Below are 112982 nucleotides of genomic sequence, written 5' to 3' on the forward strand. Positions count from 1 at the left end.
TCGCCGGGCCGGCGGTTCTCGGGGTGGTCGGCTGGGCAAGCGCATCCACCCACCCGGGTATTCGCTCGCCGGGCCGGCGGTTTCGGGGTGGCTGATTGGGCTGCTGCGCCGGGGGTGCGGCCGGGCCGAATCGCCCCGGGGTGGCCGTCGGGTGACGGCCACCCCGGGTGGTCAGCCGGTGACGCGGGTGAGCCAGGAGGCGAGGTCGGCCTCGACCTCGTCGCGGTTGGTCTCGTTGAGGAGTTCGTGGCGGGCGCCGGGGTAGGTGCGGTAGGTGATGTCGACCAGGCCGGCGTCGCGGTAGCGCTGGACCAGGGCGTCGGACAGGGCCAGCTTCCGGTTGAGGGGGTCGCGGTCGCCGACCATGACGTACAGCGGGAGGTCGGGGCGGATGCCGGTGGGCGTGATCGCGCGTTCGGCGCCCGCGTACATGCCCGCGAGGCCGCGCTCGTCGAGGGAGAAGCCGCACAGCGGGTCGGCGAGGTAGGTGTCCACTTGGGACTCGTCGCGGCTGAGCCAGTCGAACTCGGTGCGGGCGGGCTCGAACTCGGCGTTGTAGACCGTCAGGCCGCCCTCGGCGATCGTGGTGGCCAGCAGGTCGAGGGCGGTGGTGCCGGACAGGGCGACCGCGTCGAGCAGGTCGGCGTGGTCGAGCAGGTACTGCTGGGCGGCGAAGGAGCCCATGCTGTGGCCCAGCAGCACCAGCGGCAGGCCGGGGTGGCGCTCGCGCAGCAGCCGGGTCAGCGCGACCACGTCCGCGACCAGTCCGTCCCAGCCCGCTTCGCCGAGGTCGCCGGGTGCGGCCACCATGGTTCGGCCGTGGCCGCGGTGGTCGTTGGCGTACACCGCGTAACCGAGACCGGCCAGCAGCTCGGCGAGGTGGGCGTAGCGCGCGGAGTGCTCGCCCATGCCGTGCGCGAGCTGCACGACACCGCGCACCGGGCCGGTGGGCTGCCACTCCTCGACGTGCACGGTCAGGCCGTCGGCGCTGGGGAAGGTGAACATTGTCGGTTCCTCCGGGGGACGGGTGGGCCGCCGGGGACCTGGCCGACGGCGGCGAGTTCCGCCACCGTAGCCGATCCGGCATTGTCGAACAATGAACCTGAGATTCGACATTGTCGAACTTCGTTCTTGTGAACGCCGGGTTTCGCACCTACAGTTCTCAGCACCTCACCACCGCCGGTCTCCACTCAGGACACCCAGGCACGAAGGACTCCCCCATGCGCTCCAGATCAGCAGCGGCGCTGGTGGCCGCGGCCGTGCTCACCGCCACCACCGCCTGCGGCTCGCCCAGCGGCTCCCCCGACAGCGACGTGGTCAAGGTCGGCGCGATCCTGTCGCTGTCCGGCATCTACGCCACCCTCGGCCCGGCGCAGAAGAACGCGTTGCAGATGGGCGTCGAGGAACTCAACCGCACCGGCTTCACCGTCGGCGGGCGCAAGCGCACGCTGGAGATCAGCTACGCCGACGACCGCTCCGACGCCGCCACGACCGGCGTGACCGCGCTGCGCGAGCTGGTGCAGTCGCAGAAGGTCCCCGTCATCGCCTACGGCCTGGGGTCGGACACCTACGTACCGCAGTTGCAGCGCCAACCGGTGCCGATGGTGAACATGCTCGACTCCAGCTACCCCGGCATCCTCGGGCTCAGCGACCACCTGTTCCTCACCCGCGGCGCCTCCCCCACCTACGTGCCGGGCTGCCTGTACTACGCCAAGCGCAAGCTGGGCACCACCAGCATCTCGGTCATCACCGCCAAGGGCGAGCCCTACGGCGAGGGCCTGACCCAGCTCGTGACGAAGTCCGCGCAGGCCGAGGGCGTGCGGATCGCGGCGAACAGCGAGTTCCCGCTCAGCTCCACCGACTACAGCAACGCGATCAGCGCCGCCGTGGCCGCCAAGCCCGACGCGGTCTACCTCTCCAGTGTCACCGCCGTGATCCTGCCCGTGCTCAAGCAGTTGCGGCAGTCCGGCTACACCGGGCCGGTCATCCACAGCGCAGGCGTGAACCCCAACCAGGCCAAGGCGATCCTGGGCGCGCAGTACGACTCCATCATGAAGGACAACTACGACTGCGCGGGCACCCTGCCCACCACCTCGCAGGACCCGGCGGCGCAGGCGTTCGCCAAGGACTACCAGCAGCGCTACGACGAGTACCCGCAGGACCTGACGATGTGGGCGCACGACTTCCCGTTCATCGTGGCCGCCGCGATGACCAAGGCCGACACCGTCTCCGACCCGGCGAAGATCGAGCAGGCGCTCAAGGAGATCGACGTTCCACAGGGGACAGTGAGCGGCTGGCTCCCCGGTGACGGCGGCAGGCTGTTCACCGACCGCAACGCCCGCACCGCCTCCGAGGTCACCGCGTGGTGCCCCGGCCAGGACACGCTGCGCAGCGCCATGGTGTTCGACGTCAAGGACGACGCCGTGGTCGACCCGACCTTCCCGCAGGAGACCTGCGGATGAGCCAGGTCCTGGTCAACGGGGTGTTCCTCGGCTGCCTGTTCGCGGTGGTCGCGGTCGGCCTCACCCTGGTCTACGGGGTGATGGAGGTGCCGAACTTCGCCCACGCCGGGGTCATCGTGCTCTCCGCGTACACCACCTGGTCGGCGAGCGCGGCGGGGCTGCCGTTCGCGCTCGCCGCCCTGGCGGGCATCGCCTGCGGGGCGCTGGTGTCGGTGCTGACCGAGGTGCTGGCCTACCGGTGGATCATCGACCGACCCGCCGCCGCGCCCGCCGTGGCGCTCGGGCTGATGCTGATCCTGCAAAATGTCGCACTGCGCCTCTACGGTGGCGAGGGCCGCTCCCTGGACACCCCGTACGACCGGGTGCTGCTGCGCCTGGGCGGGGTGTCGCTGTCGGGGGTGAAGGCGGCGCTGGTGGTGCTCGCGGTGGTGTCGCTGCTGGCGCTGCACCTGCTGCTGTCGCGCACGTCGCTGGGCCGGGCAATGCGCGCGGTGGCCCAGGACCGGGAGGCCGCGGCCATCCTCGGCATCCCGATGCGCAGGCAGTACGCGCTGGCGTTCCTCATCGCCGGGGTGCTCGGCGGGGTCGCCGCGATCGCCTACGCGCCGACGTTCCAGGTCTCGCCGTACATGGCCGACGAGGTGCTGCTCAGCGCGTTCGTCGTGGTCGTGCTGGGCGGCCTGGGCAGCGTGTGGGGGGCGGTCGCGGGCGGGCTGGTCCTCGGCGTGGTCGAGGGACTGGGCTCCGCCTACCTGAGCCCGGCCTACCAGAGCGCCTTCGGGTTCCTGCTGCTGGTGTCGATCCTCGTGCTGCGCCCCGGCGGGTTGCGCAGCACGAACGCGAGAAGGGTGGCCTGAGATGCGCGCGCACGTGACGGCGCTGGGCGGCGCGGTGGGGTTGAGCGTGCTCGCCTACCTGCTGCTGACCGGGTTGAGCGGTGACCAGGGGCAGGTCGCGCTGCTGGTGGTGGTCTGGACGATCGCGCTGATCGGGTTGAACCTGATCCAGGGGTTGGGCGGGTACCCGAACCTGGCGCACGCGGCGTTCTTCGGCGGCGGGGCGTACCTGTCGGCGGTGCTGCTGGACACCGGGCTGCCGATGACGGTGGCCGCGCTGCTGGCGGTGGCCGGGGTGATGGCCGCCGGGCTGGTCGTGGCGCTGGTGTTCAGCCGCACCCGCGGGCAGTACTTCGCCATCGGCACCATGTTCTTCACCGCCGTGGCCACCCTGGTGTTCACCAACGCCGCCGACCTCACCGGCGGCCCCAACGGCAGGCCGGTGGCGCTCGGCTACAGCCTGGAGGCGACGGTCGTGCTGCTGGCCGCGTCGGTCGGGGTGGGGCTGGCGCTGTTCCACTGGGCCTCGGTCAGCCGGTTCGGCGACCGGCTGCGCGCCATCCGTGCCGACGAGGACCTGGCCCAGCACGTGGGCGTGCCGACCTCCCGGGTCAAGCTGCTGGCGATGGTGTGCTCGGCGGGCGCGGCGGCGTGGGCGGGGGTGCTGTTCGGGCAGTACAACGGTGTGGTCGCCCCGTCGCAGTTCACCTTCGGGCAGAGCTTCCTGATGTTCGTGGCGCTGGGCCTGGGCGGTGCGGGCAGGCTGCTCGGCCCCGCCGTGGGCGCGGCGGTGGTCATCGGGTTGACGCAGTTGCTCACGCTCGGGCCGGGGGTGAGCCAGATCGTGCTGGGCGTGCTGTTCATCCTCGTCACCCTGCTCGCCCCGGAGGGCGTGCTCGGCGGGGTGTCGGCACTGGCGCGGCGGGTGCGCGCGGCCCGGACGGGTCGGGCGGATCGGTCGGTTCGGGGAGAGGGGGCGGTGGCGTGAGCGCGCTGCTGGTCGTCGAGGACGTGGTGAAGCGGTTCGGCGGGGTGGCCGCGGTCGACGGGGTGTCGTTCACCCTGGACGCCGGGCAGGTGCTGGGGCTGATCGGGCCCAACGGGTCGGGCAAGACCACGCTGCTCGGGGTGCTCGCGGGCACCCACGACCCCACCTCGGGCAAAGTCACCCTGGACGGGCGCACCGCGTCCGGCCGGGGCGCGCACAGGGCGGTGTCGGCGGGCATCGCGCGCACCTTCCAGACCACCCGCCTGTTCGGCACGTGGACCCTGCGCGAGGCCCTGCGCCTGGCACACGGCGAACGGCGCGGGCGCCCCGGCTGGCCGGACGAGCAGATCGCGAACCTGCTCGGCCTGGGCGACGCACTGGACCGGCCGGGCGCGAGCCTGACCAGCGCGGCCCAGCGGCTGGCGATGATCGCCCTGGCGCTGGCCACCGGTCCGAGGGTGCTGCTGCTCGACGAACCCGCCGTCGGCATGGACGGCACCGAGGCCGCCGCCCTGGCCGCCGCGGTGCGGCGCGCGGCGGGCGAACTCGGCGTCGCGGTGGTCGTGGTCGACCACAACATGCAGTTCCTGATGCCGCTGGCCGACACCGTCCTGGTGATGGCGGCGGGCGCGGTGCTCGCCTCGGGCACCCCCGCGCAGATCCGGTCCGACGAGGCGGTCATCGCCTCCTACCTCGGGGAGGCATGACCGTGCTGGACGTGCACGACCTCACCATCACCTTCGGGCCCACCACCGCCGTGCGCGGGGTGTCGCTCACCGCCGCCGCGGGCACCGTCACCGGTGTCCTCGGCGCCAACGGCGCGGGCAAGACCAGCACCCTGCTGGGCATCCTGGCCCGCGCCCCCCGGCAGTCGGGCCGCATCACCTTCGACGGCGCGGACGTCACCGGCTTCGACACCGGCGCCCTGGTCCGGGCGGGCATCGCGCTGTGCCCGGAGAACCGCAGGCTGTTCCCCAACATGTCCATCGAGGACAACCTCCTACTGGGCGCCTACGGCACCGGCCGCGCCACCCGCCGCACCCGCCTGCGCGACACCTACGACCGCTTCGGCTGGGTCGCCACCCGCCGCGCCGAACCGGCGGGCAGGCTCAGCGGCGGGCAGCAGCAGACGGTGGCCATCGCCCGCGCACTGATGTCCGCCCCCAGGCTGCTGCTGCTCGACGAACCTTCCAGTGGGTTGTCGCCGGTGGCGGTGGACGAGGTGGGGGCGGTCCTCGCCGACATCGCTCGCGACGGGACAGCGCTGGTTCTGGTGGAGCAGAACGTCCGGCTGGTGCGTGCTCTGTGCGCCACCGCGTACGTGCTGGCCCACGGGCAGGTGACCGCGTCCGGGCCGGTGCCGGAATTGCTCAGCGACACGGCTGTTTCCGATGCCTACCTGGGCACGACGGCGTGAGACCTCGTCCCTGCCCTACTCGATGCCCAGCGCCAGGTCGCCCGCGAACGTGCGCAGTGAGATGAGGTGGTCGCCCGCCGTGATGTCGGCGCCCGCCAATTCGCCGAAGTCGTTGGTGCGGGCGGCGACCGACAGGATTTCCAGTCCTCCCGGGGGGATCTCGATGCCCAGCGGCCGTTGGGCGTGGTCCTCGGGGGGCCAGAAGTAGTCCGGGACCCCGTCGTCCGGGCGGGTGTCGAGTACCAGGGTCCAGTCGGTCCAGATGGTGAAGACGGCTGAGGTCGCGTCTTCGAACACGAATTGGAGGGCGAGGAGGTCGCCGGTGGTGTCCACGACCCCCAGGACCGCGCGGGCCCTGCGGCCGACGATCAGGTTGGGGTTGAGGCGCTGGTGGCGGGGATTCACCGCTGCTCCCCCGTTCCCCGGGGCGTGTCGGGCGGCTCCGGTCGGACCACCCTGCCAGAAGCCACCTGACCGGCCGAAAGGAGACCGGGTTTTGTCACCCTGCGCCAGTTTCGCCGCGTTCCGACTGCACCGATGGACCAACCTCGCCGGTGCGAAATGTGAAGCCCTTCATAAGTTCCGGGCCCGGCGGTAGCCTCACCGCTCGTCACACTGGAGTGAGAGGGGTTGGGCATGGGACGACGTTCCCGGTACCTGACGGGTGCGGTGGCCGCGGTCGCCGTGACCGCCGCCGCGGTGGTGGCGGTGCAGGGGTCGGCCGCCGGGGAGCAGGCTCCCCTGCCGCCCCGGGGGGCCGGGTTCGCGCAGGGTGACTACTGCCTCGGGCAGTGCGGTGACATCGTGCCGCCGGGGCAGAACGGCAGCGCCACGGTCGCCGAGATCCTGGCGAACAAGGCGTTCGGCACCCGGCCCAAGCACTTCGACGACCAGATCGGCAAGTACGACGCGCTCGCGCAGGGGTACGGCGGGCTGACCACCGAGAAGATCAACGCCTTCTTCAACGACTCCTCCTTCGGCGTGGCGCCGGACCAGGTGGAGAGCACGAAGAAGCCGCGGGCCGACGTGACGATCATCCGGGACAAGGCGACCGGGGTGCCGCACATCTACGGCACCACCCGCTCCGGGACCACCTTCGGCGCCGGGTACGCCGCCGCGCAGGACCGGTTGTTCCTGATGGACGTGCTGCGCCGGGTCGGGCGCGGGCAACTGACCCCGTTCGCGGGTGGCGCCGCCTCCAACCAGTCGCTGGAGCAGGGGTTCTTCGCCGACGCGCCGTACACCGAGGAGGAGTTGCAGCGGCAGGTTGACGAGGCCGCGGCGGCGAGCCCGCGCGGTCAGGTCGCGATCGCCGACGCCCGCTCCTACCTCGACGGCGTCAACCAGTACATCACCGAGGCGTACAACGGCCGGTACTTCCCCGGTGAGTACGTGCTGCTCGGGCACATCGACGCCATCACCAACCGGGGCAAGATCGAGCCGTTCAAGCTGACCGACCTCGCCGTGATCGCCTCGGTGATCGGTTCGCAGTTCGGTGGCGGCGGCGGTGGTGAGGTGCAGTCGGCGATCGCCAAGCTGGCGTTGCAGGAGCGCTACGGCGTCGTGGAGGGCGAGCGGGTCTGGCAGACCATGCGCTCCGAGGACGACCCGGAGCACATCCAGACCATCCACAACGGACAGAACTTCCCGTACGCCAAGCGACCGGCGAACCCGCAGGGCGAAGCGCTGCCGGACAAGGGTTCGGTGACCCCGCAGCCGCTGGTGTTCGACCGGGCGGGTGCGGCGACCCCGGCCACCGCGAGCAAGGACGTGGCCAAGCCGACCGGGGCCTCCCCCACCACCCGCGACGGCAAGCCCAACCTGGAGGCCGCGCGCGGCGCCCTCGACGACGGCGTGCTGCCCGGCAACCTGCTGTCCGACAAGCACGGCATGTCCAACGCGCTGCTGGTCTCCGGCGCGCACACCAAGAGCGGCAACCCGGTGGCCGTGTTCGGCCCGCAGACCGGGTACTTCGCGCCGCAGATGCTGATGCTCCAGGAGTTGCAGGGCCCCGGCATCAGCGCCCGCGGTGCCTCGTTCGCCGGCATCAGCTTCTACGTCCTGCTCGGCCGCGGCCAGGACTACTCCTGGAGCGCCACCAGCTCCGGGCAGGACATCACCGACACCTACGCCGTCGACCTGTGCAGCACCGACGGCAGCCCGGTGACCAAGGACAGCAACAGCTACATGCTGCGCGGCGTCTGCACCCCGATGGAGGTCGTGGAGCGCAAGAACGCCTGGACCACGTCCATCGGCAGCACCACCCCCGCCGGGTCCTACACGCTGCGCTCCTACCGGACCAAGTACGGCCCGGTGGCCAGCCGCGCGACCGTCGGCGGCAAGCCCGTCGCCTACACCACGCTGCGCTCGACCTACCAGCACGAACTGGACACGGTGATCGGCTTCCAGGAGTTCAACGACCCGGACGCGATCACCTCGGCGGCGGACTTCCAGCGCGCCGCCTCGCACGTGACCTACAACTTCAACTGGTTCTACGCCGACTCCAAGGACATCGCCTACTACAACTCCGGCCTCCAGCCGGTCCGGCAGGCCAACGTCGACCCCGGGATGCCGGTCCGGGCGAACGCGGGCTTCGACTGGGTGAACTGGGACCCGGCGACCAACCGCGCCGACTACGTGCCCGCCGAGGCGCACCCGAACGTCGTGAACCAGGACTACCTGATCTCCTGGAACAACGGCCAGGCCCCCGGCACGGCGTCCTCCGGCCTGGACCGGCAGTCGGTGCACCGCGGCGACCTGCTCGACGCGCGGGTCAAGAAGCTGATCAGCAACGGCGGCCAGGTCGACCGGGTCAACCTGGTGCAGGCCATGGCCGAGGCGGCGCTGGTCGACCTGCGCGCGGAGAAGGTGCTGCCGGAGGTGTTCCGGGTCATCGGCGACGGCGACGCGGACACCGCGGCGGCGGTGGCCGAGTTGAAGCAGTGGGTCGCCTCGGGCGGCAAGCGCACCGCGACCGCGCAGGGCAGCAAGACCTACGCCAACGCCAACGCGATCAAGGTGCTCGACGCGTGGTGGCCGCTGCTGGTCAAGGGCGAGTTCCAGCCCGGCCTGGGCGAGGCGGCGTACACCGAGCTGACCCGCAGGCAGAAGGTCGACGAGACGCCGTCGTACAACAACAGCCACCGCGGTTCGGCGTTCCAGGGCGGCTGGTGGGGCTTCGTGCACAAGGACCTGCGGGCCGTGCTCGGCGACAATGTGCAGGCCCCGCTGGGCAAGCGGTTCTGCGGCGACGGCGACCTGGCCAGGTGCAGGCAGGTGCTGCTGGACACGCTCAAGCAGGCCGCCGCCACCCCGGCCACGCAGGTCTACCCCGGTGACGGGAACTGCGCGGCGGGCGACCAGTGGTGCGCGGACTCGATCATCCACAGCGCACTCGGCGGCATCACCCAGGACACCATCGGCTGGCAGAACCGGCCGACGTTCCAGCAGGTCGTCGAGTTCCCGGCGCACCGGGGCGACCAGGTCGCCAACCTCAGCGCGGGCGCCACGGCCACCGCGTCGAGCTACGAGCGCGGCCTGTTCAACTCCCCGCCGCGCAACGCCGTCGACGGCAACACCGGCACCCGGTGGGCCAGCGACTGGAACGACAACCAGTGGCTGACCGTCGACCTGGGCTCGACCCGGTCGGTGTCGCGGGCGGTGCTCAAGTGGGAGGCCTCCTACGGCAAGTCCTACCGCATCCAGGTGTCGACCGACGGCACGTCCTGGCGCGACGCGTGGTCGACGACGGCGGGTGACGGCGGGACCGACGTCGCCGCGTTCGCCGCCACCGACGCCCGGTACGTGCGGATGCAGGGCGTGTCCCGGGGCACCCGGTACGGGTACTCGCTGTACGAGTTCGAGGTCTACGCGAAGTAACCACAGCACGCGAGAAGACCGGGGTCTCCACACGGAGGCCCCGGTCTTCGTCGTCGGGGCGTCAGGACTTGGGGTCGAGGACGAACACGGGGATCTGGCGGTCGGTCTTCGTCTGGTACTCGGCGTAGGACGGGAACGCCGCGACCGCGCGCTCCCACCACTGCGCGCGCTCCTCGCCGTCGACCTCGCGGGCGGCGTACTCCTTGGTCACCGTGCCGTCCTGGAGCGTGAACTCCGGGTGCGCCTTGATGTTGTGGTACCAGACGGGGTGCTCTTCGGCGCCGCCCTTGGAGGCGACCACGGCGTAGCGGCCCTCGTGCTCCACCCGCATCACCGGGGTGTAACGCAGCCTGCCGGACTTCGCGCCGCGCAAGGTCAGCAGCACGATCGGCGACCCGAGGACCTGCAGGCCCTCCGTCGTCCCGGTCTCGAGGATCTGCTTCGTCTGGTCCTGGACCCAGGGCGTCGGGCTGAACTCGGCGGTGTTTTCGACCATGCCGGGGTCAACCCGGCACGGGGAGTCACTATTCCGCCGGGGGCCAGTTGCGCAGCAGCGCGTCGAGGGCGTCGAGGATGCGGGGCCAGCTCTGCGCCGCGTCGGGGGCGCTGTGGTCGAACGAACCCGCCGCGTCCAGGCTGGCGAAGCCGTGGAAGACGCTACCCAGGAGCCGGACCGCGTGGGTGCGGTCCGGCTCGGGCAGGTCGTAGCCGCGCAGGATGGCCCGCGTGAGCTGTGAGTGCTTGCCGCCCGCGCTGGCGGCGGCCGTCTCCGGGTCGAGCCGAAGCCGGGTCGCGGCGTAGCGGCCGGGGTGTTCGCGGGCGTAGTCGCGGTAGGTGTTCGCCAGCGCCGTCAGGGCGTCCTTGCCCGCCCGGCCCGCCACCGAGTCCGACGCCCGGTCGGCGAGTTCGGCCAGGGCGAGCAGGGCGATCCTGGTCTTGAGGTCGTGCGAGCCCTTGACGTGCGAGTACAGGCTGGCCACCTTGACGTCGAACCGCCGGGCCAGCGCCGAGACGGTGACCTGCTCGAAGCCGACCTCGTCGGCCAGCTCCGCCCCCGCCAGGGTCACCCGTTCCGTGGTCAGTCCCGCCCGTGCCATAACCCCCAGCCTACTTGCCATCGCCCGTTAATGATTTGCCTAAACCTTATAGGCAACTTAGCGTGCTTCCTGTGAAGCCGCTGACCGAGACCGAGATCCGTGCCGCCTTCGTGAACTGCTCCAAGGGCGAGGCGAAGCGCCTGCCCGTGCCCCACGACCTGCGCGAACAGCCCTGGGACGACCTGGACTACCTGGGCTGGCGCGACCCTCGGTCCCCTGTCCGCGCCTACCTCGTCGCCGAACTGGACGGCCGCACCCAGGCCCTCGCGCTGCGCTGCCCCAGCTCCACCGGCCAAACCCGCCGCACCATGTGCTCGATGTGCCTGACCTCCCCGGTCAGCGGCGTCTCGCTGATGGTCGCGCCGAAGGCTGGTGCGGCCGGGAAGCAGGGCAACTCGGTGGGCACGTACGTGTGCAGCGACCTCGCCTGCTCGCTGTACCTGCGGGGGTTGAAGGACGCGGGTCCGGGGGCGCGGCTGAACGAGTCGATCGCGGTCGAGGCGAAGGTCGAGCGGACCGTGGCGAACCTGGCCGCGTTCCTGGCCAAGGTGACCGGGTGACCCCGCCCCGACCGTGATCGGGCGGATCAGTTGAAGAACCGGCCGAGCAGGCCCTGGGCGGCCGCGCCGGGGTCCGACACCGCCTCCTGCGCCTGGCCGAGGAAGCCCTGCCCGGACTGCACCGCGCCCTCGGCCTGCTCGGTGGCCGCGCCCGCGAACCCGGACGCCTGCTCGGTCGCGCTCCCCGCGAACTCGGTGGCCTGGTCAGTCGCGGTCCCGGCGAACTCGGACGCCTGATCCGTCGCGGTGCCCGCGAAATCGGTCGCCTGGTCCGTCGCGGTGCCCGCGAACCCGGTCGCCTGGTCGGTCGCGGCACCGGCGAACTCCTGGGCCTGGCCGGTGGCGCCCGAGACCGCGTCGGTGGCGCCGCCCGCCAGGTCGGTGGCCTGGCCGGTGGCGTCACCGATGATCTGCGTGGCCTTGTCCTTGATCATGTCGAAGAAGCTCATCGGGTCCTCTCGTCGGGGTCGCTGTCACCCCCCTCAACGCACGAACTGTCCGTTTTGTCCCCATGCGTTCCGGCCTCGCCGATCCGCTGCGCCCGACCGACCACCCGGGGCTCCACAGTGGCCACTCCGGCAGCGCCGCCTATCACGGGTGGCACCGGGAACGCCAATCGGCTCGCTCTGCGGAACGGTTTGGTCGCCGCGCGGCGGCTGCCGCAGGGTGTCCTCCGGCGGTGGACCACCGCCGGAGGACGAGAGGGTGTCATGGCTGAGGAAACGGGTTCCGGGTTGGTGCTGCCACCGCGGCCCCAGCGGAACCGGGGTGTGCTCATCGGTGCCGCGGTGCTGGTCGTGGTCGTCGTCGTGGGTCTGGTGGTGTACCTCACCCGGGGCGGGGACGAACCGGCGGCGGGCCGGACGGTGCGGATCGGCACGACCGAGGCGGGGTCGCCGTACTGGGCGACGTTCAAGCAGTTGGCCGCCGAGCGCGGGATCACCCTGGAGGTGGTCAACTTCAGCGACTACACCCAGGCGAACCCGGCGCTGGCGCAGGGGCAGATCGACCTGAACCTGTTCCAGCACCTGCTGTTCCTGGCGAACTACGACGTCGCCAACGACGCGGACCTGACGCCGATCGCGTCGACCTACGTGGTGCCGCTGTCGCTGTACTCGAAGAAGCACGCCGCGGTGACCGACATCCCGCAGGGCGGCTCGGTGGCCATCCCGAACGACCCGACCAACCAGGCGCGGGCGCTGCTGGTGCTCCAGAAGGCCGGGCTGGTCGTGCTCAAGGGCGGCGGCACGGTGCTGTCGACCCCCGCGGAGATCGACACCGCCGCCTCCAGGGTGACCGTGACCCCGGTCGACGCGGCGCAGACGGTCAACGCCCTGACCAGCGTGGACGGCGCGGTCGTGAACAACAACTTCGCCCTCAACGGCGGCCTCGACCCGTCCAAGGCGCTGTTCGGCGACGACCCGAAGGACCCGACCGCCGAGCCCTACATCAACGCGATCGTGGCCCGCGACGCCGACAAGGACGACCCGACCTACGCCGAGGTCGCCCGGATCTACAAGGACAAGCGCGTCGCCGAGCAGGTGCAGGCGGAGTCCAAGGGCACGTCGGTGCTGGTGGACCGGCCGGTGGCGGACCTGCGGGCGATCCTGGCCCGGCTGTCCGAGACCATCCGCGCGAAGAAGTGAGCCCGCTGATCGAATTCCGCGGCGTCACCAAGTCCTTCGGCGGCCCCCCGGTCCTCGACGGGATCGACCTGACCGTCGAGGCGGGCGAGGTGTTCGCGGTCATCGGGCACTCCGGGGCGGGCAAGAGCACGCTGGTGCGGCTGGTCAACGCCCTGGAGAAGGTGACGTCCGGGTCGGTGCTGGTCGACGGCGTGGACCTCACCACGCTGTCCGAACGCGGGCTGCGGGAGGTGCGGCTGGGCATCGGCATGGTGTTCCAGCAGTTCAACCTGCTGCGCTCGCGCACGGTCTTCGGCAATATCGCCTACCCGCTGCGGGTGGCGGGCTGGGCCAAGGCGGACCGGGAGCGGCGGGTCACCGAGCTGCTGCACTTCGTCGGCCTCGCCGACAAGGCGTGGCAGTACCCCGACCAGCTCTCCGGCGGGCAGAAGCAGCGGGTCGGTATCGCCAGGGCGCTGGCCACCAACCCGCGCGTCCTGCTCGCCGACGAGGCGACCTCCGCGCTCGACCCGGAGACCACCGCGGAGGTGCTGCGCCTGCTCAAGCGGGTGAACACCGAGTTCGGGGTGACCATCGTGGTGATCACCCACGAGATGGAGGTGGTCCGCGAGATCGCCGACCGGGTCGCGGTCCTGGAGTCCGGCCGGGTGGTCGAGCACGGCACCCTGCACGAGGTCTTCACCGCCCCGAGGGAGCGCACCACCAAGCGGTTCGTGGAGACCGTGCTGCGCGCCCGCCCGGACGCCGACGGCCTGGCCCAACTCCGGGAGCGCCACCCCGGCACGCTGGTCACCGCCCAGGTCCGCGACGGCAGCCGGGTCGGCGCCGTGCTGTCGGACGCCGGGCGGCACGGGGTGCGGTTCGAGGTGGTGCACGGCGGCGTCAAGGAGCTGGGCGCGGCGTCGTTCGGCAGCCTGACGCTGGAGCTGGTGGGGGCGGACGCCGGGGTCGTGGCGGTGGTCGCCGGGTTGCGCGCGGTCACCGAGGTCGAGGAGCTGGGCTGATGGCGACGGATTGGAACACCCTCTGGCCGGTCCTGCTGGACTCGGTGGGGCAGACGCTGTGGATGGTCGCGGCCACGCTGGTGGTCGGCGGTTTCCTCGGGTTGCTGCTGGGCATCGCGCTCTACATCACCCGGGCGGGCGGGATCGTGCCGAACCGGGTGGTGCACACGGTGCTCAACGTGGTGGTCAACATCGTGCGGCCGATCCCGTTCATCATCTTCATCACCGCGATCGGCCCGGTCACCATCGCGGTGGTCGGCACCCAGCTCGGCACCGGGGCGGCCACGTTCGCGCTGATCGCCGCGGCCACCTTCGGCATCTCCCGCATCGTCGAGCAGAACCTGGTCACCATCGACCCCGGCGTCATCGAGGCGGCCAGGGCGATGGGCGCCTCCCCGTGGCGGATCGTCACCACGCTGCTGGTGCCGGAGGCGCTGGGCCCGCTCATCCTGGGCTACACGTTCGTCTTCGTCGCCGTGGTCGACATGTCCGCGGTGGCGGGCGCCATCGGCGGCGGTGGCCTGGGCGACTTCGCCATCGTGTACGGCTACCAGCGGTTCGACTGGGCGGTGACCGGCGTGGCGGTGGCGATCATCGTGGTGCTGGTGCAGGTCGCCCAGTTCACCGGCAACCGCCTCGCCCGCCGCGTCCTGCGGCGCGGCTGACCCCGCCCGGGGGCGCCGCCGGACCTCCGGTGGCGCCTCCGGCGCCTACTCGAAGAACTTCAAGCCCCAGCCGGTGTCGGCGGTGGGCCCGGGCACGTTCGCCCGCCGGTAGGTGGTGCCACCCCACCAGCAGAAGCTGCCGCTGTACCACTGGCGGTTGTCCCAGGTGTACGGGGTGCCCTTGGGGACGGCGTGGAACACCAGCGGGAACCGGGGTCCGGCAGGCGGGCTGGTGGCGATGTCACCGTCGAGGAGGACGAAGGTGTGGTGCCCGGGGCCGTTGACCGAGAGCGTGGGGTCCCAGCCGGACATCATGGTGGCCCGGTTGGAACCGAAGAGGCACCCATTGGACTTGTACCAGTCCCAGACGTAGGTGGGGTCACCGCCCGCGCGCAGGCGCAGGTCCGCGAGGCAGTACTGGTCGCTCCAACTCCCGTTGGCGGAGTAGACGATGTGCAGTTGGCCGTTGGGGTCCTTGATGGCCTCGGGGGACTCGTTGATGAACGGGTTGCCCACCACGCGCTCCCACGGCTCACGCGGCTGGGAGATGACGTGGCGGTCACCGACCGGGGTGAACGGGTCGGACATGCGGGCCAGGTAGAGGTTCTGCTCGACGTTGGTGGTGCCCTCCCACCCGGACCAGACGAAGTAGCGCTGCCCCGCGAAGACGAACATCGTGCCGTCGATGGCCCACCGGTCCCCCGGCAGGGCGAGCCGCCGGTGCGTCGAGTAGCCGCTGTCCGGGGAAGCTGAACTGATGGCGTACATGCGGTGCGCGGCGTCGTTGCCCGCGGAGAAGTAGATGTAGTAGCGGCCACCGTCGTGCACGATCTCCGGCGCCCACACCGAACCCAGGTTCCCGGTGTCGGCCCAGACCTGGCGCGCGGGAGCCCCGGCGAGCGCGTCGGGCGAGGGGGCCTGGCGGACCTGGATGGTGCCCGCCGCCGACTGCACCGAGATGTAGGTACCGCCGACGCGGATCACGCTTGGATCGGCGGCGCGCAACCCGATCTGCCCCCGCGTGGACCACGCCGGGTCCGGTTCGGCGGCGGCGACGGGGCTCAGCAGCACAGCGGCGGTCAGGACCAGGGCGGCTGCGATGGTGTGCAGGAAGGGGTGAACGGGGCGCACGGGCACTCCTCCGGATCGCCGGAAAGCCGTTGTCCCTGCGGCTCTGTGCACCGAAAGTAACACCCCATGTCCGCGTGGAGAAAGGTTTCCACCTGGCTGATCCCCTGGTCAACCAAACTTCTCGACCACCACGAGACCGGTGGCAGAACACAGCTCCCGCCCAGGACCCGACGATCCGGATCAGGAGCAGGTCACTCCAGGGCGCGCAGCACCGCCGCCGCGGCCTCGATGCAGTCGGCGAGAGCGGGCGGGTCCTCCGCCGAGACCCAGTGGGCGAACGCGACCTGGAATACCGCCACAGCACTGTGCGCGGCAAGACTGGCCGCGGGCTCGGCGACCCCCCGGGCCCGCAGCGCGTCCGCCGTCGCGGTGACCATCCCGGCCAGCTTGAGCAGTTCGCGCTCCCGCAGGCCCGGGTTGACCTCGATGATCCGGGAGCGGCGGGCGGCGTGCTCGTGCCGGTCCGCCAGCAGGTCACCCCCGGCGACCACGCCGACCAGCGCCGCGCTGAGCGGGGGGAGGTCGGCCGGGGCGGCCTCGATCGCCTCGCGGGTCACCCGGTCCATGGCGCCCGTGCTGTCGAAGAGCACTTCGCGCTTGTCGGTGAAGTGGCGGAAGAAGGTCCGCTCGGTCACCCCGGCCCGCTCGGCGATGTGACCCGCGGTGGTCTGCTCGAAGCCGCGCTCGCCGAACAGCTCCACCGCGGCGCGGATCATCCGCCCGCGCGCGTCCGGCTCCCAGCGACCCATGCCGCCGAGTGTAGTGATGACAGCGACTGACAAGCGGTGCTAGTGTCGATGTCAGTCACTGTCATCCTCGGGAGGACCCCCCATGCGCGTCTTCGTCACCGGCGCTTCCGGCTGGATCGGCTCGGCCGTCACCGACGAGCTGCTCGCCCACGGCCACGAGGTCGTCGGCCTGGCCCGCTCCGCGGAGTCGGCCGCCGCCTTGGCGGCCAAGGGCGCCACCGCCCACCGCGGCACCCTCGACGACCCCGACGGCCTGGCCACAGCGGCCGCCGCGGCCGACGGCGTCATCCACCTCGCCTTCAACCACGACTTCTCCGACTACGCGGGCGCGGGCCGCACCGAGCACACCGCCGTCCAGCGGATGCTCGACGCGCTGGAGGACAGCGGTCGCCCGTTCCTGCTGGCCTCCGGTCTGGCGTCGGGGGTCACCGGCCGCCCCGTGACCGAGGACGACCCCTCCCCCTTCCACGGCGCCGACTCCATGCGCGGCGGCAGCGAGAACCTGGCCCTGGACCACGCCGACCGCGGCGTCCGCTCGGTCGCGCTCCGCTTCTCCCCCACCGTCCACGGCGTGGACGACCACGGCTTCACCGCCGAACTGACCCGCCTGGCCAAGCGGCACGGGGCCTCGGGCCACATCGGCGACGGCTCCACCCGCTGGGCGGCCGTGCACCGCTCGGACGCCGCCCGGATGGTCCGGCTGGCCCTGGAGAAGGCCCCGGCGGGCTCCCGGCTGCACGCGGTCGCCGAGGAGGGCATCCCCTCCCGAGACATCGCCGCCGCCATCGCCGCGCACTTGGGCCTGCCGACGGTCTCGATCGCCCCCGAGGACGCCGAAGCCCACTTCGGCTGGCTCGGCCACTTCTTCGGCATGGACATCACCGCGTCCAACACCCGCACCCGACAACTCCTGGACTGGACCCCGACCGGCCCGACCCTCCTGGAGGACATCGCCGCCGGGGCCTACGCGCGGGCGGCCTCGGCCTAGGCCCGCCTCACAGCCGCTCGACCACCCCGAAGCCGACCGAGCACCACCTCACGAGTGTCCCAGGCGGAGGCACACCTAGGAGCGGTGGGCGCAGTCCGGGCAGCTTGGATCGGGGTGGACCGGAACAGCGAAGGCGTGCCCCAGGGCCACGGCGTTCCAGACGACCGGGACCCCCGCCGGAGGCGGTGCGACGCCGGTGATCTGGGCCAGTGCCACGTGCGCGGTCAGGTTGCCCGCCAGGCCGGTCGTCGCGGCGGTGGCCATGTGCGGGGTGGTTTCGCCCGGCAGCGGGTCGCGGTCGTAGTGCTGAAGGCGCAGGCAGCGCCAGCAGGGGCCGTGCGGTGGGTCGTAGCGGGTGACGCACACGTGCGGGCCGTCGTAAGCGCCGCTGACCCACGGGGTGGTCGTCGTCAGCGCGGCCGTGTTGCACCACTGTTCTATCTCGGCCGGGGTGTCGGCGCAGAGCAGGACGACCTGGGAATCGGCGAACAGGTCCGCGATCTCGGCGGCCGAGGTCAGCGCCGAGTGGCGGACGTCCACGGCGAGGTCAGGGCGCAATTCGGTCAACCGCTCCGCTGCCGCGTCGACCTTGGGGCGGCCGATGTCCTTGGTGGTGAACAGCAGTTGCCTGTTCAGGTTGGACAGTTCGACCACGTCCGGGTCGATCAGGGTCAGACCGCCGACCCCGGAGGCGGCGAGGGCGTGGGCGGCGGTCGAGCCGACGCCGCCGACCCCCAGGACGGCGACGTGGGCGGCGGCGATGAGGTGGGGCACCTCGGTCATCGAGGCGCGGGGGGTGCGGTCCACGTAGCTGTAGTAGGCGGTGGACCGCGAGTACCGCTCTCCCACCGCCGGGTCCTCGGCGGTCGCGGCGTCTTCCAGGAAACCGGTTGCCACCAGTTGGTCGATCGCACCGACCAGGGCGGGTTCGGGCAGGTGCGGGCGGTCGGCGCGCACCGCGGCCGCGACCTGGGCGGGTGTCCTGGTGCCGTCCATCGCGGTGAGCAGCGACCAGACCACGCCGTCCGGGTCGGCGATCTCGGCGGCCACCCCGAAGGCCGCGCCGCCGATCCGGATCGCGCCGTTCGTCCGGTATGGGCGGTGGACGCCCTTGACCCTGGGCAACCGCATCCGCGTGGTCCTCTCCTGGAGCCGCCGGGGGGGTGGAGCGCGCGGGTGGGGGCGGGTGCCCCCACCCGCGAGCGATCATCGCGGGAGCGGGCGCTCCCAGGTGGGGCCACTGGCCTCGGCCACCGGCAGTTCGCGGATCTCGATGATGATCATCAGGTCACCTCCCCCCGTGCTCGACGGCCCCGATGGAAGCAAGCCGCGGGGGCGGGGACGGCCTGTCCTGGACTTTCCCGGACGAAGCTGGACACCCCGGACCCCGCCGCGGCGGAGGACGGCGAGGAGGCCGACACCGAGGACCGCTCCCGCGTGCGCGGGGTCGACGGCAAGCCGGTGGGAGTGCCGGGTGCGGGATGTCAGCCGAGGTGGGAGAGGCTGAACGCGATCAGGAAGCCGCTCACCGTGATCAGCCCGATCCACAGGTGGGCCTGCTCGAACGCCTCCGGGATCATCGTGTCGGTGACCATGGCCAGGATCGCCCCGCCCGCCACCGCCGTGATCGCCGCGAGCACGGCGGGCGGGGCGCCGCCGAGCAGGGCGTTGCCCACCATCGCCGCGATGGCGCTGATGACCGCGATCCCACCCCACAGGCCGAACACGTAGCGCGCCGAGCGGCCCGCCTTGCGCATCCCGGACGCGCTGGACAGGCCCTCGGGGACGTTGCTGATGAACACCGCGGCCACCGTGACGGCGCTGACCGAGCCGCCGCCGAGCAGGCTGGTGCCGATCACGATGGACTCCGGGACGCCGTCGAGCAGGGCACCCAGGGCCAGCGCGGTGCCCGACCCGGACTGCTCGGACTCCGAGGGCTGCTGGTCGCCGGAGCGCTTGCGGTGCCGGGCGCCGCGCCGGGCGAGGGCGACGTTGGCGAGGGTGTAGACGACCGCACCCGCCACCGCGCCGACGGCGGTGGCGAGCAGCCCTCCCTGTTCCTCGGCCTCGGAGATGAGGTCGAAGGACACCGCGGACAGCAGCACGCCGCTGCCGAAGGCCATGACCGCGGCCACGACCTTGCCCGGCACCTTCGCCAGGAACCCGAACAGCGCGCCGACGAGCAGCGCGGAACCGGCCAGCAGACCCCAGCCGCCCGCCGCGAGGAACTGTGGCAAGTCCGTCACCTCCCGTTGAAACGATGTGGACAGTGGACACCGCCAGACCTACACGGGTCCGGCGGTGTCCACCAGTCGAATCAGGGTTGTCCGCGTGCCTGGTCAGTCCCGGGAGCGGTCGGAACCGCGGCCGGTGCCCGCCTTCGCCACCTCGTCGGACTCGCGCGAGTCGGACTTGCGGTGGTCGTTCTGCTCGGGGATGTCGGCGACCGCGGCCTTCTCGGCGTCGTCGAAGGAGTGGGTGTCGCGCGGCGGCAGGAACGGGTCCTTGTCCTCCGGCACCCCGTGGTCGATGGCGCGCGCCCTGGCCAGTTCGGCGTCGAGTTCGGCGCCGAAGAGGATGGCCAGGTTGGAGATCCACAACCACACCAGGAAACCGATCACGCCACCCAGCGAGCCGTAGGTCTTGTTGTAGGAGCTGAAGTTCGCCACGTACAGCGCGAACCCGGCCGAGGCGACGACCCACACCACCACGGCCACCACGCCGCCGGGGGTGACCCAGCGGAACCCGGGCTGGCGCACGTTCGGCGACGCCCAGTACAGCAGCGCGATCGCGATGTAGACCAGGACCGCGATGACCGGCCACTTGGCGATGTCCCAGATCATCACCCCGGTCGACCCGATCCCGAGCGCCGACCCGATCTTCTCCGCGATGCCGCCCGTGGCGACCACACCGGCGGCGCACAGCGCCAACAGCAGGACGACCGCGGCGGTGATGCCCAGCCGCATCGGGATGGTCTTCCAGACCGGGCGGCCCTCGGGCATCTCGTAGATCGAGTTCGACGCCCGCATGAACGCGCCCACGTACCCGCTGGCCGTCCACAGTGCACCGAGCAGACCGATGATCGCGATCGGACCGGCGATGCTCGCGCTGCCCTGCAACTCCTCGATGGCGCCGGTCAGGATCTTCGCCGCCTCGCCGGGCGCCAGGTCGTTGATGCTGTCGGTCAGGTTCTGCGTGGCCGACGGGCCGAGCATCGCCGTGATCGACGTCAGCACGATGATCGCCGGGAACAGCGACAGCACCGCGTAGTACGTCAGGGCGGCGGCCCAGTCGGTCAGGTTGTCCTTGACCACACCTTTACCGGTGCGGACCAATGTGTCTTTCCACGACCGCTTGGGCAGGTCAGTGGGTGTTTTCGCCTCGGCGGGCATCGGACCTCCACAGGGTTTGCCCCCCGAGTACCGCCGTCCGCGCCGAGCAAAACACCTGCTCGCGGTGACCCCGGTGACCAGCGCCTAAACGCCGGGGCGACCGTCGAGGGCGAGGTCGACGCGCAGGCGGACGGTGGTGCCGGTGTCCGGGCTGTCGATGGCCACCTCGTCGACCAGCCCGCGCATCATGGTCAGGCCGTGCCCCCTGGTGCTCTCCGGGGACGGGTTCGGCGGGCGCCAGCGGCCCTTGTCGGTGACGGTGACGGTGAGGGTGTCCGGGGTGGCGGTGGCGCGCAGGACCGCGGTGTCGGTGCAGGCCTGGTCGCTGTGCTCGATGCTGTTGGCGCACGCCTCGCCGACCGCCACCATGATGTCGGTGGCCTGCTCGGCGTCGATGTCGCAGCGGTCGAGCCAGTCGCCGAAGGCGGCGCGGATGCGGGCCAGTTCGCCGGTGGCCGGGGTGAAGGCGAGTTCCAGCGGGCCGGGGTGGCGGTAGAGCAGCAGCGCCACGTCGTCGTCGAAGCCGGGGGCCGGGGCCAGCTCGCCCATCAGGTGGTCGGCGAGGTCGTCGATGGACTTGCCCCGCCCCGAGCGCAGCGCCGAGGCCGCCTGGTCGACCCCGTCGTCCACCGAGTGGCCGCGGCGCTCGACCAGGCCGTCGGTGTAGAGCAGCAGGGTGGCGCGGGCGGGGACGACGAACTCCGCCGCGGTCCGCCGCGGCGCGGGGTCGACGACCAGCGGCACCGAGCGCCCCCCGTCCAGCAGCCGGGTGGTGCCGTCGGGGAGCACGACCGCGCCGGGCGGGTGCCCGGCGCTGGCGTAGGTCAGGTGCCCGGTGCGGGTGTCCAGCGCCGCGCAGAACACGGTGGTGCAGATCGCGCCGGGCAGGCTGGTGGCGAACTGGTCGAGGTCGTCGAGGGTCTGGGCGGGATCGGCCGAGCGCAGCAGCAGGGCGCGGCAGGCGCTGCGCAACTGGCCCATGACGGTGGCCGCGGGCAGGCCGCTGCCCACGCAGTCGCCGACGACGATGCCGATCCGGCCGTCGGACAGCTCCACCGTGTCGTACCAGTCGCCGCCCACGCTCAGCGGTCGGGTCGCGGGCTCGTAGCGGGCGGCGATGCCGATCGGCAGCAGCGGCGGCCCGAGGATCGCCCGTTGCAGCGCCAGCGCCGCCTCGCGCTGCTGGTCGATCTGGTGGGCGCGCTGCACCCCCTGCCCGAGGCGCCCGGCGAGCAGGGACAGCAGGGTGCGGTCCTCGGCCCCGACGCGGCGGCGCCCGCGTAGGTCGATCCGGATGCCCAGGATGCCGTCCGGGTGCTCCATGGCGATGGCGACGAACCCCTCCGGGCTGATCGCGGGGGTCAGCGGCGGCAGCCCGGCCACGTCCAGCATCGCGGTCCGGGTCGCCTGGTCCAGCCGCTCCCACTCCACCGGCCCGGTGAAGTCGCCGCCGTCGCCGAACACCTCCGGGTCGCCCGAGCGCCGGAAGGTCACGGCGAGGGCGTGCTCGGCGAGCCAGAGCGCGCGCAGCAGGGGCAGCACGGTCCGCACCGCCTCCGCGGCGGTGTCCGCCTGCGACAGGGCCGCGTTGAGCCGGGCCAGGGCGGTCTCGCGCTGGATGGCGTGGTGCTCGTCGGTGATGTCGCGGAAGGTGCCGACCACCACCCGCTTGCCGGTCTCCGGGTCCTCCAGCGGGGCGAAGGAGGCGGAGATCCACAGGTCGCGGCCGTCGCGGTGGATCGCGGGCAGTTCGCAGGTGTCCGCCGAGTCGACCATGACCCTGTCGAACACCTCCCGCACCCGGCGGTGGGCGTCGGGGTCGGCGTCGGGGTCGGGCCACCAGGGGTGCGGCGGCCGGTACGGCAGGCCCTCCACCCCGTAGCCGAGGATGTCGCCGAACGAGGCGTTGGCCTCGACGATGGACCCGTCGTCGGCGCAGACGAAGAACCCCTCGTGCAGCGAGTCGACCAGCGCGGTCCGCCAGCGGGTGTGGTGGTTGCGCTGCCGGGCGAGCTGCACGCTGGCGCGCACCCTGGCCAGCAGCTCCGCCGCGGAGAACGGTTTGACCAGGTAGTCGTCGGCCCCGGCGGCCAGCCCCTCGATGGAGGCCTCCTGCCCCGCCCTGGCGGAGAGCAGCAGCACCGGGACCGCGGCGGTGCGGGGTTCCTCGCGCAGCGCGGCGACCAGTTCGAGCCCGTCGAGCCGGGGCATCATCACGTCGCTGACGATGAGGTCCGGCGGGTCGGCGACGGCGGCCTCCCTGGCGTTGACCCCGTCGGTGGCCAGGTCGACGGTGTAGCCGCCCGCGCGCAGCAGCCGGGCCAGGTAGTCGCGCATGTCGGCGTTGTCGTCGGCGACGAGCACCCGCGCCCGCCGCGGCGCCCGCACGGCCGCGGACTCCCCCACCGCGGGCAGCGTCACCGGCGCCCCGTCGCCCGCCCCGGCGCCCGCGTCCGGCAGCCACCGCAGGGCCTCCTGCACGTACGGGTCCGCGTCCGCGGTGGACGGGGTGCGCTCGCCCGCGGGTGCCACGTCCTCGGCGGGCAGGTGGTCGGAGCCCAGCGGCAGCCGGATGGTGAAGGTGGTGCCCACGCCCACCCGGCTCTCGGCGTCGATCGTGCCGCCGTGCAGGCCCACCAGCTCGCGGACCAGCGCCAACCCGATCCCGCTGCCCTCCCCGGAGCGGGCGCGGGCGCTGTGCACGCGGTGGAAGCGCTCGAACAGCCGGGGCAGCTCGTCCTCGGCGACGCCGATGCCGGAGTCGGCGACGGTCACGACCGCGTGCCCGTCCTCGGCGGCGGTCCGCACCCGGATCGCGCCGTCGAAGGTGAACTTGAGCGCGTTGGACAGCAGGTTGAGCACGACCTTCTCCCACAGGGAGATGTCCACGTAGACCGCGTCGGGCAGCGGCGGGCAGTCCACCTCGAAGTCCAGGCCCGCCCGCTCCACCGCCGATCGGAACACGCTCGACAGCTCCGCCGTCAGCACCCCGAGGTCGACCGGGGTGAAGCGGGCCCGCATCCGGCCCGCCTCGATGCGGGAGAAGTCCAGCAGCGTGTTCACCAGCCTGCCCAGCCGCAACCCGTTGCGGTGCACCACCTCCAGCTCCGCGCTCGCCCGCTCGTCGCCCGCCGCCGCGGCGGCGGTCCGCAGCTCCTGCAACGGCCCCATGATCAGCGTCAGCGGGGTGCGGAACTCGTGGCTGATGTTGGAGAAGAACAGCGTCTTGGCCCGGTCCAGCTCGGCCAGCTCCTCGGCCCGCCGCTGCTGGGCCTCGTAGGCGATGGCGGCGTTGACCAGGTCGGAGGTCTGGCGGGCCACCAGGGTCAGGAACGACCGGTACGCCTCGTCGAGCCTGCGGCCCGCGTGCGCGACGAGCACGATCACCCCGATGGTCCGCCCGCCGGTCTCCCCGGTGAGCGGCAGCACCAGCGCCTCGTTCGGCCGCTGCGCCCAGTCCCGGGTCGTCAGCCAGGGCGCGCGCTCGGCCACGTCGTCCAGCGACACCGCCTCGCCGCTGGCGAGCACCTCGGCCACCGGCCACGGCTCGTCCTCGGTCACGTCCTGGCTGGCAGCGGCCAACCGCAGCCCGTCGGGGCCGCGCAGGTGCAGCGCGGCGTAGGAGAGCGTGGACTCCGCCCGGCGCAGCACCTCAGCCACCAGGTGGCACGCCTCCGCGACGGTGCGCGCCCGGCCGGTCTGCGCGCCCAGGTCGTGCAGCACCGCCAGCCGCCGCTCGCCGACGACCTGCTCGGTGGTGTCGCTGACGGCGGTGAACACCCCCAGCACCTCGCCCGAGTCGCCGAAGACCGGGCTGTAGGAGTAGGTCCAGTAGGTCTCCTCCAGGTACCCGTGCCGGGCGGTCGGCAGCATCATGTCCTGCGACCAGGTGGCCTCCCCGGTGCGCATCACCGACTCCAGCATCGGCCCGATGATGTGCCAGATGTCGGTCCACACCCGCGACCCCGGCTTGCCCAGCGCCGGGTGGTTGTCGCCCAGCGACGGCAGGTAGGCGTCGTTGTAGAGGAACACCAGCTCGCTCCCCCACCACACGATCATGGGGAACCGCGAGGTCAGGCAGATCCGCACCGCGGTGCGCAGGCTCTCCGGCCAGTCCGCGGGCTCACCCAGCGGGGTGTCCCCCCACGGGTGGGCGCGCATCCGCCGGGCCATCTCACCGCTGCCGGGGAAGAACAGTTCCAGCTCTCCCTGCGCACGCACCACAGAGGTCCTTCCCTGACAGGTCCCCGGCCCCGTGGTCTCGGGGGGTCGGCTGAGATCGTCCCACCCTGCCCCATCCGGGGGCGCCGCGCACACCGGACGGGCGACGCCGCGCGTTTGCCCGTGTCCCCACCGGGTAAGCGGGGGCAACGGTTGAAACCCTGATCCGCCCCGGAGGGCACCATGAAGGCAGTGACCTGGCACGGCAAGCGGGACGTCCGGGTGGACACCCACCCGGACCCGGTGATCCAGGACCCGACCGACACCATCGTGCGGATCACCTCGTCCGGGCTGTGCGGTTCCGACCTGCACCTGTACGAGGTGCTGGGCCCGTTCCTGACCGAGGGCGACATCCTGGGCCACGAACCCATGGGCGTCGTCGAGGAGGTCGGCCCCGGGGTGACGTCGCTGAAGGTGGGCGACCGCGTCGTGGTCCCGTTCAACGTCTCCTGCGGCGACTGCTTCATGTGCGGGCAGGGCCTGCACTCGCAGTGCGAGACGACCCAGGTGCGCGAGCAGGGCATGGGCGCCTCCCTGTTCGGCTACACCAAGCTCTACGGCGCGGTGCCGGGCGGGCAGGCGGAACTGCTGCGGGTGCCGTTCGCCGACAAGCTGCCGATCAAGGTCCCGGAGGGCCCGCCGGACGAGCGGTTCGTGCTCCTGTCCGACGTGCTGCCCACGGCGTGGCAGGCGGTGCAGTACGCGGCCGTGCCCAAGGGCGGGTCCCTGGCGGTCATCGGCCTGGGGCCGATCGGGGACATGTGCACCCGGATCGCCCGGCTGAACGGGGTCGAGAACGTGATCGGCATCGACCTGGTGGACGAGCGCCTCGCCCGGGTCACCGCCCGCGGCGTGCGCACCCTCGACCTGCGCGAGCACGGCGCGAAGCTCACCGAGGCGGTGCGCGACCTCACCGACGGGCGCGGACCCGACTCGGTGATCGACGCGGTGGGCATGGAGGCGCACGGCGCGCCGGTCGCGAAGCTCGCCCAGCAGGCCACCGGCTTCCTCCCGGACGCGCTGGCGGAGAAGTTCATGCGCACCGCGGGCGTCGACCGCCTGGAGGCCCTGCGCCTGGCCATCGACATCGTGCGCCGCGGCGGCACCATCTCCCTGTCGGGCGTCTACGGCGGCATGGCCGACCCGCTGCCGATGCTGACGATGTTCGACAAGCAGATCCAGCTCCGCATGGGCCAGGCCAACGTCCACCGCTGGGTGGACGACATCCTGCCGCACCTCACCGACGACGACCCGCTCGGCGTGGACACCTTCGCCACCCACAAGGTCCCGCTGTCGCAGGCCCCCGAGGCCTACGACATGTTCCAGCGCAAGCAGGACGGCGCGGTCAAGATCCTGTTCACCCCCTGACCCCACGACCACGGAGACCGTCCCCTCGCATCGCGAGGGGACGGTCTCTTCGTTGGGTGCGGGGGCTCAGCCACGCAGGCGCAGCACGTCGGCGTCCGGGTCGAAGTCGACCAGGCCATCGCGGGCGAGGTCGTGCAGCCAGTCGCGCATCGGCCAGTACCCGTGGCGGCGGCGGAACAGGTGGGAGTTGTGCACCATCTCCGCGGCCCGGGCAGGCGTCTCGCGGGTCGGCGGGTGGTACTGGTGGTGGGCGTCGGCGCCGCCGAGCCAGTACAGGCGGGCACCCGCCGCCGCGGCGGTGAGGGCGAAGTCGGTGTCCTCCGCGCCGTAGCCGCGGTAGCCCTCGTGGAAACCGCCCCAGCTCCGCCAGCTCTCCGCCGACACCCCGAAGGACAGCGACCAGAACAGCTCGAAGCGGTCATCGCGCAGCAGCACCCCGTCATCCGGGGCCGGGCGGCCCGGGTGCGGCGGAGCCAACGCGGCGAGCCCCGTCGCCGGGTACCCCTCAGGCGGCGGGGGTGGCAGGTAGGCCACGGGCCCGCAGAACAGCGCGGGCCCGGTCGCCGCGCTGACCGCCTCCCGGTAGCGCGAGACCGCCCGCGGACCCGGGATGCAGTCCACGTCCAGGAAGACGAGCACTTCCGCACCCGCCCCCAGCGCCTCGTCCGCTCCCCGGTTGCGGGCCGCGGCGAGGGGCAGCGGCCCGCCGTGGTCCGGCAGCACCACCACGACCTGCTCGCACCCGGGGACCACGGGCGGCTCCGGCCGCTCCCCCATCCCCACGACGACGTGCAGGTCCGGCGGGTCAGCCGCCAGACCACGGCACTGCAACGCCAGGTGCCCCGCCCGCCCCCGGGTGATGGTGACGACCGCCGTCCGGCTCACCACGCGGCACCACCGAGGCGCCCGGGTACGGCACCGCCGCCTTGTGGCCACCGGTCCCCACCGCGACGCACAGCCCGGCGAAGCAGACTCCACCACCAGCCGATCACCAAGCCCCCACCCGCCACGCGCCAGTCTCCCTCCCGCGTCGCGACCGCCGCGCACACTCCGCTCACCGCGCGGAACCGCCAAGCTCGTCGAGCAGGGCGGCGGCACGAGCGGCACCGTCGCCCCGCGACCAGTGCGACCACCGGTCCCCACCGCGACGCACCGCCCGGTCGAGCAGCCCCGGCCACCGCTCGGCCGCGGGCCACGCCGGGACCACCACCGCCAGCCGCCCGCGCGACAGCGCCGCCGCGGTCGCCCGCTGCTCCCCGAACGGGCGCGGCTGCGGGATCACCACCGCGGGCCTGCGGGCGGCGGCCACCTCGGCGAGCGCGTTCTGCCCCGCGTGGGTCACCACCACCCCGGCCGCGCCCAGCGCGGGCCACGGGTCGGACAACCAGCCCCGCCACCGCAGGTTCCCCGGCCCCGGCTCGGCCGACGGCGGACCCGCGACCTCCCACTCCCACCCGGGCGTGGCCTCGGCGGCGGCGACCACCTCCGCCGCACCGACCTCGGTCCCCCCGGTGCCCCACAGCGCGAGCACCCGGCCCGGCCCCGGCGGCGGGTCCGGTGCGGTCCGGTCGTCGAACCGCGACACCGCGCCCAGGTGGACCGCTTTGGCCGTCCAGGACGCGGGCCAGCCGGGTTGCGGCCGGGCGGGCCACGGGGCCAGCAGCCGCTCGGCGGCGTCGTAGGCCAGCCGGTGGGCCGGGTCGAGCCGGTCCCCCGGTTGCGCCATGACCACGACCGCCACCCCGTGCAACCGGGCGAGCAGCGCGATCTCCACGGACACGTCGGAGACCAGGGCGCGCACGTCGGGGCGGGCGAGCACCGCGCTCACCGCGGCCATCCGGGCGCGCAGCCCCTGGTGGCCGAGCGGAACCCAGTGCAGGGTGCCGTGCGCGGTGACGTCCGCCGTCGCGGTGTCCACACCGTCCGCGTCGTCCGGCAGGCGCACCCACTCCCCTGGCCAACCTTCGGGCTCGGGCGCGCTGGAGAGCCCGACGACCGGGGTCCGCAGCTTGCGGGCGATGGACACCGCGCGGTGGCGGTGGCCGCTGCCGTGGTGGTGCACGTAGTAGGCGATCACGGCGTCAGTCCCCCCGCACCAGTTCGCGGTAGAGGCGTTCGTAGCCGTCCACCATGGCCTCGACCGAGCAGGTGACCTCGGCGCGGCGGCGGGCGGCGGCGCGGTCGAGTCCGGACGCGGTCCGGATCGCCCCGGCCAGGCCCGGCACGTCGCCGGGAGCGGCGAGGGCGCCGGTGGCGTCGTCGAGCAGTTCGGGCAGGGCTCCCCTGGCGAACCCGGCCACCGGGGTGCCGCAGGCCAGCGCCTCGGCCACGACCAGGCCGTAGGGCTCGTCCCAGCACGGGGAGACCACGGCGACGGTGGCCGACCCGACCAGGTCGGCGAGCGCGGCGTGATCGAGGTGCCCGACGTAGTCGACCCCGTCGCCGAGCAGTGGCCGCACCCGCTCGCGGAAGTAGGTGGGGTCCGGGCACGGTCCGGCCAGCCGCAGGCCGGTGCCCGCCAGCCGGGCGGCGCGGATGGCCTCCTCCGGTCCCTTCTCCGGGACGACGCGGCCGGACCACACCGGCGGCCCGCCCCCGGGCCCGGGGCGCCACCGGTCCAGGTCGACGCCGTTGCGGATGACGGTGCTCACCGGCACGCTGCCCCGCCACTCGTCGGCGGTGTGCTGGCTGACGGCGGCGAAGTGGGCGCACGTGCCGGGTTCGATGCCCAGCGCGGACTCCAACCACGGCGTCGGCGGGGTGTGCAGGGTGGTCAGCAGCGGCGCGGTGAGGCTGGAGGCCATGGCGATCGGCAGGTAGTGCAGGGAATTGTTGTGCACCACGTCGTAGTCGTGCCCGGCGGCCAGGGAGAGCATGAGCGACAGGTAGGCGTGGTGCTCGGCCAGGAAGTACTCCGCGGGCATGCTGACGTCCTGCTGGGCGGCCCGCGACAGGGCGGGCAGCGCGCGCAGCACCCGGACGTCGAGACCCGGGTCGGAATCGGCGCCCGCGTAGACGTGCACCCGGTGGCCGCGGGCGCCGAGGCGGTGCGCGAGCTGCCAGGTGTGCGCCTCCAGGCCGCCCGCGAAGGGTTGGCGGATGGGGTAGCGGGCGGAGGCGATGACGGCGATGCGCAGCGGCGCCGTGCTGGGCCGCTCGTCTGCGCAGCGTGGAGTCGCCATGGCCCTTCCGGATCTGCCGTGCGGGAGCGTCGACCGCGGCACTGGAGCGTGCCGGGCCCGGTGGGGAGCGGCGCCGGTGTCGGCGGTCCGCGCGCTCATCATCGGTTGGGTGGTGCGGGCGCACAACTCGAACGGGTGCTCACCGGCCCAGCAGGGCCAGTCGGTCGGCGTGCCGGGCCATCCCGCTCTCCACCCACCGCGGGTGGTCGGCGTACCAACGCCGTTGGGCCGTACGGACCTCCGCGTCGTCGACCGGTGTCCCGCCGACGATCCAGTGCTCCCTCGGTTCGACGTCCAATCCCAGCCCGGTGACCACGGCTTCGGTCAGCGGCGCGTGCACGCTGTCGAGCAGCACCCGGCCGGGGTCGGCGGCGTCGGCGGGTGCGCCGAAGGCCCGCTGCACGCGCCGGGCAAGGCCGATCAGCACCGGGTTCCCCGGGTGGTTCAGGGTGTTCGCCGCCGACGCGCCCGCGTCCCGCAGCAGGTCGGACACGGTGACGTCGACACCGGCCCGCCGTTCCCGCTCGGCGAGGTCGGCCACGGAGGCCGCCGCCACGGCGCGCACCGAGGCCGGGGACAGGTCCGGTTCCCAGGGCACCCCGGCGGCCTCGGTGAGGGTGCGCAGGTCGTGGTAGGGCACCACCGGCGGCACGAGCGAGCGGTCGTCGGGGTGGCGCACGGTCGCGGCGAACGGGTGCAGCCCGTAGTGGCGGATGACCGGCCACCGGACGACTGCGGCATTCGGCGGCAGTCGAGTGAGGACCTGCCGGGTTCCCAACGGGAGGTCTCGGTAATCATCGCGGACCGGTTGTGTCGCAAACAACACAGTGCGCCCCAGGAGGGCGTCGAGGGCGGGCAGGTCGTCGGCTGTCAGCTCGTGCACGGGTGGGACGCGGACGGTGCGAACGGGGAACGTCGACGAGCCCGCCAACAGCACGCGCAGCGATTCGGCCTGGCAGTTGCCGAGCACCACCGCGACCGGCTCACCGCCGGTGGTCGCCCCGTAGAAGTCCCCGTAGTGCGCTCGTCGCCCGTTGTCCACCGCGCGATCCTGCCCCAGGTCCGCTGCCGCCGCCGAAGTTTCGCCGGGGGCGGTTCGGGGAATACGCGCCAATGCCCGTGCCCTCACCCGCGATCCGGGTGGCCTCCGTCCCTTCCGGACACGTCTACGTGCGCCACCTGTCACCCGTCGAGGACGGCGGGGTGGTGCACCGGCTGCCGGACCCGCCCGTCCCCGGTGCCCCAGCGGGCCAGTGGTGGCCCTCGCCGCTGCTCGAGGCGTCCTGGGTGGACGCACACGCGGCCGAGTTCGACCTCTACCACCTGCACTTCGGCTTCGACGACCGCACCCCGGCGCAGTTGCGCGAGCTGGTCGCCGCACTCCGCCGAGCGCGGCGCCCGCTGGTGCTGACGGTGCACGACCTGCGCAACCCGCACCACCCCGATCCCGCCCCGCACGCCGCCGCCCTCGACGTGCTGGTACCGGCGGCGGACGCGGTGGTCACGCTCACCCCCGGCGCGGCGGCCCGGATCACCGAGCGGTGGGGGCGCACCCCCGAGGTGGTCGCGCACCCGCACGTCGTCCCGCTGGAGCTGCTGGCAGGCACCCGGGAACGCGGCCCCGGTTTCGTGGTGGGCCTGCACGCCAAGAGCAAGCGCGCCAACAGCGATCCCGTCCCGGTCGCCCGCGCGCTCGCGGCGGCGGTGGCCGCGCTGCCCGGCGCCCACCTGCGAGTGGACGCCCACGACGACGCCGGGGGTCGCGCGGTGGCCGCCGCACTGCCCGACCTGGACGTGCGGGTCCACCCGCCGTTCAGCGACGAGGAGCTGTGGGAGTACCTGCGCGGCCTGGACGTGTCGGTGCTGCCCTACCGGTTCGGCACCCACTCCGGCTGGTTGGAGGCGTGCCACGACCTGGGCACGACGGTCCTGGCACCGTCGTGCGGCTTCTACGCGGAGCAGGCGCCGTGCCTGTCCTACGGGATGGACGAGGACGGGTTCGACGCGGAGTCGCTGCACGCGGCGGTGCGGCGGGCTTACCACGAGCGGCCGGTGTGGCAGGCCCGTCGCGTGGATCGGCTGCGCCAGCGCCGGGAGGTGGCGGACGCGCACGAGGCGGTCTACCGGGCGGCGCTGCGCGGGGTCCGACAGGAGGTGGGGGTGTGAGGGTCCTGTTCCACGCCCCGGGCCCGGCGTCGCACGGGGTGGTGCGCCACTCGGCGCTGGTGGCCGACCTGGCGGCGGCCCACGGCGTGCGGGCGGTGGCGTCGAACCCGGACGTGGTCCACGCGCAGTTCACCGACGGCCTGTACGGCCCCGACACCCGCGCGGCGGCCACCGCGTTCGAGACCTGGGCGGCTACCGCCCCGCGCCCGCTGGTCGTCACCCTGCACGACGTGCCCGGCGCCGACCCGGACCCCCGGCGCGGCGCCGCCCGCGCCGAGTCCTACCGGCGGGTCGTGACCGCTTGCGACGCGGCGGTGGTCTCGTCCCGGCACGAGGCGAACAAGGTCGCCCGACTCGGCGGCGACCCGGTGCGGGTGATCGACCTGCCACTCCCCCACCTCCCCACTCCCGGTGACCGCCCGCCATGGGCAGCCGTTCCGACACTGGGCGTCCTCGGCTTCGTCTACCCCGGGAAGGGCCACGCCGAGGCGATCACCGCCGCAGCCCGCCAGCCCACAAGACCCGCGGTGGTGGCCATGGGCGCGGTCAGCACCGGACACGACGACCTGGCCGCTTCCCTGCACACCCTGGCCGCAGACCTCGGGGTCCGTTTCACCATCACCGGCACCCTCAGCGACACCGAGATGGCATCCGCCGTGGCCGCCGTGACGGTCCCGCTGGCGCTGAACCGGGGCGTGAGCGCCAGCGGCTCCCTGCTGACCTGGCTCGCGGGCCGCCGCAAACCCCTGACCGCCCACGGCGACTACGCCGACGAGGTCGCCGCCCACAGCCCGGTGTGGCTCTACGACGACCTGGACGACGCGATCACCGCAGCACTGGCGGACCCGACCCGCACCACCCTGCCGAACCCGCCGCCGTGGCCGGACACCGGCGCGGCCCACCGGGCGCTCTACGACTCGGTCCACGCGGCCGTCCCGTGCTGACCGACGTCCTCGTGCCCGGCAACCGCTGGGACCTCCTCGCCCCCTACCCCATCCCCACCCCCCGGGTCAGCGTCGTCGTCACCCACTACGAACAACCCCACCAACTGCAACGCACCTGCCTGGCCCTGCACCGCCAAACCGCCCCACCCCTGGAAATCATCATCGCCGACGACGGCTCGGCCACCCCGCCCGCACCCCCCACCGGCGGCCCACCCACCCGCGTCGTGCGCCAACCCGACCGGGGCTTCCGAGCAGCCGCCGCCCGCAACCTGGGCGCCCGCCACAGCTCCGGCGAAGTCCTGGTCTTCCTCGACGCCGACACCGTCCCCGAACCGGACTTCCTCCGCGAGATCGTCGCAACGGTTTCCCGCTGCCCCGACGCCCTGGCCGTCGGCCGCCGCAGGCACGCGGACTTCACCGGCACGGCACCGGATGCCCACCCCGCCACCGCCACCCACCTCCCCGAACCCACCTGGCTGACCGAGGGCTACACGACGAGCCGAAACCTCCTCGACGCCGACGGCCGCAGCTTCCGCCACGTCATCAGCGCCCTCCTGGCCTGCCGCAAAACCCTCTTCGAGGAACTGGAAGGCTTCGACGAACGCTTCACCGGCTACGGCGGCGAAGACTGGGACCTCGGCTACCGCGCCTGGAACGCAGGAGCAGTCCTGGTCCACGAACGAACAGCCACCGCCTGGCACGACGGCCCCGACTGGGAAGGCCGGGACTCCGACCGCGAGGCACTGGACCGCCAGAGCGCCCGCCTGGCCGCCCTCATCCCCGAACCCACCACCCGGGGCGCAGCCCTCCCGGTCGACCTCCCCGACGTCCTGGTGGACCTGTCCCCCACAGCCGACCCCTTCCGCACCACCCATTCCCTGCTGCGCCAGGACTTCCGGGACCTGAAGGTCCACCTCCCCCCGAACACCGCCCCGGCGGTGCTGGAACTCTACGGCCGCACCGCACAAACCGAGGCGTGGTCCCCCGACCAACTCCGCCGCTGCCGAGCCCGCCTGCACGCACGCGCCCCCCTACCCCCCGGTGCTGTCACGACCGCGATGAACCTGCTGGTGGACAAGGACCTCGCCCAGGTGACGCTGACCACCGCCGGTGACGAGGTCGCCACCCTCACCAGCACCCGCAGCACCGCCCGAGCCCACCGCTGGCGCAACCGGTTCTCCTCCGAGGAAATCCGCGCCCAGTTCGGCACCACCCACATCGAGACCGGCCCCCCACCACCACCCCGCGCAACCCTGGCGGGCTTCTTCGAGAAGCACTACCGGTGACCGAGAACAGCCTCGGCGATCAAGCGGTTGTCGCGCTGCGCCCGAAAAGCAACCACTCGCCGACCAGACCCGGCGCGCGTCAGGGATCGCGGCGCGGCAGCGGTTCCACCGCAGGCCCCTCCAATACAGCACCGTCAACGTCGAACCGGGAGCCGTGGCACGGGCAGTCCCAACTCCGCTCCGCCCCGTTGAACCGCACCAGGCACCCCAGGTGCGTGCAGCGCAACGAAACCGCGTGCACCACCCCAGCCTGATCCCGGTAAACCCCCTTCTTCCCCGCCCCATCAGACACCACGCGCCCCTCATCCACCGGCACATCAGCGCTGGCAGAGGCATCAGAGGTGGCAAGCCGATCCCCGACGATGTCCTTGGCCACCTTCAGGTTCTGCTGCACCAACGTCGGCGCGCTGCGCAAGCTGACCCGGTGCGGCGAGAACAACTCCGCGTGCGGGCTGTCCACCCCGGTGATCCGGTCGGCCAGCACCTCACCGGCGACGCTCCCCATGGCCAGCCCCCACTTCGCGAACCCAGTCGCCACCCACAGCCGCGCCGACCCCGGCAGGTAGGACCCCACCATCGGCAGGTTGTCGTACGGCTTGGGGTCCTGCGCCGACCACCGGTGGGTGACCTCGGCGACGTCGAAGTGCCGGTGGGCGAAGTCGGCGAGCGCGGTGTACCGCCCGGCATCAACCCCCCGCTCCCCCGCCGGGTGGCCCTGGCCGCCGACGATCAGGTGATCGCCGTGGCGGCTGAACGACCACGATTCGCTGCCCGCGCTGATCGCCAGGTCGTGCGGCGGTGTGCCGGAACGCAGCCGGGCCGCGACGCAGTAGGACCGCTCGGCGTCGAGGCGGGCGAAGAACAGGCCCCGGTCGAGCATCGGGTAGTGGGTGGCGACGACCACCTGTTCCGCGACGACCTCCCCGTCGGCCGTGCTCACCCGGTAGGGCGTGGTGACGGACACGGAGCGCACGCGGCTGCGCTCGTGGATGCGCCCGCCCGAGGCGGTGAACGCGGCGGCGAGGCCGCGCACGTACTTCGCGGGGTGCAGCACGATCTGGTCCGGCAGCCGCACCGCGCCGTGGGTCGGGAACGGGAGGTCGAGCTGTTCGGTCCACTCGACCGCCAGCCCGGCCCGGTCGGCGGACCGCATCTCCGCTTCGACCGTGGCCCGTTCGTCCTGCGCGTAGGCGAAGGTCGCGGCCGGTGCCCGTTGCAGGTCGCAGTCGATGCCCTCGGCCAGGGTGGAGACCACGCGCACGCCCGCGGTGGCGGCGGAGGCGTACCCGGCGGCGGCGAGGGCGCCGTGGCGCTGTTCGATCGTGGAGTACATCGTGGACTGCAACGCGGTGACCTTGGCGGTGTTGTTCCCGCTGACCCCGCCGCCGACCCGTTCGGCCTCGATCACGACGACGTCGACCCCGCGCCGTTGCAGCAGCAGGGCGGTCGTCAGCCCGGCGATGCCGCCGCCGATCACCGCCACCTCCGCCCGCTGCTCACCGGTGAGCGGCAGGTGCTCGACGGTCGTCTCGCCCAACCACAGGGACTGCTCGGCGGTGGTGGTCACGAGCGGACCCCCGACTCGTGGAGGTGGGCCCGGCAGGTCAGCGAGAGCGGCACGACGACGCCTTTCCTCGGAGTTCACGCGGGTGGTGGTGCACCCAGCGGCCAGGATTCCCCGCCCATCCGCGCTCTAACCCCGCACCCGGTTGACGCAACCCATCGGTTGCCATAGTGTCGCAACCAACCAGTTGCCACACTTCGGAGGAACCCATGGGCTTTCCCAACCGCATCGAGCGCACCCTGGACCTCGCGCACCCGCCTGCCAGGGTGTGGGCGGCGCTGACCACCGCCGAGGGCCTGGGCACCTGGTTCGGCAACGAGGCGCACATCGACCTGCGGCCGGGCGGCACGGCGGCGATGAGCTGGACCGGCGGGCACAAGGTCGAGATGCGGGTGGAGCGGGTCGAGGAGCCGACCGCCTTCGGGTTCAGTTGGCCCCTCGAAGAACTCCCCGAGGACGACCCCCGCCGCACCTACGTCGAGTTCACCCTCGAACCCGCGGGCGACGGAACCCGGCTGACCGTGGTGGAGACCGGTTTCGCCCAGTTGCCCGACGACGCGCACCGCACGGCCTACGACTCGCACACCCAGGGGTGGGCGAGCGAACTCGGCGAGCTGGTCGACCACCTCGATGCCGCCTGACCCCGAGGCGGTAGCCGAACAGGTCTTCGTCGCCCTGGCCGACCCGAGCAGGCGCGCCATCCTGGCCGCGCTGGCCGCCCGGGGCCCGGCCACGGCCACGGACCTGGCGGCCCGGCTGCCGATCACCCGCCAGGCGATCGCCAAGCACCTGGCCCTGCTCGCCGACGCGGGCCTGGTCACCGCCGAACCCGGCGAGCGCCGCCGCGTGCGCCACCGGCTGAACTCCGCACCGATGCGGGTCGCCCAGCAGTTCCTCGGCGCGCTGGCCCGCGACTGGGACTCCCCGCTCGCCGCGTTGCGAGACCACCTCGACCGCACCACCGACCAACCCGACCACACCGACACCCCGGAGGCACCGTGACCGACAACCCGACACCCCCCTTCCTGCCCGCCGTGGTCGACCGGGCCACCTGGACCGCCGAACGGGAGGCGTTGCTCGTCCGGGAGAAGGCGCACACCCGCGCGGGCGACGAGATCGCGGCGGCCCGCCGCAGGCTGCCGATGGTGGAGGTGGACGCGGGCGCCCCGCTGGTCGGCCCGTCCGGCCCGGTCACGCTGCTGGACGCCTTCGAGGGCCGCGACCAGCTCATCGCCTACTTCCACATGTGGCACACCGGCCACCCCGCCGCCGAGCAGTGCGCGGGCTGCACGTTCTGCGCCAGCCAGGTCCGCGAACTGTCCTACCTGCACTCCCGTGGCGCCACCTACGCCATCCTCTGCCAGGGCCCGTACGAGCAGAGCGCCCGCTACCGCGACTTCATGGGCTACGACGTGCCCTGGTACTCCGCCCAGGAGTCCGCCGAGACCCTGCTCGCCGGGCGCGGCCCCTTCCTGCTCGCCTTCTACGTGCGCCACGGGGACCGGGTGTTCGAGACCTACGCGACCAACGGCCGTGGTGTCGAGGCGATGACCCCGACCTACTCGCTGCTGGACATGACCGCCTTCGGCAGGCAGGAGGAGTGGGAGGACATGCCGGAGGACCGGTCGCAGGGGTGGACGCCCGACGGCGGGCAGATCGTTGACGGCCGCCCGACCGCCCAGTGGGCCCGGCTGCGCGGGGGCCACTCCGACGACCTGGGCACCTGACCGGAAAACCGGCTGTGAGCGGCACGACCGGGTGTTACGGTCGTGCCGCCACGTGGAGTGGATCAGCGGTGGATCACCCGGCTGTTATCCGGGAGGGCGCGGGTTCGAATCCCGCCTCCACGGCAAACCTGGTGTAGCTCAACGGCAGAGCACCTGGCTCGAGACCAGGTGGGTGCGAGTTCGACCCTCGCCACCAGGTCCCCCTTCTCATCCTGGAGTCCACAGTGTCCGACGACCCGCGCCAGTCCGCCTCACCCGCGTACGCGACCGACCGGTTGCAGCGCGCCCTGCTGGGCGCGGCGCGGTCCGAGGACCCGGCGGTGCGGGCCAGGGCGGCGGGGAAGGTCCGCCGCTGGGAGCGGGTGCTGGCGGGCACGGCGGCGGGCCGGATCACCGTGGGCTCGCGCGTCCCGGTGGCGGGCGCGCCCGCCTGGGTCACCCTGGAGGTCGTCACCGGCGGTTTCGCCACCGGCCGCCACCTTGCCGATGCCCCGCTGTCCGAAGAGGAGTCCCGGCGGGTGGCCGCGCTGCCCGCCGACGTCCCCGGCGACACCGACCGCGCCCGCCTGAACCACTGGTACCTGGGCGACGCCGGTCAGGCCGAGCTGCTGGCGGCGCTGCGCACGGGCCACTACCGGGTCGACATCCCGGAGGAGGCGGCGCTGGTGGTCGTGGCCCTGCTGCTGGACAAGGGCTTCACCGAGGCGGCGCTGGACCTGCTCGACGAGCTGCGCCCGTTCCTCGACCGGCTGCGGTTCACCCCCCACTTCCAGCCCACGGCCGCGCTGTCCGGCACCGCCGTGCGCCTGGCCACGGTCGCCGACGTCACCCGCTCCCTGGACGCCGTCGTCGTGCCGGCGCAGGTGGCCCTGATGAACCGCACGCTGGGCGTGTGGAACCCGCTCTACGACCGCCTCGTGGCGCTGTGGTGCCGAACCGTCGACGGCGACCTGCCGACCCTCGACGACGAGGGCGCGCTCCACGGCGGTCGCCCCGGCACCCGCCTGCCCCCGGACTGGGCGGCGGAGCGGGCCGCGTGGCTCGCCGACTTCGAGCGCGCCCGCGCCGAGCACGGGTTCACCGGCAAGCACGCCCACCGCAAGGGCAACTTCACCCGGCTGCACCACGCCCTCACCGCCTGCCCGGCGGACTTCACCGCCCTCACCGCGCGGGACCTGGGCTGGGTCCGCCGCGCCCTGGCGGGCACGCTCACCCACCACGGCGCCCCCGGTTCCGCCGAGCGCGCCGCCGTCCGCGCGGACCAGGCCGAGACCGCCCGCACCCCGACCACTGCCGCGTTCGCCCGCGTCCTCACCCACCGCCTGCGCCACTACCCGGCCGACGGCGGTATCCCGGCGCTGGAGCCCATCGCGGCCGAGGTGTCCGAGGCGGACACCGAGGGCATCCCGCCGGGTTCAGCCATGCCGCCGCAGTTGGTGCGCAAGACCGCCCGCGCGCTGGAGGCACCACCGGAGGAACTGGTGGCCCAGGGCGTGATCACCTCCGCCGACGTGCTGGCCACCGTGCTCCCCCAGTTGACCTCCCGCCTGACCGCCGCGAACTTCGCCGACCCGGTGGCGGCGGGCCTGCACGAGCGGCTGTACACCGCGTTCCGCCGCAGGCGCGGCCTGCTCCTGCTCAACCTGGAGCAGCAGGTCCACTTCGAGGAACTGCCCTGGGTGTCCGCACTGGCGGTGCTGCGGGGGTCGGGCACCGACACGGTGGCGGCCCGGCGCGCGCTGGAGCAGGCCACCAAGCTGACCCTGACCGCGTTCCCGCACGCCATCACGCCGAACCCGCTGGTCACCGAACTGCGGGCACTGGCGGCGCAGGCGGGCCTCAAGCCACCCCTGGTGCAGGAGGTGGCGGCGGACATCTTCACCGGCACGTTCACCCCGCAGTGGCACGCGGCGGCGCTCGTGGCGAGCGAGTTCACGGCGGGCACCCTCTACGCGTCCTACTACGACCTGCCGCCTGTCACCCGGTGGAGTGAACCGACCCGGAGCCGCTTCACCCTGCGCTGGGGCAAGAAGGTCGCCGAGGATTTCACCCACCTGTGCGAGCAGCGGGCGCGGGAGGCGGGCCGCAGCAGCTACCCGTCCGGCAACGGCACCCTGCTGGAGCAGAGCCAGATCCTCACCACGCACAACCTGGCCGCCCTGGTCCACGCGTTGGACCTGGGCGACTGGCTGCGCGAGCAGGCGCCGGACCTGGCGGCACGCGCGTTCGGCGGCGCCGTGCGGCTGCTCGCCCAGCGCCCGGCCCACCACCACGCGGAGCTGATCCAGGTGAAGAACGCCGCCTACGCGTGGCGCCAGGCGATCTTCTTCCTGGGCTTCTGCGACCCCATCACCCAGCGCTCCCAGGTCACCGCCCTGCACGGCGAGGTCGCCGAAGCGGGCATCGGCGACCGCTTCGCGCCAGTCCTGGAGGGCTTGGTGCATGTCCTGGGCGGTGGTCGGTTCACCGAGGCGGGCACCACGCCGTCCGGCACCGGCCGCCGGTTCCTCGGCTGGGCCGCGTACCGCCACTGGTACATCGCCGGGCGCTGAGCGGGGAGTCAGGCCGGATGGATCTTGTCCGGGTGGTGGACGGCGGTCCGGCCTGACTTCTCGCTGCGCACCAGGTACTGCGGCTCGTCCTTCGACGCCTTCACGTCCCGACCGCCCGCGTGGGTGTCGCTGGTGATGACGTCCTCGACCGTGCCGACGGAACTCTGGTTCCCCGCGTCCCAGCGGACCCGGTCACCCTTGTGGAATGTCTTCGCCATGCCGGGTGGCTACCCGTCATCGCGGGGTTGATGCGTCCAGGTTCGCGTGTGGTCGGACGGGCCTGCGGCGCTCGACCTCCTCGAAGAAGTCCTGCACGCGCCACTGGTAGGCCGAGTCGAGGCGGTACGCCGCCTTGGTCAGTACCAGTTCGGTGCCGTCGGTCCGGGTGATGGCCGGGTTGAACCGGTCGCCCGCGGCGTTGCGGCTCGCGGCGGGGCGGAGGTCGACGGCGGCGATGTCGCCGAGCGGGACGCGCAGCGTCCGCCAGGTCATCCGCACGACCAGGCCGTCGCGTTCGAGGACGACGAACGGGAACACCGCGAGGCGGGCGGCGCGCAAGGCCGCCAGGGTGTAGAGGACCACGAGGACAACCCTGTGGAGGGTGTACCCGCCCACGAACCCGAAGAACAGCATGAGGAGGACGAGGGCCGAGGCGAGGACGGTGCCCACGATGTACCCCGCGTGGGTGGCGGGGCGGGGGTACAGGCGGCTTGACACGGTGGGCTCCTGAGCGATCCGGGTGGGGTGGTGCCGGTGAGGACACCCGGGAGGTCCTCTCGTCGGACGACACGCAAGATAGCCCCGATCCGATCTTTTGAGGCCGTGTTTCCGCAGTTGGGAGCAACTAACACAACACCCGTCGAGCCGATGGGGAAGTCACTGCCGCACACCCCGGTATGCCCCGCGTCACCCCGGGAATGAACGGGCCGGTCAGCGCCTTGAAGGGGGTACATGACACATCATGTACTTTCGGCAGGGCACGCAGTGAGCAGGAGGGTCCCATGCAGTTCGGCATCTTCTCGGTAGGCGACATCACGACCGACCCGACGACCGGTCGCGCGCCCAGCGAGGCGGAGCGGCTCAAGGCCGTCGTCACCATCGCCGAGAAGGTCGAGGAGGTCGGCCTCGACGTCTTCGCCCTCGGCGAGCACCACAACCCGCCGTTCTTCACCTCCTCCCCCACCACCACCCTGGGCTACATCGCCGCGCGGACCAGCCGCTTGCAGCTCTCCACCGCGACCACGCTGATCACCACCAACGACCCGGTGAAGATCGCCGAGGACTACGCGATGCTGCAACACCTGGCCGCCGGGCGGGTGGACCTGATGATGGGCCGGGGCAACACCGGACCGGTCTACCCCTGGTTCGGCAAGGACATCCGCACCGGCATCGAACTGGCCGTGGAGAACTACGCACTGCTGCACCGCCTGTGGACCGAGGACGTCGTCGACTGGAGCGGCAAGTTCCGCACCCCGCTGCAGGGCTTCACCTCCACCCCGCGCCCGCTGGACGGCGTCGCGCCGTTCGTGTGGCACGGCTCCATCCGCAGCCCGGAAATCGCCGAACAGGCCGCCTACTACGGCGACGGGTTCTTCCACAACCACATCTTCTGGCCCAAGGAGCACACGCAGCGCATGGTGGAGTTCTACCGCCGCCGCTTCGAGCACTACGGCCACGGCGCCGCCGACCAGGCGATCGTCGGCCTGGGTGGGCAGGTGTTCATGCGCAAGAACAGCCAGGACGCGGTCAAGGAGTTCCGCCCGTACTTCGACAACGCCCCGGTCTACGGCCACGGCCCGTCCCTGGAGGACTTCAGCCGCGAGACCCCACTGACGGTGGGCAGCCCCCAGCAGGTCATCGACCGCACCCTCGGCTTCCGCGACTACGTAGGTGACTACCAGCGCCAACTGTTCCTCATCGACCACGCGGGCCTGCCGCTCAAGACGGTCCTGGAACAGCTCGACCTGCTCGGCGAGGAGGTCGTCCCGGTCCTGCGCCGCGAGTTCGCCGCCCTCAAGCCCGCCCACGTCCCCGACGCCCCCACGCACGCCTCCCGCGTCGCCGCAGCGGGCGGGGCGAAGGACAGCACCGTGCACGGCGCCGGTGACGACGTCACCGGCCAGGCCCGAGAGGAGGCCCAGGTCCGATGAAGCGCACCCTGGCCGTGGTCAGCGCGGGCCTGTCGGTCCCGTCCTCGACCCGCCTGCTGGCCGACCGCCTGACCACAGCCACCGTCGAGGCCCTGCGCGAACGCGGGGTGGAGGTGTCGGTCGAGGTCGTGGAACTGCGCGAGCACGCCCGCGACCTCGCCGACAACCTGGTCACCGGCTTCCCCAACGAGGCCCTGCGCCACTCGGTGGACACGGTGACCGGCGCCGACGCCCTGATCGCCGTCACGCCGGTCTTCGCCGCGTCGTACAGCGGCCTGTTCAAGACCTTCTTCGACGTGCTGGACAAGGACGCGCTGACCGCCAAGCCCACCCTGCTCGGCGCCACAGCGGGAACCGCCCGGCACTCCCTGGTCCTGGAGCACGCGATGCGCCCCCTGTTCGCCTACCTGCGAGCGGTGGTCGCCCCCACGGCGGTGTTCGCCGCCTCGGAGGACTGGGGCGGCGACGAGGCCCTGGCCGACCGCGTGCGTCGAGCCGGAACCGACCTGGCCGACCTGGTGGCAGCCCGCCCCCCGGCGACCCGACCCGACCCGTTCGCCGACCCGGTTCCGTTCGAAACCCTCCTACACGGAGCCTGACCGTGCCGGAACCCGAATGGCTGACCGACGACGAACAACGGGCGTGGCGAGGTCTGTTGCAGATGACGGCACGGCTGGGCAACCGCCTCAACCGCGACCTGCAACAGACCTCGTCACTGTCCATGGCGGACTACGACGTGCTGGTCCAACTGTCGGAGACCCCCGGCGGGCGCCTGCGGGTGTTCGAGGTCGCCGAGCACTTGCAGTGGGAGCAGAGCAGGCTGTCCCACCACTTGGCCCGCATGCAGCGCCGGGGCCTGGTGGTGCGCGAGGAGTGCACCACCGACCGCCGGGGCGCCTACGCGGTCCTGACGGACGCGGGCCGCGAGGCCATCGAGAAGGCGGCCCCCGCCCACGCGGCCACCGTCCGCCGAACGGTCTTCGCAGGCTTGTCCCCCGACCAGGTCGCCGCCCTGGAAGCGATCACCACCGAGGTCCTGTCCCGCCTCGACCCACCATTCTGAACTCCACTGTGGATAGCCGTGTCGTCCACAGTGGAGTTCTGTTTCACCCCGCCGAACGAGTGAATTCCCGAGTCGACCGGACCGTCGATTCGTTGTGCTGTACCGGTTTCTCCTAGTGTGAACGCGTTGCGTATGGTGCAACAGCGGTTCGGTGCCGAACACCTGATGATGAGCCGCCCCGCCGGATGCGACCCACACTGTAGATTCCCCGCTTCGGCGCACACGCGTCCTTGCAGGGGTGGAAAGGAAGCCGTGTCCGGCCAGAGGAAGAACCCGCAGGCGCGGGACAGAACCATAGGCGCCCAGCTCAAAGCGGTCCGGGTGCAGCAGACCGCGTTGAATCTGGAGGCCGCCGCCCAGGCGATCGGCTGGTCGGCAGCGACCCTGAGCCGCACCGAGAACGGCAAGCGCCACATCACCAGCGAGGACGTGGCGGTCATCCTGACCACCTACGGCGTCCCGGCGGCCCAACGCGAGGAACTGATCGAAAGCGCCCGCTCAGGAGTCCAGGCCGGTTGGTGGGCTCGCCCACTCCCCGGAGTGCTGCCTGACGTGGGAACACTCGCCAGCCACGAGGCTTCGGCCAGGGCAATCACGACCTGGTCATTCAGCTTCATCCCCGGGCTGCTGCAAACCGAGCGGTACGCCACGGGCTTGATGACTGATGATGGTGTTGCGCCGGAAGACGCCAAGTTGCTCTGGCTCGCCCGCTTGCGGCGACAGGGGGTGCTGCCCAAGGTCGACTATGTGGCCTTCCTCCACGAGAGCGCCCTGTACATGTCGTTCGGTGGCGTCGATGCGTTCCGGGAGCAGTTGGGCCACTTGGCTCACGCCTCCAGCCAAGGCCGAACTGTCCGTATCGTGCGGGGCCGGGTGCCGCACCGACTGTTGCTGCATCCGTGGCTGTTGCTGCACTTCTCCGAATCGGCGCCGATACTCTACGTCGAGCTGTACGGAAGCAGTGTTTATCTGCACGACACCGAGGTGCACGCCTATGAGAGCATGCGCTCCGCGCTCGATCGTGTGGCCCTGTCAGGTGCGGAAAGCCGCAGTATGATCGAGCGACTACGAGAGAGGTTGTGATCATGGAGTGGCGCAAGTCATCCCGTTCCGGCAGCACCGGGGAATGTGTCGAACTGCGGCAAGACCTCGCAGCCGTCCGAGACAGCAAGCGACCCAGCGTCGCCCTGCCGGTCCCCCGGATCGCCGTCCGCGAGCTGATCACCCGACTCAGCCGCTGACCCGCAGGACCGAGGGGTGGGTCACCACGCACTACGGTGACCCACCCCCACCGAATGAACTCGGGTACCAGGCCCTGACTCCCGGCGGCCCGGACGTCGCCCAAAGGCTGGCGCTCAGAGGCTGGCGCTGAGGAGTTCGGGCAGCGCGGCGATGCGTTCGCGGTTGCGGCGGTAGTAGGTCCACTGCCCGATCCGAGTGCTCTCGACCAGTCCGGCGCGCTGGAGCACCGACATGAACTGCGATGCGGTGGACTGGGAGATCCCGGCCTTCTCCTGGATCTGCTTCACGCACACCCCGACTTCCTCCACCGGGTCGGCCTGCGGCGCGAAGTGGTCGGACGGGTCGCGCAGCCAGCCCATGATCTGCAAGCGCGTGGGGTTGGCCAGCGCCTTGCACACCTCCAGCAGGTCGTCCAGCTCAGCGTTGCTCACAGCCCCAGTGTACCGAGGTATCGCCATTCCTCGATGAAGCGTGCTAGCTTCAAGCATCGGAAAATTCCGATATGACGATCGGAGGTTGGTCTTGTCGGACAACGTGGCGTTGGTCGTGGGAGCCCGTGGGGTGATCGGGGGGAACCTCGTCCACCACCTGGAAGGGCTGGGCAACTGGCAGGTGATCGGCCTGTCCCGGCGGGGAGGCGAGGGGTCGGAGCGGGTGCGGCACATCAGCGTCGACCTGCTCGACGCCGACGACACGCGGGCGAAGCTCGCGGGCCTGACCGGCGTGACCCACGTGTTCTACGCCGCCTACCAGGACGCTCCGACGTTCGCGGGCCTGGTCGAGCCGAACCAGCGGATGCTGGTGAACGTGTTGGAGGCGGTCGAGCCGGTGGCCGCCGGGTTGCGGCACGTGCAGTTGATGCAGGGGTACAAGGTCTACGGCGCGCACCTGGGACCGTTCAAGACCCCAGCCCGCGAGGACGACCCGCCGCACATGCCGCCCGAGTTCAACGTCGAGCAGCAGGCGTTCGTCGAGCGGGCCCAGCGGGGCAAGGACTGGACCTGGTCGGCGCTGCGGCCGTCGGTGGTGTGCGGCTTCGCGCTCGGCATCCCGATGAACCTGGCGATGGTCATCGCCGTCTACGCCACCATCTCCAAACACCTCGGCGTTCCGCTGCGCTTTCCCGGCAAACCGGGTGCTTACCGCTCGTTGATCGAGATGACCGACGCCGGGCTGCTCGCGGAAGCGATGGTGTGGGCGGCCACCGACCCGGCTGCCGCGAACCAGGCTTACAACATCAACAACGGCGACCTGTTCCGCTGGGAGGAGATGTGGCCCCGGATCGCCGACTACTTCGACCTCCCGGTCGCACCCGGCCTGCCGATGAGCCTCGCCACCGTCATGGCCGACAAGGAGCAGGTGTGGCGGGAGATCACCGCCGAGCACGACCTGGCGCCCACGCCGTATCGGGACGTGTCGTCCTGGGCGTTCGGCGACGCCGTGTTCTCCTGGGACTACGACTTCATCGCCGACGGGTCCAAGGCCCGCCGCCACGGCTTCCACCACCACGTCGACACGACCGAGATGTTCCCGCGCATCTTCGACGAGATGCGGGCACGCAAGATCATCCCACCGCGATGAGCACCGAGCACGACAATTCCGCGGTCTCGGCGCCCGGCACGCGGTTGCCATCCCGGCGTGGACGGAAAGGCCCCTTCACCCGTTGAACGCGGCCGACAGGCGATCGAGGTCGGCGAGCAGACCGGGGAGGCGTTCCGCCGGAACAGCATCCGCCAGCCGCGCCATCGCTGCCGCCGACACGCCGATGCCCGCCTGAGCGCGGCGGTGTCCTCGGCTGCGGAACGGACCTGGCATCGGCGGGGTGGAGAACTCCGAAGGGCCGTTGGCGGGCCGCGTCGCGGTGGCGATCGGTGTCGGCAGGCGGGCGGGCATCGGCTTCGCGGTCGCTGCGAACTTGGTGGCAGCGGGAGCACCGGTGCTCGTGCATTCGTGGTCACCGCACGACGCGGAACAGCCGTGGGGTGCCGATCCCGTCGGCGACGCGGGCATCGTCGACCTGCTGGGCAGCGAGGGCCCCGGCTGCGCCACGTCGCCGCCGACTTCGCCGAGCCGGGGGCGCACGCCCGGGTGATGGCGGCCGCGGTGGCCGCATTCGGGGCCGTCGACGTGGTCGTGGCCAACCACGTCCGCAGCTCGGAGCAGACCCCGGCCGGGGTCACCGCCGCCGAGCTGGACCTGACCTGGGCGGTCAACGCCCGCGCCAGCGTCCTGCCGGCCCAGGCCTTCGCCGCGGCCCACGACGACACCCAGCCGGGCGACCGGGTCATCCTGTTCACCTCAGGCCAGCAACTTGGGTCCGATGACCCGTGAACTCCCGTACACGATCAGCTAGGGCGCCACCCACCGGATGACCCCCACCCTCTCCGACGCCCCGGTGGAGCGGGGGATCACCGTCAACGCGATCAACCCGGGTCCGGTCGACGCTGGCTGGGCCTCCCCCGATCTCACCGCGAGCGTCGGCCACCGCCTCCCCGCCGGGCGTTGGGGCCAGCCGTCGAACGTGGCCCGCCTCGTCCGCTGGCTCGCCTCCGACGAGAGCGAGTGGATCACCGGCCAGGTCATCAACTCCGAGGCCACCAGCCCCGGGCCCGTCACGATTCGGACGGGTCCGGGGGCTGGTGCGGCTCGGGCTTCTCTTCCACCGGAGGGAGGCCCTGGGCCTTGCGGATCTGGTCCAGGACCGCGGCGACCGCGTCGAGGCTCTCCGCGGGGAGGCCGACCGCGCGCAGGGCTATCGAGCGGACGCCCGCTTGGCGCAGTTCGTCGAGCATCGCGAGCTGCCGGTCGGCCTGCCGGGCGTGGGCCGGGTCGACGAAGTAGGCCGGGGACACACCGAAGAAGTTCGCCAGGGCCGCGACCAGCTCGGGGCCCGGGTTGGTGCGCTTGCCGGTGCGGATGGCCGAGAGGTAGGCACCACTGACCTTGAGCGTGGGGACCGCGCGCTTGATCTCGGCCGCCACCTCGCTGTTGGTCCACCGGCGGCCGCCGGGGCGACTGGTGTGGAACAGCTCGTCGAGCCGGACGGACAGCATTGGCCGATCTCTGTCAGCCGTCATGAGTCCTCCTGTTGCGCACCCCATTCAACTGTCAGTTGATTGTATCTGTGTCGCCGGTCACTTGTCAGGAGGGTTCGACGCGGCTAGCTTTGAGCGAGTCAACGGCTGGTTGAGCAGCGTCGCCCAATAGTTGACCACTGAGGACACGTACCGGTTCTGAGCTGGGGGCAGCTCCTCGAATCGTCACCGCGCGGCCCGTGCGCCGTGCGGGGCGACCGGCTGGACACGAGTCGACTGAATCAACCGAAAGATGGGCAGCGGCCGCGGCCGCCGAACCGATCGGGGAGATCCATGAGTCATCCGTTCCTGGCCGCGCTGGCCGACTTCGGCGCCGCGGACGCGATGGTCGTCGACGACCGGGTGGTGAGCTACCGCGAGCTCACCGACCTGGTGCGGCACTGGGGAGACCGCCTGGACCGCGCGCGGGTGCGGGCGGGGAACGTGGTCGCGCTGGAAGGCGTCCACTCCCCCGATGTCTGCGCGGCGCTGCTGGCGCTGGTCGACCGCGGGGCCATCGTGGTCCCGCTCACCGCGGTGCCCGCGGCCAAGCGCGCCGAGTTCCACGAGATCGCGCAGGTCGAGGTGGTCCTGACCCCGGCCGACGGCGGCGACCCGGTCGTCACCGGGCGCACCGCGGCCCACCCGCTCTACGACCGCCTGCGCGGCGCGGGCACACCCGGGCTGGTGCTGTTCAGCTCCGGGACCTCCGGGCGCAGCAAGGCGTCCGTGCTCGACTTCACCAAGGTCCTGAACCGCTACGGACCGCCGACCCGCCCGCGCCGGACCCTGTCGTTCCTCAACCTCGACCACATCGGCGGGGTCAACACCCTGCTGCACACCCTGAGTCAGGGCGGCGCGCTGATCACCGTCCCGGAGCGCACCCCGGACGCGGTCTTCGCCGCCATCGCCGCGCACCGGGTGCAGGTGCTGCCGACGACACCGACCTTCCTCAACATGGTGCTGATCTCCGGCACCTGCGAGCGGTACGACACGTCCTCGTTGCAACTGCTGACCTACGGGACCGAGCCGATGCCGCCGCGCACGCTGCGCGGCATCGGGGCGGCGCTGCCGCACGTGCGCCTCAAGCAGACCTACGGCCTGTCCGAGTTGGGCATCCTGCCTACCAGGTCGCGCGGTGACGACACGCTGTGGGTCAAGCTCGGCGACGCCGGGTTCGAGCACCGGATCGTCGACGACATCCTCTGGATCCGCTCGGAGATGGCGATGCTGGGCTACCTCAACGCCCCCGCGCCGTTCGACGCGGACGGCTTCTTCAACACCCAGGACGTCGTGCAGACCGACGGCGAGTGGGTGCGCATCCTCGGCCGCCGCTCGGAGATCATCAACGTCGGCGGGGAGAAGGTCTACCCCGGCGAGGTGGAGAACATCCTGCTGGAAATCGGCAACATCGCCGAGGCGACGGTGGCGGGGCGCACCAGCCACGTGACCGGCATGGTCGTACAGGCCACGGTGTCGCTGCACAGCGCGGAGGACGAACGCGCCGTCAGCCGCCGGGTGCGCGAGTACTGCCGGGGCAGGCTGGACGCGTACAAGGTGCCGATGGTCGTGCGGGTCTCGGACACGCCGCTGCACTCCGAGCGGATGAAGAAGATCCGGAGCGCGCTGTGACCGGGACGCGGGTGGCGGTGGTGAGCGGTGGCAGCCGGGGCCTGGGCCGGATCCTGGTCGAGCGGCTGCTCGCCGAGGACTGGTCGGTGGCGACGTTCAGCCGCAACGCCAACGACTTCACCAAGCAGACCGAGGAGGACAGCGGCGACCGTTTCCACTGGGCGCGGCTCGACCTGGCCGACCCGGACGCCATCACCGGGTTCGTCGCCGGGGTGCGGGAGCGCTTCGGCGGGGTCGACCTGCTGGTCAACAACGCCGCCATCCTGCACCAGGGCCTGTTCGTGACCATGCCGCGGGCCCAGACCACGGCCACGGTCACGACCAACCTGCTCGCCCCGATCCTGCTGACCCAGGCCTGCGCGCGGGAGATGACGCGCCGCGGCGGCGGGCAGGTGGTGGCCATCTCCTCGATCAACTCGGTGCGCGGCTACCGGGGCGTGGCCGTCTACACCGCCACCAAGGCGGGCATGGACGGGTTCACCCGCGCGCTGGCCACCGAGCTGGGCGCGTTCGGGATCCGGGTCAACTCAGTGGTCCCCGGCTTCTTCGACAGCGCGCTCACCGAGGGGGTCACCGACGAGAACCGGGAGAAGATCATCCGCCGCACCCCGCTGGGGCGACTGGCCACCGGTGACGACGTCGCCGACGCGGTGCGGTTCCTGGTCTCCCCCGCCGCGTCGTTCATCACCGGGCAGACCATCGTCGTGGACGGAGGAATCACATGCTGACCATCGCCGACGTGCGCGCGGTCATCACCAGCGAGATCCGGCACCTGCTCGTCGAAGCCGGTGGCGACGACGACCCGGGGCTCGACGACGGCGGCCGCGCGCTGCACGAGGTGGGGCTCAACTCGCTGATGCTGGCGCGGTTGCTGATCCAGCTCGAGGGCGAGTTCGGCGTCGACCCGTTCGCCTCGGGCGAGGTCTCCATCGTGGACGTCCGCTCGCTCGACGAACTGGCGGAGGTCTACCGGCGGGCGATGGCGACACCGCGGTCCGTGCCGGGGTGAGCCGCGCCCACTCGATGGCAAGCGTTCCGACGAGAGCCGAGGAAACCCGATGACACCAACCCGCCTGTCCTGGGCGAGCATCGACGACCACCTCGGGCCCGGCGCGACCCGGTTCTTCGGCGCCGGGTACCGGCGGGCCGAGTACGACGTCCGCGACGTGCGCCTCGGTGCCGAGCTGTCGGCCGAGGTGAGCGTCGGCTACCCCGCCGACTGGTCGCGCAAGTCCGCGGACGTCGACCTGCGCCCGCACCTGAGCAGCGTCGACACCCTGGTCCTCGGCGCCCAGCTCGCCGAGGCGCTGCTGGCCGCGCGGCACCGGCTCGACGGCCCGGCCCGGCGCCGGATGCGGCTGCGCAAGGTCACCCTGCGTGCCGGGATGGCACCGGTGGAGGACCTGGTCGGGCTGCCCGCGTCCGCCGCGGTGACCGGGACCAGTGCGGCAGGTGGCGGCCTCGTGTCCGTCGTGGACACCGCGGTCGGCGCGATGCGGGCCAAGGTCGAGGTCGAGCACCCGGTCGACGGCGGCATGGCGTGGCCGGACCGGGCGCGGTCCCTGCCGGACCTGCTCGGCCCGGCGGCCCAGCGCTACTACGGCGACGGGTTCCGCGGTCGCGCGCTGCGGCTGTGCGACGTCGACGCCGACACGGTCGAGCACGTGGCAACGGCCGTCGTGCGCCGTGAGGAGCCTGCCGCCGTCGGTGGCGAAGGCATCGAGGGTGCGTCGCAGCCGTCGGTGTCCATGGTGGACTGCTTCGTGGTCTGCCTGCAGCTGTCGCAGGTCCTGATGTACGAACTGGATTCGCTCACCAGGGGCAGCAGCAACACGCTGTGGATGATGCAGACAACGCTGACCGCGGTCGACCGAGCCCGGCCTTGGCACCGCGAACTGCCCGCGCGCACCGCCATCACCGGCAACCACCTGCTCCCGCTGCGCGGGCAGACCTGGCGCAACGTCGACGTCGCGGGCGAACTGGGCGGCGTGGCCATGCGCAGCTCGCTGGCGCACCGACTCCCCGACCCGACCACTGGAAGGACATCATGAAGCTCGCGATCTCCGGCACGTACTCCTCGGGCAAGACCTTCACCGTGATGGCGCTGGCGCACCACACCGGCCTCCCGCGCACCCTGGCCAAGACGATCCGGGAGATCCTGCCCGACGCGGTCCCCGGCAAGTCGCTCGCCCAGTGCACCCCGGCCGAGTTCCTGCAGCTGGCAATGCGCAGGCACGTCGGCCGCGCGGTGCACGAGGGCAGGCTGGTGGACGGGTTCATCTCCGACGGGTCGTCGCTGCAGGAGTGGATCTACGGCGCGGTCCGGGTGCTGTTCGGGATGAACCCCAGCGTCACCGCCGACCGGCTCGACGTCATCCCGCGCTCAGAGCTCTCCGCGGAGATGCTGTTCTTCGAGCAGGTCGTCGCCCAGTACGGGCACGCCTTCAAGCAGCACGTCAAGGCGAGCTTCGACGCGTTCGTCCACCTGCCCAACGAACTCCCGCTCTCCGCGGACGGGCACCGGCCGATGAACGACCGCTTCCGCGCCACCTGCGACGACATGCTGCTCGGCACGCTCGACGAGCTGGAGATGCCCTACCACATCGTGGGCGGCACCATCGAGCAGCGGCTGGAGACGATCACCCGCCTGCACGACCTGCCGGTGGTGCTCGGGATCGAGGAGTCGGTGGCCAGGGCGCGCGCGGAGTACGCGCTGCTCGACACCCGCCTGGAGACCCAGCGCGCCAAGAGCGCGGTCGCGTAGGCCCGCCTTGGCCACCACCCGCGCACCACTGGAGCGGCTCAGCGAGCGCGAACTGCAGGTGCTCGACCTGCTCTCCCGGGGGTGCTCGAACCTGGCCATCGGCGAGCGGCTGCGGGTGATGCCGAAGACGGTGGAAGCCCACGTGCGCAGCGTCTTCGCCAAGCTCGACCTCGAACCCCGCGCTGACGAGCACCGCCGCGTGCTGGCCGCGGTGACCTACCTGGGGCACCGGTCCGACACCGGCCCCGATCCACACGGCACCGATGCCCACGGCACGCATTCCCGCAGCACCGATTCCCCCGGCACCACTGAGGAGACAGCATGACCGACACCCTGGACACCACGGGCGACGTCGGTGAGTTCACCGCCGTCGACACCACCGCCGACGCCTCCTGGTTCATCCACTTCATGGACCTGGCCAACGCGCTGCCGGAGTACGTCGCGGTCCGGCGCGAACTCATCACCACGCTCGGCGACCTGACCGGGAGCACCGTGCTCGACGTCGGGTGCGGCACCGGGGACGACGCCAGGGAGCTCGCCGAGCACGTGGGGCCGACCGGCGGTGTGCTCGGCACCGACCTGAGCGAGGCGATGGTCACCGAGGCGCGCACCAGAAGCGCGGGGTCGCCCCTGCCCGTCCGCTTCGAAACCGCCGACATGTGCGCGCTGCCCTACGACGACGGCGCCTTCGACGGCGTGCGGGCCAAGCTGGTCCGCCAGCACTGCCCGAACCTCGACGCGGCCGACGACGAACTGGTGCGGGTGATCAGGCCCGGCGGGCGGCTCGCGGTGTTCGACTACGACTTCGAGACCCTCGCGGTGGACCACCCGGACCGGGCGGCGACCCGGGAGCTGGTGGCCTGCTGGGTCGACGGGCACCGGAGCGGGTGGAACGGCAGGCAGTTGGAGCGCCGCTTCCTTGACCGCGGGCTGCGCGAGGTGACGGTGACGCCCCACACCGTGCGGCTGCCGTTCGGCTTCTTCCGCGCGTCCCTGGAGGGCAAGCTGGCCCAGGCGCAGGCCTCCGGTCAGCTGTCGCTGTCGGCGGAGGACCTCCAGTCCTGGTGGAAGCCGCTATTCGCGGCGCAGGAGAACGAGCGGTTCTTCGCCTCGCTGACCGGTTTCGTGCTCGGCGCTACCCGCTGACCTCGGCCGGGGCGCCCGCGGCGGCGGGCGCCCCGGCACCCTCCTCGTCCAGGCTGAGCAGCAGGTCCCGCAGCAGGCCCGAGAGCTGCTCGCGGGACTCCGGGCCGACCCGGTCGACCAGCTCGGCGGTGGCCGCGGAGTGCGCCCGCACCGCGGTCTCGGCCAGTGACCGGCCCGTGTCGGTGAGCGCGACCAGCAGCGAGCGGCGGTCGCCGGGGGCGAGCCTGCGGGTGATCAGCCCGCGCTCCTCCAGCCGGGCCAGGCGCTTGGTCAGCCCGCCGCCGGAGATCATGAGCCAGCGGTTGAGCGCGCTGGGCGCCAGCTCGTGCGCGGCGCCGCTGCGCAGCAGGATCGCCAGCACTTCGAACTCACCGGGGTCGAGGCCGAGCGGGGCGAGCGTATCCGTCGCCAGCCGCTCCAACCGCCTGGCCAACAGAGTGATCCGCTTGGAGACGGCCATCTGCCGCAGGGCGAGGTCGTAGCTGGACCACGACCACTCGCCCAGCATCCGATCGATGTCGTCTCGGCCGTCCATGCCCGTCAGCGTACCTCGAACGAAGGGTGGTAGTTTGCCGGTGAATGGTATTCCAGCAAACTATTTGCTAGCGTAGTTATACCCAGGCCCCAGGAGGTTACCGTGAGCACACCCCAGACGACCCGCGATCCGAGCACCGCGGCCGGGCCGGACGCACCGAAGAGCTCCCCGCTGCCGCTGGCCGTCGCGTTCCTGACGCTGCTCGCGATCGGCACCGACCTGTTCGTGGTCTCCCCGCTGCTGCCCGCGATCGCGGGCGAGTACGGCGTGTCGATCGGCGCGGCGGGCACGTCGGTCACCGCGTTCTCCCTGGCCTACATGGTCGGCGCGCCGCTGGGCGGCACCCTGGCCGACCGGGTCGGCAGGCGCGGTGTGCTGGTCATCGGCCTGACCGGCTTCGCGCTGGCCAACATCCTCACCGGTCTGCCGCTCGGCTTCGGCCCGCTGCTGGTCGCGCGGGTGATCGCGGGCCTGTTCGCCGCGGGGGTGACGCCGTCGCTGCTGGCCCTGGTCGGGCAGTCGGCCCCGCCCGCGCGGCGCGGGTTCTGGATGTCCACCGCGATGGCGGGCTTCCTGATCTCGCTGACCACCGGCGCCCCGACCGGCACCGCGGTCGCCGCGGTCCTCGGCTGGGAGTCGGCCTTCTTCGGCATCGGGATCCTGGCGCTGGTGCTGGCCGTGGTGAACCGCTTCATCTGGCCGCGCGGCGCGGGCGCGGTCGCCCCGCAGGCGGGGGCGGGCCGGGTGCCGCTGGCCACCAAGCTCCGGGCGGTCTCGGTCACCGGCATCTGGGCGTTCGCGGTCTACTCGTTCTACACCTACCTCGGCAGCGGTCTGGAGGACGTCGCCGGGCTCAGCACCGGTGTCATCGCGACCGCGCTGATCGTCTACGGCCTCGGCGCGGTCGCGGGCAGCCTCAGCGGCGGCAGGTTGGCCGACCGCTACGGCGCGGGCCGGGTCGCCGTCACCAGCCTACTGCTGCTCGCCGTCGCCCTGGTCGTGGTCGACCTGCTGGTGCACGCGCCCGCCTGGCTGCTGCTGGTGTCCCTCGGCCTGTTCGCGCTGACCGCCTACCCGTGCCTGCCCGCCTACCAGTCCAGGCTGGTGGCGACCTTCCCCACCGAGAGCGGCTCGGTGTTGGCCTGGAACAGCTTCTTCATGTACCTCGGCACGTCGGTCGGGTCCGCGGTCGGCGGCGCCCTGCTCAGCTCGGCCGGATTCCGCTGGATCCCGGTCGTGGGCGCGATCGCGGCGGTCATCGGCGCCGTGGTCTACCACCGCTGGTCGCTGCCGAGGCAGAAGGTGGGGGAGACCGCGTGATCCCACTGGTCCTGCGGGTCAACGGCCGCGAGCACCGCATCGAGGTGGAGGCCAGGGTGACCCTCCTCGACGCCCTGCGCGACGTGCTGCACCTGACCGGCACCAAGAAGGGCTGTGATCGCGGGGAGTGCGGTGCCTGCACGGTCCACGTCGACGGCGAGCGGATCAACTCGTGCCTGGCGCTGGCGGTCATGCAGGAGGGCAGGGAGGTGACCACCGTGGAGGGTGTCGGCACGGTCGGGGCGCCGCACCCGGTCCAGGCGGCCTTCGTCGCCCGCGACGCGCTGCAGTGCGGCTACTGCACCCCGGGGCAGGTCATGTCGGCGATCGCGTGCGTCCGGGAGGGCCACACCGGCAGCGACGACGAGATCCGGGAGTGGATGAGCGGCAACCTCTGCCGGTGCGCGGCCTACGAGCAGATCGTGGCCGCCGTCCGGGACGCGGCGGAGGCGCACCGTGCGTGACTTCGACTACGTCCGGGCCACCGGGTCCGACCACGCGATCGAGGCCCTGGCCGCCCGGCCGGGCGCGCGACCGGTCGCGGGCGGCACGGACCTGCTCACCCTCCTCAAGGACGGGATCGAGGCCCCCGAGGCGCTCGTCGACATCACCGGCACCGGGCTCGGCGCGGTGGAGCACGGCCCGGACGGCCTGACCCTGGGCGCGCTCGCCACCCTGAGCCGGGTCGCCGCGGACCCCGCGGTGCGCGCGAGCCACCCGCTGCTGGTGCAGGCGGTGGAGTCCGCCGCGTCCCCGCAGCTGCGGAACATGGCCACCATCGGCGGGAACCTCCTGCAGCGCACCAGGTGCCCGTACTTCCGGGCCGAGACCGCGCTGCCGTGCAACCGCCGCACCCCGGGGTCCGGCTGCTCCGCCGTCGACGGCGAGCACCGCGCCGCGGCGATCTTCGGCTGGACCGGGCACTGCGTGGCCACCCACCCCTCCGACCCGGCGGTCGCGCTGTCCGCCGCGGACGCCCGGGTGCGGGTGCGCTCGGCGGGCGGCGAGCGCACCCTGGCGCTCGACGAGCTGCTGCGGCTGCCCGGCGACACCCCCGACCGGGAGACGGCGCTGGACCACGCGGAACTGATCACCGCCGTCGAGGTGCCCGCGCTGCCCGCCGGGAGCCGGTCCTGCTACCTCAAGGTCCGCGAGCGGGCCTCCTACGAGTTCGCGCTCGTCTCCTGCGCGGTGGTGCTGGGGGTCGACGGGCGCAAGCGCATCAGCCAGGCGCGGATCGCGCTGGGCGGGGTGGCCGCCCGCCCGTGGCGGCTGGTCGAGGCGGAACGCGCGCTGGTCGGGGTCGAGCTGACCGCCGTCCCGGTGCGCGCCGCCGTCGAGCGGTCCTTCGCGGCGGCGGAGGCGTTGCCGGGCAACGCGTTCAAGGTCGAGGTCGGCATCCGCACGGCGGTCCGCGCCGTGCTCACGGCGGGGGGCGCGCGGTGACCGGGGCGCGGCCGCGCGTCGACGGCCCGGCCAAGGTCACCGGCGCCGCCCGCTACGCGGCGGAGTGGCGGGCCGCGGACCTGCGGCACGCCGCCCTGGTGACGTCCCCCGTGCCCGCGGCGACCATCACGGCCGTCGACACCTCAGCGGCCGAACGCGTCCCCGGAGTGGTGGCGGTGTTCACCCACCACAACGCGCCCCGCTTGCGGCCACCCGTCGGCGCCCCCTACGGCGGGCGGCTTCCGTTGCAGGACAACCGCGTGCACTACGAGGGCGAACCGGTCGCGGTGGTCGTGGCCGAACGCCTCGAACAGGCGCGCGAAGCCGTCGGGCTGGTGCGGTTGGACTACGCGCCACTGTCCGCCGAGACCGACTTCCGCGCGGTCGCCGACACCGCCGTCCCCACCCCGCCCGCCCGGTGGGGACCGGCCGACACGACCGTCGGGGACCTGGCGGCGGGGATCGCCGAGGCCGACGTGGTGCTCCGCGCGGAGTACTCGACCGCGGCGCGGCACCACAGCCCGATCGAGACCTCCGCGACCCAGGCCGAGTGGCGCGACGGGGTGTTGACGCTGCGCGACGCCACCCAGGGCGTGTTCAACGTGCACGCGGTCGTCTCCTCCGCCCTCGACCTGCCCGCGGACCGGGTCCGGGTGCTCGCGGAGTACACCGGTGGCGGTTTCGGCAGCAAGGGGTACGTCTGGCCGCACCAGGTCATCGCGGCGATGCTCGCCAGAGAACTGGGCGGCGCGCTGCGGCTGGTGCTCACCAGGGCGCAGAGCTTCACCTCGCACGGCTACCAGCCGCCGACCCGCCAGCGGCTCGTCTTGGCGGCGACCGCCGAGGGCAGGTTCACCGCGATCCGGCACGACTCGCTCAGCCCCACCTCGACCTACGGCGAGTACGTCGAGATGACCGCCAACGGCAGCCGGGTCGCCTACGCCTGCCCGGCCATCACCACCACCCACCGGGTCGCGCCGGTGGCCACCGTCCTGCCCACCCCGATGCGGGCCCCACACGAGGGTCCGGGCATGTTCGCACTGGAGGTGGCCGTCGACGAGGTGGCCTGCGAACTCGGGATCGACCCGCTGGAGCTGCGGCTGCGCAACCACGCCGAGGTCGACCCGACGAGCGGGAAACCGTTCTCCACCAAGGGACTGCTCGCCTGCTACGCCGAGGGCGCGCGCCGCTTCGGCTGGGCGGACCGCCCGCGGGCGACCGGCTCGCTGCGCGAGGGCGACCAGCTCATCGGCTGGGGCATGGCCACCGCGGTCATGGCGACCATGCGGTTCCCCGCCGCCGCCCGCGCCCGCCTGCACGCCGACGGCCGGGTGGTGGTCGAGGCGGGCTGCCAGGAGATCGGCACCGGCACCTACACGATCATGCCGCAGCTCGCGGCCGAGGTGCTGGGCTGCCCGCCGGAGCAGGTGGTGCTGCGGCTCGGCGACACGGCGCTGCCGCGGACCGGGATGACCGCCGGGTCCTCGACCACGCTCAGCGTCGGCTCGGCCGTCACCGCCGCCGCCGAGGCGCTCGCCGCCCGGCTCGCGCTGCTGGCCACCGGCGACCCGACCGCGGCGGTCCGGCTGGACGGGATCGAGCTGACGGTCAAGAACGGCGCGGTCGAGGTCTTCCGGCTCGACGAGCTGTTCGCCCGGCTCGGTGTCGACTCCGTCGCCGCCGGGGGTTCCTGGGAGCCGCGGGAGAACCAGCGCTCCATGCACACCTTCGGCGCGGTCTTCGCCGAGGTCGCGGTGGACGTCGACCTGCCGGTGCCCCGGGTGCGCAGGCTGGTGGCCGTCTACAGCGCGGGTCGCATCGTCAACCCGCTCACCGCGCGCGGCCAGATGACCGGCGGCCTGGTGTGGGGCATCGGGCAGGCCCTGCTGGAGAAGTCCACCACCGACCACCGCCTCGGCCGGTTCGTGGACAAGAACCTCGCGGGCTACCGGCTGCCGGTGAACGCCGACGTGCCCGACCTCGACGTCGCCTTCGTCGAGGAGTACGACCCGCACGCGAGCGGCATCGGCGCCCGGGGGATCGGCGAGCTCGGCTCGGTCGGGGTGGCCCCGGCCATCGCCAACGCCGTGCACCACGCCACCGGCAAGCGCGTGCGGTCGCTGCCGATCGCGCTGGAGGACCTGCTGTGACCGGCATCCGGCCGTCGTCGGCGGTGGCCGCGGTGGTCCTCACCGCGGCCTGTTCCGGCACACCCGCCCCACCGCCGTCGTTCCCCGCCGTGGAGTCGCGGGTGGACGCCCTGATCGCGCGGGTGCGCGCCGAGGACGGTTTCACCGTCGACCCGCGCAGCGGGCGGGAACCCACCACCGGCTACGTGGTCGGTTCCGCCCGGGACGCGCGGGTCGTGCCCGCCGCGGACCTGTTCGGCGGCGGTGGCCGGGAGCTGCTGCTCGGCTACCTGCGGGACAACGCCGGGCACTTCACCGCCGACCCCGCGGTCGACCTGGGCGCCTGGTACGACCGCCGGGGCGCGCGGGTGGTGTTCAGCCTGGTCTCGGTGGTGGCCGACCGGGACAGCGCGCTCCGGTTGGGCGTGCGCAACAACCAGCGCCTGGTCTACGACGTGGTGGGCAGGGCGGAGCTGCCCACCGGGGTGGGGGTCACCCCGACGACCGCTGGTACAGCACGAAGCGATGGGTCATAGCCGTGAGCCACTCGACCTCCCCCGCCAGGTCTGTGCGCTCGGACCCGCCGTCCTGGGCCACGCGCAGCTGCGCGGCGGCGATGGCGGCGGGCAGGCCGTCCCCCGAGACCGCCTCGTCGCCGACCAGCTGCGCCGTCGCGGAGTCGACCTCCGCCCGGAAGGCCCGGCGGGCGTCCTGGATCTCCACCACCCGCCGGTGCAGCCAGAAATCCATGTCGCGCACCCGGAGCAGGTCGCGCAGCCGCGACTTCGGCGGGTCGAGCGACACCTCGGGCACCGCGTCGTACAGCGCCTTCCACAGCGGGTACAGGACGACGTGCGCCCGGTAGGCCCCGAACCACTCCCCCAGCTGCGTCAGCCGCGGCCCGACCGTCGGCACCGCCCAGCCGATCAGCGCCAGCGCGGAGCCGACGTCACCGCACAGCCACGCCGTCGGTTCCAGGAAGCGCAGGTCACCGCCGAGCTGGCCCGCGGTGATGTCGGCGACCCGGATCGCGCCGTAGACCAGGATCACGCACGCGCCGACCGTAGTGATCACCATGCCGGTCCGCAGCCACGAGCGGTCGGCGATGCGGGCGAACCGCGCGCAGTTGCGCGCCACGTCGACCTGCCCGGCGATGCAGGCCACCGCGTAGATGACCAGGTAAGGCGCCTGGGACAGCTGGTGGGTGTACTCCACGTAGAAGTCGTCGAACTTCTGCACCCTCGGGATGAACAGGAAGAAGGTGGTGACGAACGCCAAGACCATGCCACCGGCGAGCAGCGCCCGGACGGTGCCCTGCCGCCTGGCCCGTTCGGCCGGGTAGGTCCAGTGCGCCATCAGCACCTGCTGGGCGCCGGTCAGCCCGAGCACGCACACCGCGGAGACCATGCCCGCGCTGTTGGGCACCCCGGTCGTCCGGTCGATGAGGACGTAGACCGGGGGCAGCAGCACGAGGTAGCCGAGCGCGGAGAAGCCGACGTAGACGCAGAACGCGCTGTTGGCCACGTCGCGCGGGTTCCGCACCAGCGCACCGGTGCGCAGGACCAGGAAAGCCGCACCGATGAGCAGGCAGATCAGGTGCAGCGTGGTGGTCAAACCCCACCCCCGGCGGGCGCGAACGACCGTTCCAGCCGGGCCAGCACGGCCGCGGGGCCCGAGCCCGCGGGGCCGCGGCGCGCTGAGAACGACCGGATGCGCAGCAGGATCAGCGAGGCCATCACCTCGGCCTCGAGTTCGTGGTCGTCGGAGTACTCGGCGCGGGCGAGCATGTCGCGGACCAGGAGCGGGTCCAGGTCGGGGAACAGCAACCGGGAGGTCTCGTCGTCGACAGGCCCGGTGCTGCGGTGCCCGCAGACGATGTGCGCGAGTTCGTGGGCGATGATGTGTTCCTGGTGCGGCACAGTCGTACCGGCCTCGTAGACGATGAGGTCGGTGCCCGCCACGGCGAGCCAGAGCCCGGAGCACGGCGAGGCGGCCAGCGCCATCGGCACCAGCTGGATGGGCCTGCCGGTGCGTCTGCTCAGGGCCTCGATGAGCGCCGCGATGCTGTCGACCTCGGGCAAGTCGAGCGCGGAGAGCCGCGCCTGGCAATCACGCAGGAACCTGGTGACCCTGGCGCGGGAAGTGGGTGCGGTGGGTGTCATCGGTGCTGTGTGCTCCTCGGTGCGGAGGCATGCCTACAGGCCGGTGGGCAAGCGAACCCGGTGTCATACCGCTGAAGGGCGAGGTCGCACCCCCCGGGAACGGGCGGCGCGGAAAACTCCCCAGTCGACCGTCGCGCAGTTCGTCGGTTTGTCACATCCACCCGATGCTGCCGTATCACCCTCGTGTTGACAACACGAATACGCGCACCCCGTTGTGCGCCGTCCAGGTGAGGCTCAGCCCACCTCCACCACGATCTTCCCGACCTGCCGGTTCGACTCCAGGTAGTGGTGCGCGGCGACGATGTCGTCGAGGGCGAAGGTGCGGTCGATGGTGGGGCGCAGCCACCCTCGCACCAGCCCCTCGTTCACGAAGCGCACACCGCGGCGGCGGCGCTCGGCGTCCCTGGTCAGCTCGAACACGGTGTAACCGCGCAGCGCCAGGCCTTTCGCCACCGCGACCCGCGGGAAGGGGGTCTCCTGGCCGCTGAGGCTGCCGTAGACCACGACCACGCCACCGGGGGCGGTGGCCGCCGCCAGGTCGGCGACCCCGGGGCCTGCCACCGGGTCGAACACCAGGCGCACACCCGCCCCGCCGGAGTGGCGCAGCAGCGCCCCGGTCGTCTCCTCCTCCTCGGTGACGACCACCTCGGCCGCGCCCGCCGCGCGCAGCGCCGCCGCCTTCCCCGCAGTACGCGTGACGGCCACCGGGACGGCGCCGAGGTGCAGGCAGAGCTGGATCGCGGCCAGCCCGACGCTGCTCGACGCGGCGGTGATCGCCACGACGTCCCCCGCGCCGACGCGGGCGGTGTCGACCAGCGCGCCGTACGCGGTCAGGTAGGGCATCCACACCGCGGCGCCGCGGGCCATGTCGACACCGCCCGGCAGCGGCACCAGCGAGTCCACCGGCACGACCGCGCGGTCGGCGTAGACGCCGTAGTCGTTCATCGAGAACGTCGGCAGCACGCTCACCTCGGCACCGGGGGCGAACCCGGTCACCCCGGCGCCGACCGCCTCGACCGTGCCCGCCGCCTCGGCTCCCAGGCGGGCGGGCAGCGACCGGGGCTGCTCCAGGTAGCGCCCGGAGCGGAAGCTCGCCTCCGCCCGGTTGAGCCCGATCGCCGCGACCCGCACCAGGACCTCACCGGCACCGGGCGCCCCGGGGTCACCCTGCTCGACCCGCAGCACGTCCGGACCGCCCACCTCGTGGAACCGCACCACCCTGCCCACGGTCATCCCACCTGCGCCGGGTCGGTGAAGTCGCGGTGGCCCAACTGGCGCATCACGTCGACGAAGTCGAACAGCGCGGTGCGCTCGACCACCTGCTCGCCGCGGAACCGGTCGATGCCCACGGCGGTGAAGTCCGCCCGCCTGCCGCTGGGGGGCAGCCCGCGGAAGTCACCCAGTTGGGTGCCGATCACCCGGACCCGGGTGATCACCACGTCCCCCTCGCAGACCTGCTCCTGCACGCTGTCGACGACGTCCGGGAACGCCGCGCGGAAGTCGCGGACCCAGGTGCGGACCCCGTCCGGGCCGTGCAGGTCGAACTGCGGCCAGTGGAAGTCCGGCGCGAAGATCTCGTCCGCGAGGTGCAACTCGTTGTGCGTGATGACCTGCTCGAACAGCTGCGCGATCCGTGCCTTGCGAGCCGCGGGCGACGTACCGGGCGCGATCTGGGCGGTCATGTCCACTCCCCCATCTCCAACTGATCCGTTGGAATTAGGCTAGGCAGGGTCGCGGTTCGACGTCAACGGCCGCGCCCGGAGGAGGGTGGTCGCCGATGGCCTGGAACACCGCCGAGACGCGGCGCAGGCTGCGCGCCGCGGCGACCGCCGAGTTCGCCGCCCACGGTCCACACGGGACGACCATGGACCGCATCGCCCGGCGGGCCGGGATCAACAAGGAGCGGCTGTACTCCTACTTCGGCGGCAAGGACGCGCTGTTCGCGACGGTACTCGGCGAGGAGTTGGCCGCGGTGGCCGCGACCGTGCCGCTGGCCTCCCTCGGCGAGCAGGACATCGGCGAGTTCGCCGGGGCCGTCTTCGACCACCACGCCGCCAACCCGACCCTGGTCCGGCTGCTGCACTGGGAGGGCCTGGCCTACTCCGGGCCGGTCCCGGACGAGTCGGCGCGCACCGGGTTCTACCTGGCCAAGGTCGAGGCGTTCGAGGCGGCGCGGCGCCGCGGCGCGCTCGCCGGGTCGCCGGATGCGGCGCACCTGGTGTTCCTGGTGCTGTCCCTGGCGGCCTGGTGGTTCGCGGTGCCCCAGGTCGCGCGGATGCTGACCGGCGCGGACGCCGACGACCCCGGCGAACTCGCGCACAGGCGCGCCGCGGTGGTCGAGGCCGCGCGGAGGCTGGCCGGTCCGCACGAGTGAGGGTTGACCCTGATGACGGCGGGCCGCCCACGCCCTAGCGTCGGGGAACACCGGCCGGATTCAGGAGGACGGACCCGTGCGAGGACCCGCCGCAGGACCACTCGACCCGTTTCCCCCCAACGGACGACGCACCCGGGCCACCGCGGTCGGTCGACAGCGGCGCGCGGTCTCGTGGTGACCGGACGGGCCCGGCAGGCGCCGGGGGCGGGCGGGGAGGTCCCCGGCGGCACGCGGCTCAACCGCAGGCACCGGCTGGTGTTCGCGGTGTGCGTGGCGGGGGCGTTCTTCGACTCGATGGACCTGCAGGTCATGGCCTTGGTGTCCCCGGTGCTGCTGCGCGAGTGGGCGCTCACCCCGAGGGCGGTCGGCATGCTCGCGGCCGCGGCGATGCTGGGCATGCTGGTGGGCTCGCTGGTGTTCGGCCGGGTGGCCGACCGGATCGGGCGGCGACCCGCTTTCCTGGTCACCGTCGCGGTCTTCGCCGGGTTCGGCGCCCTGTGCGCGGCGGCGCAGGGCCCGGCGCAGTTGACCGTGCTGCGGTTCTGCGTCGGGGTCGGCATGGGCGGGTTCATCCCGGTCGACACCGCGATGCTGCACGAGTTCCTGCCCGAGGGCGCGCGGGCCCGACTGCTCGCGCTGTGGGCACTGGCGTTCCCGGTCGGGGCACTGGCGGCGACCGCCCTGGTGCGCTCGGTGCTGCCCGCGACCGGCTGGCGGGGCGCGTTCCTGCTCTGCGCGCTGCCCGCGGTGCTGCTGTTCCCCCTGCGGCGGCTGGTCCCGGAGACCCCCGCTTTCCTGCTCTCGCAGGGCAGGATCGCCGAGGCGGAGCGGTCGTTGGGCTGGATCTCCCTCGGCGCAACGGTCAGAGTGGACCCGCCCGCCCCCCGGTCGCGCCCCACCCTGCTGTCCGCGCAGCACCGCTCGACGACCGCGCTGACCGGCCTGCTCTGGTTCACCTGGAGCTTCGCCTACTTCGGCGTGATCCTGTGGCTGCCGACGCTGCTGGTGCTCGCCGGGATGCCGCTGGCGCAGGTCTTCGCCTACACCCTCGGCTTCCAGTTGGCGGCGATCCTCGGCCGGGTGGCGATGCTGCCGGTGATCCGGGTGGTCGGGCTGCCCGCGGTCGTCGTGGGCACCGGGATCGGCGCGGCGACCCTGGTGCTCTGGTTCGGCGCGCTGCCCGCCGCCGGGCTGCTGGTGGTCGCGGGCTACGGGTTGTCGTTCTGCCAGGAGGGCGGCTTCAGCGGCATCGTGCCGTTCACCCCGCGGCTGTACCCGGTCGAGCTGCGTTCCGGCGGAGTCGGCGCGGCGAACGCGGCAGGCCGGGTGGCGAGCCTGCTCGCGCCCCTGCTGGTCGGCGTGCTGACGGCGGCAGGGCAGCGCTACGTGGCCTTCGTCGTGTTCGGGCTTTGCTTCCTGGCGGCCGGGGTCACAGCCCTGGCGCTGCGCGGGCACCGCGGTCCGGCCTGAACAGCGCGGCGGCCGGTCACCCGGACTCGATCCGGCCCAGCGGGGACGCGCTCGGCGCGAGGACCCCAGCGGTCGCCGAAAAAGCTCACTCGTCGAACGCGGCCGACAGGCGATCGAGGTCGGCCAGCAGGCCGGGGAGGCGTTCCGCCGGAACGGCATCCGCCAACCGCTGGTCGATGGCGTAGACAACTCCCCGAGCCGCAGCGAGGCGTCGGCGCCCCTCCTCGGTCAGGTGGGCGGGCAGCGCGCGGCCGTGCTCGGTGGTGGCGGGCCGGGTGATGAGGCCGCCGTCCTGGAGGCCGCGCAGCACCACGTTCATGGACTGCCGGGTGACGAAGGTGCCCCGGGCCAGTTCGGCGTTGGACAGTCCGGGCTGCTGATCCAGGAGTTCCAGGCAGGCGTACTGCGGCACGGTGAGGCCGTGCTCGCGCAGCCCTCGGTCCATGGCACCCCGCAACGCGGCGGCGGCGCGCTTGAGGCGGTAGCCCAAACGCTGAGTCACATCAAGAGCAGACGGCAGATCCGGCATGTCAGGAGTTTGACATGGCGGAACGGTCAGGTCTACCGTTCGCTATGTCAGCATCCTGACATGCCGGATCACCGAGGAGAACCATGACCGTCACCGGACCCGATTTCATCGCCCTCCAGGTGCGCGACGTGGAGGCGGCGGCCCGCTTCTTCGAGCAGCACCTCGGCCTGCGCCGGGCTCCGGCGTCCCCGCCGGGAGCGGTGGTGTTCGCCACCGAGCCGGTTCCGTTCGCCGTCCGCGCGCCCCTGCCCGGGGTGGACCTCGACTCCGTCGAGCGGCCCGGCCTCGGGGTCGCCCTGTGGTTCGGCACCAGCGACGCCCAGCAGTTGCACGACCGGCTCGCCGCCGCCGGGGTCGGCATCGTCGCCGAACCCACGGACAGCCCGTTCGGCCGGATGTTCACCTTCACCGGTCCGGAGGGCTACACCATCACCGCGCACGGCGGCTGAACTCAGGCCCGCCGGGTGCCGATGTGGTCCAGGCTGGGCACGCACGTCTCGAACAGCGTGGTGAGCCAGCCGCCGGTCAGGTGCTCCCCCACCCCGATCACCCGCATCCCCGCCGCCTTGGCCGAGCGGGCGCCGACGACCGTGTCCTCCACGGCGATCGCGTCGGCCGGGTGGGCGCCGAGGTGGCGCAGCGCGGTGCGGTAGGGCTCCGGGTCCGGTTTGCCCGCCGTGACGTCGTCCGCGCTCACCAGGATGTTCGGGTCCCCGACGCCCAGGGAGTGCAGGCGGCGGGTCACGACCGCCCGCGCCCCGGAGGTGACGACAGCCGTCGCGTGCCGGGGGATGCTGCGGTACAGCTCCACGGCCCCGGGCATCGGTGGGGTTTCCCCGGCCAGCTCGTATTCGATCCGCTGGATTTCGCGGGCCTCGGCCTCGGCGTCGAGGTGTGGGGCGGCGATGCGGACGAACTCCACGTCGGTCAGGGAGCGGGAGGCCTCCGCCAGGTCGCGCAGGTCCACCTGCCGGTCCTGCGCCCAGCGGGTGATGGCGCGGGTGATGTGGTCGTGGGAGTCGGCGAGGACGCCGTCGAGGTCGAAGCAGATGGCGCGGCACTCCAGCGTGAGCGCGCCGATGCCGAGGCGGATGGTGGTGGCCAGGTCGGGGGTTCGCAGGTCGCTGTTCATTCCACTGTCACGCTCTTCGCCAGGTTTCGGGGGCGGTCGACGTCGCGGTCGAGGATGGTCGCGGTGTGGTAGGCGAAGACCTGGAGGGCCACGCCCATCACGATGTGGTCGAGCAGGGGGTGCACGGCGGGCAGCCGGACGGTGGGGGCGTCGAACTCGTAGTCCTGGTGCTGGGAGAACACCACCACCGCGCCGCCCCTGGCCTGGATCTGGCCGATGAGGGTGGCGCTCTGCTGCCCGCCGGCGTCGTTGGCGGCGACCACCACGGAGACGTGGTCGGGGTCGACCAGCGCCAGCGGGCCGTGCTTGAGTTCGGAGGCCTGGTACGCCTCGGCGTGGATGTAGGAGATTTCCTTGATCTTCTGCGCGCCTTCGCGGGCCACCGGCCAGGACGGGCCGCGACCGAGGTAGTACATGCTCCGGAAGGCGTGCACGGACTCGGCGAGCGCGCGGATCTCGGCGTCCTGGCCCGCCAGCAGGTCGGCGAGGATCGTCGGCAGGATGGGCAGCGCCAGGTCCAGTTCCAGCAGGGCCGCCGACTTCGAGCCGTAGTCGGCGCGGGCGAGCCACGACGCCAGGGCCAGCCCGGCGATCTGCATGTTCGTGACCACCTTGGTCGAGGCCACCGACACCTCCGCGCCCGCGTACAGCGGGATCGAGGCGTCGCTCTCCCGGTCCAGGCTCGACCCGCGCACGTTCACGATCGACAGCACCTGCACCGGGTGCCGCCGCAGGAACCGGTGGGCGTGCAGGGTGTCCAGGGTTTCCCCGGACTGGCTGATGAGCACGTACAGGCAGTCCGGTTCGACGACCGGGTCGCGCTGGGTGAACTCCGCCGCCGGTTCGGCGGTCGCGGGGATGCGGGCCAGGTTCTCCACGAACGAGGCGGCGACCTGGCCCGCGTAGTACGACGACCCGCACCCGAGGAAGCACACCCGCTTGACCGCCGACCGGTCCAGGGCGCTGCCCCAGTCCGCCGCCGAACCCTCGGCCACCGGGGAGAACAGCGCCCCGATGGCGGCCCGGCTGGTCTGCGGCTGCTCGTTGATCTCCTTGAGCAGGAAGTTCGGGTACGACCCCTTGTCGGTCCAGGTGGTCCCCGGGGTCAGCGCCTCCCAGGTCCGGCCCGCCGGGACGGCGGCGGTGACGGCCACGACCTCGCCGTCGAGGACCGGGGAGCAGTGGGTGCACCCGCTGCTCAGCGCGGCCCGGTCGGAGGCGACGTGGACCGCGCGGCCGTCGGTGCCGATCAGCAGCGGGCTGCCGGAGGCCGCCGCGATCAGCGTGCCGGGGCGGTCGGCGGTGATCACCAGCACCGCGTAGTCGCCGTCGACGCGGGCGAGGGTCAGCCGGACCGCCTCCAGCGCGTCGACCCCCTGGGCGCGGTGCCAGGCGATGAGGTGGACCAGGACCTCGCTGTCGGTGTCGGAGGTGGTCGCCATGCCCCGGTCGGTGAGTTCACCGCGCAGCCGGGCCACGTTGCGGACCGTTCCGTTGTGGACGAGGGCGGTGGTCCCGTCGTGGCTCAGGTGCGGGTGGGCGTTGCGGGTGGAGGGTGCGCCGTGGGTGGCCCACCGGGTGTGCGCGATGCCCGAGCGGCGCTCGCCCCCGGGCGAGCCCAGCGCCGCCAGCGCGGCCACCGAGCCCACGGACTTGCGGACCTCGATGCCGTCCGGGGCGTGGGTGGCGATCCCCGCCGAGTCGTACCCCCGGTACTCCAGGCGTGCGAGGGCGTCGACCAGCGCCCGTCCGGCGTCGTCGGTTCCGGTGATCCCTGCTATTCCGCACATGTCTCAGTCGTCCCCCTGGTCGTCGAGCCCGGGCAGTGTCGAACCGGCGCGGTGGATCGGGAAGAACTCGGGGGCGCGGAAGGCTTCCGCGGCGGCCGTGCCGCACTGCAACCCCCGCAGCCGCGCCTGCTTGGTGGCGTAGTCGAGGTAGTCCACGCCGTCGGTGCAGCGGAGCCAGTCGTTCTGGCTGCGGTGCGCGGCGAGCATGTCGAGCTTGGTCCCCAGCGCGTCGGAGATGTCGACCCAGCGCTGCGGGGCCGCGCCGACGAGCGCCAGCGTGTCCATGTGGTACACGGCTGGGAGCGCGTCGATGGCGGGCGATCCCGTGCGCTGCAACGGTGACGCCGCCAGCACCAGGCTGTTGAGCGCGATCGCCGACGCCGCCCGGTGGTCGGGGTGGTAGTCGTTCGGGTCGGGGGCGAACAGGACGTCCGGCCGGAACTCCCGCAGCACCTCGGCGAAGGCGATCCGCGTGCCCGGGCTGTCGAACAGGAACCCGTCCGGTTCGCCCAGGAGGAACAGCCGGGCGCCGATCACCTCGGCGGAGCGCCGCGCCTCCCGCTCCCGCACGGCCGCGATGGTGGCCTTGTCGCCGTCGGGGGCGCCGAGGTCGCCGTTGGTCAGCACGCAGATCCCGACCGAGTGGCCCGCCCGCCGGTAGCGGATGAGCGTGCCCGCGCACAGGATTTCCACGTCGTCGGGGTGGGCGCCGACCGCCAGGACGTTCACGCCGCGACCTCGGACCCGACCAAGCCGCCGAGGAAGCTCAGCTCGTCGTGCAGGTGCGAGTCCGGCAGGAAGCGGTCGCGGACCCGTTCCCGGGCGGCGTGCCCGACCGCGGCGCCGGTGGCGGGGTCGGCGAGCAGTTCGGTGATGGCGCCGCCGAACAGGTCGTCCGGGTCGGGCAGGGCGACCGCCCGCCCGTGCCGCGCGTCCGGGATCTGGGCGGTGATGCCGCCGACGCGGGTCGCCACGACGGGAGTGCCCTTCCACATCGCCTCGGCCACGGTCAGCCCGAACCCCTCCGACCGGCTCTTCTGGGTGATGACGGCCGCGTGCCGCTGCACGGCGTTGACCACGCGGGCGTTCTCCACCGGGTCCGCCGTGGGCAGGCAGCACAACTGGACCCGCGACCGCACAGCGCGCGGCAGCCGCTCCCAGTGCGCCGCGCACAGCCGGAAGTACTCCGCCGCCTCCGGGTCATCCGCCACGCCGTCGACCTGGGGGCCGATCAGGCTCAGGTGCGCGTCCGTGCGCGGGGCGACGGTCCGCGCGAAGCTGTCCATCACCCCGATCATGTCCTTGACCGAGTCCCACCGGGACACCTGCGCGACCATCGGCACGTCGGCCCCCGGCGCCGTGCCGACCCGCACGACGGGGTGCCCGGCGTCCGGCGCGGCCAGCAGCCCCGCCCGCACCAGGAGCGACCGCGCCGCGTCGGCGGTCAGGTCGGTGTTCTTGGCGGACATGGGGTCGATGAACGGGGTGATCGACGCGCTGGGCACCCCCATCCTGGAGTCGAGCACCACGTCGCGGAAGTGCGGTCGGGTCGTGATCAGGCCCCGCGCCCGCCGCAGGAACGGGGTGAGGAACGCGCTGGACCGGGCGGTGTGCGCGTTCGGCCGGTCGGCGCCGTTGTGCGCCCGCCACACCGGGATGGCCCCCCGGTCCGCGACGTGCTCGCACAGGCCCGCCGTCTGCGGGTCGTGCAGGACCACCACGTCACCGGGGCGCAGGAACCGGCCCAGGTCGGCGGCGGCCTCGCGGCTGACCCGCCGGAACCCCTCGACCTGCTCGGGGCCGAGCGGTCCGCCGTCGCCCGGCACGCCGGAGATGCCGTTGTCGACGCGCTTGGTGGTGGTGAAGAAGTCGGTGTCGGCCTCGATGACCAGCCAGCGCAGGCCGAGGCCCAGGGCGTGCCCGTAGCCGAGGGCCGGTCGCAGCATCTCGGCGACCCCGCCGCCGTTGTCGGTGGAGTTGACGTGCCACACGGTGGGCAGGGTGGCCGCCCACCTGGTCGCCGCAGCGGTCAGCCGGTCCCAGCGCGCGGCGGTCAGGCACCCGCGCAGCCCGTTGAGCGGGTACCGGCCGACCGGCACTTCACGCAGGCGTGCCGACGTCATCGCCGTCCTCCTTGGTTGTCGGTGCGACCGCGAGGCGGCGCGGGTTCCGGTCGAGGCGGCGGGCGGCCACCGCGGTGGTGAGCGAGGCGGCCAGCCCGATGGCGGCGACGGTGGGCACCAGTCCCACGGCCTCGGCGACCACGCCGATGAGCGGCGGCCCGGCGAGGTAGGCGAGGTAGCCGACGGCGCTGACCCCGGCGGCGGCGGTGGCCACCGAGTGCGGCACCCGGTCGGCGGCGGCGGTCATCGACAGCGGGAACACCGGCCCCAGGGCGAGGCCGACGAAGGCCACGGCGGCGAAGGCCCCCACCGCGCTCGGCTGCGCGAGCCCGACCGCCAGCGCGACCGCGACCGCGCCCGCCGACCAGCGCAGCACGGCCCGCCGCCCGAACCGCACCACCAGCGCGTCCCCGACCGACCTGGACACGAACATGGCCACGCTGAACGCCACGACCGCCGTGGACCCCAGGGACACCCCACCGGCGAAGTCCCGAGCGACCAGCAGCGCCGACCAGTCGGTGACCATGCCCTCCACCAGCAGCCCGCTGACCGCGATCGCGGCGATCGCCAACGGGATCGCGGCGATGCCCCGCAACGGCGACACAGCGGGCGCCACCTCCTGCGCGGGCTCAACGACCGGCGTGTGCGGCAACGCGGGCGCGGCGACGGCCAAGAGCACCAGCAGGACCCCAGCCACCGCGGTGAAGTGGGCGAACACGCCCACCCCCGCCCCGGTCGCGAGCGCACCCCCGGCGGCTCCGAAGAGGACACCGAGGCTGTAGCCGCCGTGCAGCCGCGAGATCACCGACGGCCGGTCGGGCGAGCGCTGCTGGAACTCGATCCCCGCGGTGTTCATCGCCACGTCCAGGCACCCGCTGGCGGCACCGAGCAGCACGAGCACCAGAGCCAGGCCCAGCACACCCCGGGCCGCCGCGATCAGCGGGAGGAAACCGGCGAACAACGCGCCGGAGAGGACGCACAACAACCGGGCACTGGTGAACCGCAACAACCACCCGGTGCCCAGCAGCGCGGGAACGGAACCGGCGGCCACACCGAACAGGGCCACACCGAGCGCGGCGTCGGACAACCCCAGATCCGATTTCACCTCGGGGATGCGCGGCGCCCAACTCGCCAGTACGGCGCCGTTGAGGAAGAACACCAGCCACAGACCGGCGACGGGGTGGTTGGAATGTCGGGTGCGCACCATGGGTCAGCCTCGCGGCCGCCCTGACGGGAATGTTCGACGGTCCCCGGACGGTACAGGAACCGCTGCACCCCGGCATTCCGGGACGCTTTTCCTGCTCCCATCACAGCACGTCCAACCCCGCCGCGCAAGGACGGCCCTGACGAAGTGAAATCACCCACTCGCCACCGGAAAAGCGGTCCACAAAACGCGGACAACACACCCGACCCCCACCGAACGCCTTGTTCACAACGGACATCCACAAAGGTCTTCACATTCCGGGTGAACGACGGATGAACGAAAGTGCGCCACACCACCACCGTCAAACCGCGCAGGATGAAGAGTAATCCAAATTCAGCACGAATACCAAGAATCGGCAAACAAGGTAAAGACGGCGACAATTTTCCTCGAATAGCGGTGGCGGCTGCCACAACCGGAACCGGTCCCGCCACGCGCCGGGCCCCCGGGCCTGTGGCACGATCGACGGGTGCGAGTCCTCGTCCTGTCGGACACCCACGCGCCCCGGTACTGGAAGTCCTGCCCGCAGGCGCTGTTCCCGCACCTGCGGTCCGCCGACGTCATCCTGCACGCGGGTGACGTGTGCGTCGCCCCCGTCCTGCGGGAGCTGGAATCCTACGCCCCGGTGCACGCGGTGCTGGGCAACAACGACGGCCCGGACGTGGCCGAGTGGGGCGCGCCGGAGACCCTGGAGCTGTCGTTGGCGGGCGTCCCGGTGGCCATGGTGCACGACAGCGGCCAGGCCAAGGGTCGCGAGGCGCGGATGCGCCGCCTGTTCCCCGGTGCCCGCCTGGTCGTCTTCGGCCACTCCCACATCCCCTGGAACTCCACAGTGGACGACGTGCGGGTGTTCAACCCCGGTTCCCCCACCGACCGCAGGCGCCAGCCGGTGGGCACGATCGGCCTGTTGCACCTGGAGGACGGCGCGGTGGTCACCGCCGACGTCGTGGCGGTCACCGAACCCCGCGCCCCGAAGTGAACCGCCGTACGCTGCCCCGTCCCACGACCGGGGACTGCGGGCGGGGTTCCGGCGCGCGCCGCGCCGGAACCCTCTAACCTGCGGAGGACACCGTCCCCCAGCGCACCCGGATGTCCTGATGCCCGTTGTCCTGCTCAGCCGCCACATCGAGGCCGACCCGCACGGTGTGGTCCTGCTGCTCCGCGCGCACCGGATCGTCGAGTTCTGGCCGGACATCTCCCGGTTGGCGGTGGTCGGCGAGGTGCACCACCTCACCGCGGAGCTGCCCGGTATCGGTTCCCGGCGCCTGGAGGTGCGGTTCACCTCGGCCGTGCGCGGGGCCGGGTCGTTCCTGGTCGCCTTCGTGGTCAGCGGGGACCTGGCACCGGTGGCGGGGGCGCTGCGGGTCTCGCCCGCCGTGGTGGGTGAGCGCGGGGGGACGGTGCTGTCGCTGAGCCTGGACCACGAGCACGCCAACCCGGCGGTGGACGCGCTCGCGGAGCGGTTCCTGAGCGCGGTGCAGGGCAGCGCCGAACTCCGCGCGCACGACGCCTGACCGCGACCCGGGCGAGGCGGGGGCCGCCTCGGGCTGGCCGCCTGCGCCTCGGAGCAGCGGCGAGGCGGTCCGTCACCCCACCCGGTAGTGGTCGGCCACGGCGGCGAAGGCGGCCTTGGGTTCCCACGGCATGTCCGGGTAGGTGTCGCCGCGACCGTGCTCCAGGACCTTGACCACGCCCCAGCTCGCCATGTCCAGGTCTTCCCGGGGATCGGCCCGGTGGTACAGGCCGTGGCAGACGAACGTGCACACGAACGCGGCGTCCACCCCCTCCTCGGCGAAGACGTCCAGCAGTTCGCGCAGGTAACCCGCCTGTTCCTCCTCGTCCCGGGTGTAGTCGCCGTCGAGCCGCACCGGGATGCCGTCGGAGTACTCGACGATTTCCCCGCTCAGGGCGCCGAGGTCGGCCGCACCGCGGTAGGGCGTGCAGCCGAACTCGGTGATGGCGACCGGCTTGCCCTGGGCGACCAGTGCGCGGATGCCGTCCTGGTAGACGTGGGCGACCTCCTTGGAGCGGTGCGCGTCCACCGACACGACGTCGAACGGTGTCCAGTCGACGCGCTCCAGCGGGACCGAGGCGTAGGTGACCTTGCCGCCGAACCGCTCGCGGACGACGGCGACGGCCCTGCCGAGGAAGTCGTTGACCCGCGCGGGCAGGTCAGCGAGCAGCGTGCCCAGTTCGGACCGCCGTTCCAGCAGGGCCGCCGTGCGCTCCCGCACGCTGTCGCCGGGCAGGAACCCGCGGTTGAACAGGCTCAGCTCGGCCCCGGTCACGAACACGACCTCGGCTCCCCGGCGGCGAATCCGCTCGGCGCGTTCGGCGCCGTCGGCGAGCAGGACGAGCATCTCCTCCTGGCCGAACTGGTGGGTGAACGGGGAGAACCAGACCTCCAGGCCCAGGGTGGCCGCGTGTTCCGCGGCGAACTCCAACCGGTCCAGGTCGTCGCCCCACAGCCGCACGGCGGTGCAGTGCAGGTCGTCGCGGATGATCTGGAGTTCGCGGCGGACGACGTCGGGGTCGAACGGCCGACGGGTGTCGCCGTCGAGGCTCAGCCCGGTGTCGTAGCCGATGCCCTTGGCTCGCATGGGGGACCTTCCTGGTCGATTAAGGTACGGCACGTACCGTACCCTATATCGGAGCGCCGGTGCAGTACGCTCGTCGCCGGAGGAGGTCGGCATGGGGGTGGGAGCACAGGCGGCGACCCGGCGGCGCGGCGCCGAGCTGGAGCGGGCGATCCTGCGCGCGGCCGTGGCCGAACTCGCCGAGTCCGGGTACGCCGGGCTGACCATGGACCGGGTGGCCAGGCGCGCGGGCACCAACAAGAACGCCATCTACCGCCGCTGGCCGCACCGCGCCGCCCTCGGCGTCGCCGCCTACCGGCAACTGGTCACCGAGCAGACGCCGACACCCGACACCGGCGACCTTCGCGGCGACGCGCTGGAACTGCTGCGGGGCGTCAACTGCGACCTGGCCACACCGCGCGCCGAGGTCCTGCGCAGCCTCCTGGCGAGCGCCAACGACGAACCGGAACTGCTGGCGCAACTGCACGAGCAGGTCGCCGACGGCGGAACCGGGCCCTGGCTGACCATCCTCGACCGAGCCGCCGCCCGGGGCGAGGTCGCAGACGGGACCGTGCACCCCCGCGTGGCCACCGTCGCGCTCGTGCTGCTGCGCAACGAGTACCTGACCCGCGGCCTGACCACCGTGCCCGACAACGTCCTCGTCGAAATCGTCGACGAGGTCTACCTGCCCCTGGTCCGCCGGACCGGTTGAGCGCGGACGTGCCAGGACTCCCGGCCGGGAAACCGCGGCTGAGCACCGTGGCGGCCGGTGTCGCCGCCGCACTGGGCACGGGCACGCTGGTCGTCGCCGTGGCCGACCTGCTGCGGCCGGGCTCGGTGAGCCTCCCGCTGATCGGCGTGGTGGCGTGGGCCGTCCACGGGCCGCACCTGGTCCTGGTGAGCCTGGTCGCGGCGGCCGTGGCGGTCCCGGTCGCGGCGCGGCGGCCACGGGGGTGGTTCAGCGGTGTCGCGGCGGCCGTGCCGGTTGCCGCCCTGGTCACCTCGGGCGTCGTCACCGGCTCCATCGTCGTCGCGGTGGTGGGGGCGGGCGGTTCGGTGGACCCGTTCGCCGCGCTGGCCATCACCACCGGGTCGCCGGAACCCGACCGGACGACCACCTATGCCGTGGTGGACGGCGAACCGTTGCGGGCGCTGGTCTACGAACCCGGGACCACCGAGGGCGCTCCCGTCATGGTGCACATCCACGGCGGCGGTTGGTTCACCGGCGCCGCGAAGGATTCCGGGACCCACCCCCGCTGGTTCGCCGACCACGGCTGGTACGTGGTGAGCGTGGACTACCGGTTGTCCACACCGGACAGTCCCACGTGGGACGAAGCTCCCGCCGACGTCGCCTGCGCACTGGCCTGGACAGCCCGGCGTGCCCGCGAAGCGGGCGCCGACACCACCCGGCTCTCCGTCCACGGCGACTCGGCGGGCGGCAACCTCGCGATCAACGCCGCTTGGACAGCGGCAACGGGCACAGCGGTGTCGACCTGCCCGGAACTGGGCCCTGTCCCCGTGCCGGAAGCGGTGGTCGCAGTGTACCCGGTCGCCAACCCAATCCACGCCTACGAGCACGGAAACCCCACACACGGACTGAGCCCGCGCGACTTCACCAACTGGTACCTCGGCGGCACCCCAGCAGCGCACCCGGACCGCCTGGCCGCGATCTCCCCCGAAACCCACATCTCCGACGCCGCCCCGGCAACCCTCATCATCCAGCCGGAACGCGACGACTTCATCCCCGCCCGGGGAAACCACGAACTCGTCGCCGAGGCGCGCGCGGGCGGTGTCGACGTCACCGTGGTGAGCATCCCGTTCACCCAGCACGCTTTCGACCTCACCGGCGGCAGCCTCGGCTCCCAGGCCACGCTCACCACCAGCGCGCGGTGGCTGCGAGACCGGTGAACAGGCGTGTGGGCGGGCGATCCTCGGATCACCCGCCCACCACAGCCCAGGCCATCAGTCCTTCTTGAAGACGTCCTTGATCTTCTCGCCCGCCTGCTTGAGGTGGCCCTTGGTCTGGTCGCCCTGGCCTTCGGCTTCCATCTCGTTGTCGTCGGTGAGCTTGCCCGCTGTCTCCTTGACCTTGCCCTTGAGCTGGTCGCTCTTGGCGTCGATCTTGTCGGCGTCGCTCATGTCGATCCCTTCGTCGTGTGCTCATGGGGTGCCCGGGGCGGCGCGCGTCAAACCTCTTTCGCCCCCGGCGGACATACACGTCACATCGGGGTGCGCACGGTGATCGCCTCCCCGAGGATGGGGGAACACGGCAGAGGGAGTGGTGGTGGCGCGGACACGGGCGGACGGCGTCGGGTCGAGGGTGTTCGCGGTGGTGGGGGCCGTCGTGGTGGGGTGGATCGCGCTCGTGCTGGTGCTGCTCGGGGTGGGCGCGCTGCTGCCCGGGCTCGGCCTCCTCGGCGCCGCCGGGACCGCGGTCGCGGCGACGACGGCCGCGCCTTCGGTGCTCATCGGACTGCTGGCGGTCGGCGGGGCGCTGCTGGTGCGCAGGCGGTTCCGGCGCACCGGGACGGTGCTCGGCGCCGCCGGGGGCGTCGGCACGGCGATGGCGCTGGTCATCGTCGTGGGCTTCTGGATCGCTGCGGCGGGTGCCGGGGCGACGATCAACCCGTTCCGCGCGCTGGTCCCCACGTCACCGTTCGGCGACGGACCCGACGAGCACCCGGTGTACAGCCGGACCGCGTCGGGCCAGGACCTGCACGCCGCGGTCTACCGCCCGGCCACCGCGAATGCCCCGCTGATGGTCTACGCCCACGGCGGCGGCTGGGTCGAAGGGTCCGAATTGGACCGGGATCGCGACATGCGCTGGTTCGCCGACCGGGGCTGGTTGGTGGTGAGCGTGGAGTACACGCTGGCCTCCGAAACCGTGCACACCTGGGACATCGCGGGCCCGCAGTTGGCGTGCGCGCTGATCTGGGCGGCCGAACGCGCTCCCGCCTGGGGCGGCGACCCGGCCCGGATCGCCCTGCTGGGCGACTCCGCGGGCGGGCAGCTCGCCACCACCCTGGCCTACCAGGCCGCCGAGGGCTCCGCGCGGTCCTCCTGCGGCGGCACCGTGCCCCGGGTCGCCGCGCTCGCCGTGCAATACCCCGCCGTCGACCCGGTGGGCGCCTACGACAACGGCTTCTCCATCGGCGACGACCCGAAGCTCGACACCCGCTTCCTCGGCCGCGCCTACACCGGCGGCACCCCCGCCGAGGTCCCCGACCACTACCGCGCCATCACCGGGACCACGCTCCTCCCCCCGACCGCGCCACCCACCCTCGTCATCTCCCCCGACGACGACTCGGTCGTCCCGCCCAACGGCGTGCGCGCCTTCGCCGACCGGGCCCGGGAAGCGGGCATCGACGTAACCCTGGTGCGGCTGCCGTTCGCCAACCACGCCTATGACACCGGCGCCACCGGCAGCCTCGGAAACCAGGCCCGCCTCACCATCACCGAGAACTGGCTGCGCGACCACCTCCGCTGAACCGATTGACGATTTCCCCGCACATCAGGAACACCCCTCTTCGGTCACGAATCACCCCCTGACGCGCCGGTACCCGTCACCTGCGTGAAACACCCGAACCGGACCGGACGATGCCCGGTCGGCGCTCGTAGGGAGCCGCCGATCGAACAGCCGAGCCAAGGGGTGACCGGGTGGCCCAACGGGTACGACCGATCAGATCGATCCGGTTCCTCACAGCGGTTCTGGCGGGTGTTCTGGTGACCCCGTTCCTGTTCGACCAGCCGCATAGTGACCAGGATCACAATGAACGCCACGTGGTGGCCACCGCGGCCGCCCTGGTGCCGACAGCGACCAAACTCCCCCGGACCGGCTGGACGGCCACCGCCACCACCGGAACCGCCGCCGCCGTGCTCGACGGCAACCCCGCCACGGTGTGGGAAACCGCCGCAGCAGGTCCCTTACCCCAGTCGATCACCATCGACACGCGCCGCACCCAACCCGTGTCCGGCCTCGTCTACGCCCCTCGCACCACCGGCGGGACCGGCGTCCTGGGCCAGTACGAGATCCGCCTCAGCCTCGACGGCACCACCTGGGGCGCCCCCGTGGCGGCGGGCACGGCGGCCGACGACGCGACCGCCAAGGCGTTCAGCTTCGCCGTCACCGGCACCAGGTTCGTCCGGCTCACCGCGCTCACCGAGGCGGGCAACCGCGCCCCGCGCGTCGCCGCGGCCGAGGTCGACCTGCTCGGCGACCCCGGCGCCCCGGTCCCCATGACCCCCCTGGCCCGCACCGGCTGGACCGCCGCCGCGAGCGACCAGGAGACCCTGCGCGAGAACGGCGCCGCCGCGAACGTGCTCGACGGCAACGCCGCCACCCACTGGCACTCCCGGTACGCGGTCATCACCCCGCTGCCGCACAGCATCACCCTCGACCTCAAGCAGCCCACGGCGGTGGGCGGCCTGCTCTACCGGCCGCGGGCGAGCGGGGCGAACGGGCGGATCGGCGAATACCGGGTGGCGGTGAGCACCGACGGCACCGCGTTCACCGACGTGTCCTCCGGGGCCTGGCCGGACACCGCCGCCGTGCAGGACGCGCGGTTCTCCCAGGTGGCCACCGCCCGGTACGTGCGGCTGACCGCGCTGACCGAGGCGGGCAACCGCGGCCCGTGGACCTCGGCGGCCGAGATCAACCTGCTCGGCCCGCTCCCGGGCACGCAACTGCCGCTGTCCCGGGCCGGGTGGACGGCGACTTCCGCCGCGCTGGTGGATAACGACCCGGCCACCCACTGGCGCACGACCGGCAGCGGCCTGTCGTTCACCGTCGACCTCCAGCGCGAGCAACCGCTGTCGTCGGTGGTGGTCACCCCGCGCGGCGACTCGGCGGAGGGGCGGCTCGGCGCGTTCTCGGTTGCGGTCAGCACCGACGGCACCACGTTCGGCCCGGCCGCGGCCACCGGCACCTGGGCCACCGACGCCACCCCCAAGGCGATCGCCCTGACCGGGACGCCGACCGCCCGCTACGTGCGGGTGAGCACGACGCAGACCGTGGCCGCCGCAGCGGAGTTCCACGCCTACGGCCCACCCGCGCAGCCGATCGCGGTCGGCCCGCTGAACCGCGACGGCTGGGTGGCGACCGCCTCCGACCAGGAGACCGCCGCCGAGGACGGCCGCGCCGCCAACGTCCTCGACGGCAGCGACGCCACGATCTGGCACTCCCGGTGGTCCGGCACGGCGGCCCCGCTGCCGCACTGGATCACCCTGGACATGCGCGCGCCGCAGACCGTGGCCGGTCTCCAGGTGCGACCGCGCGGGGACAGCGGCAACGGCAACATCGGGCAGTACCGGATCGAACTGAGCGCCGACGGCGTCACCTTCGGCGCCCCGGTGGCCACGGGCACGTGGCCGGACGGCTCCGCGGTGCGGACGGTCCGCTTCCCGGAGGCGCAGGCCCGCTACGTCCGGCTGACCGCTCTCACCGAGGCGGGCAACCGCGGCCCGTGGTCTTCGGCCGCCGAAATCGACGTCCTCGCCGCCTCCGCCGCCCCGGACGCCAGCGTGACCGGGCTGTGGGGTGCGACGGTCGGCTTCCCGATCGTGCCGGTGGCCTCGGCGCTGCTGCCGAACAACAAGCTGCTGACCTGGTCGGCCTACGCGGCGGACAACTTCGGCGGCAGCAACGGCTACACCCAGACCGCGATCATGGACCTGACCACCGGCCAGGTCACCCAGCGCCGCATCGACAACACCGGCCACGACATGTTCTGCCCCGGCATCTCCATGCTCGCCGACGGCCGAGTCCTGGTCGCGGGCGGCAGCGACGCCAAGAAGGCCAGCATCTACAACCCGACCACCGACACCTGGTCGGCCTCCGGCGAACTGAACACCGCCCGCGGCTACCAGTCGCAGACCACCCTGTCGACCGGCGAGGCGTTCACCGTCGGCGGCTCGTGGAGCGGCGGCGAGGGCGGCAAGGTGGGCGAGGTCTACTCCCCCGCAGGCAACTCGTGGCGCACCCTGTCCGGCGTCCGCCCGGAACCGTTCCTCACCGTCGACCCGCAGGGCGTCTACCGCGCGGACAACCACACCTGGCTGTTCGCCGTCGGTGGCGGCCGGGTCTTCCACGCGGGCCCGAGCAGGCGGATGAACTGGGTCTCCACAACCGGCACGGGCTCGGTCACCGACGCGGGCCTGCGCGGCGACAGCGCGGACGCGATGAACGGCAACGCGGTCATGTACGACGTCGGCAAGATCCTCACGGTGGGCGGCGCCCCCGCCTACCAGAACGCCGATGCCACCGCCCGCGCGTACACAGTGGACATCACCACCGGTTCACCCGTCGTGCAACGGGTCGGCGACATGGCGTACCCACGGGCGTTCGCCAACAGCGTGGTGCTCCCCAACGGCACGGTGGTCGTGATCGGCGGCCAGGCCTACCCGGTCCCGTTCAGCGACCAGACGGCGGTGCTGACCCCGGAACTGTGGAACCCGGTCACGGGCACCTTCACCCGCCTGGCCCCGATGGCCGTGCCGAGGACGTACCACAGCGTCGCCAACCTCCTCCCCGACGGCCGGGTGTTCTCCGGTGGCGGCGGCCTGTGCGGCACCTGCGCCACCAACCACCCCGACGGCCAGATCCTCACCCCGCCCTACCTCCTCAACCCCGACGGCACCCCCAAACCCCGCCCCACCATCACCTCAGCCCCCACCACCGCCGCCAACGGCGCCGCAGTCACCATCGGCACCGACCGCGCGGTCACCGGCTTCGCCCTGATGCGCGTCGGCTCGACCACCCACACCGTGGACACCGACCAGCGCCGCATCCCCCTCACCCCGATCCCCCTGAGCCCCACCTCGCACCAGATCACCATCCCCACCGACCCCGGCGTCGCCCTGCCGGGCAGCTACCTGCTGTTCGCCCTCGACGCCGACGGCGTCCCCAGCACCGCCAAGGAGATCCGCATCGGACAGTGAGGCGGGTACGACACACGTCCGCCGTGCGGGGCAACCCCGCACGGCGGACGTGTGTGCTGTGTGGTCGGTCCCGTCAGCGCGGGCGGTGCGGCTGACCCTTGCGCTTGACCGGCTTCGCGGCCTCCGCCGCCTTCTCGGCCTTCTCCGCCTTCAACCGCGCGGTTTCCTTCCGGACCTCGGCCTGGACAGCCCGCTCCTGCGCCAACCACTCCGGCCCCTCGGCCTTCAACGCCTCAACCTGCTCGGTGGTCAACGGGTCGGTGACGCCACCACGGGCAAGACCACCGATCGAGATCCCCAGCTTCGCCGCGATGACCGGCCGCGGGTGCGGGCCGTCGCGGCGCAGGTCGCGCAGCCACTCCGGCGGGTCGGCCTGCAGGGCGTTCAGCTCGTCGCGCGAGACGACCCCCTCCTGGAACTGCTCGGGGGTGGCTTCGAGGTAGACGCCCAGCTTCTTCGCCGCGGTCGCGGGCTTCATGGTCTGGGGGGTCTTGGGCGACGTCATGGGTCCAGGGTATCGGGCGTGTGCGGCACCCCCGATCACGCCCGGTAATCTGGCCGGGTGACAGCGCCCCCGTTCCGGCTCGGCTACGTCCCGGGCGTGATCCCGGGCAAGTGGGTGCGGACCTGGAACGACCGCTTCCCCGAGGCGCCGCTCACCCTCGTCCAGGTCCCCGCCGCCGACGCCGAGGCCCTGATCCGCGACCGCGCCGCCGACGCGGCCCTGCTGCGGCTGCCGATCGACCGCACCGGCCTGCACGCCATCCCCCTCTACACGGAGACGACGGTCGTGGTGTTCCCCAAGGACCACCTCCTGGCCGCAACGGACGAGGCGTCCACCGAGGACCTGACCGACAGCGTCGTCCTGCACCCCCTGGACGACACCCTCGACTGGGACCGCCCCCCGGGCGAGGAAGCCTTCGAGCGCCCGGCCACCACCGGGGACGCGATCGAACTGGTCGCGGCGGGCGTGGGCCTGCTCGTAGTCCCCCAATCCCTGGCCCGGCTGCACCACCGCAAGGACCTCACCTACCGCCCCCTGACCGACGCCCCGGAATCCCGGGTCGCCCTGTCCTGGCCGGAGGACGAGACGACCGACGCGGTGGAGGAGTTCATCGGCATCATCCGCGGCCGCACCGGCAACAGCACCCGGGGCCGCACGCCGACACCACCGGAACCCAAGCGCCCGGACAGCACCCCCCGCAAGCCCGCCAAGCCCAAACCCACCGGCACGGCGAAGCACCGCGGCGGCAACCAGGCGGGCAAGCGCGGGAAGCCCCGCAAGCGGTCCTAGGTCAGGGGCGGGAGGGCGCGGACCGGCACGAGCAGGGTGCGGGTGGGTCCGGAATTCCGGCTCCGGAAACGACACTCAACGCCCCCACCAGGCACGATGCGCTCCTCAGCACCGGGATTCCGGAGTTCCGAGGTGGAGGGGTCATACCGCCGCACGATGTTCCCGTTCACGCTGCGGCGGCTCCCAGCCGGTTCGCGCAGCCCGACCGGAGGAGCATCGAGTTGTCGACACCCGACATCCCCACCCGTACCGATCAAACGACCGAGCACAGGCGCGTGATCACGACGGGCGATCCCGTGGCTGAGCTGTGGCTGTCCCGCCCGGGCATCAAGAGGGTCTTCGCCCCCTGTCCCCACGACCAGGCCGTGAACCGCATCCTGGACGTCATCCCCGCGCTGGAGAGCGACTTCCGCGTCCAGGTGGTGCTGGGCGTTCCCGACACCGGGTACCGGTGGTACGGGGTCGAGGAGCGCGTGCGCGCACTCGGTGGTCTGGTCATCCCCTGGACCCAGGCGGTGCGGACGCGCTTCGACCTGGTGATCGCCGCCTGCAACTGGGGGATCGCGGAACTGGACGGGCCGGTGGTCCTGATGCCCCACGGCGCGGGGAGCCTGCGGTCCCGGGTCGGGCACGACGGCGGCTCCGGCGGGCACGGCCTGCACCCGGGAGAGCTGATGCGCGGTGACCGGGTCATCCCGGCCGCGCTGGCACTGGCGACCGACGACGAGGTGGTCGCGCTGGCGCGCTCTTGCCCGGAGGCGATCCCGCGGTCGATCGTCGCGGGCGACCCGTCGTTCGACCGCATCCTCGCGGGGGTGCCGTACCGCGGCGCCTACCGGAACGCGCTCGGCGCTCGACCGGGTCAGCGCGTGGTGGTGGCCACGACGTCCTGGTCGGAGCACTCGCTGTTCGGCAACGACCCGCTGGTGTTCTCCCGGCTGGTCGAGGCACTGCCCACTGAGGACTACCTGGTGGTGGCCGTGCTGCACCCGTTCATCTGGCGCGGGTACGGCCGCCGACAGGTGCTGGCCTGGTTGGCGGCGGCACGAGCTCGGGGGTTGGTGGTGCTGCCGCCGGAGGAGGGGTGGCGGGCAGCGCTCGCTGCCGCTGATGTCGTGGTCGGCGACCACGGCTCGGTGCTCCAGTACGCGGCGGCCATCGGGGTGCCGACCTTGATGAACACCGGTTCGCTGGTCGACGTGCGACCGGGCAGCACGGCGGACGTCGTGTCCCGCGTCGCATCCCCGCTGCGGCTCGACCGCTCGCTGCAGGCGCAGGTCGAGCGGGCGCCGGCCGTGCGGGCGAACGAGCCCGACCCCGAGGTGGTCGGACTGATCACCACCCGTCCCGGTGCGGCGCTGGGCATCCTGCGGCGCACCTTCTACGGGCTCATGGGGCTGTCCGAGCCGACCCACGGCGTACCCGTCTCCCCTGCGCCGAGGCCGAGGCCGATCAGGTGACCGGGACCGCCGGGCGGGTGGGCGGCCGTCGGACGCGAAGCCGCGTTCGCGGACGCTCACCCGGCCCGGTGCGCCGGGGGTTCGTCATCCAGGGCGTCCAGCCGGGCGCGGATGTGCTCGGCCTTCGGGTCGCCCAACGCGGTGTAGGACTCCAGCGCCTCCTGCCAGTGCTCCCTGGCACCGGAGAGGTCGCCTGCGCCGACCTTGACCTCGGCCAGCTTCTCCAGGACGTGGACCCGCAGCACGAGCGACTCGGCGGCCGGGAGCGACGCCAGCCCCTCCTCCATCTCGACCACGGCCTTCCCGACAGCACCCTGCGCGGCGTGTGCGGCACCGAGCCCGACGAGGGCTTGGGCGTGGCAGTGGCGATCAGCCAGGGTCGCCGCGATCCGCGCCGATCGCCGGAAGTGGTCGATGGCGGCGCTGTGCTCACCCTGGTCGACCAAGGCGTACCCCAGGTAGCACAGCAGCAGCGCGACGCCGCGTTGCTGACCGTGCTCTTCGCTGAGGGCCAGGGAGCGGCGGTAGAGATCCACCGCCTCCGACGTCCGACCACCGCGGTGCGCGGAACTCCCGAGCCCCTCCAACGCCGTCGCCTGCCCCTGCCAGTCGCCCGTCGAACCGGCCAGGTCGAAGGCCCTGCGGTACAGCGCCACGGCCTCGTCCAAGGCGCCGGTGCGCGTGCGGACGGCGGCGGTCTGCAGGAGGCTCCGCACCTCGGCGGCGCGGTTGCCGCACCGAGTCGCGGACTCGATCGCGAGGGTGCCCGTCCTCTCCCACTCCCCGTGGTGGCCGCGGTGCAGGAACAACCCCCAGAGCGCTTCGTGGAGTTGCCAGACCAGGTCGTCCCACCCCCGGGCGAACGCGGCCTCCGCGCACGCCACCAGGTTCGGCACCTCCCGCTCGAGCCAGTCCAGGGCGGAGGCGGGGGTGTCGAACCGCGCCGCACCGGGTGCGCCGTACCGCTCACCGAGGTGCGGTCGCAACGGGGTGACCACGCGATCGGCTGCCACGGCCCGGTCGAGGAACCGGGACACCACCGACCGCAGGGCGCGGGACCTCTCCGACTCCACCTCGTCCCGCTCCGCGCACCGCCGGGCGTGCAGGCGCAGCAGGTCGTGGAATCGGTAGCGGTCGTACGGCAGGTCGGACACCACGTTCGCGTCGACCAGTGCGTCGAGGAGCCCGTCCGCGTCCGGCGAACCGGTGAGGGCCGCGACCACGTCGCGGTCGAACTCGGTGCCGGGGTAGAGCCCGAGCAACCTGTAGAGCCTCGCCGCCGCCGGGGGGAGCCAGCGGTAGGACAGGTCGAAGCACGCCGCGACCGAGAGGAGGTCGTCTTCGGCGGCGAGCGCCCCCAGGCGACGGCGCTCGTCCCCGAGTTCGACCGCCAGGTTCGCGAACCGCGAGTGCGGTCTGCTGGCCAAGCGGGCCGCGACGACGTGCAGGGCGATCGGTACGCCACCGCAGAGCACGGCGACCTCCCGCGCGGACTCCGGCTCAGCCGCCACCCGCTCCGGGCGGACGGCGCGCCGCAGCAGCTCCACCGCCGCGTCCGGCGCCAAGGCTCCGAGCTGGACCACCCGGGCCCCGTCGGCGACCAGGCCGCCGAGCCTGCGCCTGCTCGTCACCAGCACCGCGCTGTGCCGGGAGGCGGGCAGCAGCGGCCGGACCTGCGCGGTGGAAGCGGCGTCGTCGAGCAGCACCACGAGCGCCTTGACCGCGGTCAGCGAGCGGTAGAGCGCCGACCGCTGCTCGATGCCGGGTGGGAGGTCCGCGGTCGGCACACCCAAGCCGCGCAACAACCCACCGAGCACGTCGACGGGCGCGGTGGCGCCGAGCGGGCCGTGCGCCGACAGGTCCACGTACAACTGCCCGTCGGGGAACCGGTCCGACTCGCCGAGCAACCAGTGCAGCGCCAACGCGGTCTTGCCCACACCACCGAAGCCGGTAACGACTGCCAGGGCGGGTCCACCCCGGTGGGAATCGTCCGCGAGCGCGGTCGACAGCTCCCGCACCTCGTCACCCCTGCCGGTGAAGTGCGCCGGGGCCGCAGGGAGTTGACGCGGGACCACGACCGGCGCGGACTGCCGTTGGTGCACGTGGATGCCCCCGTGCACGGAACCGGCCTGGAGCACCGATCCGCCGACCGGGTGCGACAGCTCGTTGACCACGCGGAGACCCGACCGGTCCACGGCACACCTCCTGCTCAGAACCCCCCAGCTTAGTTGGCTTCCGCGGTGCGCGGCCCTCGCACGTGACGAAGGTTCATCCGGTGAGGTCGGCCAGCACCCGCTCGGCCACGAGCATGTGGTCGGTCACCAGTTCCGGTGCCTCGCGCCCGACCCGCCGCACGATGTCCACCGCTTCCCGCGCGGCTGTCCGCGCCTCGGTGGCACGACCGAGCCCGGACAACCCCAGGGCCAGCGTGGTCAGCGCGCCGGAGAGGTACGGTTCCCAACCGGGTTCCTCGGCTGTTGCGGCGCGCAACCCCGCCACCGCCAGCCCACCCAGCTCGACGGCCTCCCCGTGACGGCCCAGCCCCGCCAGCAGTCGGCCCACCGTGCCGCACGACACCGCCGTGTGCGCCGCGTACGAGTCGTCCTCCTCGGACAGCAGCCGCAAGCGCGACCAGGCCTCCTCAGCACGGGCCAGCGCTTCGTCCGCACGGCCGACCTCACCCAGGATGAACGCGAGGTTGTGCAGCGCGTCGGCGGTGTTCGCCGCGTGGAGGTCGCCCTCGACCTCTTCCACCCCGCGGTAGCGGGTCACGGACTCCTCCGCCGGAGCCACCGCCTCCTGCGGTCTGCCCGCCTCGGACAGGAACGACGCCTGGTTGTAGAGAGCCATCGCGAGGTTGGGCTCGAACGGTCGGGGGTCGATGGCGGCGAGGTGCCGGTAGTGGGTCACAGCCTCCGCGGCCACGTCCACCGCGAGATCCCGTTGCCCGTTGTCCGCCAGCGTCTTGGCCTGGTGGTGCAGCGTCAGCGCCAGGTCGGGTTGGTGGGCGTCGGGGTCGGTCTCGGCCAAGTCCCGGTAGGTCGTGACCGCCTCGTCGGCGTACCCCGCCGCCTCCCGCCGCTCCCCGAGTGCCGAGCAGGTGACGGAGAGGTTGTGCAGCGCCCCCGCGAGCTGGGCCAGGAACGGAGCGGAATTGGTTTCGACCAATTCGCGGTAGAGCCGGACGGACTCCTCGGCCGCGGCGAGCGCATCGCGTGCCCGCCCCGGGTCGGAGCTCAGGTACGCGGGCAGGTTCTGCAGCGCGTCAGCCAGATCCGGCAGGTGGGCAGCCGGATCGGCCGCGGCCAGTTCGCGGTAGATGCCCACCGACTCCGCCGCGGCGACGAGCGCCTCGTCGTCCGCACCGAGGTCCGATCGGGAGGCGGCGATGTTGTGCAGCACCTGCGCGAGAGCCTCCCGGGCGGTGGGCGCGCCCGCGGTCACCAGCGCCCGGAGCACATCGGCGGCCTCCTCCGCGTACTGGAGCGCCTCGGCGTGCGACCCGAGTTCGGCGAGGGCTTTGGCCAGGCTGTTCAGCGCGTTGGCCAGACCGGGCAGATCCGGTTCGGTGGTTCCGGGCCCGAGCGCCCGGCGGAGGTCGACCGCCTCGCGCGCGTGCGCCAACGCCTCGCTCCGCCTGCCCGCCCTCGCCGACTGCAGGCTCAGGGTGTTCAACCACGACGCGAGTCGTCGGCGGTGGACCGGGTCCCGCGCGGTGGCCCGGCGAGCCTCCCCGACGGCGAGCGCGGCGTTGGCCAAGGCCTCCTCGTACTGCCCGGCCCGGTCCAACCGCATCGCGAGGTCGCCGTGCACCGCGGCGCGCCGGACCGGGTCCGCCTCCGTCGCCAAGCGGTGCTCGGCCAGTCGCCGAGCGACCGCCGCCGCGGCCACGTCCGTGGTCACGTCGCGGGTCTGCGGGAGCACCGGTTCGACGGCTTCGAGCACGGCGGGATCGAGGTCGGGCAGGTCGGTCAGCCGCGTCGCCGCGGCGCCCCCCGCGACGAGGAGCAGGTGCGGGTTGGCCAGCAGGAGCGGGTTGAGCAAGCCGGTCGAGAGGTGCGGGTAGCGGTGCGCGGCCTCGGCGAGGACCGTCAACGCGGCGGGGGCCCAACTCCGCGCCATCGCCGGGTCCGGGAGCAGGTCGGTGGTCAGCGCCTCCGCCGCGGACACGACGCGGGTGCCCGCGCCCGCGGTGGTGGCGGCCGTGGCCCAGTCGTCGACCTGCCAGTTGAGCTGTGCGTGGGGGTGACCGGGGGTGGTGAGCGCGACGAGGTCCTCGCCGAGCCGGTCCGGGTGCAGGGGTTCGAACACCGTGCGCGGATCGGCGGACGGGTAGCACGCGAGGTGATCGTCGATGAGGTGGTCCGCCGTGCTCGCCGAGTCGGCCAGGTCGGTGCGGCGCAGCGCCAGGCGGGCGTGCGGGCGCGGCAACGCACCAGCCAGGGTCGCGACGTAGGCGAGCCTGCTCATCACCGGCGGGCGGGTGAAGCCACCGCGGGCGGAGTACAACGCGTCCCAGGTGGCGTACTCGCGGCACAGCAGGTAGTCGGCCACGGACACCAGGTCCAGTGGCACCGCGACGTCGCGGTGCCGCGCGTCGACCGCGGCCAAGGCCGCCATCTGCACCGCCAGGACCTGGGCGTACCCGTCGCGGTCCAGGTCGACCGGCAGCGGCACCTCGGCCGGATCGGCGTCGACCCCGAGCTGCGCGGCGAAGTGGCCTGCGGCCAGGCGGAACATCGACAGCCGGGCGGCGGGCTCTTCCGTGAGGGAGGCCAGCGGCCACTGCCCGGTGGCGTCGAGGCCGTACGCGGTGTCGAGTCGCCCGACCACGGCGGGCCACCAGTTCTTCGCCGTCCGGCCCAGCAGGAGCACCCTGGCTCGGGTGCCCCGACGGCGGGCCAACTGCTGCAGGGTGCGCACCAACGTGATCAGGTCGTCGGAGGGCCACCGGTCGGCGTAGTCGACCACGGCCAGCACGTCCGCCCCCGGGGCCAGGGGGACAGCGCCCTCGGTGGCTTCCGGGTCGTTCCCGGAGTCCACCGCCGCCGGGCTGTGCCGGACCTGCCACACCGCCCACTGCCCGCCGCGGTGTTCGGCGGCCACCCGGTCCGCCAACCGGGTCTTGCCCTGCCCGCCCGCGGCGTGCAGCAGGCGGACCGATGTGTGCTCGGGTTCCGCCAACCACCTCCCCAACGCCACCTGTTCGGCGTCTCGACCGGTGAACGGGACGACGGCGAACCTGGGTTGCAGCAGCCGCGACGGCCTGGCCCTGGCCTGTTCCACGGACAGGGCGGGCACCGGGCCGGGCACGCGTTCGACGTCGAACGGCGAACGGCTGAAGTCGAGCGCCGCGTCACCCGCCGGGCGCTCGATGAGCACCGCACCCTGCAGCACCACCCGCTCGACACGAGCCCGGCCACCCGGTTCCCCGCCCCCGGCGCGCGCTCGGCGCGGCTCCGGGCGGACGCGGTCGTGCAGTGCGACCAGCTGATCGTGGTGGGAGAGCAGGTCCTCTCCGGTGGCCGCCCGGATGACCTCGTCCACGTCCCACGCCGCGAGGCAACGCCGCACGTACGACTCGACGAGCCCACGGTCGGGCACCACCGCGCCCCCACCGCGTTCGAGCGTCGAGAGCGTGCTCTTGCTGCTCGCGATGTCCGGGGCCAGGGACTCCAGCGTCAGGCCTGCCCGCTTGCGCAGGTCCCGCAGCCGGGCACCGAACTCGGCCAGTCGCGCCCGCCACGGGTCCCCGCCGGTCGTGTCGTCCACCTGGCAACCCCCTCCACGCGTACGAGGGTGGAGGTGATCCTCGCGCGCCACCCACCCGGCACGGGCCCGGTGGGCACCCCCGTCATTCCAGCCCCGCCTCAGCGGCGAGTCCAGCGGCCTTGCCCGAGCCGATGCGCCGGTGGATCGCCACGGCCTCCCGGAAGGCCCGGTCCGCCGCCTCGTGCTCGCCCAGCGCCCTGGCAACGCGGGCCATTCCCGCCAGCGCCGATGCCTCCTCCGCCGGTCCCGCGATGTCCCTGGCCAAGCGCAGCGCCTCGGCGTACCTGCTCCGCGCGGCACCCGGATCACCCGAGGCCAGGTGCCAGGCACCGTACGCGCTGGACGTCGCGGCCTTGCCGTACCGGTCGTCGAGCTTCTGGTAGAGCGCCTCCGCCTCGTCGAGGAGCGCCAGCGCACCCGGCAGCTTGCCCGAGGCCGTCAGCAGTTCGGCGAGTTCCCTGCGCACCGCGGCCTTCCCCGCGGGCTCGCCGAGCTCTTCGTACAGCGCCAGCGCCGCGCGCAGGGTTTCCTCGGCCCGCGGGAACTCACCCAGGTGGCGCAGGGCGATCCCCAGCTCGATCATGGCCATGGCGACACCCGCGCGGTCGCCCAGCCCGTCGTAGGCCCGCACGGCGGCCTCGAGGCTGTCGCGAGCCTCGGCGAAGCGGCCACGGGCGACGTCGATGCTGCCCAACAGCGACAGCACCTGCGCCTCCCCCAAGCGCATGCGCAGGTCTCGGAAGAGAAGCTGGGCCTTCGTCGCCGCGTCGTGGGCGCGCTCGTAGTCGTCGCTGAACAGGAAAGCGTGGGTGAGGCCCTTGAGCGCGGTCGCCTGACCCGGGTGATCGCCGAGCTCCTCGTAGATCCGCAGTGCCCGGTTGTTGGTGTCGACCGCTTCCGCGTACTCGTCCTGGTAGTAGTGCAGCGTGCCGAGTTCCACCAGGACGGCGGCGACCCCACGAACGTCCCCAGCCTGCTCGTGCGCTGCGAGCGCCTGCGAGTACGCCTCCTCGGCGTCGGAGTAGTCCCCGGTCTGCATCCAGGTCTGCCCCAGGCTCATCAGCGCACGCGCCACCCGGCTGTGGTCGCCGAGCTCGGTGAAGATCTTGACCGCGCCGCGCAGCACGACCTGCGCCCGCTCGTAGTTGTCGGCGTAGAACTCCGTCTTGCCGAGTTCGAGCAGTGTGCGCCCCTCCACCTCGGGGACACCGAGCGCACGCGCTGCCCCGACCGCGCGGTGGTGCACCCGCAGCACCAGGTCCCAGGGGCCGGTGCGCCTCAGGTACGGCGCGAGAGCGAGTGCGAAGCCGACGACCCGCTCCGGTTCCTCCGCCCAGTCCAGGCAGATCAGCAGGTTCGCCCGCTCCTCGTCGGTCCAGTCCATGGCCTGGGCGGCATCAGCGAACCGGGGGAGTCGGCTCGCGGCCCCGGTGTCGGTCTCGTCATCGCGCGAACCGCGCGCCAGCAGGTCGCCCGCGATGCCCGCCGCCTGCTCGTAGAAGTCGAGCAGAGAGGCCAGCGCCGCCGCGGTGGGGTCCGGATCGTCGAGTCCGACCAGCGCGCGGGCGTACTCGGCGATGAGGTCGTGCATCCGGAACCTGCCGAGGAGGATCTCGTCCACCAGGTGCTCGTGGTGGAGGGCGTCGAGATGGGCCTCGGCTTCGTCGGGGTCGATCCCGCACACCGCCGCGGCCGCGAAGCGCTCGATGCCCTCGCCGGGGTGCAGGCCGAGCAGGCGGAAGAACCGCTGCCGCCGGGGTGGCAGGTCGCGGTACGACAGGTCGAACGCCGCGGCGACCGCGCGGTCCCCCGACCGGAGGGCGGGCAGCCGATTCCCGGCGTCGGTGAGTTCCTCGACCAGCCGGGCGACGCTCAGCGCTTTCCGGTTCCGGAAGCGGGCCGCCAGGATCGCGAGGGCGAGCGGCAGCCGACCGCACAGCCGCACGAGCTCCCCCAGCGCCCGCGGTTCCGACACCGGGCGCGCGGCCAGGTCCTGGAACATCCGCTCCGCCTCGTCGGCGCTGAGGGGGGCCAGGTCGATCGACACCACGTCCAGCTCGACGAGCCTGCGCCTGCTGGTCACCAGCACCAGGCAGCGCCCCTCACCCGGCAGCAGCGCCTCCACCTGCGCGTGGTCCGCCACGTTGTCGAGGACCAGCAGAACCCTCTTCCCGCTGAGGACCTTGCGCCAGAGTTCGGCCCGCGCCTCGACACCCTCGGGCAGGTCGAGCGGGTTGACCCCGAGGGCGGCCAGCAGCGAAGCCAGCGCGTCGCGCGGGTCGACCGGCGCTCGACCGGGGCTGTGGCCGTGCAGGTCGAGGAACACCTGCCCGTCGGGAAACCGGTCGGCGAGCAGGTGCGCGGCGTGGACCGCGAAGGCGGTCTTGCCGACCCCGGGCATCCCGTCGACCGCGTGCACGGCGATGACGCGGTGCGAGGCGGTGTCCACCTGCTCGGCGGTCTCGACGAGCAGGGCCAACTCGTCCACCCGGCCGGTGAAGGCGTGCACGTCCCGTCGGAGCGTGCTCGGCGCTCCCCCCGGTGGTGCGTGCTCGGGTCCCGCGATGTCACCGAGCTGCTCGTGGAGTGCCTCGAGCTGCGCGAACGCGGCCCACACCGCCCTGCGCCGTTCCCGCAGGACGGCCTCGTCGGCCGCGATGGCACCGAGGCAGTGGTCGACGTAGTGCCGCACCACGTCCCTCCTGGGCGGCCGGGCTCCCACACCGCGTTCCAGGTCCGACAAGGCGGAATCGGAGGCGGAGATCGCCGCGGAAACCGAGCCCTGCTTCAGGTTCGCCTCGACGCGCAGCGACCTGAGGACCCGACCGAACCCCTGCCGCGCCGCTCTCCACACGTCATCGGAACTGGCAGGCACCATGTCGCGGACCTCCGTGGGCGGTGGCGGTTCGGCCCGGACACCACAACCCGAGGGGCCTCCGACGTCCCAGCCAAGCGTACTGACGGAGGTATGTCGAGGCGGCACCGCCACCGGGCCCGTCGGGACCGCACCCGTCCTCGGGTTCCACCGGGACCGGGGGCCGCGCCCGGCGTCAGGCGCGGGCTGCCGCCAGGTGGGCGGCCACGATCTGCTCCAGGTGGGTGAGGTCGGAGGCGACCGTGGCGAAGGTGTAACCGTCACCCAGGCGGCGGGCGGCGTCCTCGCCAGCGGAGGTGTGGATGCCCGCCGCGATGCCCGTGTTCGCGGCGGTTTCGCGGATGGTCGTCAGGGCCGCCTCGAACTGCTCGGCCACGGCCGGGTCGCCGGGGAAGGCGCCGCCCACGGCGATGCGGAGGTCGGACGGGCCGACGTAGACGCCGTCGAGGCCGGGGGTGGCGCAGATCTCGGCGATGTCGGCCAGGCCGGGCGGGGTCAGCGGTTGTGGGCGGGCATCGGGCCGCGCAGGGCCGCGCCGACCTCCGCGCAGGCGGTCAGCACATCATCGGGCAGCGGACCCCGGGCCGCGGCCTCGACGTTCTGGCGCAGGTGTTCGACCTTCGAGCCGCCGAGCAGCAGCGCGTGCACGTCGGGGGAGCCCGCGAGCCACCGCAGCGCCAGTTCGGTGAGGGGGATGCCCGCCCCGGCGGCGATCGCGGTCAGCCGCTCGACGGCGGCGAACAGGTCGGCGTTCCAGTAGCGCTCGCGGTACATCGCCGCGAGGCGGGAGTCGCCGAAGCGGCCGGTGGTGGTGTCCTCGGTGAAGGTGTGCCTGCCGGTGAGCAGGCCGCCGCCGAGCGGGTTGTAGACCATTGTGGACAGGCCGGTGGCGCGGGCGAACTCCAGGTACTCGTCCTCGACGCGGCGAAGATCCCCGTCTGCGACGCGGAAACCGACGCCGACCTGGACGCCGTCGTGGCCGCCGCACCACCGCGGGTGGCCCTCGCGGGCTCCGGCGGCCTCGCCGCCGCCCTCGGCCGCACCCTGCTGCGCGGAACGCGCACCGACAGCCACCCCACCACCGACGTCCACCCGCTCGTCGTGGTGGGCACCGCGGAGGCGACCGCCGACGCGCAGGTGCGGGCGCTGGTCGCCACCGGGGTCACCGAGTGCGCGGTGCCGGTCACGGTGCTGCTCGCCGACGACCCCGAAGCAGCCCGCGCCGTCGCGGCGGCGCTGGAGGCGGGGCCGGTCGTGCTGCGACCCGCCCGGGACGCTCCCGTGCGGCCCGAGCAGGCCCGACTGGTGTCCGCCGCGCTCGCGCGGCTCGTCGCCCGGGTCGTCGGACCCACCACTGGCGCTGACCGGCGGGGAGACGGCCCGCCGGGTGCTCGACGCGCTCGGGGTCCGCACCCTGACCCCGCTCGACTCCGTGCACCACGGCGCGGTGCGCAGCCGCGCGGACGGCGGCAGGCACGTCGTCACCCGCCCGGGCAGCTTCGGCGGCCCGGGATCGCTGATCGAGATCGCCGCCGCGCTGCGCGGCGGCGCCCACCCGACGGAAGGCACGCCACCCATGAGCAGCTCCACCACCCCGCTGATCGCCGCGACCATGGGCGACGGCGCCGGGGTCGGCCCCGAGGTCGTCGTCGGCGCGCTGGTCGAGCCGCGGCCGGACTGCCGCCCGGTCGTGATCGGCGACGCGGCCCGGCTGCGCGCGGCGGCGGGGGTGCTGGGCCTGGAGCCCGACCTCGTCGTGGTCGAGCGGGTCGCCGACGCCGAGTTCACCCCGGGTCGGATCAACGTCCTCGACGTCGGGCTGCTGCCCGCCGACCTGCCGTGGGGCGAGCTGTCGGCCGTGGCCGGGCACGCCGCCTACGAGTACGTCCGGGTGGCCGCCGAGCTGGCGCTGGCCGGGGAGGTCCAGGGCATCTGCACCGCGCCGCTGAACAAGGAGGCCCTGCACGCCGCGAGCCACCGCTACCCCGGGCACACCGAGCTGCTGGCGCACTTCTGCGGCGTCGACGAGGTGTCGATGATGCTGAGCACGCCGAAGGTGCGGGTCATCCACGTGACCACCCACATCGGCCTGCTCGACGCCATCCGTCGGATCGAGCCGGGCCTGGTGGAGCGCACGGTGCGCCGCGGGCACGAGGCGCTGCGCCGAGCCGGGGTGGACGAGCCGCGCATCGGCGTCTGCGGCATCAACCCGCACGCCGGGGAGAACGGGCTGTTCGGGTACGGCGAGGAGGAGAAGATCGTCCCCGCGCTGGAGGTGCTGCGCGCCGACGGCATCGACGTGCACGGCCCGCTGCCCGCCGACACCGCGTTCTTCGTCGCCGGTCGCGGTGACTACGACCTGGTCGTGGCCATGTACCACGACCAGGGGCACGGGCCGGTGAAGGTCCTGGGCATCGAGGCCGGGGTCAACATCACCGTGGGCCTGCCGGTGATCCGCACGTCGGTCGACCACGGCACCGCCTTCGACATCGCGGGCACCGGCGAGGTTGACGTGCGGAGCATGATCGAGGCACTGCGCCAGGCGGCGCGGATGTCGCCGAGCCCGGCGGCGACGAGCTGAGGGGACCGACCGTGTCGAGCGATGGCCAGCGCCAGGGGTCGCGGTGGCGCCGGGAGCAGATCGTGCGCCTGGCGTCGACCGGCGCACTGACGTCGGTGGAGGAACTGGCCGCCGAGTTCGCGGTGACCGCGTCGACCATCCGCCGCGACCTGGCCCAGCTCACCGCCGACGGCAGGCTGGCGCGCACCTACGGCGGGGCGATCGCGCTGGACCCGCACCCGGAGACCACCCTGCGCCAGCGCATCGGCGACGCCTACGCGCAGATGCAGGCCATCGCCCGCTGGGCCGCCGCCCAGGTCCGCCCCGGGGAGAACGTGGTGCTCGACGCGGGCTCCACCACCGGCGCCCTGGCGCTGGAGCTGCGCACCACCTCCCCGCTGACGGTCGCCACCACGGGCCTCACCGCGTTGCAGGCCCTCGCCGACGTCGAGCAGATCCACGTGCAGTGCCTCGGCGGCACCCCGCGGCACGTGTCGCAGGGCTTCGTGGGGCCGCTGACCGAGGCAGCCCTGGACCGGATGACCTTCGACCGCGCCTTCCTCGGCGCGGACGGCGTCACCGCCGACCCGGACGCCCTGGCGCCCTTCCTGGCGGCGGGCGTCGACACCGTGGTCGTCGACAGCTCCGGCAACCGGGTCTGAGGCACCACGCCGCGCGGGCTGGACACAAGTTGTCAAAGCCTCATCCTGGCGGGCGCGGTGCCACATAATGTCCGGATGACGACGGACGCGGCGCCCCGGGTACCCGCCCGCCGACGGTTTCGGGGGCTGTCGAACCTGGTCGGGCTGCTCATCGGCCTGGTGGAGCGCCCCAGGTGGCTGGGGCCGAAGAACAGCGACCTGCGCGGCGACCGGCCGCTGCCGCTGGTGTGCCTGGTCGGCCCGTCCGGCGCGGACGTGCTCGACGGGCTGGCCGAGGGCATGTCCGGTCGAACCCGGAAACCGCCGTTCGCGAGGGTGGTCGCGGAGAAGGGCTCGGAGCAACCGGACGAGCCGGGCGACCGGCAGCCGGTGCTGCCGCTGCTCGAGCAACTGCGCCAGGGCCTGCGCCTGCCGGTCTACGGTTCCACGCGGCGGGCCCGCTTCCGCCACTACCACCTCGTCGACTGGCTGACGCGGCGCTCGGCGGGCAAGGCGGTGCAGCGCGACGAGACGTTCCCGACGGTGCAGGCCCTGCGCGAGTGGCACACCAAGGGCAGACCGGCGGCGCTGTCCCCCGAGACCGGGGGCGACTCGATCTGGCTGCGGCTGCTGACGCTGGTGCCGGACCTGCTGCGACTGGCCCGGTTCGGCCTGTGGCGGACCTTCGGCGAGCCCCGGTGGCTGATGCGGCAGCCGTTCATGATGCCCGGCCACTCCACCCGGTTCGTCGACTTCGCCGACCGGCTCGCCGACGACCGGCGCGGCCGGGAGAGCGCCACCCAGGTCGAGAAGCTGCTGGTGCACGCGTTCCTGCAGGACCTGCGCGCCGAGTTCCGGCCGAGGCGGCTGCGACCGCGCCGGTGGCGGCACACCTCCTACGTCGTGGTGCTGCTGGACGGCCTCACCCAGGGCAACGGCGGCTGGAAGCTGCTGCGCCTGATCAACGACGTGCGCAACGAGTCCACCGAGCACGACCCGCTGCTGGTGGTCGCGACCGCCCAGCGCAAACCGGACGACCTGCGCCCGGGTGAGGCGCCGTGGCGCGCGCAGGAGGCCGGGGCCGCGCTGGAGGCGTGGGAGAACGGGCTCCCGGTGGGCAGGCAGAAGCTCAGCGCCGACGCCCGCTTCCTGTTCCTGTCCATCCCCGACCCCGGCGGCGACGGCCCCAGCGACGCCGACGACGCGGCCTGGCGGACCTGGGACGGCCACCAGTCGCCCAGGCCGCCCGTGCTGGCCCGGCCGTGGGCGCTGGTGCTGACCTTCGCGCTGGTGGTGGCCGCGCTGGTGAGCACCGTCGGCCTGCCCGCCGCCCAGCGCTACCGCAACGACTGCCTGCCGCTGTCGATCGGCGACGGGGTCGCGGTGCGCTGGATGGACGACCTGGACGAGTGCGTCGGCTACAGCGACGACGCCAGCCAGGTCTTCGGCACCGACGAGCGGCTGAAACGGGCCCAGCGCGACGTCTTCGCCTCCAACCGGGTCGCCGAGGACCTGCACGAGGTGAGCGGCAGGCCGCTGGTCAGCCTGGTCTACTTCGGCGACCTGACGCACGCGGAGGAGTCCCCCGGCACCGACGCGTCCATCGCCGAGGAACTGGAGGGGCTGCACATCCAGCAGCGGGCGCTGAACGTGGAGAACTACGACCGCCCGCTGCTGCGGATCGTGGTCGCCAACGGCGGCGAGGGGATGCGCACCGCCCGCAGGGTGGTCGACGACCTGCTGCTGCCGATGATCGACGACGACCCGTCGGTGCTCGGCGTGGTCAACCTGGGCCTCACCACCGACGCCACCGAGAGCGCGCTGGGGGCACTGGGCGACCACGGCGTGCCGGTCGTGGCCACCACGCTGACCGGCACGGTCCTGCCGTCGCTGTCACCGCTGTACTTCCAGCTCGTGCCCCCCAACGGCACGCAGGCCCGCGCCGTCGCCGGGTACGCCGCGACCCTGGGCGTCCGCCGGGTCATGGTGTACCACCCGGACCTGAGCGACAACTACCTGCGCACCCTGGTCGAGGAGAGCGCGAACGCGTTGCGGGAGCGGGGGATCTTCTCCACGCCGAGCAGTTGGGGCGACCAGGTCGGCGAGATCGTGCCCGCCTGCGGCGCGGACACCATGCTGTTCTACGCCGGGCGGGAGAACGACTTCCGCAACTTCCTGATCAAGGTCGTCACCACCTGCGGCAAACCGGGCCAGGAACAGCCGATCGTCGTCGGTGACGACACCGTGTCCCGGTTCATGGCCCAGCAGAGCGTGCGCCAGGACATCAACCTCGCGGGCCGACCCGCCTCCTTCGTGTCCCTGGCCCCGAGGGTCGTGCTCGCCGAGGGCAAGTGCCGCCCGGGTGGAACGGGCGAAGCGGACGACCAGGCGCTGACCGCGTTCTGCGAGGGCTACCGCAAGCTGCCCGAGGACAAGCGCTCCGGCAGGCCGTGGCCGGGCGAACGCGTCGGCCTGGCCTACGACGCGGCGGGCCTGTTCGTCCACGCCGTCGAACTCAACCAACAGCGCCGCCGCGTACCGGACCCGCTCGACGTCCCGTCGACCACCCAGCCGCCGTACTCGCCCAACCGGGGCGCCATCGCGCACGAGATGCGCGGGTTCAAGGACTACCAGGGCGCCACCGGCACCATCGACTTCACCACCTCCGCGACCGGCGCGACCCGGCCGGTGGGCATCCTGACCGTGGACAACGTGGGTGACGACAACGCCCTGCCGAGGTGCGCGTACGAGTACGAGAACAACGTCGGCAAGAGCTGCTGAGGGGTGTCCCGCAATTGGTCGGCGAGGGGTGATCGAGACGCTGATCAGCGTTTGCGCGATCCGGATCGCGGACGCCCGCTCCACGGTCTCGGCGATCGCGTCGGTGAGGAGGTCCGCGAAGCGGAGCGGCGCGGTTTCGACAATCCCACCGAGCAGGTCCGGGTTCTGCTCGATGACGTTCGTGACGTCCCGGCCCAACGGTCGAAGGCTCCGGCCAGGCGCTCGCGCAGCGGCCGATCGGTGGCGGCGAGGAACGCCTCGGCCGCGGCGAGGTCCTGTTCCAGTGCCCGGGTGAACGCGGCCCGGAACAGCGTTTCCTCGAACTCGAACAAGAAGTACAGGCCCGGCCGGGAGATCCGGGCCGTTCGCGCCACCTCCTCCATGGAGGTCTTGCGGTAGCCGTGGCGGGCGAAGGTGAGCAGCGCCGATTCGAGCACCGCGTCCCGGCGGCTCGCGGTGCCGGCGTTCGACGTGACCGGCGCGTCCTCGGGAATCGGCGCCGAAACGGCCCGCGCCCTCGCGGCCTCCGGCGCCGAGGTGACCCTCGCCGTCCGGAACGCGGCCGCCGGTCGAGCAGTCGCGGACGCCATCAGCCGACGAGCCGCCGACGGGATCTTCGCGAACGCGGTGAACCCCGGTGGGATCGTGACCGGGTTGCAGCGGAACTTCACCCCGGCGCAGAGGCGGTCCCTCGACGCGGCCGAAGCCGCAGGCGTCTTCGGCTACAGGACGATCGGGCAGGGCGCCGCGACCACCGTCGTCGCCGCGGTCGCGCCGCAGTTCGCCCGCACGGGCGGGCACTACCTCGACGACGCCCGGGAGGCGTACACCGTGCCCGACGACGCCGCCATGGCCGACCACCCGCACGGCGTCAAGGAACGGGCTCTCGACCCCGCCACCGCGCAGCGCCTCTGGGCCGTCTCCACCGAGCTGACCCGCGGCTGACCACCAGCGCGGCCGCGACCCGCTCGACACCGCCCTCAAGGCATCGGGGCGCGGCGGAGCCAGACGAGTGTCGCAGCGGCGGCGACGAGTTCCCACGCCTGGATCGTGTAGACCGACAGGCGCTCCCAGATGCCGTCCGGCAGGAGGTCGATCGCGGTCGTCCCGGAGTCGACCACGAGCATCACCACACTCACGATGCCCACGACTCCGAGGGCGAGGCTCAGGGCTGAGACGCCGTGGCGTGCCGTGCGGCTGGCGATGATCGCGGTGAGGTTGCCACCGATGATGGCCATGGCCGCGCCGATGACGTGGAAGGCGGCGAGCCCGCTCTCCAGGGCTTCCTGGCTGCCGGAGAAGATGCCGACCAGGGCGATGCCGACGCCGTGGACGACCGCGAGCGCGACGAACCAGCGGCGGTGCCGCACGGGCGCCGCGCGGGCGGCGAGGAGCGCGGCGACGACGAACAGGACGCCGTGGGCGATGAAACCCGCGTTCATGACCGCGTGCAGCGGTGAGTCGATCGCACGCCCGTCGACCGTCGCGACCTCCGGGACGCCGAGGTCGCTGATGTAGTTCGTCGCGTAGGAGTAGCCGGGGAAAGCCGCGGCGGCGACCGCCTCGGCGATCAGGTACACCGCCACCGCCAGGACCCAGCAGGACACCGCGCCTGCCAGCGGGGCGCGGGAGCCCGGTGCCGGTTGCCCGGTGCTCACGGGGTCTGGAGGGTGGCGACCAGGCGGTCCAGCACCTGGGGGTCGTTGGGAAGGGCGAAGTGGTCCACACCGGGGTTGTCGGTCAGGGAGAAGTGGTGGTGGCGCATGGCGTTCCAGACGCGGACGGCGTCGTTGGTGAGGTCTTCCTGGTTGCCGTCGCCGTCCCGGGTGAGGAACTGGGGCGGGGTGAAGAGTTGGCCGGTGCGGAGGTCGGGCAGGGTGGCGCCCACCACCGTCGACAGGCCGGAGCCCTTCTCAGCGTGGACGTCGACGTTCGGGAACCACCGGGGGCTGGTGAACTCCACGAATCCCACGTAGTGGCGGGCGATCTCGGCCGCGACGGGGAGGTTCGCGTCGGCGAGGAGGCGGGGGTGGTCGCGGGGCGTGTAGGAGCGGCCCGTCGACCGGTCGGTGAGGACGACCTCCCGGTCCCCGAAGACCTCGGGGTCGGCGGCGCTCATGTAGGTGGAAGGGGCGGCCTGGTACATGCGGGCGCTGCTCTCGGCGTTCTCGACCGTGGTGGGGTAGCCGAAGTCCTGGATGTTCAGGCCGGTGAACAGGGTCGGGTACAGCAGGCCCTGGCCGGGGAAGTTGCCCGCGATCGGGGTGAAGCCGTGGATGTGCCGATCGCGCCACTCGCGGGTGGTGTGGGTCAGGAGGTAGTGGGCGTACAGCGGGCCGTTGGAGTGGCCGACGAGGTGGACCTTCCGGCCGCCGTTGGCGCGCACGGTGTCCTCGATGAGGCGCACGGTCCGGGGCAGGAAGCCGCCCATGTCGGGGGTCAGGCGCGAGTCGTAACCGGCCACCCGGATGTCCCGGTCGCGGACGTAGCCCACCGACTCCAGCCTGCGGTACATGGTTTCGTAGAAGGGGGCGCTGGAGGTCCGTCCGAAGTCGACCAGGCGCACGCGCACCCCGGGTTGCTCGGAGAAGCGCGCGGACATCGGCACCGCCCGGTCGGCCCTGTACCGCAGGGTCAGCAGCTTGTCCTGGCACACCTGGCTGAAATCGGCGCTCGGCCGGTCGTTGCGGTACCAGTCCTGGAAACGGCCGGTCCTGGGGCACTCCGGCGCCGCCGTCTGGCCCGCCACCACGACTTCCAACCTGCTCAGGTGGAAGGCCGGGAACAGCACCACCGGCACCCGCCGAACCTGAGCGGCCGAGGCCACACCGCCGAGCCCCACCAACGACAACAGCACGACCAGGGCGATTCGCGCCCACACCTTCGCCTTCACCGGCAGTTCCCCCGACTCGCACTCGACCACGAGCCGCCAAGGGTAGCGGTGTGTGATCGGATTCGCACTCTTCGTATCCACAGGCCGTTCCGCGGCGAAAACCCGGCGATCCTGTCGGTGCTCGGTCCTACCGTGGTCCCACACCCGACACAGAGGAGCGACATGACCACCCTGACCGACCGCCCGAACACCGCGTTGCTCGTCATCGACGTCCAGAACGGGGTCATGGCGGGGACGCACAACCGGGAGGGTGTCATCGCCAACATCGCCACCCTGGTCGACCGGGCCCGCGCGGCGGGCACGACCGTCGTGTGGGTGCAGCACCACTCGGACGAGTTCCCCCGGGGCAGCGAGAAGTGGCAGTACGTCCCCGAACTGGCCCTGGGCGAGTCGGAACCGGTGGTGCACAAGGCCTACGCCGACTCCTTCGACGACACCGACCTGGAGGCGGTGCTCGCGGAACACCGGGTGGGCAACCTCCTCATCAGCGGCGCCCACAGCGACGCGTGCATCCGGGGCACCCTGCACGGCGCGATCACCCGCGGCTACGACACAACCCTCGTGGCCGACGCGCACACCACCGAAGACCTCTCCGAGTGGGGCGCCCCGGCGCCGGACAAGGTGATCGACCACACCAACCTCTGCTGGGACTACCACACCGCTCCTGGGCGCCGGGCGGGAACGGTCAAGACCGAGTCCGTCACCTTCGGCTGAACCGGAGCGGACGTCGCACCGTGCCCGGAGTCACGTGCCACCGGGCACGGGCCGTGGGCTACGGTCCTCGCACAACCGAACAGTCCCCTGGCGGGGGAAGCCGGTGCGAATCCGGCGCTGACCCGCAACCGTGAGTGGCCGCGCGCCACGAGTCGGAATGCCCGCCCGGGAACACGAACAACCCTGTCTGTCGCGGAGTGCGGAACGGGTCCCGTTCCGCACCGCGCGGACGCCCGGGACAGCACTCGCCGTCCCGGAGGTCGCCACCATGGTCCAGTTCTCCCGCCGCACGCTGCTGGGCGGTGTCCTCGGGGCCGCCGTCCTCGGTCCCCTGACCGCCTGCGCGGGCACCGGTCCCGCCGCGTCCGGGCGACTGCGGGTCGCGTTCGCCGCGGGCGGGTCGAAGGAGACGCTGGACCCGGCGCTGGTGTCGCTGTTCGTCGACCAAGCGCGGGCGAAAGCCCTGTTCGACACCCTCGTCGCCTACAACGCGGACATGTCGCTGCGGCCCCGGCTGGCCGAGTCCTGGGAGAGCGACCCCACCGGGCGGCGGTGGCGGGTCAAGCTGCGGAAAGCCGCGTTCCACGACAACAAGCCGGTGACCGCCGAGGACGTGCTCCACAGCCTGCGGCGGGTGGCCGACCCGGCGGTGGCGTCGTCGTCGCGGCAGTACTTCGCCACGGTGGACTTCGGCGCGAGCCGGGCGCTGTCCCCCACCGAGGTGGAGTTCGTGCTGGCCGCGCCGGACTTCGAGTTCGCCTCGGGGCTGGGCGCTCCCGGGACCGAGATCGTGCCCGCCGGGACCACGGACTTCACCGCCCCGGTCGGTTCGGGGCCGTTCCGCTTCGGGTCCTTCACCCCGGGCGGCCCGGCCGTGTTCCACGCCTGGGAGGGTCACTGGGAGGGTCGGCCGACCGTGGCGGAACTGGAGTTCGTCCCGGTCAACGAGGAGGCGGCGCGGGTCAACGCCCTGCTGTCCGGCCAGGTCGACTACGCCCACGACCTGGCGACGGGCACCGCGGCCCGGCTCACCGGCGAGTCCGGGGTGTCGCTGCTGGAGACGAGGCTGACGACCATGCAGGGCGTGGCCCTGCGGCTCACCGAGCCGCCGTTCTCCGACCCCCGGCTGGTGCGGGCCGTGCTGCTGGGCGTGGACCGCGACGAGCTGAACCGGATCGCCCTGTCCGGGCGCGGCGAGGTGGGCAACGACCTGTTCGGCAAGGGCCTGCGCGGGTACGCCGCCGACCTGCCCCAGCGCACCCGGGACGTGGACGCGGCCCGCGCGCTGGTCCGCGAGGCCGGTGCCGAGGGCCTGGCGTTCCCGCTGGAGACCAGCGACATCGACCCCTGCTTCGAGACGGCGGCGACGCTCATCTCCCGCCAGCTCTCGGAGATCGGCCTGGTCGTCACCCCCAGCACCCGCGCGTCGAGCACCTACTTCACCGAGATCAAGACCAAGGGCGTCGCCGCGCACACCCGCACCGCCACCCTGCCCGTGCCCACCTTCCTCAAGCAGCGCTTCCGCACCCGGGGCTCCAGCAACACCAACGGCTTCACCTCCCCCGACTTCGACGACCTGCTGGACCGCGCCGTCGCCACCGCCGACGAGCGGCAGCGGCTGGCCCTGCTCGCCGAGGCCCAGCGGATCACCCACGACCGAGCCGGGCTGCTCGCCTGGGGGTTCAGCAACTGGACGGTGGCCACGTCGAAGCGGGTGTCCGGTGTGGTGGGCGCCCCGCCGAACACCGCCGACTGGGCCAGGTTCGACCGCGTCACCCTGTCCTGAGGTGCCGGGCTACCCGGCCAGGCGCCTGGGGCTGTCCGCGGTGCAGGCGCTGGTCGTCCTGGTGGCCACGTTCGGCATGACCGCCCTGCTCCCCGGCGACGCGTCCTCGGTGGTGCTGACCGAGCACGCCGCACCGGAGGACGTCGCGGTCGTCCGCGCCCGCCTGGGCCTGGACCAGCCGCTGACCGTCCGATTCGGACACTGGATTTCCGGCCTGTTCACCGGTGACCTGGGTGAATCCCTGGTGACCGCCCTGCCGGTGGCGGAGGAGATCGGTCGCCGCTTGGCCGCCACGGCGCTGCTCGCGGGGGTCACGCTGCTCGTGCTGCTGCCGCTGGCCCTGCTGGTCGGGGTGGCGAGCGGGCTGCGGGAGGGCTCCCGGGTGGACCGGGTGCTGACGTCGGTCGCGGTGCTGCTGCACGCGGTGCCGGAGTTCGTCCTCGGCCTGCTGCTGGTGGCGGGCCTGGCCGTGCACGGCGGCCTGTTCCCGGCGACCGCGGCCGGGGTGGACCTGCTCGCCCGGCCGGAGGTGCTGGTGCTGCCGGTGACCGTGCTGGTGGCGCGGCAGCTGTGCGACCTGGCGCGGCAGATCCGCATCGGCGTGGCGGAGCACAGCGCGGGCGAGGTGGCCGGGCACCTGCGGTTGCTCGGCCTCCCGGAGCACGCGGTCGTGCTGCGCCACGTGCTGCCGGGGGCCTCGGCGCCGGTGGTGCAGCAGCTCGCGCGGACGGTGGAGGGTTTGCTCACGGGCGCGGTGGTGGTGGAGTCGCTGTTCGCGGTGCCGGGGTTGGGGACGGGGTTCGTGGAGGCGGTGCAGAACCGCGACATACCGCAGATCCAGGGGTACGTGCTGGTCTTCGCCGGGGTGGTGGTGCTGGGCAACCTGGCGGCGGACCTGGTCGCCCACCGGCTGACCCCGCGCCGGGAGCTGGTGCTGCGGTGAGCCGGGCGCTGGGGTGGGTGTTGCTGGTGGTCCCGCTGCTGGTGGCACTGGGCGGACCGCTGGTGGCCGGGTCGGTCGACCCGGTCGGTGCGCCGTCGGCGCCCCCGGGGGCCGGGCACCCGCTGGGAACCGACGTGCTGGGGCGCGACGTGCTGGCGGTGGTGCTCTCCGGCGGCCTGTCGGTGGTGGGGTTCACCGCGGCGGCGCTGGGGCTGGCCTACGGCGTCGGCGTGCCGGTCGGGTTGGTGGCGGCCGGGCAGCGGCGGGTGGTCGACGAGGTCCTGATGCGCGGGCTGGACCTGGTGCTGGCGTTCCCGTCGCTGCTGGTGCTGATGGTGCTCGCGGCCACCGGGCACCGCGGGGCGGTGGTGCTGGTGTTCACCGCGGCGGCGGTGCAGGTGCCCGCGGTGGTCCGGGTCGTGCGGGCGGCGGCGCTGGCACCGGGGTGCCGGGTGGCGGTGGAGGCGCTGTACCTGCAGGGGCAGTCGTGGTGGCGAATCCACGTCGGGTACGTCGCCCGGTCCGCGCTGGGGCCGGTGGCCACCGACGCGGGAACACGGGTCGCGCTGGTGCTGGGATTGGTGGCGTCGGCGAACTTCCTGGGGCTGGGCCTGCCGTCGGGGTCGGTGGACTGGGCCGTGGTCATCGACCGCAACAGCGACGCCCTGGACGCGCAGCCCGCGGTGGTGCTGGTGCCCTCGGCGCTGCTGGTGGGGTTGTGCGTGGGCGCCAACCTGGTCGCGGACTCGGTCCTGGGGCGCGGGCGGAGGACCGGATGACCCTGCTGCGGCTCGACGGACTCCGCGCGGACGCGGGCGACCGCGCGCTGCTCGAGGACGTCTCCCTGCGGCTGGGAGCCGGGCGGGTGCTCGCGGTGCTGGGCGGTTCCGGTGCGGGCAAGACCACGCTCGGCCTGGCCGCGCTCGGCGAATCCCGGCGCGGTGTGCGGTTGGGCGGGACCGTGCGGCTCGGGGGGATCGAGTTGCTGGGTCTCGGTCCCCGCGATCGGCGGCGGGCGCGGGCGGGGGCGGTGGGGCACCTGCCGCAGCACCCGGGCGCCGTGCTGGACCCGGTGCGGCGGTGCGGTTCCGTCCTGGTCGAACTGGCCGCGGTCGGCCACCGCGGCCGAGCCACCCGGGTCGCCGCCGCCGAACGCGCCCTGCACGCGGCCGGGCTCGATCCCGAGCACTGGCACCGGTTCCCGCACCAGCTGTCCGGCGGTCAGCAGCAGCGGATGGCGCTGGCCACCACCCTGGTGACCGCCCCGAGCCTGCTGGTGCTCGACGAACCCTCCACCGGCCTCGACCCCCGATCCCGCGAACGCCTCGCCGAACGCCTGCGAGCGCTGTCCACAGCCGGAATGGCCCTCCTGCTCCTCACCCACGACCTGGACCTGGCCCGCGCGACCGCCGACGACATCGCCGTCCTCGAACACGGCGCCCTGATCGAAACCGGCCCCGCCGACGCGGTGCTCACCGATCCCCGGCACCTCGGCACCGCCGCCCTCCTGACCGAGGACCCCCCGCTCCCACCGGGCCCGGTAGCGAACACACCACCCGTGGTCGTCGCGGCGGGCCTCACCGTGCGAGCGGGACACACGGTCCTGTTGCGACCGACGGACCTGACCCTGACCGAGGCGAGCCGAACCGCGGTGATCGGCCCGTCCGGAGCGGGCAAGACCACACTGGCCCGCGCGATCGCCGGTCTCCTCCCGCCTTCCGGGGGCTCCACCACGCTCGACGGCCTGCCCCTCCTCGCGCACGTCCGCGAACGCTCACGGGAACAGCTCCGGGCGATCCAATACGTGCACCAGGACGCCCACGCTTCCTTCGACGAATTCCGCGACGTCCTGGGCCAGGTCGCCGCCACCGCGACCCGGCTGCGCGGCCTCCCCGAACCCGAGGCCCGAGCGGAAGCCACCGCCCTGCTCGACGCCTTCGGCCTCTTCGTCGGCACCCGCCACCCCCACCAACTCTCCGGCGGCCAGCTCAAGCGCTGCGCCCTCGCCCGAGCCCTCCTCGCCCACCCCCGCCTCCTGATCTGCGACGAGGTCACCAGCGGCCTGGACGCCACCACCCGGGCCACCACCCTGCGAACCCTGGACAGCGCGGCCACCCGCACCGGCGTGGCCCTGCTGCTGATCGGCCACGACCACCAAGCCCTGGCAGCCATCACCGACCGCACCATCACGGTCGACGGCGGCCGGGTGACCGAGGTTCCCGACTCCCCGTGGATGCAGTGGAAGCGCGGCCTGCGCTGAGGTCGTCAGCGCAGTGACCACACCGCGGCCAAGGTGTCGAGGAGCTGCTGTTGGCGTTCCTCGAGCACCGACGGGGTCCACTCGTCGACGGTGAGCACCTGCGTGGTCAACGCGAAGGAGGAAACGCCGTTGACGCTGGTGAAGTACTTCGCCTTCTTGACGTCGAAGTCGTAGTTGGCCGCAGCCGTGTTCTTCCGGCGGTTGAGCAGGACCAGGTTGGCCAACCTGTGCCGCCAGTGCAGTTGCTCGTCCGGGGTGAAGTCGCGGTTCCACCGGCTGTCCGCCGCCGGGGACTGCGGCAACACGTGCTCCACGGTGACGATCCGGTGGTCGTAGGTGACGCCACTGTCGGACAGCGCCGCGTCCAGGCGGCGCAGGACGTAGAGGCGGACGCGGGCGGCGGTGTAGAGGTCCTCCCCGAGGCACAGCAGGGTGTCCCGCTTCTCGGCCTCGGTGAGTTGCAGCGGGGAATCGGGGCGATACAGGTCCTCCCCCGTCTCCAACGCGGTGAGCACCCGACCGTAGCGCTCGATGCGCCGGGTGGTGTCGACCCGCCGGATGAGCATGCTCGCGGCGAGCCGCTCCAGCCCGGTGAGGAACTCCCGCAACGACGCCGCGTCGGTGGTGGGGCGACTGAGGTGGGCGATGGCGGGCGGAATCCAGTCCACGTTGTCGATGCGGCCCAACCACCGCAACAGGTTGTTGACGGCATCAGCGCCACCGGGAGCCGCGTAGTCGGCCCGGGTCACCGTGGCGTAGGCACCGGAGAGCGGCACGAGCACGTCGTCGATGAACGCGCGCCCGGTGCGCTGCCCGGTGAGGACCGCGCTGCGGAACTCCTTGAGGATGGACCCCCGCGCCTTGGTCTTGGCGAAGACCATGCGGATGTGGGAGAACAACTCGTTGAAGCCGGGGCGCCCGAGGGCGTTCTCCTCCTCTTCCCACTTCTTGGCGTAGCTCTCCCGGTCCGCGTCCGGGATCGTGCTGATGACCTCGGACTTCAAGATGTCGAAGTGGGTCAGGTCGAGCCCGCGCTCGTTGAGCACGGTGAAGACGCGGAAGGCGGAGTTGAAGTCCTGAGTGGAAACGATGACCAGGAAGGTCCGCTGGACGACGAACAGGACCAGCCGCGTGCACTCGGCCTCGGACAGCTCACCGAGCCGCTCCAGGAACAACCGCGAATTCAGCAGCAGGTTGCGCTGGCTGTCGAGCAGGGTGTCGACGGACAGGGTGGCCGCCTCGGCCAACGCCGCCGGGGCTTGCAGGTGCTTGACGTAGAACGCCTGGTCATTGCCACGCAAGGTCAACCGCGACTGGTCGATGGTCCCCTTGAGCGGGTCCCCCTCCTGCAGGAGCCGCTTGTCGAGAGAGGCGGCGAAGTCATCGTGGACGTGCAGGCGCAGCGCACCGAGCAACAGCGCCAAGGTGGTGAGGCGCTGCTGCCCGTCCACCACCTGCGAATCGGGCTTCCCCACCTCCTTGATCAGGACGATGCTGCCGAGGAAGTACGGATCGACCTCCTCCAGGGGCGCGTCCCCGGACGCCGCCACGACCAAGTCGTCGAAGAGTTCCCCCGCCTGCTCGGTCGTCCACGCGTAGGGACGCTGGTAGAGCGGAATGGTGAAGCGGTAGTCCTCGCTGAAGACGTCGTCGACCGACCGTTCCACCGCCTCGATCTTGATGCCAACCATCATCTCGCCGCGTCGCGGGACGAACGCCGCAGCCTGCAGCCGCCACGGTCCCGCACCTGACGCGTGCCTCCCGTTCCTCGGACGTGAACTCCGGACCATGATCGTATCCCGGTCCGCCCCCACAGCACAGAGCACAACCCACCCGATGATTCAGAATCGCGGCAACGCGTCTGATCACCCGGTCGGGACCTGAGCGCCCCGAGAACCACCGCAGGCCGCGACCTCGAACCACGCCGAACAGCCCCGCTCGCGCGGGGAAGACGGCGTGCTCCTTCGCGGAGTGCCGGTCAGCGGGGGAACAGCCCCGCTCGCGCGGGGAAGACCCGGCGACCGCGGTCAGGATGCCGACCAGGTAGGGAACAGCCCCGCTCGCGCGGGGAAGACTACGACCAGTGGGAGCCCGGGTGCGGCCTGGACGGAACAGCCCCGCTCGCGCGGGGAAGACTCTTGACCTGCGCCTTTAGATGCTCGAAGTGGATTTTAGCATCACTTTCGCGCCGAACCGGGCAAGTGTAGTCCCCTGGTTACTTACTGTGTTGGGCACGATTTTCGGCGCGCGGTGGTGGCGGGGCGGTCAGGAGTATGGCGGGGCGCTGCCGGCACCCGGGCCCACAGCGAGCGGACGACCTGGCAGGCTTCTGCGAGGGCAGTGCCCGTGTTCTTCGAGGCATGGGCGCTTCCACTGAGTACGACCAGGAGCGGCACCGCTGAACCGCCCGACCGAGCGCGTGCGGGCGGTTTGATGGAGGAGGCACGACACCGTGAGCTCAACACCGAGGCGGGTGCTCGCCGGACTGGCCGCGATCGGCGCCGGGTTCGCCGCCAAGGGCCTGCTGGCCCGCCACCGAGCGGTGGCCGACGTGGCGCCGGAACTGCGGCAGTGGACCCTGTACCTGCCGCTCAGCCTCAACTCGGTCACCCTGGCCGTCTTCCGGAAGCAGTCGGTGCCGCGGCCGCGGCCACACCCTGGTGTGCGGACCGAGCAGCGGACGGTTCCCGCCGGGGGCGGGGTTCCCGCTGTCGGGGTGTCGGTGCATCGCAAGGAAGGTGGTCGGCGGCCCGGTGGTGTGGTGGTGTGGATTCATGGCGGCGGGATGGTGTTGGGGAGTGCGGCTGCCAGTGATGCGTGGTGTGCGCGTTTGGCCGGTGAACTCGACGTGCTGGTGGTGAACGTGGACTACCGGCTGGCGCCGGAGCACCCGTACCCCGCCGCGCTGGATGACTGCTACCGGGTGTTGCGGTGGGTGCACGACAACGCCGCCGAGCTCGGTGTCGACCCGGACCGGGTGGCCGTCAGCGGGAAGAGTGCGGGTGCGGGGTTGGCCGCCGCGCTGGCTCAGCGGGCGTACGACACCGGTGTGCCCGTTCGGTTCCAGGCGTTGGTCTACCCGATGCTCGACGACCGGACGGTCCTGCGCACCGACCACGGCAATCGCGGTGCCTTCGTCTGGACGCCCGCCGCCAACCGCTTCGGCTGGACCGCCTACCTGGGCCACCCGCCGCGCGTCGACGACGACCGCCCGTACGCCGCGCCCGCCCGCCGCACCGACCTCACCGGTCTGCCCCCGGCGTGGATCGGCGTTGGTGACCTGGACCTGTTCCACGACGAGGACGTCGACTACGCCCACCGCCTGCGGGCCGCCGGGGTGCCGTGCGCCTTGCACGTCGAGCCGGGCATGTACCACGGCGCCGACGGTCAGGTCGCCGAGGAGGTTCCGTCGATGGCCGCGTTCCGCGAACGCCTGGTCGACGCCCTGCGGACCGCCTTGGAACAGTGACGCCCAGCGGGTGGTGGCGGGATTGCGTGCCGCCCGATCCGGCATCGCTGCGGTCGATCCGCGCGCCGTTGGGGCTTTGGGACCGGGCGGCCACCGCGACCGGCCCACCGGGACGACGAAGCGCCGATGACCGGGGAAGACCCGCGGTGGGCGACGGCGGGTCGCCCACCGCGGGGTGGGTCAGTTGTCCCAGGTGACGGGCAGGCGGGCCGGGCCGCGGGTGGACAGGCCGTCCTTCCACTCGATGCCCTCACCGGCGAAGCGCAGGCCGGGCAGCCGCCGCAGGAGGGTGTCCAGGGCGACGCGCAGTTCCATGCGGGCGAGCGGGGCGCCGAGGCAGTGGTGCGGGCCGTGGCCGAAACCGACGTGGGAGGCCTCCTGGCGCTGGAGGTCGAGGTGGTCGGGGTCGTGGTAGACCGACTCGTCGCGGTTGGCCGAGGCCATGACCGGGAGGACCGGTTCGCCCGCGCGGACCAGGACGCCGCTCAGTTCGACGTCCTCGGTGGCGTAGCGGGCGATGCCCGCGCCCACGCCGAGGGGGACGAAGCGCATCAGCTCCTCGACCGCCTGCGGGACCAGGTCGAGGTCCGCGCGCAGCGCCGCCAGTTGCTCGGGGTGGCTCAGCAGCACGTGGACGAAGTTGGGGATCTGCGAGGCCGTGGTCTCGTGCCCGGCGACGAGCAGCCCCTCGGCCAGCGACAGCATCTCGTCCTCGGAGAGCCGGTCCTCGTCGTCGCGGGCGATGACCAGGGCGCCGAGGAGGTCGTCGGTGGCGTGCTCGCGGCGTTCGGCGATCAGGCCCGCCATGTACTCGCGCAGCTTGCCCATGCACTCCAGGACCTCGTCGGGGGTGTACTTCGACGTGGACAGGAACGCGTCGGACCAGTACCGGAAGTCGCCGCGGTCGGCGAAGGGCACGCCGAGCAGTTCGCAGATGACGGTGATCGGCAGCGGCAGGGCGAAGGCCTCGACCAGGTCGGCGGGCGGACCCTGGGCCAGCACGGCGTCGACGAGGTCGTCGGCGATCTGCTGGGTGCGCGGGCGCAGTTGCTCGACCCGGCGCACGGTGAACGCCTTGGTGACCAGGCGGCGCAGCCTGCTGTGCTCCGGCGGGTCCATGCCCAGGATGTTGCCCGGGGGCGCCGGGTGCGGGCGCATCCTCGGCTCGTCGCGGCCCGCGCCCGCCGCCCGGCTGAACCGGGGGTCGCCCAGGACGACCTTGACGTCCTCGTAGCGGGTCGCCAACCACGCGGGCTCCCCGTACGGGAGCACCACCCTGGTCAGCGGCTCCTGCCTGCGCAGCTCGGCGAACAGCGGTTCGGGCTCCAACCCGCGCGGCGGGCTGAAGGGGAACGGGCGGGGTTGCGCGGTGGTCATGCGTTCGACTCCTCACTGGCCCCGCGGCGGGCAACGCCGGGAACCGGTTGCTCGGACAGCCGTCCGGTTCCACCATAGCGATTAAGTCAGACGCTTGACTGAGAAACGGTCACCGACAAGCCGTGGAGTGGGGAACGCATCACCACGGCGGCGGTGGGCGAGGATGACCGCATGGACACCGAGACGTCGTCGCGCGAACCCGCGCTCCCGAGACCGGTTTCGCGGCGGGAGCAGGCCGAGGCCACCCGTGGGTCGCTGCTGCGCACCGCCGAACGCCTCTTCGCCGAGCACGGCCTCGCCCGGGTCTCCAACCGCCGCATCGTCGAGGCGGCGGGCCAGGCCAACAACTCCGCGCTGAGCTACCACGTCGGCACCCGCACCGACCTGCTCCGCGCGATCACCCGCGCACACGCGGAGCCCATCGCCCACCGAACCCGGGAACTGGTCGAGCTGGCGCGCGGGTCCACCCGGCCCCGCGACCACGTCGCCAGCCTGGTCCTCCCCTACACCGAGCACCTGGCGGAACTGGGCAACCCGAGCTGGTACGCCCGCTTCACCGCCCAGGTCCACACGGACCCGGGCGCCACAGCGGGCCTGCACGACGACCCACTGCTGGCAACCTTCCTCGAGGAGGGCAACGCGGCGGTCTGGGCACACGTCCCCGACCTCCCGGCCGCGGAGGCGGCCCTGCGCAGGCAGACCGCCCGGCTCGCGGTCATCCACACCTGCGCCGAACAGGAACGCACCGCCGCCGACACCAACACCCCCGCCGACTGGCCCCTGGTCGGCGCGGCCCTCACCGACGCCGTCACCGGCCTGCTCCTCGCCCCACGATCACCCCACTGACCGCCCCCGCCACCCCAACCCCCACCAGCGCAGCAACAACCGGCCACCCCGAAAACCGCCAGCCCGACCAAGCAGGTGCCGGGTGGGCGGATGTGCTTGCCCAGCCGACCACCCCACCAACCGCCAGCCCGGCGACGCCCATGCCCGACTGGGTGGATGTGCGCTCGGCCGGCCGACCACCCCCGAAACCGGCGGCCCGGCGAGCAAACACCCAGGCAGGTGGCTGCGCCTGACCAGCCAACCACCCCGAAACCCGGCGACCCGGCGGCCCGGCGAGCAAACACCCGGGTGGGTGGATGTGTTGCTCGCCAGCCGACCACCCCCGAAACCGACGGCCCGGCGAGCAAGCACCCAGGCAGGTGGCTGCCCCTGACCAGCCAACCACCCCGAAACCCGGCGGCCCGGCGGCCCGGCGGGCCAGCGGGCCCGGCGGGCCAGCGGGCCAGCGGGCCAGCGAGCAAACACCCGGGTGGGTGGATGTGTTGCTCGCCAGCCGACCACCCCCCGAAACCGGCGGCCCGGCGACCGGATGCCCGGGTAGGCGAATGCGCTTGCCCAGCCGACCACCCCAAGAACCGGCGGCCCGGCGAGCCAACTGCCCGGGTGGATGGATGCGCTCGGCCAGCCGACCACCCCCGCAACCGGCGGCCCGACCAAGCAACTGCCCGGGTGGGTGGATGTGTTTGGCCGGGG

106 protein-coding genes, 2 tRNA genes, 1 pseudogene and 1 riboswitch are annotated in these 112982 nt (G+C 72.7%); of the genes and pseudogenes, 64 read left to right on the plus strand and 45 right to left on the minus strand.

Translation table 11 applies throughout. The features are described from left to right. Positions 1-171: 171 nt before the first annotated feature. The gene (locus UO65_RS11150) at positions 172-1005 is read right to left on the minus strand and encodes an alpha/beta hydrolase (protein WP_035281487.1); all 834 of its coding nucleotides are present in this window, start codon (positions 1003-1005) and stop codon (positions 172-174) included. A 215-nt stretch (positions 1006-1220) separates the two neighbouring features. On the opposite strand from UO65_RS11150, the gene UO65_RS11155 reads away from it, so the two are divergent. The 5 genes from UO65_RS11155 to UO65_RS11175 are packed head-to-tail and all read left to right on the plus strand — an operon-like array spanning position 1221 to position 5703. Beyond that, complete coding sequence (locus UO65_RS11155; protein WP_035281488.1) at positions 1221-2462, plus strand: ABC transporter substrate-binding protein; 1242 nt, start codon at positions 1221-1223, stop codon at positions 2460-2462. Then, positions 2459-3319, plus strand: coding sequence for a branched-chain amino acid ABC transporter permease (locus tag UO65_RS11160; protein WP_035281490.1), 861 nt, complete (start codon positions 2459-2461; stop codon positions 3317-3319). The genes UO65_RS11155 and UO65_RS11160 overlap by 4 nt, the downstream gene beginning before the upstream one ends. 1 nt (position 3320) lies before the next feature. After that, positions 3321-4286: a branched-chain amino acid ABC transporter permease gene (locus UO65_RS11165; protein WP_035281492.1), complete on the plus strand. Its 966-nt coding sequence runs from the start codon at positions 3321-3323 to the stop codon at positions 4284-4286. Further along, positions 4283-4993, plus strand: coding sequence for an ABC transporter ATP-binding protein (locus UO65_RS11170; RefSeq protein ID WP_035281494.1), 711 nt, complete (start codon positions 4283-4285; stop codon positions 4991-4993). Before UO65_RS11165 ends, UO65_RS11170 begins: the two co-directional genes overlap by 4 nt. Continuing rightward, positions 4990-5703, plus strand: coding sequence for an ABC transporter ATP-binding protein (locus UO65_RS11175; protein WP_035281496.1), 714 nt, complete (start codon positions 4990-4992; stop codon positions 5701-5703). The genes UO65_RS11170 and UO65_RS11175 overlap by 4 nt, the downstream gene beginning before the upstream one ends. A 15-nt stretch (positions 5704-5718) precedes the next feature. Here UO65_RS11175 and UO65_RS11180 read toward each other — a convergent pair whose 3' ends face one another. Further along, positions 5719-6108: a hypothetical protein gene (locus tag UO65_RS11180; protein ID WP_035281498.1), complete on the minus strand. Its 390-nt coding sequence runs from the start codon at positions 6106-6108 to the stop codon at positions 5719-5721. 231 nt (positions 6109-6339) lie between these two features. Between UO65_RS11180 and UO65_RS11185 the strand changes: the two genes are divergently transcribed. Next, entirely contained in the window at positions 6340-9582 is a 3243-nt protein-coding gene (locus UO65_RS11185) for a penicillin acylase family protein (protein WP_052021017.1), read from the plus strand. A gap of 61 nt (positions 9583-9643) precedes the next feature. Here UO65_RS11185 and UO65_RS11190 read toward each other — a convergent pair whose 3' ends face one another. Both UO65_RS11190 and UO65_RS11195 read right to left on the minus strand, forming a co-directional pair. Next, positions 9644-10078 carry a nitroreductase family deazaflavin-dependent oxidoreductase gene (locus UO65_RS11190; protein WP_035281500.1) on the minus strand — a complete coding sequence of 145 codons (435 nt, stop codon included), beginning with the start codon at positions 10076-10078 and terminating at the stop codon, positions 9644-9646. Positions 10079-10106: 28 nt separating this feature from the next. Further along, positions 10107-10679: a TetR/AcrR family transcriptional regulator gene (locus UO65_RS11195; protein WP_035281501.1), complete on the minus strand. Its 573-nt coding sequence runs from the start codon at positions 10677-10679 to the stop codon at positions 10107-10109. 71 nt (positions 10680-10750) lie between these two features. Between UO65_RS11195 and UO65_RS11200 the strand changes: the two genes are divergently transcribed. After that, a complete protein-coding gene (locus tag UO65_RS11200) occupies positions 10751-11239 on the plus strand; it encodes an FBP domain-containing protein (protein ID WP_035281503.1) in 489 nt (162 codons plus the stop codon). A gap of 26 nt (positions 11240-11265) precedes the next feature. Here the strand turns inward: UO65_RS11200 and UO65_RS33205 are convergent, their stop codons facing one another. Beyond that, positions 11266-11688 carry a hypothetical protein gene (locus UO65_RS33205; RefSeq protein ID WP_052021018.1) on the minus strand — a complete coding sequence of 141 codons (423 nt, stop codon included), beginning with the start codon at positions 11686-11688 and terminating at the stop codon, positions 11266-11268. 261 nt (positions 11689-11949) lie between these two features. Here UO65_RS33205 and UO65_RS11210 point away from each other — a divergent pair, with 261 nt between their 5' ends. The 3 genes from UO65_RS11210 to UO65_RS11220 are packed head-to-tail and all read left to right on the plus strand — an operon-like array spanning position 11950 to position 14554. Beyond that, complete coding sequence (locus UO65_RS11210; protein ID WP_035281505.1) at positions 11950-12885, plus strand: MetQ/NlpA family ABC transporter substrate-binding protein; 936 nt, start codon at positions 11950-11952, stop codon at positions 12883-12885. Then, entirely contained in the window at positions 12882-13889 is a 1008-nt protein-coding gene (locus UO65_RS11215; RefSeq protein WP_035281507.1) for a methionine ABC transporter ATP-binding protein, read from the plus strand. The genes UO65_RS11210 and UO65_RS11215 overlap by 4 nt, the downstream gene beginning before the upstream one ends. Further along, the gene (locus UO65_RS11220) at positions 13889-14554 is read left to right on the plus strand and encodes a methionine ABC transporter permease (RefSeq protein WP_035281509.1); all 666 of its coding nucleotides are present in this window, start codon (positions 13889-13891) and stop codon (positions 14552-14554) included. The genes UO65_RS11215 and UO65_RS11220 overlap by 1 nt, the downstream gene beginning before the upstream one ends. A gap of 45 nt (positions 14555-14599) precedes the next feature. On the opposite strand, the gene UO65_RS11225 is transcribed toward UO65_RS11220, so the two are convergent. Both UO65_RS11225 and UO65_RS11230 read right to left on the minus strand, forming a co-directional pair. Further along, complete coding sequence (locus UO65_RS11225; RefSeq protein ID WP_063935925.1) at positions 14600-15685, minus strand: glycoside hydrolase family 43 protein; 1086 nt, start codon at positions 15683-15685, stop codon at positions 14600-14602. A gap of 191 nt (positions 15686-15876) precedes the next feature. Further along, entirely contained in the window at positions 15877-16434 is a 558-nt protein-coding gene (locus UO65_RS11230) for a TetR family transcriptional regulator (RefSeq protein WP_035281511.1), read from the minus strand. Between the two features lie 82 nt (positions 16435-16516). Between UO65_RS11230 and UO65_RS11235 the strand changes: the two genes are divergently transcribed. Further along, the gene (locus tag UO65_RS11235; RefSeq protein WP_035281513.1) at positions 16517-17422 is read left to right on the plus strand and encodes an SDR family oxidoreductase; all 906 of its coding nucleotides are present in this window, start codon (positions 16517-16519) and stop codon (positions 17420-17422) included. Positions 17423-17497: 75 nt separating this feature from the next. Here UO65_RS11235 and UO65_RS11240 read toward each other — a convergent pair whose 3' ends face one another. From UO65_RS11240 to UO65_RS11255, 4 genes are all read right to left on the minus strand, one after another. Continuing rightward, positions 17498-18553: a HesA/MoeB/ThiF family protein gene (locus UO65_RS11240; protein ID WP_035281515.1), complete on the minus strand. Its 1056-nt coding sequence runs from the start codon at positions 18551-18553 to the stop codon at positions 17498-17500. A gap of 353 nt (positions 18554-18906) precedes the next feature. Beyond that, complete coding sequence (locus tag UO65_RS11245) at positions 18907-19659, minus strand: ZIP family metal transporter (protein ID WP_035281517.1); 753 nt, start codon at positions 19657-19659, stop codon at positions 18907-18909. A 102-nt stretch (positions 19660-19761) separates the two neighbouring features. Beyond that, positions 19762-20736 (minus strand): YihY/virulence factor BrkB family protein, encoded by a 975-nt coding sequence (locus UO65_RS11250; RefSeq protein WP_063935926.1) that lies wholly within the window; start codon positions 20734-20736, stop codon positions 19762-19764. Positions 20737-20898: 162 nt separating this feature from the next. Then, complete coding sequence (locus UO65_RS11255; protein ID WP_233427533.1) at positions 20899-25035, minus strand: SpoIIE family protein phosphatase; 4137 nt, start codon at positions 25033-25035, stop codon at positions 20899-20901. A 183-nt stretch (positions 25036-25218) separates the two neighbouring features. On the opposite strand from UO65_RS11255, the gene UO65_RS11260 reads away from it, so the two are divergent. Beyond that, positions 25219-26403: a zinc-dependent alcohol dehydrogenase gene (locus UO65_RS11260; RefSeq protein WP_035281522.1), complete on the plus strand. Its 1185-nt coding sequence runs from the start codon at positions 25219-25221 to the stop codon at positions 26401-26403. A 66-nt stretch (positions 26404-26469) separates the two neighbouring features. Here the strand turns inward: UO65_RS11260 and UO65_RS11265 are convergent, their stop codons facing one another. The 4 genes from UO65_RS11265 to UO65_RS11280 all read right to left on the minus strand — a co-directional run bounded on the left by UO65_RS11265 (position 26470) and on the right by UO65_RS11280 (position 30627). After that, the gene (locus tag UO65_RS11265; RefSeq protein ID WP_035281614.1) at positions 26470-27288 is read right to left on the minus strand and encodes a glycosyltransferase family 2 protein; all 819 of its coding nucleotides are present in this window, start codon (positions 27286-27288) and stop codon (positions 26470-26472) included. 169 nt (positions 27289-27457) lie between these two features. Continuing rightward, the gene (locus UO65_RS11270; protein WP_035281523.1) at positions 27458-28480 is read right to left on the minus strand and encodes a glycosyltransferase; all 1023 of its coding nucleotides are present in this window, start codon (positions 28478-28480) and stop codon (positions 27458-27460) included. 4 nt (positions 28481-28484) lie between these two features. After that, a complete protein-coding gene (locus UO65_RS11275) occupies positions 28485-29585 on the minus strand; it encodes a glycosyltransferase (RefSeq protein ID WP_052021020.1) in 1101 nt (366 codons plus the stop codon). Between the two features lie 139 nt (positions 29586-29724). Next, positions 29725-30627: a WcbI family polysaccharide biosynthesis putative acetyltransferase gene (locus tag UO65_RS11280; protein WP_052021021.1), complete on the minus strand. Its 903-nt coding sequence runs from the start codon at positions 30625-30627 to the stop codon at positions 29725-29727. A gap of 71 nt (positions 30628-30698) precedes the next feature. Here UO65_RS11280 and UO65_RS11285 point away from each other — a divergent pair, with 71 nt between their 5' ends. The 3 genes from UO65_RS11285 to UO65_RS33210 are packed head-to-tail and all read left to right on the plus strand — an operon-like array spanning position 30699 to position 33981. Then, positions 30699-31751 (plus strand): glycosyltransferase family protein, encoded by a 1053-nt coding sequence (locus UO65_RS11285; RefSeq protein ID WP_035281525.1) that lies wholly within the window; start codon positions 30699-30701, stop codon positions 31749-31751. Then, a complete protein-coding gene (locus tag UO65_RS36700; RefSeq protein ID WP_052021022.1) occupies positions 31748-32695 on the plus strand; it encodes a glycosyltransferase in 948 nt (315 codons plus the stop codon). The genes UO65_RS11285 and UO65_RS36700 overlap by 4 nt, the downstream gene beginning before the upstream one ends. Continuing rightward, positions 32689-33981 carry a glycosyltransferase family 2 protein gene (locus UO65_RS33210; RefSeq protein ID WP_052021023.1) on the plus strand — a complete coding sequence of 431 codons (1293 nt, stop codon included), beginning with the start codon at positions 32689-32691 and terminating at the stop codon, positions 33979-33981. Before UO65_RS36700 ends, UO65_RS33210 begins: the two co-directional genes overlap by 7 nt. Positions 33982-34060: 79 nt before the next feature. Here UO65_RS33210 and UO65_RS11300 read toward each other — a convergent pair whose 3' ends face one another. Next, a complete protein-coding gene (locus tag UO65_RS11300) occupies positions 34061-35548 on the minus strand; it encodes an FAD-dependent oxidoreductase (RefSeq protein WP_052021024.1) in 1488 nt (495 codons plus the stop codon). A gap of 206 nt (positions 35549-35754) precedes the next feature. Here UO65_RS11300 and UO65_RS11305 point away from each other — a divergent pair, with 206 nt between their 5' ends. The 6 genes from UO65_RS11305 to UO65_RS38600 all read left to right on the plus strand — a co-directional run bounded on the left by UO65_RS11305 (position 35755) and on the right by UO65_RS38600 (position 39824). After that, complete coding sequence (locus UO65_RS11305; protein ID WP_035281527.1) at positions 35755-36186, plus strand: SRPBCC domain-containing protein; 432 nt, start codon at positions 35755-35757, stop codon at positions 36184-36186. Next, a complete protein-coding gene (locus UO65_RS11310; RefSeq protein WP_052021025.1) occupies positions 36176-36547 on the plus strand; it encodes an ArsR/SmtB family transcription factor in 372 nt (123 codons plus the stop codon). Before UO65_RS11305 ends, UO65_RS11310 begins: the two co-directional genes overlap by 11 nt. Continuing rightward, positions 36544-37272 (plus strand): DUF899 family protein, encoded by a 729-nt coding sequence (locus tag UO65_RS11315; RefSeq protein WP_035281529.1) that lies wholly within the window; start codon positions 36544-36546, stop codon positions 37270-37272. Before UO65_RS11310 ends, UO65_RS11315 begins: the two co-directional genes overlap by 4 nt. Positions 37273-37323: 51 nt before the next feature. Further along, positions 37324-37395 (plus strand) — tRNA-Asn (locus UO65_RS11320). 4 nt (positions 37396-37399) lie between these two features. Beyond that, positions 37400-37471: transfer RNA gene (locus UO65_RS11325), tRNA-Ser, on the plus strand. Positions 37472-37496: 25 nt separating this feature from the next. Then, positions 37497-39824 carry a hypothetical protein gene (locus tag UO65_RS38600; protein WP_035281531.1) on the plus strand — a complete coding sequence of 776 codons (2328 nt, stop codon included), beginning with the start codon at positions 37497-37499 and terminating at the stop codon, positions 39822-39824. A gap of 8 nt (positions 39825-39832) precedes the next feature. Here the strand turns inward: UO65_RS38600 and UO65_RS11335 are convergent, their stop codons facing one another. Together UO65_RS11335 and UO65_RS11340 are read right to left on the minus strand one after the other, a co-directional pair. Next, positions 39833-40042: a hypervirulence associated TUDOR domain-containing protein gene (locus UO65_RS11335; protein WP_035281533.1), complete on the minus strand. Its 210-nt coding sequence runs from the start codon at positions 40040-40042 to the stop codon at positions 39833-39835. 16 nt (positions 40043-40058) lie between these two features. After that, positions 40059-40541 carry a hypothetical protein gene (locus UO65_RS11340; RefSeq protein WP_035281535.1) on the minus strand — a complete coding sequence of 161 codons (483 nt, stop codon included), beginning with the start codon at positions 40539-40541 and terminating at the stop codon, positions 40059-40061. 284 nt (positions 40542-40825) lie between these two features. Here UO65_RS11340 and UO65_RS11345 point away from each other — a divergent pair, with 284 nt between their 5' ends. The 5 genes from UO65_RS11345 to UO65_RS34540 all read left to right on the plus strand — a co-directional run bounded on the left by UO65_RS11345 (position 40826) and on the right by UO65_RS34540 (position 44278). Further along, positions 40826-41974 carry an LLM class flavin-dependent oxidoreductase gene (locus UO65_RS11345; RefSeq protein WP_035281537.1) on the plus strand — a complete coding sequence of 383 codons (1149 nt, stop codon included), beginning with the start codon at positions 40826-40828 and terminating at the stop codon, positions 41972-41974. Further along, positions 41971-42573, plus strand: a complete 603-nt coding sequence (locus UO65_RS11350; RefSeq protein ID WP_035281539.1) for a CE1759 family FMN reductase — start codon at positions 41971-41973, stop codon at positions 42571-42573. Before UO65_RS11345 ends, UO65_RS11350 begins: the two co-directional genes overlap by 4 nt. Positions 42574-42575: 2 nt before the next feature. Continuing rightward, the gene (locus UO65_RS11355; protein ID WP_035281541.1) at positions 42576-43037 is read left to right on the plus strand and encodes a MarR family winged helix-turn-helix transcriptional regulator; all 462 of its coding nucleotides are present in this window, start codon (positions 42576-42578) and stop codon (positions 43035-43037) included. Positions 43038-43289: 252 nt separating this feature from the next. Beyond that, positions 43290-44120 (plus strand): helix-turn-helix domain-containing protein, encoded by an 831-nt coding sequence (locus tag UO65_RS33215; RefSeq protein ID WP_052021026.1) that lies wholly within the window; start codon positions 43290-43292, stop codon positions 44118-44120. A gap of 2 nt (positions 44121-44122) precedes the next feature. Next, entirely contained in the window at positions 44123-44278 is a 156-nt protein-coding gene (locus tag UO65_RS34540) for a DUF397 domain-containing protein (RefSeq protein ID WP_084175471.1), read from the plus strand. A gap of 114 nt (positions 44279-44392) precedes the next feature. Here the strand turns inward: UO65_RS34540 and UO65_RS11365 are convergent, their stop codons facing one another. Continuing rightward, complete coding sequence (locus UO65_RS11365) at positions 44393-44737, minus strand: ArsR/SmtB family transcription factor (protein ID WP_052021027.1); 345 nt, start codon at positions 44735-44737, stop codon at positions 44393-44395. A 64-nt stretch (positions 44738-44801) separates the two neighbouring features. On the opposite strand from UO65_RS11365, the gene UO65_RS11370 reads away from it, so the two are divergent. After that, positions 44802-45860, plus strand: coding sequence for an SDR family oxidoreductase (locus UO65_RS11370; RefSeq protein ID WP_200873360.1), 1059 nt, complete (start codon positions 44802-44804; stop codon positions 45858-45860). Between the two features lie 75 nt (positions 45861-45935). Here UO65_RS11370 and UO65_RS37355 read toward each other — a convergent pair whose 3' ends face one another. Beyond that, a complete protein-coding gene (locus UO65_RS37355) occupies positions 45936-46094 on the minus strand; it encodes a hypothetical protein (RefSeq protein WP_200873366.1) in 159 nt (52 codons plus the stop codon). A gap of 7 nt (positions 46095-46101) precedes the next feature. Between UO65_RS37355 and UO65_RS38825 the strand changes: the two genes are divergently transcribed. From UO65_RS38825 to UO65_RS38835, 3 genes and pseudogenes are all read left to right on the plus strand, one after another. Continuing rightward, positions 46102-46371 (plus strand): hypothetical protein, encoded by a 270-nt coding sequence (locus UO65_RS38825; protein WP_063935928.1) that lies wholly within the window; start codon positions 46102-46104, stop codon positions 46369-46371. 11 nt (positions 46372-46382) lie between these two features. Then, positions 46383-46610: a hypothetical protein gene (locus tag UO65_RS38830; protein WP_324608965.1), complete on the plus strand. Its 228-nt coding sequence runs from the start codon at positions 46383-46385 to the stop codon at positions 46608-46610. Positions 46611-46647: 37 nt separating this feature from the next. Further along, positions 46648-46851, plus strand: a pseudogene (locus UO65_RS38835) (SDR family oxidoreductase); the annotation flags it as partial. A gap of 40 nt (positions 46852-46891) precedes the next feature. Here UO65_RS38835 and UO65_RS11380 read toward each other — a convergent pair. Next, positions 46892-47356 carry a helix-turn-helix domain-containing protein gene (locus tag UO65_RS11380; protein ID WP_035281546.1) on the minus strand — a complete coding sequence of 155 codons (465 nt, stop codon included), beginning with the start codon at positions 47354-47356 and terminating at the stop codon, positions 46892-46894. Positions 47357-47647: 291 nt separating this feature from the next. Between UO65_RS11380 and UO65_RS11385 the strand changes: the two genes are divergently transcribed. Genes UO65_RS11385 through UO65_RS11415 form a run of 7 tightly spaced genes read left to right on the plus strand, consistent with a single transcriptional unit; the run spans position 47648 to position 52895 of the window. Further along, complete coding sequence (locus UO65_RS11385) at positions 47648-48985, plus strand: class I adenylate-forming enzyme family protein (protein WP_035281547.1); 1338 nt, start codon at positions 47648-47650, stop codon at positions 48983-48985. Then, a complete protein-coding gene (locus UO65_RS11390; RefSeq protein ID WP_035281548.1) occupies positions 48982-49713 on the plus strand; it encodes an SDR family NAD(P)-dependent oxidoreductase in 732 nt (243 codons plus the stop codon). Before UO65_RS11385 ends, UO65_RS11390 begins: the two co-directional genes overlap by 4 nt. Further along, complete coding sequence (locus tag UO65_RS11395) at positions 49707-49994, plus strand: phosphopantetheine-binding protein (protein WP_035281549.1); 288 nt, start codon at positions 49707-49709, stop codon at positions 49992-49994. The genes UO65_RS11390 and UO65_RS11395 overlap by 7 nt, the downstream gene beginning before the upstream one ends. Before the next feature lie 49 nt (positions 49995-50043). After that, complete coding sequence (locus UO65_RS11400; RefSeq protein WP_035281550.1) at positions 50044-51036, plus strand: AvrD family protein; 993 nt, start codon at positions 50044-50046, stop codon at positions 51034-51036. Next, complete coding sequence (locus UO65_RS11405) at positions 51033-51749, plus strand: AAA family ATPase (protein WP_035281551.1); 717 nt, start codon at positions 51033-51035, stop codon at positions 51747-51749. The genes UO65_RS11400 and UO65_RS11405 overlap by 4 nt, the downstream gene beginning before the upstream one ends. Positions 51750-51756: 7 nt before the next feature. Beyond that, positions 51757-52074, plus strand: coding sequence for a helix-turn-helix domain-containing protein (locus UO65_RS11410; protein WP_052021028.1), 318 nt, complete (start codon positions 51757-51759; stop codon positions 52072-52074). Continuing rightward, a complete protein-coding gene (locus tag UO65_RS11415) occupies positions 52071-52895 on the plus strand; it encodes a methyltransferase domain-containing protein (RefSeq protein WP_035281552.1) in 825 nt (274 codons plus the stop codon). Before UO65_RS11410 ends, UO65_RS11415 begins: the two co-directional genes overlap by 4 nt. On the opposite strand, the gene UO65_RS11420 is transcribed toward UO65_RS11415, so the two are convergent. Next, positions 52885-53430, minus strand: coding sequence for a MarR family winged helix-turn-helix transcriptional regulator (locus tag UO65_RS11420; protein WP_052021029.1), 546 nt, complete (start codon positions 53428-53430; stop codon positions 52885-52887). The two genes, UO65_RS11415 and UO65_RS11420, sit on opposite strands and share 11 nt — an antisense overlap. Before the next feature lie 102 nt (positions 53431-53532). Here UO65_RS11420 and UO65_RS11425 point away from each other — a divergent pair, with 102 nt between their 5' ends. The 5 genes from UO65_RS11425 to UO65_RS11445 are packed head-to-tail and all read left to right on the plus strand — an operon-like array spanning position 53533 to position 58861. Continuing rightward, positions 53533-54750 carry an MFS transporter gene (locus tag UO65_RS11425; protein WP_052021030.1) on the plus strand — a complete coding sequence of 406 codons (1218 nt, stop codon included), beginning with the start codon at positions 53533-53535 and terminating at the stop codon, positions 54748-54750. Next, positions 54747-55214 carry a (2Fe-2S)-binding protein gene (locus UO65_RS11430; RefSeq protein ID WP_035281553.1) on the plus strand — a complete coding sequence of 156 codons (468 nt, stop codon included), beginning with the start codon at positions 54747-54749 and terminating at the stop codon, positions 55212-55214. Before UO65_RS11425 ends, UO65_RS11430 begins: the two co-directional genes overlap by 4 nt. Then, positions 55207-56196, plus strand: a complete 990-nt coding sequence (locus tag UO65_RS11435) for an FAD binding domain-containing protein (protein WP_035281554.1) — start codon at positions 55207-55209, stop codon at positions 56194-56196. Before UO65_RS11430 ends, UO65_RS11435 begins: the two co-directional genes overlap by 8 nt. Then, positions 56193-58346: a xanthine dehydrogenase family protein molybdopterin-binding subunit gene (locus tag UO65_RS11440; protein WP_035281555.1), complete on the plus strand. Its 2154-nt coding sequence runs from the start codon at positions 56193-56195 to the stop codon at positions 58344-58346. The genes UO65_RS11435 and UO65_RS11440 overlap by 4 nt, the downstream gene beginning before the upstream one ends. Further along, complete coding sequence (locus UO65_RS11445; protein WP_035281556.1) at positions 58343-58861, plus strand: hypothetical protein; 519 nt, start codon at positions 58343-58345, stop codon at positions 58859-58861. Before UO65_RS11440 ends, UO65_RS11445 begins: the two co-directional genes overlap by 4 nt. Here UO65_RS11445 and UO65_RS11450 read toward each other — a convergent pair. The 4 genes from UO65_RS11450 to UO65_RS11465 form a co-directional block, all read right to left on the minus strand. After that, positions 58818-59939 carry an MAB_1171c family putative transporter gene (locus tag UO65_RS11450; RefSeq protein ID WP_035281558.1) on the minus strand — a complete coding sequence of 374 codons (1122 nt, stop codon included), beginning with the start codon at positions 59937-59939 and terminating at the stop codon, positions 58818-58820. The genes UO65_RS11445 and UO65_RS11450 overlap by 44 nt on opposite strands. Next, complete coding sequence (locus tag UO65_RS11455) at positions 59936-60487, minus strand: hypothetical protein (protein ID WP_035281559.1); 552 nt, start codon at positions 60485-60487, stop codon at positions 59936-59938. Before UO65_RS11455 ends, UO65_RS11450 begins: the two co-directional genes overlap by 4 nt. A 234-nt stretch (positions 60488-60721) precedes the next feature. Beyond that, on the minus strand, positions 60722-61720 hold the full coding sequence (locus UO65_RS11460) for a zinc-dependent alcohol dehydrogenase family protein (protein ID WP_233427537.1): 999 nt from the start codon (positions 61718-61720) through the stop codon (positions 60722-60724). After that, positions 61717-62169, minus strand: a complete 453-nt coding sequence (locus UO65_RS11465; RefSeq protein ID WP_052021031.1) for an ester cyclase — start codon at positions 62167-62169, stop codon at positions 61717-61719. Before UO65_RS11465 ends, UO65_RS11460 begins: the two co-directional genes overlap by 4 nt. A 95-nt stretch (positions 62170-62264) precedes the next feature. Here UO65_RS11465 and UO65_RS11470 point away from each other — a divergent pair, with 95 nt between their 5' ends. After that, a complete protein-coding gene (locus UO65_RS11470; RefSeq protein WP_035281561.1) occupies positions 62265-62861 on the plus strand; it encodes a TetR family transcriptional regulator in 597 nt (198 codons plus the stop codon). Positions 62862-63035: 174 nt separating this feature from the next. After that, positions 63036-64331 carry an MFS transporter gene (locus UO65_RS11475; protein ID WP_035281563.1) on the plus strand — a complete coding sequence of 432 codons (1296 nt, stop codon included), beginning with the start codon at positions 63036-63038 and terminating at the stop codon, positions 64329-64331. An 85-nt stretch (positions 64332-64416) separates the two neighbouring features. Here UO65_RS11475 and UO65_RS11480 read toward each other — a convergent pair whose 3' ends face one another. Beyond that, positions 64417-64833 (minus strand): MarR family winged helix-turn-helix transcriptional regulator, encoded by a 417-nt coding sequence (locus UO65_RS11480; protein ID WP_233427538.1) that lies wholly within the window; start codon positions 64831-64833, stop codon positions 64417-64419. Positions 64834-64943: 110 nt separating this feature from the next. On the opposite strand from UO65_RS11480, the gene UO65_RS11485 reads away from it, so the two are divergent. After that, positions 64944-65309, plus strand: a complete 366-nt coding sequence (locus UO65_RS11485; RefSeq protein ID WP_035281568.1) for a VOC family protein — start codon at positions 64944-64946, stop codon at positions 65307-65309. 2 nt (positions 65310-65311) lie between these two features. Here the strand turns inward: UO65_RS11485 and UO65_RS11490 are convergent, their stop codons facing one another. The 5 genes from UO65_RS11490 to UO65_RS11510 are packed head-to-tail and all read right to left on the minus strand — an operon-like array spanning position 65312 to position 71112. Beyond that, positions 65312-65992, minus strand: coding sequence for an HAD family hydrolase (locus UO65_RS11490; RefSeq protein WP_052021032.1), 681 nt, complete (start codon positions 65990-65992; stop codon positions 65312-65314). After that, a complete protein-coding gene (gene glmS / locus UO65_RS11495) occupies positions 65989-67782 on the minus strand; it encodes a glutamine--fructose-6-phosphate transaminase (isomerizing) (protein ID WP_035281569.1) in 1794 nt (597 codons plus the stop codon). The genes UO65_RS11490 and glmS overlap by 4 nt, the downstream gene beginning before the upstream one ends. A gap of 3 nt (positions 67783-67785) precedes the next feature. After that, a complete protein-coding gene (locus UO65_RS11500) occupies positions 67786-68511 on the minus strand; it encodes a PIG-L deacetylase family protein (protein ID WP_035281571.1) in 726 nt (241 codons plus the stop codon). Then, positions 68508-69905, minus strand: a complete 1398-nt coding sequence (locus tag UO65_RS11505; protein WP_152552058.1) for a glycosyltransferase — start codon at positions 69903-69905, stop codon at positions 68508-68510. The genes UO65_RS11500 and UO65_RS11505 overlap by 4 nt, the downstream gene beginning before the upstream one ends. Next, positions 69883-71112 carry an MFS transporter gene (locus UO65_RS11510; RefSeq protein ID WP_035281573.1) on the minus strand — a complete coding sequence of 410 codons (1230 nt, stop codon included), beginning with the start codon at positions 71110-71112 and terminating at the stop codon, positions 69883-69885. Before UO65_RS11510 ends, UO65_RS11505 begins: the two co-directional genes overlap by 23 nt. Positions 71113-71575: 463 nt before the next feature. Here UO65_RS11510 and UO65_RS11515 point away from each other — a divergent pair, with 463 nt between their 5' ends. Together UO65_RS11515 and UO65_RS11520 are read left to right on the plus strand one after the other, a co-directional pair. Next, a complete protein-coding gene (locus UO65_RS11515) occupies positions 71576-72085 on the plus strand; it encodes a metallophosphoesterase family protein (RefSeq protein WP_035281574.1) in 510 nt (169 codons plus the stop codon). A 118-nt stretch (positions 72086-72203) separates the two neighbouring features. Then, entirely contained in the window at positions 72204-72620 is a 417-nt protein-coding gene (locus UO65_RS11520; protein WP_035281576.1) for a hypothetical protein, read from the plus strand. A 72-nt stretch (positions 72621-72692) separates the two neighbouring features. Here the strand turns inward: UO65_RS11520 and UO65_RS11525 are convergent, their stop codons facing one another. Continuing rightward, positions 72693-73706 (minus strand): hypothetical protein, encoded by a 1014-nt coding sequence (locus UO65_RS11525; RefSeq protein WP_035281578.1) that lies wholly within the window; start codon positions 73704-73706, stop codon positions 72693-72695. Between the two features lie 91 nt (positions 73707-73797). Here UO65_RS11525 and UO65_RS11530 point away from each other — a divergent pair, with 91 nt between their 5' ends. Then, positions 73798-74394 carry a TetR/AcrR family transcriptional regulator gene (locus UO65_RS11530; protein ID WP_035281579.1) on the plus strand — a complete coding sequence of 199 codons (597 nt, stop codon included), beginning with the start codon at positions 73798-73800 and terminating at the stop codon, positions 74392-74394. 8 nt (positions 74395-74402) lie between these two features. Beyond that, positions 74403-75590 (plus strand): alpha/beta hydrolase, encoded by a 1188-nt coding sequence (locus UO65_RS11535; RefSeq protein WP_152552059.1) that lies wholly within the window; start codon positions 74403-74405, stop codon positions 75588-75590. A 54-nt stretch (positions 75591-75644) separates the two neighbouring features. On the opposite strand, the gene UO65_RS11540 is transcribed toward UO65_RS11535, so the two are convergent. After that, positions 75645-75821, minus strand: coding sequence for a CsbD family protein (locus UO65_RS11540; protein ID WP_035281581.1), 177 nt, complete (start codon positions 75819-75821; stop codon positions 75645-75647). Positions 75822-75966: 145 nt separating this feature from the next. Between UO65_RS11540 and UO65_RS11545 the strand changes: the two genes are divergently transcribed. Then, entirely contained in the window at positions 75967-77169 is a 1203-nt protein-coding gene (locus UO65_RS11545; protein WP_152552060.1) for an alpha/beta hydrolase, read from the plus strand. A gap of 236 nt (positions 77170-77405) precedes the next feature. Further along, entirely contained in the window at positions 77406-80618 is a 3213-nt protein-coding gene (locus tag UO65_RS11550; protein WP_200873361.1) for a discoidin domain-containing protein, read from the plus strand. A 73-nt stretch (positions 80619-80691) separates the two neighbouring features. On the opposite strand, the gene UO65_RS11555 is transcribed toward UO65_RS11550, so the two are convergent. Continuing rightward, complete coding sequence (locus UO65_RS11555) at positions 80692-81123, minus strand: DUF5997 family protein (protein WP_035281582.1); 432 nt, start codon at positions 81121-81123, stop codon at positions 80692-80694. Positions 81124-81180: 57 nt separating this feature from the next. On the opposite strand from UO65_RS11555, the gene UO65_RS11560 reads away from it, so the two are divergent. Both UO65_RS11560 and UO65_RS11565 read left to right on the plus strand, forming a co-directional pair. After that, positions 81181-81912 carry a LysR family substrate-binding domain-containing protein gene (locus UO65_RS11560; RefSeq protein WP_035281584.1) on the plus strand — a complete coding sequence of 244 codons (732 nt, stop codon included), beginning with the start codon at positions 81181-81183 and terminating at the stop codon, positions 81910-81912. A 296-nt stretch (positions 81913-82208) separates the two neighbouring features. Then, the gene (locus UO65_RS11565) at positions 82209-83372 is read left to right on the plus strand and encodes a hypothetical protein (RefSeq protein ID WP_152552061.1); all 1164 of its coding nucleotides are present in this window, start codon (positions 82209-82211) and stop codon (positions 83370-83372) included. Positions 83373-83428: 56 nt separating this feature from the next. Here the strand turns inward: UO65_RS11565 and UO65_RS11570 are convergent, their stop codons facing one another. From UO65_RS11570 to UO65_RS37360, 5 genes are all read right to left on the minus strand, one after another. Next, positions 83429-85567 (minus strand): tetratricopeptide repeat protein, encoded by a 2139-nt coding sequence (locus tag UO65_RS11570; RefSeq protein WP_052021038.1) that lies wholly within the window; start codon positions 85565-85567, stop codon positions 83429-83431. 73 nt (positions 85568-85640) lie between these two features. Beyond that, positions 85641-89144, minus strand: coding sequence for a tetratricopeptide repeat protein (locus UO65_RS11575; RefSeq protein WP_052021039.1), 3504 nt, complete (start codon positions 89142-89144; stop codon positions 85641-85643). Between the two features lie 82 nt (positions 89145-89226). After that, positions 89227-92022, minus strand: coding sequence for an ATP-binding protein (locus UO65_RS33220; RefSeq protein WP_152552062.1), 2796 nt, complete (start codon positions 92020-92022; stop codon positions 89227-89229). A gap of 172 nt (positions 92023-92194) precedes the next feature. Further along, positions 92195-92569: an aldolase/citrate lyase family protein gene (locus UO65_RS11585; protein WP_084175474.1), complete on the minus strand. Its 375-nt coding sequence runs from the start codon at positions 92567-92569 to the stop codon at positions 92195-92197. After that, positions 92515-93432, minus strand: a complete 918-nt coding sequence (locus UO65_RS37360; RefSeq protein ID WP_233427539.1) for an aldo/keto reductase — start codon at positions 93430-93432, stop codon at positions 92515-92517. Before UO65_RS37360 ends, UO65_RS11585 begins: the two co-directional genes overlap by 55 nt. Here UO65_RS37360 and pdxA point away from each other — a divergent pair. The 3 genes from pdxA to UO65_RS11605 all read left to right on the plus strand — a co-directional run bounded on the left by pdxA (position 93407) and on the right by UO65_RS11605 (position 98001). Beyond that, positions 93407-94600 (plus strand): 4-hydroxythreonine-4-phosphate dehydrogenase PdxA, encoded by a 1194-nt coding sequence (gene pdxA / locus UO65_RS37365; protein WP_052021041.1) that lies wholly within the window; start codon positions 93407-93409, stop codon positions 94598-94600. The two genes, UO65_RS37360 and pdxA, sit on opposite strands and share 26 nt — an antisense overlap. 11 nt (positions 94601-94611) lie before the next feature. Further along, on the plus strand, positions 94612-95241 hold the full coding sequence (locus tag UO65_RS11600; protein WP_035281586.1) for a DeoR/GlpR family DNA-binding transcription regulator: 630 nt from the start codon (positions 94612-94614) through the stop codon (positions 95239-95241). Between the two features lie 75 nt (positions 95242-95316). Further along, complete coding sequence (locus UO65_RS11605; RefSeq protein WP_052021042.1) at positions 95317-98001, plus strand: type 1 periplasmic-binding domain-containing protein; 2685 nt, start codon at positions 95317-95319, stop codon at positions 97999-98001. A gap of 44 nt (positions 98002-98045) precedes the next feature. On the opposite strand, the gene UO65_RS34555 is transcribed toward UO65_RS11605, so the two are convergent. Then, positions 98046-98438, minus strand: a complete 393-nt coding sequence (locus UO65_RS34555) for a TetR/AcrR family transcriptional regulator (RefSeq protein ID WP_200873362.1) — start codon at positions 98436-98438, stop codon at positions 98046-98048. Here UO65_RS34555 and UO65_RS11610 point away from each other — a divergent pair. Beyond that, complete coding sequence (locus UO65_RS11610; protein ID WP_084175475.1) at positions 98416-98946, plus strand: SDR family NAD(P)-dependent oxidoreductase; 531 nt, start codon at positions 98416-98418, stop codon at positions 98944-98946. The genes UO65_RS34555 and UO65_RS11610 overlap by 23 nt on opposite strands. Positions 98947-98981: 35 nt before the next feature. Here UO65_RS11610 and UO65_RS11615 read toward each other — a convergent pair whose 3' ends face one another. Further along, positions 98982-99659 carry a DUF998 domain-containing protein gene (locus UO65_RS11615; protein ID WP_052021043.1) on the minus strand — a complete coding sequence of 226 codons (678 nt, stop codon included), beginning with the start codon at positions 99657-99659 and terminating at the stop codon, positions 98982-98984. Continuing rightward, a complete protein-coding gene (locus UO65_RS11620) occupies positions 99656-100924 on the minus strand; it encodes a lipase/acyltransferase domain-containing protein (protein WP_035281588.1) in 1269 nt (422 codons plus the stop codon). Before UO65_RS11620 ends, UO65_RS11615 begins: the two co-directional genes overlap by 4 nt. Before the next feature lie 132 nt (positions 100925-101056). Here UO65_RS11620 and UO65_RS11625 point away from each other — a divergent pair, with 132 nt between their 5' ends. The 5 genes from UO65_RS11625 (at position 101057) to UO65_RS11645 (ending at position 106597) form a co-directional block, all read left to right on the plus strand. Continuing rightward, positions 101057-101608 (plus strand): cysteine hydrolase family protein, encoded by a 552-nt coding sequence (locus tag UO65_RS11625; protein ID WP_035281590.1) that lies wholly within the window; start codon positions 101057-101059, stop codon positions 101606-101608. Positions 101609-101652: 44 nt separating this feature from the next. Then, a riboswitch (cobalamin riboswitch) is annotated at positions 101653-101791 on the plus strand. A gap of 85 nt (positions 101792-101876) precedes the next feature. After that, positions 101877-103394 (plus strand): ABC transporter substrate-binding protein, encoded by a 1518-nt coding sequence (locus tag UO65_RS11630; protein ID WP_052021044.1) that lies wholly within the window; start codon positions 101877-101879, stop codon positions 103392-103394. 1 nt (position 103395) lies between these two features. Then, positions 103396-104337 (plus strand): ABC transporter permease, encoded by a 942-nt coding sequence (locus tag UO65_RS11635; RefSeq protein WP_035281592.1) that lies wholly within the window; start codon positions 103396-103398, stop codon positions 104335-104337. Beyond that, the gene (locus UO65_RS11640) at positions 104334-105116 is read left to right on the plus strand and encodes an ABC transporter permease (protein ID WP_035281594.1); all 783 of its coding nucleotides are present in this window, start codon (positions 104334-104336) and stop codon (positions 105114-105116) included. The genes UO65_RS11635 and UO65_RS11640 overlap by 4 nt, the downstream gene beginning before the upstream one ends. Next, positions 105113-106597: an ABC transporter ATP-binding protein gene (locus UO65_RS11645; protein WP_035281596.1), complete on the plus strand. Its 1485-nt coding sequence runs from the start codon at positions 105113-105115 to the stop codon at positions 106595-106597. The genes UO65_RS11640 and UO65_RS11645 overlap by 4 nt, the downstream gene beginning before the upstream one ends. A gap of 5 nt (positions 106598-106602) precedes the next feature. Here UO65_RS11645 and UO65_RS11650 read toward each other — a convergent pair whose 3' ends face one another. Next, entirely contained in the window at positions 106603-108291 is a 1689-nt protein-coding gene (locus UO65_RS11650; RefSeq protein WP_161784450.1) for a DUF262 domain-containing protein, read from the minus strand. 758 nt (positions 108292-109049) lie between these two features. Here UO65_RS11650 and UO65_RS11655 point away from each other — a divergent pair. Beyond that, positions 109050-110066, plus strand: a complete 1017-nt coding sequence (locus tag UO65_RS11655) for an alpha/beta hydrolase (RefSeq protein WP_035281601.1) — start codon at positions 109050-109052, stop codon at positions 110064-110066. A 180-nt stretch (positions 110067-110246) separates the two neighbouring features. Here UO65_RS11655 and UO65_RS11660 read toward each other — a convergent pair whose 3' ends face one another. Then, the gene (locus UO65_RS11660; protein WP_035281603.1) at positions 110247-111443 is read right to left on the minus strand and encodes a cytochrome P450; all 1197 of its coding nucleotides are present in this window, start codon (positions 111441-111443) and stop codon (positions 110247-110249) included. Positions 111444-111614: 171 nt separating this feature from the next. Here UO65_RS11660 and UO65_RS11665 point away from each other — a divergent pair, with 171 nt between their 5' ends. Then, positions 111615-112289: a TetR/AcrR family transcriptional regulator gene (locus UO65_RS11665; RefSeq protein WP_052021045.1), complete on the plus strand. Its 675-nt coding sequence runs from the start codon at positions 111615-111617 to the stop codon at positions 112287-112289. Positions 112290-112982 lie beyond the last annotated feature (693 nt).

The sequence above is a fragment of the Actinokineospora spheciospongiae genome (assembly GCF_000564855.1).
Taxonomy (GTDB): domain Bacteria; phylum Actinomycetota; class Actinomycetes; order Mycobacteriales; family Pseudonocardiaceae; genus Actinokineospora; species Actinokineospora spheciospongiae.

Bases quoted from the DNA above. Each gene is read 5' to 3' on its own strand.
- UO65_RS11395 (WP_035281549.1), top strand. From the start codon at position 49,707: ATGCTGACCATCGCCGACGTGCGCGCGGTCATCACCAGCGAGATCCGG.
- UO65_RS11650 (WP_161784450.1), bottom strand. From the start codon at position 108,291: ATGATGGTTGGCATCAAGATCGAGGCGGTGGAACGGTCGGTCGACGAC.
- UO65_RS11350 (WP_035281539.1), top strand. From the start codon at position 41,971: ATGAAGCGCACCCTGGCCGTGGTCAGCGCGGGCCTGTCGGTCCCGTCC.
- UO65_RS34540 (WP_084175471.1), top strand. From the start codon at position 44,123: ATGGAGTGGCGCAAGTCATCCCGTTCCGGCAGCACCGGGGAATGTGTC.
- UO65_RS11275 (WP_052021020.1), bottom strand. From the start codon at position 29,585: ATGGCGACTCCACGCTGCGCAGACGAGCGGCCCAGCACGGCGCCGCTG.
- UO65_RS11220 (WP_035281509.1), top strand. From the start codon at position 13,889: ATGGCGACGGATTGGAACACCCTCTGGCCGGTCCTGCTGGACTCGGTG.
- UO65_RS11190 (WP_035281500.1), bottom strand. From the start codon at position 10,078: ATGGTCGAAAACACCGCCGAGTTCAGCCCGACGCCCTGGGTCCAGGAC.
- UO65_RS11460 (WP_233427537.1), bottom strand. From the start codon at position 61,720: ATGACCGTGGGCAGGGTGGTGCGGTTCCACGAGGTGGGCGGTCCGGAC.
- UO65_RS11195 (WP_035281501.1), bottom strand. From the start codon at position 10,679: ATGGCACGGGCGGGACTGACCACGGAACGGGTGACCCTGGCGGGGGCG.
- UO65_RS11465 (WP_052021031.1), bottom strand. From the start codon at position 62,169: ATGACCGCCCAGATCGCGCCCGGTACGTCGCCCGCGGCTCGCAAGGCA.
- UO65_RS11185 (WP_052021017.1), top strand. From the start codon at position 6,340: ATGGGACGACGTTCCCGGTACCTGACGGGTGCGGTGGCCGCGGTCGCC.
- UO65_RS11310 (WP_052021025.1), top strand. From the start codon at position 36,176: ATGCCGCCTGACCCCGAGGCGGTAGCCGAACAGGTCTTCGTCGCCCTG.
- UO65_RS11540 (WP_035281581.1), bottom strand. From the start codon at position 75,821: ATGAGCGACGCCGACAAGATCGACGCCAAGAGCGACCAGCTCAAGGGC.
- UO65_RS11305 (WP_035281527.1), top strand. From the start codon at position 35,755: ATGGGCTTTCCCAACCGCATCGAGCGCACCCTGGACCTCGCGCACCCG.
- UO65_RS11405 (WP_035281551.1), top strand. From the start codon at position 51,033: ATGAAGCTCGCGATCTCCGGCACGTACTCCTCGGGCAAGACCTTCACC.
- UO65_RS11150 (WP_035281487.1), bottom strand. From the start codon at position 1,005: ATGTTCACCTTCCCCAGCGCCGACGGCCTGACCGTGCACGTCGAGGAG.
- UO65_RS11400 (WP_035281550.1), top strand. From the start codon at position 50,044: ATGACACCAACCCGCCTGTCCTGGGCGAGCATCGACGACCACCTCGGG.
- UO65_RS11345 (WP_035281537.1), top strand. From the start codon at position 40,826: ATGCAGTTCGGCATCTTCTCGGTAGGCGACATCACGACCGACCCGACG.
- UO65_RS11285 (WP_035281525.1), top strand. From the start codon at position 30,699: ATGCCCGTGCCCTCACCCGCGATCCGGGTGGCCTCCGTCCCTTCCGGA.
- glmS (WP_035281569.1), bottom strand. From the start codon at position 67,782: ATGTGCGGAATAGCAGGGATCACCGGAACCGACGACGCCGGACGGGCG.
- UO65_RS11530 (WP_035281579.1), top strand. From the start codon at position 73,798: ATGGGGGTGGGAGCACAGGCGGCGACCCGGCGGCGCGGCGCCGAGCTG.
- UO65_RS11365 (WP_052021027.1), bottom strand. From the start codon at position 44,737: ATGGCGATACCTCGGTACACTGGGGCTGTGAGCAACGCTGAGCTGGAC.
- UO65_RS11420 (WP_052021029.1), bottom strand. From the start codon at position 53,430: ATGGACGGCCGAGACGACATCGATCGGATGCTGGGCGAGTGGTCGTGG.
- UO65_RS11525 (WP_035281578.1), bottom strand. From the start codon at position 73,706: ATGCGAGCCAAGGGCATCGGCTACGACACCGGGCTGAGCCTCGACGGC.
- UO65_RS11505 (WP_152552058.1), bottom strand. From the start codon at position 69,905: ATGACGTCGGCACGCCTGCGTGAAGTGCCGGTCGGCCGGTACCCGCTC.
- UO65_RS11665 (WP_052021045.1), top strand. From the start codon at position 111,615: ATGGACACCGAGACGTCGTCGCGCGAACCCGCGCTCCCGAGACCGGTT.
- UO65_RS11175 (WP_035281496.1), top strand. From the start codon at position 4,990: ATGACCGTGCTGGACGTGCACGACCTCACCATCACCTTCGGGCCCACC.
- UO65_RS11630 (WP_052021044.1), top strand. From the start codon at position 101,877: ATGGTCCAGTTCTCCCGCCGCACGCTGCTGGGCGGTGTCCTCGGGGCC.
- UO65_RS11165 (WP_035281492.1), top strand. From the start codon at position 3,321: ATGCGCGCGCACGTGACGGCGCTGGGCGGCGCGGTGGGGTTGAGCGTG.
- UO65_RS11660 (WP_035281603.1), bottom strand. From the start codon at position 111,443: ATGACCACCGCGCAACCCCGCCCGTTCCCCTTCAGCCCGCCGCGCGGG.
- UO65_RS11605 (WP_052021042.1), top strand. From the start codon at position 95,317: ATGACGACGGACGCGGCGCCCCGGGTACCCGCCCGCCGACGGTTTCGG.
- UO65_RS11490 (WP_052021032.1), bottom strand. From the start codon at position 65,992: ATGAACAGCGACCTGCGAACCCCCGACCTGGCCACCACCATCCGCCTC.
- UO65_RS11380 (WP_035281546.1), bottom strand. From the start codon at position 47,356: ATGACGGCTGACAGAGATCGGCCAATGCTGTCCGTCCGGCTCGACGAG.
- UO65_RS11235 (WP_035281513.1), top strand. From the start codon at position 16,517: ATGCGCGTCTTCGTCACCGGCGCTTCCGGCTGGATCGGCTCGGCCGTC.
- UO65_RS11230 (WP_035281511.1), bottom strand. From the start codon at position 16,434: ATGGGTCGCTGGGAGCCGGACGCGCGCGGGCGGATGATCCGCGCCGCG.
- UO65_RS11520 (WP_035281576.1), top strand. From the start codon at position 72,204: ATGCCCGTTGTCCTGCTCAGCCGCCACATCGAGGCCGACCCGCACGGT.
- UO65_RS37355 (WP_200873366.1), bottom strand. From the start codon at position 46,094: ATGCCAGGTCCGTTCCGCAGCCGAGGACACCGCCGCGCTCAGGCGGGC.
- UO65_RS11385 (WP_035281547.1), top strand. From the start codon at position 47,648: ATGAGTCATCCGTTCCTGGCCGCGCTGGCCGACTTCGGCGCCGCGGAC.
- UO65_RS11510 (WP_035281573.1), bottom strand. From the start codon at position 71,112: ATGGTGCGCACCCGACATTCCAACCACCCCGTCGCCGGTCTGTGGCTG.
- UO65_RS33205 (WP_052021018.1), bottom strand. From the start codon at position 11,688: ATGAGCTTCTTCGACATGATCAAGGACAAGGCCACGCAGATCATCGGT.
- UO65_RS11485 (WP_035281568.1), top strand. From the start codon at position 64,944: ATGACCGTCACCGGACCCGATTTCATCGCCCTCCAGGTGCGCGACGTG.
- UO65_RS11335 (WP_035281533.1), bottom strand. From the start codon at position 40,042: ATGGCGAAGACATTCCACAAGGGTGACCGGGTCCGCTGGGACGCGGGG.
- UO65_RS11625 (WP_035281590.1), top strand. From the start codon at position 101,057: ATGACCACCCTGACCGACCGCCCGAACACCGCGTTGCTCGTCATCGAC.
- UO65_RS11210 (WP_035281505.1), top strand. From the start codon at position 11,950: ATGGCTGAGGAAACGGGTTCCGGGTTGGTGCTGCCACCGCGGCCCCAG.
- UO65_RS11645 (WP_035281596.1), top strand. From the start codon at position 105,113: ATGACCCTGCTGCGGCTCGACGGACTCCGCGCGGACGCGGGCGACCGC.
- UO65_RS11415 (WP_035281552.1), top strand. From the start codon at position 52,071: ATGACCGACACCCTGGACACCACGGGCGACGTCGGTGAGTTCACCGCC.
- UO65_RS11555 (WP_035281582.1), bottom strand. From the start codon at position 81,123: ATGACGTCGCCCAAGACCCCCCAGACCATGAAGCCCGCGACCGCGGCG.
- UO65_RS11160 (WP_035281490.1), top strand. From the start codon at position 2,459: ATGAGCCAGGTCCTGGTCAACGGGGTGTTCCTCGGCTGCCTGTTCGCG.
- UO65_RS11240 (WP_035281515.1), bottom strand. From the start codon at position 18,553: ATGCGGTTGCCCAGGGTCAAGGGCGTCCACCGCCCATACCGGACGAAC.
- UO65_RS11155 (WP_035281488.1), top strand. From the start codon at position 1,221: ATGCGCTCCAGATCAGCAGCGGCGCTGGTGGCCGCGGCCGTGCTCACC.
- UO65_RS11470 (WP_035281561.1), top strand. From the start codon at position 62,265: ATGGCCTGGAACACCGCCGAGACGCGGCGCAGGCTGCGCGCCGCGGCG.
- UO65_RS33220 (WP_152552062.1), bottom strand. From the start codon at position 92,022: ATGGTGCCTGCCAGTTCCGATGACGTGTGGAGAGCGGCGCGGCAGGGG.
- UO65_RS11260 (WP_035281522.1), top strand. From the start codon at position 25,219: ATGAAGGCAGTGACCTGGCACGGCAAGCGGGACGTCCGGGTGGACACC.
- UO65_RS11455 (WP_035281559.1), bottom strand. From the start codon at position 60,487: ATGACACCCACCGCACCCACTTCCCGCGCCAGGGTCACCAGGTTCCTG.